General features: G+C 36.6%; 94 protein-coding genes, 1 tRNA gene and 1 pseudogene (2 of these 96 cut by a window edge). 36 read left to right on the forward strand and 60 right to left on the reverse strand.

Annotation, left to right across the window (positions count from 1 at the left end; genetic code table 11):
- The 6 genes from AC5SR4_RS02635 to radC form a co-directional block, all read right to left on the reverse strand.
- Positions 1 to 373: the 5' end (the start) of a hypothetical protein gene (locus tag AC5SR4_RS02635; protein ID WP_495357984.1), read on the reverse strand. The gene continues 536 nt to the left of window position 1, outside the view; the window shows 373 of its 909 coding nt (coding positions 1-373); the start codon lies at positions 371 to 373; its stop codon lies beyond the left edge, outside the window.
- A complete protein-coding gene (locus AC5SR4_RS02640; RefSeq protein ID WP_495357985.1) occupies positions 363 to 1,775 on the reverse strand; it encodes a DUF5723 family protein in 1,413 nt (470 codons plus the stop codon). The genes AC5SR4_RS02635 and AC5SR4_RS02640 overlap by 11 nt, the downstream gene beginning before the upstream one ends.
- On the reverse strand, positions 1,772 to 2,335 hold the full coding sequence (locus tag AC5SR4_RS02645; RefSeq protein WP_495357986.1) for a hypothetical protein: 564 nt from the start codon (positions 2,333 to 2,335) through the stop codon (positions 1,772 to 1,774). Before AC5SR4_RS02645 ends, AC5SR4_RS02640 begins: the two co-directional genes overlap by 4 nt.
- 38 nt (positions 2,336 to 2,373) lie before the next feature.
- The gene (locus AC5SR4_RS02650) at positions 2,374 to 3,063 is read right to left on the reverse strand and encodes a YjjG family noncanonical pyrimidine nucleotidase (RefSeq protein WP_495357987.1); all 690 of its coding nucleotides are present in this window, start codon (positions 3,061 to 3,063) and stop codon (positions 2,374 to 2,376) included.
- A 158-nt stretch (positions 3,064 to 3,221) separates the two neighbouring features.
- On the reverse strand, positions 3,222 to 4,526 hold the full coding sequence (locus AC5SR4_RS02655) for a polysaccharide deacetylase family protein (RefSeq protein WP_495357988.1): 1,305 nt from the start codon (positions 4,524 to 4,526) through the stop codon (positions 3,222 to 3,224).
- Positions 4,527 to 4,535: 9 nt separating this feature from the next.
- Positions 4,536 to 5,234 carry a RadC family protein gene (gene radC / locus AC5SR4_RS02660; protein WP_495357989.1) on the reverse strand — a complete coding sequence of 233 codons (699 nt, stop codon included), beginning with the start codon at positions 5,232 to 5,234 and terminating at the stop codon, positions 4,536 to 4,538.
- 294 nt (positions 5,235 to 5,528) lie between these two features.
- Here radC and AC5SR4_RS02665 point away from each other — a divergent pair, with 294 nt between their 5' ends.
- The 3 genes from AC5SR4_RS02665 to AC5SR4_RS02675 all read left to right on the forward strand — a co-directional run bounded on the left by AC5SR4_RS02665 (position 5,529) and on the right by AC5SR4_RS02675 (position 7,684).
- Positions 5,529 to 6,416, forward strand: coding sequence for a dienelactone hydrolase family protein (locus AC5SR4_RS02665; RefSeq protein ID WP_495357990.1), 888 nt, complete (start codon positions 5,529 to 5,531; stop codon positions 6,414 to 6,416).
- A gap of 18 nt (positions 6,417 to 6,434) precedes the next feature.
- Complete coding sequence (locus AC5SR4_RS02670; protein ID WP_495357991.1) at positions 6,435 to 6,896, forward strand: VOC family protein; 462 nt, start codon at positions 6,435 to 6,437, stop codon at positions 6,894 to 6,896.
- A gap of 587 nt (positions 6,897 to 7,483) precedes the next feature.
- Positions 7,484 to 7,684 (forward strand): sigma factor-like helix-turn-helix DNA-binding protein, encoded by a 201-nt coding sequence (locus AC5SR4_RS02675; RefSeq protein ID WP_495357992.1) that lies wholly within the window; start codon positions 7,484 to 7,486, stop codon positions 7,682 to 7,684.
- 82 nt (positions 7,685 to 7,766) lie between these two features.
- On the opposite strand, the gene AC5SR4_RS02680 is transcribed toward AC5SR4_RS02675, so the two are convergent.
- The 3 genes from AC5SR4_RS02680 to AC5SR4_RS02690 all read right to left on the reverse strand — a co-directional run bounded on the left by AC5SR4_RS02680 (position 7,767) and on the right by AC5SR4_RS02690 (position 11,026).
- Positions 7,767 to 8,273 carry a hypothetical protein gene (locus AC5SR4_RS02680; protein ID WP_495357993.1) on the reverse strand — a complete coding sequence of 169 codons (507 nt, stop codon included), beginning with the start codon at positions 8,271 to 8,273 and terminating at the stop codon, positions 7,767 to 7,769.
- A gap of 111 nt (positions 8,274 to 8,384) precedes the next feature.
- Entirely contained in the window at positions 8,385 to 9,740 is a 1,356-nt protein-coding gene (locus tag AC5SR4_RS02685) for a UDP-N-acetylmuramate--L-alanine ligase (protein WP_495357994.1), read from the reverse strand.
- Positions 9,741 to 10,072: 332 nt separating this feature from the next.
- Positions 10,073 to 11,026, reverse strand: a complete 954-nt coding sequence (locus AC5SR4_RS02690) for a tetratricopeptide repeat protein (protein ID WP_495357995.1) — start codon at positions 11,024 to 11,026, stop codon at positions 10,073 to 10,075.
- A gap of 262 nt (positions 11,027 to 11,288) precedes the next feature.
- Between AC5SR4_RS02690 and AC5SR4_RS02695 the strand changes: the two genes are divergently transcribed.
- Genes AC5SR4_RS02695 through AC5SR4_RS02705 form a run of 3 tightly spaced genes read left to right on the forward strand, consistent with a single transcriptional unit; the run spans position 11,289 to position 19,294 of the window.
- Positions 11,289 to 17,339, forward strand: coding sequence for an alpha-2-macroglobulin family protein (locus AC5SR4_RS02695; protein WP_495359150.1), 6,051 nt, complete (start codon positions 11,289 to 11,291; stop codon positions 17,337 to 17,339).
- Between the two features lie 45 nt (positions 17,340 to 17,384).
- Positions 17,385 to 17,909, forward strand: a complete 525-nt coding sequence (locus AC5SR4_RS02700) for a hypothetical protein (protein ID WP_495357996.1) — start codon at positions 17,385 to 17,387, stop codon at positions 17,907 to 17,909.
- Positions 17,906 to 19,294: a T9SS type A sorting domain-containing protein gene (locus AC5SR4_RS02705; protein ID WP_495357997.1), complete on the forward strand. Its 1,389-nt coding sequence runs from the start codon at positions 17,906 to 17,908 to the stop codon at positions 19,292 to 19,294. Before AC5SR4_RS02700 ends, AC5SR4_RS02705 begins: the two co-directional genes overlap by 4 nt.
- A 2-nt stretch (positions 19,295 to 19,296) precedes the next feature.
- Here the strand turns inward: AC5SR4_RS02705 and AC5SR4_RS02710 are convergent, their stop codons facing one another.
- The 4 genes from AC5SR4_RS02710 to AC5SR4_RS02725 all read right to left on the reverse strand — a co-directional run bounded on the left by AC5SR4_RS02710 (position 19,297) and on the right by AC5SR4_RS02725 (position 22,910).
- A complete protein-coding gene (locus AC5SR4_RS02710; RefSeq protein WP_495357998.1) occupies positions 19,297 to 20,022 on the reverse strand; it encodes an SDR family oxidoreductase in 726 nt (241 codons plus the stop codon).
- 84 nt (positions 20,023 to 20,106) lie between these two features.
- A complete protein-coding gene (locus AC5SR4_RS02715; RefSeq protein WP_495357999.1) occupies positions 20,107 to 20,631 on the reverse strand; it encodes a DUF4136 domain-containing protein in 525 nt (174 codons plus the stop codon).
- A 68-nt stretch (positions 20,632 to 20,699) separates the two neighbouring features.
- The gene (gene obgE / locus AC5SR4_RS02720) at positions 20,700 to 21,713 is read right to left on the reverse strand and encodes a GTPase ObgE (RefSeq protein WP_495358000.1); all 1,014 of its coding nucleotides are present in this window, start codon (positions 21,711 to 21,713) and stop codon (positions 20,700 to 20,702) included.
- Positions 21,714 to 21,800: 87 nt separating this feature from the next.
- Positions 21,801 to 22,910 carry an adenylate kinase gene (locus AC5SR4_RS02725; protein WP_495358001.1) on the reverse strand — a complete coding sequence of 370 codons (1,110 nt, stop codon included), beginning with the start codon at positions 22,908 to 22,910 and terminating at the stop codon, positions 21,801 to 21,803.
- Positions 22,911 to 23,061: 151 nt separating this feature from the next.
- Between AC5SR4_RS02725 and AC5SR4_RS02730 the strand changes: the two genes are divergently transcribed.
- The 5 genes from AC5SR4_RS02730 to AC5SR4_RS02750 all read left to right on the forward strand — a co-directional run bounded on the left by AC5SR4_RS02730 (position 23,062) and on the right by AC5SR4_RS02750 (position 27,751).
- Entirely contained in the window at positions 23,062 to 24,216 is a 1,155-nt protein-coding gene (locus tag AC5SR4_RS02730; RefSeq protein ID WP_495358002.1) for a 5-(carboxyamino)imidazole ribonucleotide synthase, read from the forward strand.
- A gap of 2 nt (positions 24,217 to 24,218) precedes the next feature.
- On the forward strand, positions 24,219 to 24,701 hold the full coding sequence (gene purE, locus AC5SR4_RS02735; RefSeq protein WP_495358003.1) for a 5-(carboxyamino)imidazole ribonucleotide mutase: 483 nt from the start codon (positions 24,219 to 24,221) through the stop codon (positions 24,699 to 24,701).
- Positions 24,702 to 24,845: 144 nt separating this feature from the next.
- Entirely contained in the window at positions 24,846 to 26,876 is a 2,031-nt protein-coding gene (locus AC5SR4_RS02740) for a M3 family metallopeptidase (RefSeq protein ID WP_495358004.1), read from the forward strand.
- A 57-nt stretch (positions 26,877 to 26,933) separates the two neighbouring features.
- Positions 26,934 to 27,485 (forward strand): sigma-70 family RNA polymerase sigma factor, encoded by a 552-nt coding sequence (locus tag AC5SR4_RS02745; protein WP_495358005.1) that lies wholly within the window; start codon positions 26,934 to 26,936, stop codon positions 27,483 to 27,485.
- A 2-nt stretch (positions 27,486 to 27,487) separates the two neighbouring features.
- Positions 27,488 to 27,751, forward strand: a complete 264-nt coding sequence (locus AC5SR4_RS02750; RefSeq protein WP_495358006.1) for a hypothetical protein — start codon at positions 27,488 to 27,490, stop codon at positions 27,749 to 27,751.
- On the opposite strand, the gene AC5SR4_RS02755 is transcribed toward AC5SR4_RS02750, so the two are convergent.
- Positions 27,748 to 28,581: a UbiA prenyltransferase family protein gene (locus AC5SR4_RS02755; RefSeq protein ID WP_495358007.1), complete on the reverse strand. Its 834-nt coding sequence runs from the start codon at positions 28,579 to 28,581 to the stop codon at positions 27,748 to 27,750. The genes AC5SR4_RS02750 and AC5SR4_RS02755 overlap by 4 nt on opposite strands.
- A gap of 122 nt (positions 28,582 to 28,703) precedes the next feature.
- Between AC5SR4_RS02755 and gcvP the strand changes: the two genes are divergently transcribed.
- Both gcvP and AC5SR4_RS02765 read left to right on the forward strand, forming a co-directional pair.
- Complete coding sequence (gene gcvP, locus AC5SR4_RS02760) at positions 28,704 to 31,553, forward strand: aminomethyl-transferring glycine dehydrogenase (RefSeq protein WP_495358008.1); 2,850 nt, start codon at positions 28,704 to 28,706, stop codon at positions 31,551 to 31,553.
- A gap of 108 nt (positions 31,554 to 31,661) precedes the next feature.
- On the forward strand, positions 31,662 to 32,720 hold the full coding sequence (locus AC5SR4_RS02765) for a 3-oxoacyl-ACP synthase III family protein (protein ID WP_495358009.1): 1,059 nt from the start codon (positions 31,662 to 31,664) through the stop codon (positions 32,718 to 32,720).
- Positions 32,721 to 32,726: 6 nt separating this feature from the next.
- Here the strand turns inward: AC5SR4_RS02765 and AC5SR4_RS02770 are convergent, their stop codons facing one another.
- Entirely contained in the window at positions 32,727 to 36,185 is a 3,459-nt protein-coding gene (locus AC5SR4_RS02770; RefSeq protein WP_495358010.1) for a T9SS type B sorting domain-containing protein, read from the reverse strand.
- 47 nt (positions 36,186 to 36,232) lie between these two features.
- Between AC5SR4_RS02770 and AC5SR4_RS02775 the strand changes: the two genes are divergently transcribed.
- Together AC5SR4_RS02775 and AC5SR4_RS02780 are read left to right on the forward strand one after the other, a co-directional pair.
- Positions 36,233 to 37,135: an FkbM family methyltransferase gene (locus AC5SR4_RS02775; RefSeq protein WP_495358011.1), complete on the forward strand. Its 903-nt coding sequence runs from the start codon at positions 36,233 to 36,235 to the stop codon at positions 37,133 to 37,135.
- A 3-nt stretch (positions 37,136 to 37,138) separates the two neighbouring features.
- Positions 37,139 to 37,990 carry a glycosyltransferase family 2 protein gene (locus AC5SR4_RS02780; RefSeq protein WP_495358012.1) on the forward strand — a complete coding sequence of 284 codons (852 nt, stop codon included), beginning with the start codon at positions 37,139 to 37,141 and terminating at the stop codon, positions 37,988 to 37,990.
- A gap of 50 nt (positions 37,991 to 38,040) precedes the next feature.
- Here the strand turns inward: AC5SR4_RS02780 and AC5SR4_RS02785 are convergent, their stop codons facing one another.
- From AC5SR4_RS02785 to pafA, 3 genes are all read right to left on the reverse strand, one after another.
- Positions 38,041 to 39,801 carry a T9SS type A sorting domain-containing protein gene (locus tag AC5SR4_RS02785; RefSeq protein WP_495358013.1) on the reverse strand — a complete coding sequence of 587 codons (1,761 nt, stop codon included), beginning with the start codon at positions 39,799 to 39,801 and terminating at the stop codon, positions 38,041 to 38,043.
- A 94-nt stretch (positions 39,802 to 39,895) separates the two neighbouring features.
- Positions 39,896 to 40,705 (reverse strand): DNA/RNA non-specific endonuclease, encoded by an 810-nt coding sequence (locus AC5SR4_RS02790; RefSeq protein ID WP_495358014.1) that lies wholly within the window; start codon positions 40,703 to 40,705, stop codon positions 39,896 to 39,898.
- 5 nt (positions 40,706 to 40,710) lie between these two features.
- Positions 40,711 to 42,390, reverse strand: coding sequence for an alkaline phosphatase PafA (gene pafA, locus AC5SR4_RS02795; RefSeq protein WP_495358015.1), 1,680 nt, complete (start codon positions 42,388 to 42,390; stop codon positions 40,711 to 40,713).
- A 126-nt stretch (positions 42,391 to 42,516) separates the two neighbouring features.
- On the opposite strand from pafA, the gene AC5SR4_RS02800 reads away from it, so the two are divergent.
- Together AC5SR4_RS02800 and AC5SR4_RS02805 are read left to right on the forward strand one after the other, a co-directional pair.
- Positions 42,517 to 43,254: an MlaE family ABC transporter permease gene (locus AC5SR4_RS02800; protein ID WP_495359151.1), complete on the forward strand. Its 738-nt coding sequence runs from the start codon at positions 42,517 to 42,519 to the stop codon at positions 43,252 to 43,254.
- Positions 43,254 to 44,021 (forward strand): ABC transporter ATP-binding protein, encoded by a 768-nt coding sequence (locus AC5SR4_RS02805; protein WP_495358016.1) that lies wholly within the window; start codon positions 43,254 to 43,256, stop codon positions 44,019 to 44,021. Before AC5SR4_RS02800 ends, AC5SR4_RS02805 begins: the two co-directional genes overlap by 1 nt.
- Before the next feature lie 156 nt (positions 44,022 to 44,177).
- On the opposite strand, the gene AC5SR4_RS02810 is transcribed toward AC5SR4_RS02805, so the two are convergent.
- From AC5SR4_RS02810 to AC5SR4_RS02830, 5 genes are all read right to left on the reverse strand, one after another.
- Positions 44,178 to 45,659: a DUF389 domain-containing protein gene (locus AC5SR4_RS02810; protein WP_495358017.1), complete on the reverse strand. Its 1,482-nt coding sequence runs from the start codon at positions 45,657 to 45,659 to the stop codon at positions 44,178 to 44,180.
- Positions 45,660 to 46,130: 471 nt separating this feature from the next.
- The gene (locus AC5SR4_RS02815; protein ID WP_495358018.1) at positions 46,131 to 47,249 is read right to left on the reverse strand and encodes a mannose-1-phosphate guanylyltransferase; all 1,119 of its coding nucleotides are present in this window, start codon (positions 47,247 to 47,249) and stop codon (positions 46,131 to 46,133) included.
- A gap of 100 nt (positions 47,250 to 47,349) precedes the next feature.
- Positions 47,350 to 47,976 carry a SprT-like domain-containing protein gene (locus AC5SR4_RS02820; protein ID WP_495358019.1) on the reverse strand — a complete coding sequence of 209 codons (627 nt, stop codon included), beginning with the start codon at positions 47,974 to 47,976 and terminating at the stop codon, positions 47,350 to 47,352.
- Positions 47,977 to 48,154: 178 nt separating this feature from the next.
- The gene (locus AC5SR4_RS02825; RefSeq protein ID WP_495358020.1) at positions 48,155 to 48,838 is read right to left on the reverse strand and encodes an SDR family NAD(P)-dependent oxidoreductase; all 684 of its coding nucleotides are present in this window, start codon (positions 48,836 to 48,838) and stop codon (positions 48,155 to 48,157) included.
- Positions 48,835 to 49,803, reverse strand: a complete 969-nt coding sequence (locus tag AC5SR4_RS02830) for a M28 family metallopeptidase (protein ID WP_495358021.1) — start codon at positions 49,801 to 49,803, stop codon at positions 48,835 to 48,837. The genes AC5SR4_RS02825 and AC5SR4_RS02830 overlap by 4 nt, the downstream gene beginning before the upstream one ends.
- A gap of 297 nt (positions 49,804 to 50,100) precedes the next feature.
- Here AC5SR4_RS02830 and AC5SR4_RS02835 point away from each other — a divergent pair, with 297 nt between their 5' ends.
- The gene (locus AC5SR4_RS02835; protein WP_495358022.1) at positions 50,101 to 50,373 is read left to right on the forward strand and encodes a DUF4242 domain-containing protein; all 273 of its coding nucleotides are present in this window, start codon (positions 50,101 to 50,103) and stop codon (positions 50,371 to 50,373) included.
- 90 nt (positions 50,374 to 50,463) lie between these two features.
- On the opposite strand, the gene AC5SR4_RS02840 is transcribed toward AC5SR4_RS02835, so the two are convergent.
- From AC5SR4_RS02840 to porU, 5 genes are all read right to left on the reverse strand, one after another.
- Positions 50,464 to 52,131, reverse strand: a complete 1,668-nt coding sequence (locus AC5SR4_RS02840; RefSeq protein WP_495358023.1) for a pyruvate dehydrogenase complex dihydrolipoamide acetyltransferase — start codon at positions 52,129 to 52,131, stop codon at positions 50,464 to 50,466.
- Positions 52,132 to 52,134: 3 nt separating this feature from the next.
- On the reverse strand, positions 52,135 to 53,133 hold the full coding sequence (gene pdhA, locus AC5SR4_RS02845) for a pyruvate dehydrogenase (acetyl-transferring) E1 component subunit alpha (protein ID WP_495358024.1): 999 nt from the start codon (positions 53,131 to 53,133) through the stop codon (positions 52,135 to 52,137).
- Between the two features lie 199 nt (positions 53,134 to 53,332).
- Positions 53,333 to 53,815 (reverse strand): cytidine deaminase, encoded by a 483-nt coding sequence (gene cdd, locus AC5SR4_RS02850; RefSeq protein WP_495358025.1) that lies wholly within the window; start codon positions 53,813 to 53,815, stop codon positions 53,333 to 53,335.
- Between the two features lie 219 nt (positions 53,816 to 54,034).
- Positions 54,035 to 55,237: a type IX secretion system outer membrane channel protein PorV gene (gene porV, locus AC5SR4_RS02855; protein WP_495358026.1), complete on the reverse strand. Its 1,203-nt coding sequence runs from the start codon at positions 55,235 to 55,237 to the stop codon at positions 54,035 to 54,037.
- 34 nt (positions 55,238 to 55,271) lie between these two features.
- Positions 55,272 to 59,159 carry a type IX secretion system sortase PorU gene (gene porU / locus AC5SR4_RS02860; RefSeq protein WP_495358027.1) on the reverse strand — a complete coding sequence of 1,296 codons (3,888 nt, stop codon included), beginning with the start codon at positions 59,157 to 59,159 and terminating at the stop codon, positions 55,272 to 55,274.
- Between the two features lie 275 nt (positions 59,160 to 59,434).
- Between porU and gldJ the strand changes: the two genes are divergently transcribed.
- The gene (gldJ, locus tag AC5SR4_RS02865; RefSeq protein ID WP_495358028.1) at positions 59,435 to 61,129 is read left to right on the forward strand and encodes a gliding motility lipoprotein GldJ; all 1,695 of its coding nucleotides are present in this window, start codon (positions 59,435 to 59,437) and stop codon (positions 61,127 to 61,129) included.
- Between the two features lie 91 nt (positions 61,130 to 61,220).
- Positions 61,221 to 62,498, forward strand: coding sequence for a UDP-N-acetylmuramoyl-tripeptide--D-alanyl-D-alanine ligase (locus tag AC5SR4_RS02870; RefSeq protein ID WP_495358029.1), 1,278 nt, complete (start codon positions 61,221 to 61,223; stop codon positions 62,496 to 62,498).
- Positions 62,499 to 62,509: 11 nt separating this feature from the next.
- Here the strand turns inward: AC5SR4_RS02870 and AC5SR4_RS02875 are convergent, their stop codons facing one another.
- Positions 62,510 to 62,830, reverse strand: coding sequence for a helix-turn-helix domain-containing protein (locus tag AC5SR4_RS02875; protein ID WP_495358030.1), 321 nt, complete (start codon positions 62,828 to 62,830; stop codon positions 62,510 to 62,512).
- A 104-nt stretch (positions 62,831 to 62,934) separates the two neighbouring features.
- On the opposite strand from AC5SR4_RS02875, the gene AC5SR4_RS02880 reads away from it, so the two are divergent.
- Positions 62,935 to 63,216, forward strand: coding sequence for a hypothetical protein (locus AC5SR4_RS02880; protein WP_495358031.1), 282 nt, complete (start codon positions 62,935 to 62,937; stop codon positions 63,214 to 63,216).
- 537 nt (positions 63,217 to 63,753) lie between these two features.
- Here the strand turns inward: AC5SR4_RS02880 and AC5SR4_RS02885 are convergent.
- From AC5SR4_RS02885 to AC5SR4_RS02895, 3 genes are read right to left on the reverse strand one after another with little or no spacing between them, the layout of a single operon-like run.
- Positions 63,754 to 66,594 (reverse strand): DUF8487 domain-containing protein, encoded by a 2,841-nt coding sequence (locus AC5SR4_RS02885; protein ID WP_495358032.1) that lies wholly within the window; start codon positions 66,592 to 66,594, stop codon positions 63,754 to 63,756.
- Positions 66,595 to 66,620: 26 nt separating this feature from the next.
- Positions 66,621 to 69,971, reverse strand: a complete 3,351-nt coding sequence (locus AC5SR4_RS02890; protein ID WP_495358033.1) for a DUF5107 domain-containing protein — start codon at positions 69,969 to 69,971, stop codon at positions 66,621 to 66,623.
- A gap of 42 nt (positions 69,972 to 70,013) precedes the next feature.
- Positions 70,014 to 71,399 carry a sugar porter family MFS transporter gene (locus AC5SR4_RS02895; RefSeq protein ID WP_495358034.1) on the reverse strand — a complete coding sequence of 462 codons (1,386 nt, stop codon included), beginning with the start codon at positions 71,397 to 71,399 and terminating at the stop codon, positions 70,014 to 70,016.
- Positions 71,400 to 71,522: 123 nt separating this feature from the next.
- Here AC5SR4_RS02895 and AC5SR4_RS02900 point away from each other — a divergent pair, with 123 nt between their 5' ends.
- Complete coding sequence (locus AC5SR4_RS02900; protein ID WP_495358035.1) at positions 71,523 to 72,416, forward strand: AraC family transcriptional regulator; 894 nt, start codon at positions 71,523 to 71,525, stop codon at positions 72,414 to 72,416.
- Between the two features lie 203 nt (positions 72,417 to 72,619).
- Here AC5SR4_RS02900 and AC5SR4_RS02905 read toward each other — a convergent pair.
- From AC5SR4_RS02905 to AC5SR4_RS02940, 8 genes are all read right to left on the reverse strand, one after another.
- Positions 72,620 to 72,694 (reverse strand) — tRNA-Val (locus AC5SR4_RS02905).
- Between the two features lie 63 nt (positions 72,695 to 72,757).
- Complete coding sequence (locus tag AC5SR4_RS02910; RefSeq protein ID WP_495358036.1) at positions 72,758 to 73,975, reverse strand: bifunctional folylpolyglutamate synthase/dihydrofolate synthase; 1,218 nt, start codon at positions 73,973 to 73,975, stop codon at positions 72,758 to 72,760.
- A gap of 3 nt (positions 73,976 to 73,978) precedes the next feature.
- Positions 73,979 to 74,827 (reverse strand): energy transducer TonB, encoded by an 849-nt coding sequence (locus tag AC5SR4_RS02915; RefSeq protein ID WP_495358037.1) that lies wholly within the window; start codon positions 74,825 to 74,827, stop codon positions 73,979 to 73,981.
- A gap of 32 nt (positions 74,828 to 74,859) precedes the next feature.
- Entirely contained in the window at positions 74,860 to 75,252 is a 393-nt protein-coding gene (locus AC5SR4_RS02920) for an ExbD/TolR family protein (protein ID WP_495358038.1), read from the reverse strand.
- 1 nt (position 75,253) lies between these two features.
- A complete protein-coding gene (locus AC5SR4_RS02925) occupies positions 75,254 to 75,955 on the reverse strand; it encodes a MotA/TolQ/ExbB proton channel family protein (protein ID WP_495358039.1) in 702 nt (233 codons plus the stop codon).
- Between the two features lie 52 nt (positions 75,956 to 76,007).
- A complete protein-coding gene (gene nhaD / locus AC5SR4_RS02930; RefSeq protein ID WP_495358040.1) occupies positions 76,008 to 77,405 on the reverse strand; it encodes a sodium:proton antiporter NhaD in 1,398 nt (465 codons plus the stop codon).
- An 11-nt stretch (positions 77,406 to 77,416) separates the two neighbouring features.
- A complete protein-coding gene (locus tag AC5SR4_RS02935) occupies positions 77,417 to 78,649 on the reverse strand; it encodes a Glu/Leu/Phe/Val dehydrogenase dimerization domain-containing protein (RefSeq protein ID WP_495358041.1) in 1,233 nt (410 codons plus the stop codon).
- A gap of 434 nt (positions 78,650 to 79,083) precedes the next feature.
- Positions 79,084 to 80,148, reverse strand: a complete 1,065-nt coding sequence (locus AC5SR4_RS02940) for an anhydro-N-acetylmuramic acid kinase (RefSeq protein WP_495358042.1) — start codon at positions 80,146 to 80,148, stop codon at positions 79,084 to 79,086.
- Between the two features lie 94 nt (positions 80,149 to 80,242).
- Between AC5SR4_RS02940 and AC5SR4_RS02945 the strand changes: the two genes are divergently transcribed.
- From AC5SR4_RS02945 to AC5SR4_RS02970, 6 genes are all read left to right on the forward strand, one after another.
- The gene (locus AC5SR4_RS02945) at positions 80,243 to 81,385 is read left to right on the forward strand and encodes an acyl-CoA dehydrogenase (protein WP_495358043.1); all 1,143 of its coding nucleotides are present in this window, start codon (positions 80,243 to 80,245) and stop codon (positions 81,383 to 81,385) included.
- A 177-nt stretch (positions 81,386 to 81,562) separates the two neighbouring features.
- Positions 81,563 to 81,898 (forward strand): arsenosugar biosynthesis-associated peroxidase-like protein, encoded by a 336-nt coding sequence (locus tag AC5SR4_RS02950; protein WP_495358044.1) that lies wholly within the window; start codon positions 81,563 to 81,565, stop codon positions 81,896 to 81,898.
- A 3-nt stretch (positions 81,899 to 81,901) separates the two neighbouring features.
- Positions 81,902 to 82,957: an arsenosugar biosynthesis radical SAM (seleno)protein ArsS gene (gene arsS / locus AC5SR4_RS02955; protein WP_495358045.1), complete on the forward strand. Its 1,056-nt coding sequence runs from the start codon at positions 81,902 to 81,904 to the stop codon at positions 82,955 to 82,957.
- A gap of 11 nt (positions 82,958 to 82,968) precedes the next feature.
- The gene (locus AC5SR4_RS02960) at positions 82,969 to 83,577 is read left to right on the forward strand and encodes a TIGR04282 family arsenosugar biosynthesis glycosyltransferase (protein ID WP_495358046.1); all 609 of its coding nucleotides are present in this window, start codon (positions 82,969 to 82,971) and stop codon (positions 83,575 to 83,577) included.
- Positions 83,578 to 83,589: 12 nt separating this feature from the next.
- Positions 83,590 to 84,402, forward strand: a complete 813-nt coding sequence (locus AC5SR4_RS02965) for a purine-nucleoside phosphorylase (RefSeq protein WP_495358047.1) — start codon at positions 83,590 to 83,592, stop codon at positions 84,400 to 84,402.
- 73 nt (positions 84,403 to 84,475) lie between these two features.
- Positions 84,476 to 85,360 carry a sterol desaturase family protein gene (locus tag AC5SR4_RS02970; RefSeq protein ID WP_495358048.1) on the forward strand — a complete coding sequence of 295 codons (885 nt, stop codon included), beginning with the start codon at positions 84,476 to 84,478 and terminating at the stop codon, positions 85,358 to 85,360.
- A gap of 94 nt (positions 85,361 to 85,454) precedes the next feature.
- On the opposite strand, the gene AC5SR4_RS02975 is transcribed toward AC5SR4_RS02970, so the two are convergent.
- The gene (locus tag AC5SR4_RS02975) at positions 85,455 to 86,186 is read right to left on the reverse strand and encodes a metallophosphoesterase family protein (protein WP_495358049.1); all 732 of its coding nucleotides are present in this window, start codon (positions 86,184 to 86,186) and stop codon (positions 85,455 to 85,457) included.
- A 195-nt stretch (positions 86,187 to 86,381) separates the two neighbouring features.
- Between AC5SR4_RS02975 and AC5SR4_RS02980 the strand changes: the two genes are divergently transcribed.
- From AC5SR4_RS02980 to AC5SR4_RS02995, 4 genes are read left to right on the forward strand one after another with little or no spacing between them, the layout of a single operon-like run.
- On the forward strand, positions 86,382 to 87,710 hold the full coding sequence (locus tag AC5SR4_RS02980; RefSeq protein WP_495358050.1) for an NAD(P)/FAD-dependent oxidoreductase: 1,329 nt from the start codon (positions 86,382 to 86,384) through the stop codon (positions 87,708 to 87,710).
- A gap of 3 nt (positions 87,711 to 87,713) precedes the next feature.
- Positions 87,714 to 89,114 (forward strand): 4Fe-4S binding protein, encoded by a 1,401-nt coding sequence (locus tag AC5SR4_RS02985; RefSeq protein ID WP_495358051.1) that lies wholly within the window; start codon positions 87,714 to 87,716, stop codon positions 89,112 to 89,114.
- Positions 89,115 to 89,161: 47 nt separating this feature from the next.
- Positions 89,162 to 89,854, forward strand: a complete 693-nt coding sequence (locus AC5SR4_RS02990; RefSeq protein ID WP_495358052.1) for a glycosyltransferase family 2 protein — start codon at positions 89,162 to 89,164, stop codon at positions 89,852 to 89,854.
- A complete protein-coding gene (locus AC5SR4_RS02995; RefSeq protein WP_495358053.1) occupies positions 89,851 to 91,341 on the forward strand; it encodes a cellulose synthase family protein in 1,491 nt (496 codons plus the stop codon). The genes AC5SR4_RS02990 and AC5SR4_RS02995 overlap by 4 nt, the downstream gene beginning before the upstream one ends.
- Positions 91,342 to 91,360: 19 nt before the next feature.
- Here the strand turns inward: AC5SR4_RS02995 and ggt are convergent, their stop codons facing one another.
- Positions 91,361 to 93,049 carry a gamma-glutamyltransferase gene (ggt, locus tag AC5SR4_RS03000; protein WP_495358054.1) on the reverse strand — a complete coding sequence of 563 codons (1,689 nt, stop codon included), beginning with the start codon at positions 93,047 to 93,049 and terminating at the stop codon, positions 91,361 to 91,363.
- Between the two features lie 153 nt (positions 93,050 to 93,202).
- Between ggt and AC5SR4_RS03005 the strand changes: the two genes are divergently transcribed.
- Positions 93,203 to 94,546 carry an MptA/MptB family glycosyltransferase gene (locus AC5SR4_RS03005; protein WP_495358055.1) on the forward strand — a complete coding sequence of 448 codons (1,344 nt, stop codon included), beginning with the start codon at positions 93,203 to 93,205 and terminating at the stop codon, positions 94,544 to 94,546.
- Between the two features lie 22 nt (positions 94,547 to 94,568).
- On the opposite strand, the gene AC5SR4_RS03010 is transcribed toward AC5SR4_RS03005, so the two are convergent.
- The 11 genes and pseudogenes from AC5SR4_RS03010 to AC5SR4_RS03060 all read right to left on the reverse strand — a co-directional run bounded on the left by AC5SR4_RS03010 (position 94,569) and on the right by AC5SR4_RS03060 (position 103,315).
- Positions 94,569 to 94,985: a VOC family protein gene (locus tag AC5SR4_RS03010; protein WP_495358056.1), complete on the reverse strand. Its 417-nt coding sequence runs from the start codon at positions 94,983 to 94,985 to the stop codon at positions 94,569 to 94,571.
- Between the two features lie 11 nt (positions 94,986 to 94,996).
- Positions 94,997 to 95,230, reverse strand: coding sequence for a hypothetical protein (locus tag AC5SR4_RS03015; protein ID WP_495358057.1), 234 nt, complete (start codon positions 95,228 to 95,230; stop codon positions 94,997 to 94,999).
- A 12-nt stretch (positions 95,231 to 95,242) separates the two neighbouring features.
- Complete coding sequence (locus AC5SR4_RS03020; protein ID WP_495358058.1) at positions 95,243 to 95,593, reverse strand: hypothetical protein; 351 nt, start codon at positions 95,591 to 95,593, stop codon at positions 95,243 to 95,245.
- Between the two features lie 13 nt (positions 95,594 to 95,606).
- Positions 95,607 to 96,581 (reverse strand): deoxyhypusine synthase family protein, encoded by a 975-nt coding sequence (locus tag AC5SR4_RS03025; protein ID WP_495358059.1) that lies wholly within the window; start codon positions 96,579 to 96,581, stop codon positions 95,607 to 95,609.
- 138 nt (positions 96,582 to 96,719) lie between these two features.
- Positions 96,720 to 98,117 (reverse strand): arginine decarboxylase, encoded by a 1,398-nt coding sequence (locus AC5SR4_RS03030; protein ID WP_495358060.1) that lies wholly within the window; start codon positions 98,115 to 98,117, stop codon positions 96,720 to 96,722.
- 333 nt (positions 98,118 to 98,450) lie between these two features.
- Entirely contained in the window at positions 98,451 to 99,317 is an 867-nt protein-coding gene (locus AC5SR4_RS03035; RefSeq protein WP_495358061.1) for a pseudouridine synthase, read from the reverse strand.
- Positions 99,318 to 99,386: 69 nt separating this feature from the next.
- Positions 99,387 to 100,292: a geranylgeranylglycerol-phosphate geranylgeranyltransferase gene (locus tag AC5SR4_RS03040; RefSeq protein WP_495358062.1), complete on the reverse strand. Its 906-nt coding sequence runs from the start codon at positions 100,290 to 100,292 to the stop codon at positions 99,387 to 99,389.
- 49 nt (positions 100,293 to 100,341) lie between these two features.
- A complete protein-coding gene (locus AC5SR4_RS03045; RefSeq protein WP_495358063.1) occupies positions 100,342 to 101,271 on the reverse strand; it encodes a mevalonate kinase family protein in 930 nt (309 codons plus the stop codon).
- A 40-nt stretch (positions 101,272 to 101,311) separates the two neighbouring features.
- Positions 101,312 to 101,674 (reverse strand): annotated as a pseudogene (locus AC5SR4_RS03050) (four helix bundle protein).
- Between the two features lie 6 nt (positions 101,675 to 101,680).
- Positions 101,681 to 102,775, reverse strand: a complete 1,095-nt coding sequence (locus AC5SR4_RS03055; protein ID WP_495358064.1) for a diphosphomevalonate decarboxylase — start codon at positions 102,773 to 102,775, stop codon at positions 101,681 to 101,683.
- 3 nt (positions 102,776 to 102,778) lie between these two features.
- Positions 102,779 to 103,315 carry a DUF1697 domain-containing protein gene (locus AC5SR4_RS03060; RefSeq protein ID WP_495358065.1) on the reverse strand — a complete coding sequence of 179 codons (537 nt, stop codon included), beginning with the start codon at positions 103,313 to 103,315 and terminating at the stop codon, positions 102,779 to 102,781.
- A gap of 224 nt (positions 103,316 to 103,539) precedes the next feature.
- Here AC5SR4_RS03060 and AC5SR4_RS03065 point away from each other — a divergent pair, with 224 nt between their 5' ends.
- Positions 103,540 to 104,778, forward strand: a complete 1,239-nt coding sequence (locus AC5SR4_RS03065; RefSeq protein WP_495358066.1) for a serine hydrolase domain-containing protein — start codon at positions 103,540 to 103,542, stop codon at positions 104,776 to 104,778.
- 239 nt (positions 104,779 to 105,017) lie between these two features.
- On the opposite strand, the gene AC5SR4_RS03070 is transcribed toward AC5SR4_RS03065, so the two are convergent.
- The 3 genes from AC5SR4_RS03070 to AC5SR4_RS03080 are packed head-to-tail and all read right to left on the reverse strand — an operon-like array spanning position 105,018 to position 107,786.
- Positions 105,018 to 106,235 carry a BaiN/RdsA family NAD(P)/FAD-dependent oxidoreductase gene (locus tag AC5SR4_RS03070; RefSeq protein ID WP_495358067.1) on the reverse strand — a complete coding sequence of 406 codons (1,218 nt, stop codon included), beginning with the start codon at positions 106,233 to 106,235 and terminating at the stop codon, positions 105,018 to 105,020.
- Positions 106,232 to 106,921, reverse strand: coding sequence for a glycerophosphodiester phosphodiesterase (locus tag AC5SR4_RS03075; RefSeq protein WP_495358068.1), 690 nt, complete (start codon positions 106,919 to 106,921; stop codon positions 106,232 to 106,234). Before AC5SR4_RS03075 ends, AC5SR4_RS03070 begins: the two co-directional genes overlap by 4 nt.
- A gap of 1 nt (position 106,922) precedes the next feature.
- A complete protein-coding gene (locus AC5SR4_RS03080; protein ID WP_495358069.1) occupies positions 106,923 to 107,786 on the reverse strand; it encodes an acyl-CoA thioesterase in 864 nt (287 codons plus the stop codon).
- A gap of 137 nt (positions 107,787 to 107,923) precedes the next feature.
- On the opposite strand from AC5SR4_RS03080, the gene AC5SR4_RS03085 reads away from it, so the two are divergent.
- Positions 107,924 to 108,730, forward strand: coding sequence for an SdiA-regulated domain-containing protein (locus AC5SR4_RS03085; protein ID WP_495358070.1), 807 nt, complete (start codon positions 107,924 to 107,926; stop codon positions 108,728 to 108,730).
- A 3-nt stretch (positions 108,731 to 108,733) separates the two neighbouring features.
- Here the strand turns inward: AC5SR4_RS03085 and AC5SR4_RS03090 are convergent, their stop codons facing one another.
- Genes AC5SR4_RS03090 through msrB form a run of 4 tightly spaced genes read right to left on the reverse strand, consistent with a single transcriptional unit; the run spans position 108,734 to position 115,103 of the window.
- Positions 108,734 to 112,441, reverse strand: coding sequence for a metallophosphoesterase (locus AC5SR4_RS03090; RefSeq protein ID WP_495358071.1), 3,708 nt, complete (start codon positions 112,439 to 112,441; stop codon positions 108,734 to 108,736).
- 52 nt (positions 112,442 to 112,493) lie between these two features.
- Positions 112,494 to 114,056: a protein adenylyltransferase SelO gene (locus AC5SR4_RS03095; RefSeq protein ID WP_495358072.1), complete on the reverse strand. Its 1,563-nt coding sequence runs from the start codon at positions 114,054 to 114,056 to the stop codon at positions 112,494 to 112,496.
- A gap of 52 nt (positions 114,057 to 114,108) precedes the next feature.
- A complete protein-coding gene (gene msrA, locus AC5SR4_RS03100) occupies positions 114,109 to 114,648 on the reverse strand; it encodes a peptide-methionine (S)-S-oxide reductase MsrA (RefSeq protein ID WP_495358073.1) in 540 nt (179 codons plus the stop codon).
- Entirely contained in the window at positions 114,645 to 115,103 is a 459-nt protein-coding gene (gene msrB / locus AC5SR4_RS03105; RefSeq protein ID WP_495358074.1) for a peptide-methionine (R)-S-oxide reductase MsrB, read from the reverse strand. Before msrB ends, msrA begins: the two co-directional genes overlap by 4 nt.
- Before the next feature lie 211 nt (positions 115,104 to 115,314).
- Between msrB and AC5SR4_RS03110 the strand changes: the two genes are divergently transcribed.
- On the forward strand, positions 115,315 to 115,343 hold the 5' end (the start) of the coding sequence (locus AC5SR4_RS03110) for a Pycsar system effector family protein (RefSeq protein WP_495358075.1). It continues 1,246 nt past the right edge of the window; 29 of the gene's 1,275 nt are visible here — the first part of the coding sequence; the start codon lies at positions 115,315 to 115,317; the stop codon falls past the right edge of the window.

The raw sequence follows: 115,343 nt of genomic DNA on the forward strand, positions 1-115,343 counted from the left end.
AGGCCTTGGCATATTCTTTTTCTCTACTTTCACCTAATTGGGAAGTGAACACTACAGCATCATTGCAATCTTTTAATTCTATGGCAAGCTTGGTTTTAAAGAGTCCCGAGTCTTTTATTATATCTGATTTTAGAGCCAAACACCTATTTCTAATTAAATCTTCTGGATATTTATCACCTTCCAACAGGGCTTCAAACCCATATTTTTCATATAAGAACTTGGTAAGCAAATTGAGCTGATATTGATTTTTTTCCTTTAAAAAATCATACTTATTAGGTACAATAACGTATTTGTACGCATTTAAGTTTGCTTGTGAAAATACATTGGAAATCATAAAAAGTGTTACTAACACCAAAAAAAATCTAGTCTTCATTGTTATTAAATATATAATTAAACCCTATTTGTAAAGATACAACTTGTGCATCATATATGTTTTTATATTGCAAAAAATTATCGGCCATGACATAGAAATTGACGGGTCCTAGGTGCGCCGATACCCCTAGGCCTATATTGTAGAACGAATAGGCATCTATAGTATATGTGGCCTTGGCACGCAAGCCTTTAAATAATCTCCTATAGTAGTATGCGGTTAGGGCCAACTCCGGAGATTTGGGCCTTTTAATGGCATACAGTTGCAACCCGACGGCATTTTGGTATTCCGATTTGGTTCTTAAACAATCACAGTCTTCATAGGTCCTCTTGCCAAAAGCATAGTTAAGGGACGCATTCAATTTTACGGGACGCCATGTGGTGTATTTATGTGTAGTGGTATCTACCTTAAATAAATCTTCAAAGTTATCTTCTATCTCCTGCCAATAATCATCTGCTGATTGTCCGGGTTCGGTTTCTGAAAATATGGGATTGGCCCCTTCAAAACTGTACTGTCCTTTCACTTCATAATTTTCAACATCTTTGGTGTGCCTTATAAACCCAACATCCAACAAGCTGGCATCCAAAGTCCATTGCTTGTCCAATTGACACGTAAACCCCACATCAAAACCCAAGCCAAGATTACCTCCCAAGAGCATGCGTTTTGTGAGTGCTTTGGATACGTCTTGCCCATCGGTGTCATCTTCCGTTAAACTGGCCAGGCCAGAGGTCCTGAGTTCCATATCCAGATCAAACACATGGTTATAAATATTGTTTTGGCCCTGAGTGGTAACAAAATAACCACGGTTCTTGGTAGTGTTCATATCGATAATGCTTGAATATATTTTTCCTCTTGCCCCTATAACCAAGCGGTCGTTTATCTTTTTATTGTACCCCAGATGCCATACGGTAACAGCATCAAGTTTAGCTTTTAAATGGCCGGCATTAAAATACCTTCCAATATTACTTTGGTTCCCCTCGTTTGCTAAAACGGCATAATCTTTCGGAAAATAGCTGATAAAATCCAGTTCCTGGTACACCCCAAAGCTAATATACTTATCTTTTTCATAACTGTTGCCAAACGCAAAACCGCCCGAAAATAATTCTACCTGCGCATTGGTACTAAAAAAGTCGTTTGCATTCATTCCATAAATGGCCCGCTGAAGTTTCGTATTGAAGTCCACCCCATCATCGGCAAAAATATCATACACCGTGCTGCCAGTAATGCCCACATTGGTATGGATGTGGGACAGTAACGGGATACCAAAGTACCAATCGTTAGTTGGCTTTCCCCCCGGATTGAGTATCAGGGCCTGTGGAATTTCTGAAAAGCCGTAGAGGATTTGCTTGTTCTGGGAATAAGCAACATGGATAACCAATAAAAAGCAGATCATCTTTAACTTCATAAGGTATCATCTAGCAACAGGTAAAAAATACCTTTGGATTTTAGTTTTAATCGTCCCAGCGTATTGTCATCAATTTCGGGACCGGGTTCAATGTTTAATTTGAATACCATTTGGGCCGTACTTTTAAGAGCTTCCAAAGTGGCACCTTCAAAGGTTTCTATATATCCCAGGGTTATATCCGAGTTGTCCAGAGAGGCAGGGACTGAAAAAGAAAAGGTATGTAGCAATACTTCATTCGCATTTAAAAAATTGACTTCCACTTCCAGTGCCCGGTTGATGGACGTAGTGATTTCAAATACGAACTCAGCTTTTATTAAGTTTTCGACCATGAACGACTGCCGAAAAAAATCAATAGCCACAGAATCCCGATAGGCTTTAAAGGTATTGGCAGGTACTGAAAAATTACTGGCTGGTTCGTCAAAATGGACCAAGCTAGATTCTACTACTGGATGCAGTTCAAAATCGTTCGCTTGTTTAAAGTCTATAGGCTCTGTACAGGATACCAATATTAGGCTAAATACTATAAAAAGGGATAAATATGGTATAGTTTTTTTCGGCATATAGTTAGTTAACAACTTTATAATCAAATTAGTATCAATTATAAGTACTTTTTTAACTCTATTAATTTATTAATCTTTTTTATATCGGCATCAACGGTTTGGTTAAATTCATCAAAAAAGATAACTTCCATACCTATGTTTTTGGCGCCTAAAATATCGGCTTCTAATCCGTCGCCAATCATAATACTTTTTGAAATGCTGGTATTGGCCTTTTCTATGGCATAGTAAAATATGTCTGGATTTGGTTTTTTTACACCTATGGTTTCGCCATTGGTAATGGTCTTGAAATAATGATGAATACTAGATTTCGTCAACTTTTTATACTGTACTTCCTCAAATCCATTGGATAGAATATGAAGATTGTAATCTAGGCTTAAATAATCCAGTATTTCAATGGTATGCTCAAATAGATAATTATGATCGGTAAGGTAGGTTATGTAATCTTTAGAAAGTTGATTAATGGTATCTTTTTCAACCGTTTGGTTTAGTGCTAAAAACGTGTCGTGAAGTCTTCCAAAGCGCAATACGTCCTTTTCAATTTTCTCATTTCTGTACAAGCGCCAATAATTTAGGTTAATGGCTTTATAATGGTGTAAAAAATCGGTAAGGTTAACATTTACCTGGTTTATTTTAAATATCTTATGGAATGTTAATGCCGAGTTTTTATCAAAATCCCAGAGTGTATGGTCTAAATCGAAAAAAATGTCGGTTATGTTGGGGATTTTCATATTGGGTTTGTTTAGTTGTTAAGACATGGTCGAAACGCCACCATTGGTATTTTTACTTGGTGTGTGGGGCTTTTGAACGTTCAGTCCTTCGACTTCCTGCCTGCTGGTCAGGCTGACGCTCAGGGTAACATTTGAATTATTATTTAACATACTAACTTTTAACTTGTTTCTTCTACAGAATCCAGTATCATATTAAACAAATCCTTAAACCCCTTCCAACGTGTTATATCGCTAAAGGTATAATTATGGAATACGGTTACCAATTCTCCATTTACTTGTTTTATTTCGTTTATAACTCCATTTAAAACCTTTTTCTTATCTAAAAACGAATGTGTCTTTAATAGCGTATAATCCATGATATGATAGGAATATACTTTTAAAGGTGTTTGCACCTCATAATCTAAGTCGTAAAAGAAGAAGGGGGTGCAGGAACCTGCCCTAAATCCCATATGGCTTACATAACCCATGGTGTAATCTTCTTTTATTTCCAGTTCTATAAGGTATCTATAAGATTCTGGTAAATTCAGTTTTGAAAAGGATTGCCTTGATGCTTTTAGCGGGTTGTTCAATATCTCTTCCATTTTAAGTTTTTCCTTTTTTAGTATTGCCATGTTATGAATGGCAAAAAAGGATGCTTTTAAACCTACATGGCAATAATCGGCCACGTGCTTTATTAAGGATACAAACTTCTTTTTATTGGGGTTTATCCCTTTATCGTAGGTTGAATAGTCTCCTATAAGGAAGAAGAACAAGAATTTATATTTGCTTTGCTTTTGCTTGTTGATGATATATTTAAAGGTATCGTACGGATCGTGCTTTAAACCAAAAAGCACCATATATCTATTATATAAACTTTTTAGTTTTAATTGGGATAGGTCTTTTACGGTACCTCCCAATGTGCGTAATATCCCTTTTAGCTTAAAGTGGTATGGACTGGGCACATCTATAATGGGTTTTACGGCATAGTGTTTTTGGGGAAACTTAAATTCGGGGAATTGTTTTTGTATGGCTTCTTTAAATTTATAAGCCCAGATGTCTACTACGGGTTGTTGTAAAAACCCATGCTTGTAGGCTATACTTTCGGTGGCCAGAAAACGTCCGTACTCATCTTTTACATGGGGCAAATACTCTTCATATCTGGACAACAGGTAAAAGGACGCCGCAAAGATATCGAACGGCAGGGCGCTTTTATCGCCATTAAAAAAGAACCCTTTGGTATACCCCCAGTTTTGAACATTGATTTCTATGTCGTTTAGCCCTTGTTCAAATAGTATTTCGTGGCTCTTTATAAAAAACTCGTTACTAAGCTGTTGCCTGGTGTACGACATTTTTATGCTGTCGTGTGCTATAAAGTCTTCTATCTTGGTTGTAAATGCTACTTCTATCCCCAATATACGAATGCATATGTGCCTAAAAATGTATTTTAGTCTGGGTGAAACACTATGTGTGTATACTAGAAGCATTTTTAAGTTTTAAATAAGACCTTCATCGGCAAAACTAAGGTATGCATTTTCTGTTATTATAAGGTGGTCTAGTACTTTTATATCTAAACTTTCTGCAGCTCGTTTTAGCTTTTGTGTTACTTGTTTATCGGCTTGGCTTGGCACTAATGTGCCTGACGGATGGTTGTGTGCCAAAATTAACGCCGTTGCCCCCACTTCCAGGGCATTTTTAAGCACCAACCGGGTATCTACCATGGTTCCTGTTATGCCGCCTTTGCTTAATTGTCTTTTTTCTATAACCTTATTGGAATTGTTTAAGTAAATAATCCAAAATTCTTCGTGCTGTAACTCGCCTATTACGGGTTGCATTAATTCGAATACAGAACGGCTTGATTTTATCTTATGTTTTTCAAGAGCTTCTATGCCCCTTCTACGGCGCCCAAGCTCCAAGGCTGCAGCTATGGTAATGGCCTTGGCTTCGCCTATGCCCTTGAATTGCATAAGCTGTTTTATGGACAGTTTTCCTAGTTCGCTTAAATTATTGTCTACGCTAGATAATATACGCTTGCATAGGGCTACGGCACTTTCGTCTTTGCTTCCTGTGCTTATTAATATGGCCACTAGTTCGGCATCGCTTAGGGCTGTTCTTCCCTTGTATAGTAGCTTTTCTCGGGGCTGATCGTCTTGCGACCAATATTTTATTGAAAACGGTGTTAACTTTTCTTGCATATATCAAATATAAATATTGTAAATTTATAATTCAACAATTGATAATTTAAATTCTTAATTATAGACTTAAGTAGCAGTGTATAAACAAGGTAGAAATTAAAATTATAAATGTATTGAATGGAATGGTGTACAAAAAAGCGTGAAACAGCTTGAAAAAGAAAAACAAGGCCATTTATAGTATCTAAAAGAAACCTATACAACCTAAGTTTAGTTACTAGACTGTTCCTTTTTAATCTTTTGGCCAAATCTTTAGTCTAAAATAAAAACTGTATAACCAATTTAAATATCCAAAAAATGAAGGCATTAAAAAAGGACGATATAAGTCAGGAGGTTTTTGACTTGTATGATGATTATGCACATAATAAGATTGACCGCCGTCAATTTGTTGAGAGACTGTCACTTTTTGCCGTTGGGGGCATTACGGTGGCTTCGCTTTTAAGTTTTATTTCTCCTAATTATGCAGATACCTTACTGGTGCAGCCTAATGACCCTAACTTAGATTCTGAATATATTACTTACCACTCCCCTAAGGGTGGCGGTAGTATTAAGGGGCTTTTATCGATGCCCAAAGATACTACGGGCAAATTGCCAGGTATTGTTGTGGTGCATGAAAACAGGGGCCTAAACCCTTATATTGAGGATGTAAGCAGGCGTGCTGCTCTGGAAGGCTTTATTTCTTTGGCACCTGATGCTTTATCGCCTTTGGGCGGATATCCTGGTAATGATGATGATGGCAGGGCCATGCAACGCCAGCGTGATCGCAATGAGATGCTTGAGGATTTTATTGCTGCTTACAACTATTTAATGTTACACGAAAATTGTAACGGCCATATTGGTGTGGTAGGGTTTTGCTTTGGGGGATGGATTGCCAATATGATGGCTGTTAAAGTCCCCACGCTTTCTGCTGCGGTGCCTTTTTATGGCGGACAACCAGCTGATGCGGATGTTGTCAATATTAAAGCGCCTTTATTGTTGCAATATGCTGAATTGGATACTCGGGTTAATGCGGGTTGGCCAGATTATGAGGCGGCTTTAAAAGCAAATGGTGTTGACTATAGGGCTTATTTTTATAAGGGTGTTAATCATGGATTCCACAATAACACGACGCCCCGGTTTGATAAGGAGGCAGCTGATTTGGCTTGGAACCGGACCATTGCTTTTTTTAAAGATAATTTAAAATAAATTTAAACACATATTATTATGAAATATACACTGTTATCTCTTTTTTTAATTTTATGTTACCATGTTGCGATGGGGCAAGAGGATACCGATTTTTCGATGGTTTTTAACCATGTGGCTTTGTCGGTTAAGGATATTGATGCTTCTGCCGATTTTTACATGCAGGCTTTAAACTTAAAGGAAATTGAAAACAGAACACAAAGGGCCGGGCGCCGGTGGTTTTCGCTTGGCGAGGGTAAGGAGTTACATCTTATTGCTGCTTCAACAGTTAAAGGCAAGGTATTGGTTAATAAAGGGGTGCACATGGCTTTAACAACTTCTCATTTTGATGCTTTTGTTGCTAAACTTAAAACGATGGGCATTGTTTTTTCTAATTGGCCTGGTAAGACCAACACGATTAGCATTCGAGGTGATGGTATAAGGCAGGTGTTTTTTCAAGATCCAGATGGGTATTGGATTGAGGTTAATAGTGTGAATGATTGATGGTTTAGGTTCCACATAAGGCACCTATAATTAGAGGTTTGCAAAACCACAGCCCGCATAAGCTTTTCTCTCAAATTATAATAGCCCTCGATTCAGTTAACTAATCAGTACAGACTGCGGTATTTTTACATCATAAATATACAACTTTTTCTTTTAATAAAGAAATTTATTCTCACTTATTACTTTAAATGTTTAGTTGTTTGTTGTAAAGTCGGTTAGCTGTCCTTGATTCTCTATTCTCTTCTCTCTATTCTCTTTTCTTGCTTTAATCAACCGGGCATCCTATTGGCACAAAAAAAGATAGGCAGGTGTATTTTGAAGTCACCATAACCAACACCTGCCATATCTTAGTGAAAAAAAAATATTAAAAATATTAAAAAACCAAAATCTGCAAAACACCAAACCTGCAGACATTTTGATTCCAAATCTATTACTAATACGTTTGAAAAACCAAAAACCCTTACTGCAGCAACCTACTTTAACACAATTTTAACATACAATCCTACGTGTTACACATATAATGTTTCTTACCCAACAGCAGAGATTACTTTATTTTAAAATGCTATAAATGACAGTCTTAACCTGCTATGTGTAGGGAGGTGTTGTACTTAAGCAAGGAAAAGGGTTATAAATACCGAGAGATTGCGGATAAGCTAGGGGTTTCTATTAAGACGGTGGAATCGCAAATGCGGTATGCGTTCCAAAAAATTCGGGAAGGCTTTGATGCAGACGATATTTACTTATTTATTTTATTTGACAGGATGGGGTTTCGGGTTGATGCTATGTAACGCCACGAATTCACGAATGTATCAGCTACGCTAGTTGTTTTTTTAGCGCAGCTGATTTTTAAAATGAGTAAATATTTTTAAATTACATCATCAATCCCATAATACTACTTAAAGGTTTACCATCTTTTCCAACGGCTTTAAAATTCTTTAAGTCAAAGAATTTATAGGGGGCTATCTTTCTTTCTTCATAAGGCGAACATCGTAATTTGGATTCTATTCTAATTATAAAAGCCCAATTAAATACCAATCCCATATATTCCCAGTCATCATCCGGCATATTATAATAATCTTCCATACTATCAAGATTATTGATACCGTTTTCCAGAGTTGAGAAATCGAACTCTTTAATAAATCTATAAACAGGATGGATGCTATCCACAAAATCCGCTATAACCTTTAAATCGTAATCGGGATTGAGTTTATCGGCTATGGGATCTAATCTTAAAAGAAGATCGTGAGGGACTTCGTGACTCATAATGTCCGGTGAATCGATAAGTAACTTAATGGTATCTGCAATGAGATTGTTTTTTTCAGAACCATGATTACCTGCTAAGCTCTTTTTTAGAACTTCTTTAATTTCATCATTCATAATGATTGTTTTTTTATTATTTGTTTAAAAAAATTTATCAGAGAGTTAGCACTCGAATATAAAACAATTATTATGTTGCGAAAAGTTAAAATTTTTATTTAGCTCTAACTACTAGTTAATCAACTTGTTAACGGTATTAAAATCCAATCCGCCATAATTACCGGAGCTCATAAGCAACAGCGCCTTATTATTAAAGTCTTGCGAAAACAGGAAATTCTTGAAATCTTCGGGGTTGGTGTAGATAATTAGGTCTTCCCGTTGGAATGCCTCAGCTATTTGCTTGTGGGTTATGGTTTCTAATTTTTTTATTGCTACGGCATGTGGGGAGTAGAACACCACAGCTACGTCGGCAGCATCTAGGGCGCCTTTGTATTCTTTTAAAAATTCGGCATTTAAACTACTGTAGGTATGCAGCTCTAAACAGGCTACTAGGGTACGATTGCTATACTGTTCTTTTACGGCTTTGGTAGTGGCCTGTACTTTACTGGGCGAGTGCGCAAAATCTTTATAGGCTACACTGGTGTTGCTTTCTGCTATTTTTTCTAAGCGTTTGCTAGCGCCTTTAAAGGTTGTGATGGCTTCGTAAAAATCGGCTTCGTCAATGCCCATATGCTGGCAAATCCATTTGGCTCCTGCTAAATTATTTAGGTTGTGCTTGCCAAAAACTTCTATAGGCAAATCGCCCTCTGGAGTTTCTAATAGGGTTTGCCCATTTTCTACACGATAGGCTGGTGTTTTGTATGCTATTTTGCGTATGGTATTTTCGCATACTCCTACTAGTAACTGTACTTCTGGGTCTTCTTCGTTATAGGTAATGCTGCCTCCCTGAACTATGGAATCTAGAAATATGCGGAACTGGTTTACGTAGTCTTCATAGGTTGGAAATACGTTGATGTGGTCCCAGGCAATGCCACTTAACAAGGCAATATTGGGTTTGTATAGGTGGAACTTGGGACGGGGATCGATGGGTGAGCTTAGGTACTCGTCGCCCTCTAAAACAATAAAATCGTTATGCTCGGTTAGTTTTACCATAACATCAAAGCCTTCTAGTTGGGCACCTACCATATAATCTACATCTTTATCGTGGTAATGCATAACATGCAAAATCATGGATGTTATGGTGGTTTTTCCGTGGCTACCTCCTATTACTACACGGGTTTTGTGTTTGGATTGCTCATATAAAAACTCTGGATAGGAATAGATTTTTAATTTGAGCTCTTGGGCCTTTAGCAGTTCGGGGTTATCTGCTTTGGCGTGCATGCCCAATACCACGGCGTCTAGATTGGTTGTTATTTTTTCGGGAAACCAGCCGTAGCTTTCTGGCAGTAAGCCTTTTGCTTGTAATCTGGATTTGGAGGGTTCAAAAACCTCATCATCACTTCCTGTTACTTGATAGCCCTTATTATGTAATGCTAAAGCCAGATTGTGCATGGCGGAACCTCCTATGGCGATGAAATGTACGTTCATTTGTTTGGATTGTTGGTTTCAAATATAGTTTTTTCGCCACGAATTCACGAATGTTTTTTTTAGATGTTGGACGGCTTTGATGTTGGATGCTGGATGCTAGACTGCTTTGCTGTTAGACACTAGACACTAGACCGCTTTGCTGTTAGATGCTGGATGTTAGATGCTAGATGAAAGATTAAGGACTGTTTACTCAAGCGTGATCATACTTACGGGATTAACTTGTAGCCGAGACTGAGACTGAGACTGAGACCGAGACTGCGACTGCGACTGCGACCGAGACTGCGACCGAGACTGCGACCGAGACTGCGACCGAGACTGCGACCAAAAACAACCTACATATCTAAAATATGTTCTTTTTGCTCTATAAAGGGTTCTGTTTCGGGAAATTCTGCTAAAGCCAAATCAATATACTTTAAAGCTTCTTGCTTATTGTTTTGCAGCATATGTATTTGTGCCAAGCGGTAATGTGCCCAGGCTTTGGGAATGCCATCTGAGGGGACATAACACTTTAAATAAATGCGTAAACACAGGGCGCCTTTTTTAAGTTCTGTACCGTGCTGCGCTGCTATTCTTCCTATTTCATAATACAATACATTCTTGGTGTGTTTTTGCTGTGCTGCTTCTATGTTTGCAATCGCCTTTAAGGGTTCGCTTTCCTGTTCGTAAAGTTTGGTTAGCTTATCAAAACAGGTTAAGGACCCGCCTTCGGCTATCGCTTTCTTATAATAGGTTTCAGCTTGTTCTACTTCTTTATCGTATTCATAGATATAGCCTTTAGCCAAATAACCATCTACTTTGGATAGGGCTTCCAGTTCATCTGAAAATTCCAAAGCCTTGCTTTTACTGCCTCCCAAAATACTGGGCAATTGCATATACAATTCTACTAAGGCCCAACGGGTTTCTATATGGTTGGGGTCTAGCTGTGCTGCTTTTAAAAAGGCTGCTTTTACATCGCCTATAATGGTTAAGGCACTTATTTTGCTTACTGAAAGGGCTTTCATTCCCAATGCGCCTCCATACTTATAATGGTAGTTGGCATAGTTCTGTTTGGCTTCTACTAGCGTTTTATATTGGGTTATGGCTTGATTCCACTTTTTTTGATGGCTATATATATCACCCAACATTTCTATGGCCTGTAAGTGGTTGGAGTGGGTTTTTAAATATTGCTTTGTAATAACCTCCGCTTCAAAAAATTGTTGCTTATCTATATAGGCTTGGGCTTTATCAAGAGGTGCCTGGCCCAAAATAAACCCAGGCATTAATAAAAACAACATAAATATTCTCATGGGACTATGGATATAGGATGCAAAAATAAACTTTCTTTTTCAATACTAAAACAACTAACTTTATGCTTCTAAAAATATTGTTTGTGGTTTTATGCTTTTGGAATGGCTTTTGAATGAGAAACACAAAAACCCACTAGGTTTTGAAAAAACAAATATTCGGAAGATGAATTTTTTAATATTAAAGCATTTTGCCCGCAGGGCATTCAATAGGTCTATCTCCTACGGAGAATTTGCATCCCTTAATTCCTTTTTTCTACAATACTTGAACCGCTACGTGGTACTCCTCCTCCTGCTTTTTACTATGCATTTTACACATGGCCAAGCACAGGGCTACGACCCGTTATGGGAACAGGTTGAACAGTATGAAAAGGAGGGCTTGCCAAAATCGGCCTTAAAGGCCCTAGAACCTATTAAAGTAAAAGCGCACAAAGACCACAATACACCTCAACTTATTAAGTTAATGCTTTTTAAAAGCAAGTTTGCCTTGGTGCTGGAAGAAGATGCCCAATTAAACATTATTAACGACTTTAAAGCTGAAATTGCCCAATCCAGCTTTCCCGCCAAAAATATTTTACACAGCTTATTGGCCAATTTATATTGGCAATATTTTATGCAGAATAGATGGACGTTCTATAACCGTACCAAAACGGAGGAAAAAGTAAATACCAATGATTTTAGAACCTGGGATTTACAAACCCTTTTTGATGAAATCTATTTACAATACCAACAGTCCTTGCAAAGTAGCCTAATGCTGCAATTAGAACCCTTAGAAACATTCGATGCGCTATTGGTACTTAAAAAAGATTCTAAATTATACCGTCCTACTTTATTCGATTTTTTGAGTCATGAAGCTCTTGATTTTTATAAAACGGATGAAACCCATATAACAAAACCTGCTTATAAGTTTGAGATTGACAACCCTGAATTGATTAGTGATGCCAAAACCTTTTCAAGATTGCAACTGACTTCTAAAGATTCCACATCGCTGCAATTACAGGCTTTAAAAATTTATCAGGACCTTATTCAGTTCCACCTCAAAGATGCTTCCCCTCTAGCACTTACTGATGTGAATATGGAACGCTTAAGGTTTGTAAAGAAGCATGCCACTTTTGATGATAAGGAAGCCTTATTGCTAAAAACTCTAAAGGCCGAACGCCATGCTTTGGAACCTAATGCTATCTCCGGACTTTATGATTTTGAAATTGCTACGGTGTATTACGGCCAAAGCCAGCAATACGAGCCTATGGTAAATGATGAATACCGTTGGAAAGCTAAAGACGCGATGGACATTTGCAATGCGGTTATCGCTAAATTCCCAAAAAGCCATGCTGCTGAAAAATGTGCTATTCTAAAACAACAAATAACGCAACAATCTCTACGGATTACTACAGAAAGCTTCTTACCCATCCAGCAACACACCAGGGTTTTGGTAAATTATAAAAACCTAGACACCCTTTCTTTTAAGGTTTTTAAATTAACTCGTAATAAATTAAAAGCTTTTAACAAGCTTTACAACAAAGAGGAACAGTGGGCCTTTATAAATACGTTAGAAACTACGCAAGCCTGGAACAGTGCTTTACGTAATGAACATGATTACCAAACCCATGATACGGAGATCGTTATACCTAAACTAGACCACGGCACCTATTTAATATTGGCCCTGGTAGATAAAGACACTTTTGCCTTTAGCACTGTACAGGTTACTAATTTGGCTTTGGTGGAATTGGAAACCGAACGTTATAAAAGCTTTCAAATTGTTGATAGAAACAATGGCAAACCCATTAAAAACGCATCCGTTAGGTTACGCTATAATGAAAACAACAACCAAAGCACCTATTATAAAAACTACATTACAGATGGCCAAGGCTATATTGAAATAGAAAAGAATGGTGATCGCTATAGAAATATATTTGTTGAAGTTAAGCATGAAACCGAACAGGCTTATTTTGGCAATTACTATGTTAATAGATATTATAAGCGTGACAAACCTGAAACTACTTATAAAGCCTTTTTGTTTACCGATAGAAGTATTTACAGACCCGGACAAACAGTCCATTTTAAAGCCATAGCCCTTAAAACCAAAAACAACAAATCGGAGGTTGTGGCCAACGAAGCTGTTTATGCTGTACTATATAATGTTAATGATGATGAAGTGCAGGAATTGGAATTGGTTACCAATGCATACGGATCGGTATCTGGAACGTTTATATTACCCAACGATGGTTTAACGGGTGAATACTATATTGAATTTGATGGTGAGGAGGAAGATTTTTATACAGAACACTATTTTTCTGTTGAGGCTTATAAGCGCCCTAAATTTGAAGCTAAATTTACGCCTATTACCGAAACGTTTAAGGTTAACGATTCTGTAACTGTAAAAGGAAATGCTATGGCCTATGCGGGCAGTAGCATTAGTGATGCTAAGGTGGTGTATCGCGTACACCGTAAGGTACAGTATCCGCGTTGGTATTTTTGGTATCGCCCGTGGTTTAGCAGTAAACCCCAAGAAATTACCCATGGCGAAACCATAACGGATGCTTCTGGTAATTTTGATATTACCTTTAAAGCGCAACCAGATACTAGCGTTGACAAAAACAACTTGCCCATTTTTAATTATGAAGTAACGGCCGATGTAACCGATTTAAATGGTGAAACCCGTAGTACCTCTACTATTGTAAATGTTGGTTATCATGCTTTAACTGCAAACATGTCTTTGCAGTCTGCTTTAGATAAAACCAAGAAAGACCACAGTATACAAATTGACACTAAAAACTTAAATGGGGAGTTTGTACCTGCAACGGGTACCATAAAAATCTATAAACTTAAAGCTCCTAAACATGTTTTAAGGACACGCCCCTGGGCAGCACCCGATTATCAAGCCCTTTCTAAAGACCGTTTTAAGGCGCTCTTTCCTCATGATGCTTATAACAATGAACATGATGCCAAAAACTGGGACAAGGGCGCTTTGGTTTTTGAAGCAGCCTTTGATACTGAAACTTCTAAGGAATTAAAACTTGGTAATATTAAAAAATGGACATCTGGACAATACCTTATTGCCTTAGAAAGTCATGATAAATTTGGGCAGTTGGTAAAGGATGAAATTAAAACCACCTTGTACAGTGATGATGATAACACTTTGGCAGACCATCAATTATTTAGTGTTACCAGTAACCAACCAAGTTATAAAGTTGGTGAAACGGCAATGATTACTTTTGCTTCGGCAGCCAACAATCTATATGTAACCGTTACGATTGAAAAAGACCATAAAGTTGTAAAGACCGAAGTTATTAAACTTAATAATGATAAAAAAACAATCCGTATTCCCGTAACCCAAGAAACGATGGGGGGCTTTGCCGTACATTACAGCTATGCGGCATTTAACAGCTTTCAATCGGCCACAAAACATATTGCGGTGCCCTACCCTAGTACCGATTTAGATATTGAGACCAATACCTTTAGGGACAAACTACAACCTGGCACGGATGAAACCTGGAGCTTTCTTATAAAAGGCCCCAAAGGCGAAAAAGTAAGTGCAGAATTATTGGCCAGTATGTACGATGCTTCTTTAGACCAGTTTAAAGCGCATTCTTGGAGTTTTAACCCAATAAACAGTACCAACTATGCTTCAAATAACCACAGTAGAGCCTATAATAGTTTTGGTACCAAATATTTTAGGGTTTATAATGAGCGCACCGTTTTAAATTACCCAGCACCTCAATACTATGATACGTTTAATTGGTTTGGATTTCGTTTTGGTAATCGCAACGTTATGATAAGAGGGATGAGTACTAATGCCATATATGGAAGTCGAGCACCAGGTATTGTTCTTGAAGATGAAATGCAACTTGAAGAAGTAGCATTTAGTAAAATAAGTGACAGTACAGCTTTAAATGAAGTTGTAGTTACCAGTTATGGTGAAAATATTGAGGAGAATTCCAATGGAGTAAATACAAAAATTGATACTGATTTTGAAAATATTCAAATTCGTAAAAATCTAGAAGAAACCGCCTTTTTCTTCCCGCACTTACAAACAGATACTAATGGTCATGTTAGCTTTAACTTTACAACGCCTGAAGCCTTAACCCAATGGAAACTACAACTACTGGCACATACAAAAACTTTAGAGCATGCTACTAAAACATTAACTGCTGTTACCCAAAAAGAGTTGATGGTTATTCCCAATGCACCCCGATTTTTACGTGAGGGCGACCAAATAACCATTAGCACTAAAATTGCAAATTTGAGCCCTCACCCACTTTCTGGTCAGGCCTATTTAGTTTTAACGGATGCTATTAGTGGTGCAGATATTAATACCGCCCTTAACAATTTAGAACATAGCAAACCTTTTGCAGTAGATCCCAAAGGCAATACCCAGGTATCTTGGACATTAAACATTCCAGATACCGTAGACGCGGTTCAGTATAAAGTGATTGCCAAATCAGGAGATTTTAGCGATGGTGAGCAAAATGCCCTACCCGTACTTTCCAACCGTATGCTGGTAACCGAAACCCTACCTATGTGGATTCGTAGTAACGAAACAAGAACGTTTACGCTAGACAAATTAAAAACCAATACCTCAACTACTCTCAAGCACCATAAACTAACATTGGAAATGACCTCCAACCCGGCATGGTATGCCTTACAGGCCCTGCCTTATTTAATGGAATACCCTTATGAGTGTAATGAACAGACCTTTAGCAGGTATTATGCCAATGCATTGGCAAGCCACATTGCGAACAGCAATCCGAAAATCAAAGCCGTTTTTAATCAGTGGAAATCCCAAGATGTTCTTATGTCCAATCTTGAGAAAAATGATGAACTAAAAAGTTTACTTATTCAGGAAACTCCTTGGCTACGTGATGCACAAAGTGAAACTGAACAGAAAAAACGTATCGGCCTCTTGTTCGATATGAATAAGATGAACAACGAACTACTAAGCTCCATCAATAAACTAAAAAATAACCAAATGGGGTCTGGTGCTTGGCCGTGGTTTAATGGCGGTCGTGCCAATAGATATATTACACAGCATATCATTACTGGGTTTGGTCACTTAAAACAGCTTGGAGTCGCCTTAAGCGGAGTGGAAGGTTCTAAGATGATAGAAAACGCCATCGCTTATCTAGACACCCAGTTTATTAAAGAATATAAAGACCTTACCAAATACAACACCAAAGTGGATTTAAGTAAAGACCACCTAAGCTACACCCAGTTGCATTACTTATACATGCGTAGCTTTTTCCCAGATGTTAAAGTTTCTAAGGAGGTGGCAGATATCATGAACTACTACCATTCTCAAATTAAATCGTATTGGTTAAGTCGTTCGTTATATGCCAAAGGCCTCATGGCTTTGGTTACTTATAGAATGGATGATACCCTTACTTCTAACAAAATAATAAAATCACTTAAAGAACATAGCATCATGTCTGATGAGTTGGGTATGTACTGGAAAGCAAACACCCCATCTTGGTTTTGGTACCAAGCCCCTATTGAAACCCAGGCCCTGCTTATTGAAGCGTTTTCAGAAATTGAAAACGATACCAAGACCATTGATAATCTTAAGATATGGCTGCTTAAAAACAAGCAAACCAATAGATGGAAAACCACTAAGGCCACAACCGATGCTGTATATGCCTTACTACTTCAGGGAAGTGATTGGTTAAGTGTAACCGATATGGTAGATGTAGTAATGGGCAATGAAACCATAACACCATCTAAACTAGAAGGCGTTAAAGTGGAAGCAGGAACAGGTTACTATAAAACATCCTGGTCGGGATCTGAAATTAAACCTGAGATGGGCGAAGTAACACTGACCAAAAAAGGGGATGGTATTGCCTGGGGCAGTTTATACTGGCAATATTTTGAAGATATGGATAAGATCACCTCGGCAGTTACCCCACTCCAACTTAAAAAGAAACTGTTCCTTAAATCCAATACAGATCGTGGTGAGGTTATTTCAGAAATCTCTCCTGAGGTACCTTTAAAAGTTGGTGATTTGGTACGTGTTCGTATTGAATTGCAAAGTGATCGTGCTATGGAATTTGTACACATGAAAGATATGCGCGCCGCGGGACTAGAACCCATTAATGTCCTTTCTGAATACAAATGGCAAGATGGTTTGGGGTATTATGAAGCCACAAAAGATGCTTCTACCAATTTCTTTTTCGATTATTTACCCAAAGGTGTTTATGTGTTTGAGTATGATTTACGTGTTAATAATGCGGGGAATATGAGTAATGGAATTACAACGATACAGAGTATGTATGCTCCTGAATTTAGCAGTCATAGTGAGGGCGTTCGTATCATGGTTCAATAATTATATGTAAGGACTACGGTTTTAATTAGTAACTTTACCCCTAAAATGAGCATTTTGAAAATGTGTCTTTTTAGAAATATAACCCTTATAGCCTATAGCCTAATACTAGGTGTGCTTTTAACAGCGTGTGCTTTAAAACAGACTGTTTTAGAAACCACCAATTCCCCTGAAAAAATATCTAAACTTATCTTTTTAAATTATACTATTTATAAAGATGCTTATGGTGATAGCACTATAAAACTAATTAATAAAATCATTACCAACGGTTCTGCAAAAACCCAAAATACACTAGTTGATGAAACGGGAAAATCGGGTGATTTAAAATGTTTACAACTAGATAAAAACAATAATACATTACAAAGTACTATTATAAAAAACCCACTTATAAAAACTATAGAATATGTGGATGACTCTAAAAAATTCCAAGTAAGAACATTGGTATTGGATAGTGCACAATTTACTTTAAGGCTAAAACTGGAACCCCAAGCAAGGTATATAACCATTTTGAATGCTAATGATACTTTGGGTAAACAGACTGTACTTAATAAAACCTCAATTACTTCGCTATGAAAGTACTTGTATATTGCATCATATTAATTTTTGGCGGGTTACAACTCACAGCCCAAACCTTTGATGTGGAGACCTTAAAGTTATCTGGCAATACTGATAAAAGAATCAACTTAGTGATTTTAAGTGAAGGATACCAAGAAAGCGAACTCGATGACTTCATTATAGATGCCAATAGTTTTATAAACGCCATGTTTGGGCAATCTCCATTTTCTGAATACAGTAATTATTTTAATGTATATGCTATAAAGGTGCCTTCTAACGAGAGTGGCTCAGACCACCCTGGTACGGCAACAGATGTTACAGAGCCGGCTTCCCCAATCACTTCGGCAGACACCTATTTTAATACCAGCTATGATAGCTATGGCTACCATCGCTTATTGTATAGCTCAGATTATGCCACAATAAGTACAGTACTTGCTAATAATTTTCCGGAGTATGATCAGACCATCATTCTAGTGAACTCCGATGTGTATGGCGGCAGTGGCGGCACCTACCCTTTTGCCTCTACAGGAACTAGTGCAAGTGAAATAGCCATACATGAACTGGGGCATTCGCTATTTAATTTAAAAGATGAATATTACCCCGGCGATCTTTTGGCGGCCGAAGCCATCAATATGACCCAGGAAACTGATCCGAGTTTGGTAAAATGGAAAAACTGGATAGGCGATAATGGCATAGGCATTTATGCGTATGCAACTTCTGGTACCGCGGCAAGTTGGTACCGGCCACATCAAAATTGTAAAATGCGTTATTTGAACGTGCCCTTTTGTTCCGTTTGTAAAGAAGGGATGATTGAAAAAATACACACCCTTATTAATCCTATAGATTCTTATACCCCTGTCTCAAATTCAATTGATAACTCAAGCTTTCCCATAGATTTTGAATTGAGTTTGGTAAAACCTGTGCCCAATACTCTAGAAAGCACATGGACTTTAAACTCTGGTGAATTTGCCACAAATGTAGATGCTGTTTCTATTTTAGAAACCGATTTGGATTCTGGAATAAACACCTTATCGGTTACAGTAACAGATGCCACTACCAATCTGAGAGTTGATAACCATGATACTTTTCATGTTTATATGGTTTCATGGACCATAGACAATACATTGGGCATTGAAGATATTACAAGCGAAACAAACCATTTTAATATCGCTCTATACCCTAACCCATCCAACACCTATATAGCCATTAAAGCTGAAAACGCTTTAAACAATTCTTTAAAAGTAAACATTACGAGCTTAGATGGCAAACAAGTAACCTCTACAACCATATCAAATTTTGAACCGATTCAACTAGACATCAGCCATTTAAGTGCAGGTATATATATTGCCAACTTCTACGCCAATAACATATTAATTGCCAGTAAACGCATTGTTAAAAACTAGATTTATTTACTTGGAGGCATACTTGGACGTACTTCAATTTTACTCGGTAAGGTTCTTGGATTCATTTTGAGTAAATCTACTACCAATTCGCCTATGTCTTCAATTTGAATCTTCCAAGCCTCATCTTCGGTTGGTGTACGGTTATTAAAATAGGAAGAAACCGACCCTGGCATAATGGTACTTACCTTAACACCATACTGTCTTAAATCTAACATCACGGCTTGTGTAAAACCAGTAAGCCCAAACTTACTAGCATTATATGCAGACCCTTTAGCAAAGAAATTAGTCCCAGCCAAACTTGAGATAGTAATGAAATAGCCTTTTGATGCTTTTAAGGCCGCTACACTGGATTTAATGGAATAAAAAACACCCGTTAAGTTGGTGTCTATAGTTTGATACCATTGTGCTTCGGTGATATCTTCAATACTTGCAAAATGCCCTACGCCAGCATTGGCTATCATAACATCTAACTGATTGAAATGCTTTAAAACGGTTTCTACGGCTTGTTGCTGACTTTTATAATCTCTAACATCGGCTTCTATACCAATGGCTTTTGCTCCTGTTGTGGTGTTGGAATTAAGCGCGTCTGCAGCTTTTTGAGCAGAGGCATTTTCTCTACTGGTTACAGCTACATGAATGCCTTCATTAAGTAATGCTTGTGCAATGCCATATCCAATACCCTTAGAGCCTCCTGTAATAAGGGCTACTTTATTTTTTAGTGTACTCATAATTTTTGATTGCTTTTGAGTAAAACTACAAAATCAAAAATTATTTGCAGAACATATTATGTTATGATAATTATAAAGTTTATATCATTTCTGCTTAGGTGGATACTGAGAGAAGACTTTTTCTACAATGGCATTTAATTGTTCTTCTCGTTTTTCTGGTGTAGCATTAGGGCTAAAGCTGGATTCACTAACCGCTTGCCAAAACAATTGTTTTTTGTTCTCATCAACAAAATCAATAATTATTTGTCGATTTATATTGGCCTGGCCTATAGGTAACCCAATAGAAATACCTCCGCCAACATTACGGCCACCTCCGCCTAATCCTACACCTACACTTTGCCGTTGTGCTTCTTGGTACTGACTGCTTTTTACATCAATAAAGAAATCTGGATTTTCTGAAAGACGGTATCCTTTTGATAGCAATTTAGCATCTAGGGCATCTAAAAAGCGCTTGGTGTCTAATTCACTTAAACCCGTGTTCATATCACTGTAATAATTATAGGTTTTATATTGAGTGAAGTTGGTCCCTTTTTCATAGTCGTAATTAACACGAATGGGAGCACATGATACAATTAACAAAACGAGCAGTGTAAAGGTGATATTTTTCATTTTAATTAAGTTTAAACTTCTAAAATTAATCAAAAATTATTCCATCATTTAAATTTTAACATGTTATGTTACTGGTTATCGGGCTCTACATTCAGCATTTTCCACAACATATCTTTTAATTGTGTGATACCTTGCTGCGCAACAGATGATATAAATACGTACGGAATTGGCAATTCGTTATCTAACTCTTGCTTAAGTTCTGCCTTTAATTCTTCATCCAGCATATCGCATTTTGAAATGGCTATTAAGCGTTCTTTATCTAACATCTCAGGATTGTAACGCCGTAGCTCATCCAAGAGAATATCATACTGTTTTTTTATGTTAACAGCATCAGCAGGAATTAAAAACAGTAAAATGGAGTTTCGCTCTATATGGCGTAAAAAATAGTGCCCTAGCCCCTTACCTTCTGCTGCTCCCTCAATAATGCCCGGTATATCTGCCATTATAAATGTTTGAAAATCACGATACTCTACAATGCCTAAATTAGGTTTTAGAGTTGTAAATTCATAATCGGCTATCTTTGGTTTTGCAGATGTAATAACGGATAATAATGTGGATTTACCAGCATTTGGAAAGCCTACCAGCCCAACATCGGCCAATACTTTTAACTCCATGGTTATATGCTTTTCCTCTCCTTGTATTCCAGGTTGTGCATATCGGGGTGTTTGATTGGTTGCTGTTTTAAAATGCCAATTTCCAAGTCCGCCTTTACCACCTTCTGCAATGATTTTTTCTTCACCATGTTCGGTAATCTCAAAAACAACCTGGTTGGTTTCAGTATCACGCACTACAGTCCCTAGTGGCACCTCTATATAAGCGTCTTCACCATCGGCTCCAAAACTACGGCTTTTAGCACCGTGCTCGCCATGACTTGCCCTAACATGTTTTTTAAACTTTAAGTGCAGTAGCGTCCAAAGGTTTGAGTTTCCTTTAATAATAACGTGACCTCCTCTACCACCATCGCCACCATCGGGCCCTCCTTTAGCAACATATTTTTCGCGATGTAAATGCGCGGAGCCTTTGCCTCCATTACCAGAACTCACATACATTTTTACGTAATCAACGAAATTGCCTTCAGTCATAACCCAGTTTAAAAGTTTGTAAAGTTGAAAAGTTTATTAAACGCTTCAGGCTTTAAAACCGAAGCGCTCTATTTTCCAATAGATGCTCTATAATTTATCTATTACATTACTTAAGCGTAAGGTAATATCCTCTATACTGCCCACACCATCTACACCGTAATATTTATCTTGGTCGGAATAGTAATCTTTTAAAATAGCCGTTTTGTTATAGTATTCTGTAATTCTATTTCTAATGATGGATTCATCGGCATCATCGGCACGCCCACTGGTTTTACCTCTACCCAATAAGCGTTGTACCAAAATTTCATCATCAACTTCTAAGGCTATCATGGCATTAATTTGCGAGTCTTTGCTATCCATTAATTTATCCAATGCTTCGGCTTGTGCATTTGTTCGAGGGAATCCATCAAAAATAAATCCGTTAGCATCGGTATTTTTTTCAACTTCAGCTTCTAACATATCTATAGTTACTTGGTCTGGAACCAACGCGCCTTTATCCATATAAGATTTAGCCAACATGCCCAAAGCGGTTTCGTTCTTAATATTGTATCTAAAAACATCGCCTGTGGAAATGTGAACCAATTTATACTTTTCTTTTAAAAATTCTGCTTGTGTTCCTTTACCAGCCCCTGGAGGACCAAATAATACTAAGTTTGTCATGTATTGTGTTTCTTTTATTTGATATACTTCTGGTATGTTTCTACCTAGGCCGTCATAATCCAACCCATAGCCTACTATAAACTTGTTTGGTATTTCTATACCTATATAATGTAATTTAAAGTCTTTCTTATATGCCTCGGGTTTGTAAAAGAGGGTTGCTATTTTTAAAGATTTAACCTTTTCATTCTTAAAAATTCGGTGTACTTCTGCCAGTGTATTTCCCGTGTCTATAATATCTTCTAAAATAATAACCGTACGTCCTGTTAAGTCTTGGGTTAAACCAATAAGCCTTTGAATATCTTCGGTAGATTTAACGCCTTCATAAGACGCTAACTTTATAAATGTTACCTCGCAAGGTTTTGGATACTTTTTCACAAAATCACTTACCACCATAAAGGACCCATTCAAGATGCCTACAAATACTGGAATTTCATCTCCAACATCTTGGACTATTTCACTTACCATGCGTTCCATGGCTTGGTCTATTTCTTCTGCAGAAATAAATGGTTTAAAATATTTATCGTGTAGCTTTATCACGGTAATTAATTTAATAAAGCAGCAAAGATAATCAATAGATTAAGTAATAACCATTTTTTGAATTATGATTTAGGGACTAATTCATATTTAAGTGTATTTTTGCGTAACATTTATCAATACAATCGAATTAATTTCTTTTAAAAACTGGGTAATGAACTATTTTTCTTCAAATTTTAAACTAGGCATTCTTGGTGGTGGCCAATTGGGTAAAATGCTACTTAACGACACTAGAAAATTTGATATTTACACCTGTGTTTTAGATGCTAGCAAGGAAGCCCCTTGTAAAATAGCGAGTAATGAGTTTTATTTGGGTGATTTAATGGATTATGATGCTGTATATAATTTTGGGAAACTTGTTGATGTATTGACTATTGAAATTGAAAATGTAAATGTAGAGGCTTTAGAAGCTTTGGAAAAAGAAGGTGTTAAAGTGTATCCTGCCTCTAAAACATTGCGAACCATACAGAATAAAGCCAAACAAAAACTGTTTTATATAGACCACAATTTGCCTACAGCACCATTTTCAAGGTTTGCCTATACTTCTGAAATAGTTGAAGCCATCAATCACGGTGGATTATCATTACCCTTTGTTTGGAAATCTGCACAGTTTGGTTATGATGGCACTGGTGTAAAAATTGTAAAATCCATGACAGATTTAGAAGGCTTGCCCAATATAGAATGCATTGCTGAAAACTTAGTACCCTTTAAAAATGAATTGGCCGTTATTGTAGCCAGGAATGTATCGGGAGACACTAAAACGTTCCCAGTAGTTGAAATGGAATTTCATCCAGAGGCCAACCAAGTAGAGTATGTTATTTGCCCAGCAAGAATACCAGAAGCTGTAACTAAAAAAGCCATAGATGTAGCCATTAAAACCTCTAAAGCATTTAACCATGTTGGGCTTTTGGCTGTTGAAATGTTCCAAACACAGCAGGATGACATCTTAATAAATGAAGTGGCACCAAGACCTCACAACTCTGGACACCAAACTATTGAAGCTAGTTATACATCACAATTTGAACAACATCTTAGGGCTATTTTAGACTTGCCACTAGGTCGTACCGATAGTAAAGTTGGAGGTGTTATGGTAAATTTGGTTGGTGCTGAAGGTTATCAAGGACATGTGGTTTACCAAAATATAGAAGCCATCATGAATCTAGATGGTGTTACACCTCATATATATGGAAAAAAGGAAACCAGACCATTTAGAAAAATGGGACACGTAACCATTGTTAACGAAGATTTAAGCAAAGCAAGAAGTGTAGCAGAAGAAGTAAAAAAAACAATTAAAGTAATAAGCCGATAATTATGCAAAAAGTAGGAATTATTATGGGAAGTAAAAGCGATTTGCCTGTGATGCAAGACGCTATAGATATTCTTAAAGATTTTAATATTGACGTTGAAGTAGACATTGTTTCTGCTCATAGAACACCAGAAAAATTATTTGATTATGGTAAAAATGCCCATACCCGAGATATTGTTGTTATTATTGCTGGTGCTGGTGGGGCGGCACACTTACCAGGCATGATAGCCTCTTTATCGCCATTGCCCGTTATTGGGGTTCCAGTAAAAAGTAGCAATTCCATTGATGGTTGGGATTCTGTTTTATCTATTTTACAAATGCCAGGTGGGGTTCCTGTTGCAACAGTCGCTTTAAACGGAGCCAAAAATGCTGGTATTTTAGCAGCGCAAATTATTGGTTCTAACAATGCTGCTGTTTTGGATAAGATTATAGACTACAAAGAGAGTTTAAAACAAAAGGTTTTCGAATCTGCCAAAGACTTAAAATAAAAAACCTCGAAACATTTCGAGGTTTTCATAGCTATTAACAATAATTTATTTGAGTTAGTCACTCTTAAATTGATTAATGCAAAAGTACAAAAAATTTATTATGCATACATAATAAATTTTTATTTTAACATATTTATTACTAAAATGACAAACATCTTATTAAAAAAATTTGACACTCCATATAATACCGCTCCATTTTCACAGATTGATAATAACGACTTTCTTCCTGCAATTAAAAAAGCTATTGAAGACGCTAAAAATGAAATTGACGCCATAGTAAATAATGCCGAAGCACCAACTTTTAAAAACACTGTTGAAGCCTTAGAATTTTCTGGTGAACAATTGGATCGTATTTCTAGTATATTCTTTAACTTAAATTCTGCCGAAACCAATGATACCATTCAAAAGCTGGCCCAAGAAATATCACCTTTACTATCGGAGTTTAGTAATGACATTACATTAAACCAAGCATTATTTGAGCGCGTAAAATCAATTTACAACACCAAAGACACCTTGAATTTAACAACAGAACAACAAACCCTTCTGGACAAAAAGTACAAAAACTTTTCAAGAAACGGTGCCAATTTATCAGATGACAAAAAAGAAACTCTTAGGGATATTGATAAAAAACTGAGTCAGTTAAAACTTAAATTTGGTGAAAATGTCTTGGCCGAAACTAATAAGTTTGAAATGTTAATTACTGATGAGGCCGACCTTTCCGGTTTACCTGAAGGCACTATAGAAGCCGCTAAACAACTTGCTGAAAGCAAGGATAAAGATGGTTGGATGTTTTCTTTAGATTATCCAAGCTATGTACCCTTTATGACTTATGCTGACAATCGAGCTCTTAGAAAAAAATTGGCTTTGGCAGCAGGCAGCAAAGGGTTTCATAAAGACGCTTTAGACAACCAAGCTATTGTTTTAGAAATTGCAAACCTAAGGTTTAAGCGTGCCCAATTATTAGGGTATAAAACCCACGCTCATTTTGTATTGGAAGAGCGCATGGCCAAGACCCCCGAAGGCGTTGATAGCTTTTTAAATGAATTATTGGAAAAAGCCAAGCCTGCTGCAGAACGCGAATTTAACAACCTTCAAGATTTTGCAAAAACCTTAGATAATATAGACCATTTAGAAAAATGGGATGGCGCCTACTATTCAGAAAAACTCAAACAAAAGCTTTTTGATTTAGATGATGAAAAACTAAAGCCTTATTTTAAATTAGAGCATGTTATTAAGGGCGCTTTTACTGTAGCAAACAAACTATTTGATTTACACTTTGAAGAAATAGACACAATCGATAAATATCACGAGGATGTTTTAACCTATAAGGTAACAGACAACAAAGGTGACTTGATTTCTATTTTCTACGCAGATTTTTTCCCAAGAGCAGGAAAACGTAATGGTGCTTGGATGACATCCTATAAACCCCAATCTATAAAAGATGGTTTAGTTGAAAGACCCCATGTGTCCATTGTTTGTAACTTCACAAAACCAACAAAAAGTAAGCCTTCTTTATTGACGTTCAATGAAGTTACTACTTTGTTTCATGAATTTGGCCATGCACTGCACGGCATGCTTGCCAATACTACTTACCCCAGCCTATCGGGTACAAGTGTGTTTTGGGATTTTGTAGAATTGCCCAGTCAGGTTATGGAAAATTGGTGCTATGAAAAAGAAGCTTTAGAACTCTTTGCAACCCATTATGAAACTGGTGAAGTGATTCCTATGGATTTGGTAAATAGAATCAAGGAATCGGCTACTTTCCTTGAGGGTATGCAAACACTGCGTCAATTAAGCTTTGGGTTATTGGACTTGAGTTGGCATGGACAAGACCCTACAGGCATTAACGATGTTAAAGCACATGAAGTTGAAGCCTTTAAAAACACTAGCTTGTATCCTGAAGTTACAGATAATTGCATGAGCACGTCATTCTCGCACATATTCCAAGGTGGTTATGCTTCGGGCTATTATAGTTATAAGTGGGCCGAGGTATTAGATGCCGATGCTTTCGAATATTTTAAAGAAGTGGGTATTTTTAACAAAGAAGTGGGTACCAAATTTAAAGACAATGTACTAAGCAAAGGGGGTACCGAAGACCCTATGGTACTTTACAAACGTTTTAGAGGACAAGCACCAAAACCAGATGCTTTGTTGAAACGTGCTGGATTGATTTAGATTGGTAAAATATTCATTTTTTTATCCTATTTTTGGGAAAATAAAAGTTGCGCAATAATGTCTAACCATCAAATTAATCCAAACAACTGGATCGATTTATATTCTGATTATCTCTATAATTACACCATTTCACGTGTTAATGATAGGGAAATTGCACAAGATTTGGTTCAAGACACTTTTTTTGCGGGTTTAAAGTCTATGAAAAACTTTAAAGGGGAAGCAAGTGAGCGCACTTGGTTAATTTCTATTTTAAAACGAAAGATTATTGACCATTACCGTAAAATAAACTCAAACAAAGGAAAAGCCGAAGTACGAATAAACTATAATGATAATGAAACTGAAGGTGATTGGCTTGAAGAACGCGTAGCTGATCCTTTTGACAAAACAGCAGAAGACACTATGCAAAATAGTGAACTAGGGGATGCCATTCTAAATTGCTTGAACAAATTACCTGAAAAACAAGCCGAAGTTTTCAGAATGAAAACCATTGAAGGGTATGAAACGGAAGTCATTTGTAATGAATTGAATATTACAGCGTCTAACCTTTGGGTAATTATTCATAGAGCACGTACCGCTATGGCCGATTGCCTAAAAGAAAATTGGTTTTAATAATGAGCAATAAAATTAAATTTGTTATTCCATGTAACGAAGCAAATCATGTTTGCGATAAAACACAATACAAAGAAGCTTCTTTATTGGAAAAAGTAAAACTTAATCTTCACTTAATTTATTGTCGAGCTTGTAGAAAATATACAAAAAACAATTCCAAACTTACCAAGGCCATAAAAAATTCTAAAGTAGTAGCCTTAGATAAAAACTGTAAGGCGTCCATGAAACAAGCTTTTGAAAGAGCCCTAAAAAAACACACTAATTAAGCAAACAGAAATACTAACAAAAACCATAATATAGGTAGGCCTTCTACCCAAAGTGAACTGTAATATTTTCTTTGCCTTATTTTAGATAAAAATAGAAATAGCAACAGTACACATGCTATTGTTAAATTGATACATATCCAAGCAATACTCACATCCCTCTTAAAAAATTCCAGTACAAAAAAAACAACAAAAAGTACTGCCCCCATAGCCTTGGTTTTTTTAATCCCTATCTTTTGGGGGATGGTAGATAATCTTAAGCTATCATAACTCAAATCTCTTATTTCAAAAGGCAGCATTAAAACTATTACAAAAAGATACCGCTGTATTCCCGTTAGCACAACATCCATATCAATAACATGATGGTTATTCACCATGGGAAGCACAACCGTTACACCCATCCAAATCAAAGCTATTAAGTACACTTTTAGTCCACCAACACTCCTTAAATTATGTTGGCTATCCAAAAAGAAACGTCTGGGTAAAAAAGGAATGGCATAAAAGAAAGTAACCAACCCAAACCCAGCAATGCACAATAGGGTGGCCATACTTAATTTTAAGGCAAAATAGCACATCAACAAAAAGGAGAAAAAGGAGAATACCTGTATGGCCTTAAGCCAATTGGCTAAACTTCTATGGTGAAATTTTGCAACCCCAAAGTACTTCACAAAATTGTAACCAGTTATAGAAGCAAAAAACACAAAATATAACAACGTAGCATCATAAGGTATGTGGAATGCAATTAAAGTAATCCATGTTAAAGAGCATGCAGACAAAGCAACATGAATACTACTGTTTATATAAAAATTTAACACCTTATTACTCCCCTTCATCCTACAAAAATAATCAAAGTGTTAATAAGAGGTTCAAATGGTTAAAAACTTTCCATATTATGCAATAAAACACACAAATTATTACGTAATTTTGCGAATTATTTAATAAATCTATTTCTTAAATGAACACAAACGCTTTTGCATTGCGTCATATCGGTCCCAGAGAAGACGAACAACAACTTATGCTAAAAACCATTGGTGTAGCATCCTTAGACCAGTTAATATACGAAACAATACCCGATGATATACGATTAAAAAACGGCTTAAATTTGGACGAGCCCATGACGGAATATGAATATTTACTCCATATCCATGAGCTATCTAAAAAGAATAAAGTCTATAAAACATATATTGGCTTGGGGTACCACCCTACCATTATGCCTGCGGTTATACAACGAAACATCTTAGAAAACCCTGGATGGTATACAGCTTATACACCCTACCAGGCTGAAATTGCCCAAGGCAGGTTGGAAGCCCTATTAAACTTCCAAACTATGGTAATTGAGCTTACAGGAATGGAAATTGCCAATGCATCCCTGCTTGATGAAAGTACCGCAGCTGCAGAAGCTATGAGTTTATTGTTTGCCGTTCGCGAACGTGACCAGAAAAAAGCAAACGTTAACAAGTTTTTTGTTTCTGAAAATGTACTGCCACAAACCTTGTCACTCCTTCAAACCAGAGCAACGCCTATAGGTGTTGAGTTAGTGGTTGGCAATGAGCAGGATTTTAATTTCTCATCAGACTTCTTTGGTGCTATATTGCAGTACCCCGGAAAAGACGGCCAAATAACCGACATAAAATCATTTATAAGCAAGGCCAACAATGCCCAGATAAAAGTAGCTGTTGCAGCCGATATTTTGAGCTTAGTAAAACTTGAAGCTCCTGGTAAATTTGGAGCAGATGTAGTAGTAGGCACCACTCAACGCTTTGGTATTCCTATGGGGTACGGTGGTCCACACGCTGCCTATTTTGCTACTAAAGAAGCTTACAAGCGTGATGTACCAGGACGTATTATTGGTATTACCAAAGATGCCGATGGCAATAGAGCGCTACGTATGGCACTTCAAACACGTGAGCAGCACATTAAGCGCGACAAGGCTACATCCAATATATGTACCGCACAAGTACTATTAGCTGTTATGGCAAGTATGTATGCTGTTTATCATGGGCCCAAGGGCTTAAAGTTTATAGCCAATAAAGTCCATAACACGGCAGCAACACTAGCCGAATATTTAAAGGCATTGGGCTATACACAAATAAATACCGACTTTTTTGATACGCTTCAAATAAAAACAGATGCTAAGGCCTTAAAGAAAGTTGCCAAAAGACGAAAAGTCAATTTATTTTATCCCGACAAAAATACGGTTACCATATCTGTAAACGAAACAACATGTATTCGAGATTTAAACTATTTAATTGCTACGTTTGCTGAAGCTGCGAACAAACAAACCATTGTTATAGATGCCGTATCAGAAGGTCATAATATTTCAGAAGGTTTACAAAGACAATCGGATTTCCTAACGGCTGATGTATTTAATACCTACCATTCCGAAACCGAACTAATGCGATACATTAAAGCTTTAGAACGTAAAGATTTGGCATTAAACCATTCCATGATATCCTTAGGGTCTTGTACCATGAAGCTTAACGCCGCTTCTGAAATGCTCCCATTAAGCATCTTTAAATGGGCCAACATCCATCCGTTTGTACCAAAAAAACAAGCACAAGGTTATCTAACCATTTTAAAGGAACTAGAGGACCAACTTACCGAAATTACCGGTTTTGCAGCCACATCGTTACAGCCCAATTCTGGCGCACAAGGTGAATTTGCAGGTCTTATGGTCATAAAAGCATATCATGAATCGCGTGGTGACCACCATAGAAATATCTGTTTAATTCCTTCATCGGCACATGGTACCAATCCAGCCAGTGCTGTAATGGCAGGTATGAAAGTAATCGTAACAAAGTCTACCGCTGAGGGAAATATCGATGTAGACGACTTAAGAGAGAAAGCCATTTTACATAAAGACAACCTGTCCTGTTTAATGGTAACATACCCATCCACCCACGGGGTTTACGAATCGGCCATTAAAGAAATTACTAAAATCATCCATGATAATGGCGGACAAGTGTATATGGATGGTGCCAATATGAATGCTCAGGTAGGCTTGACCAATCCTGGTAATATTGGTGCCGATGTATGCCACTTAAACCTACATAAAACCTTTGCCATTCCTCATGGTGGTGGTGGCCCAGGTGTTGGCCCCATTTGCGTAGCCAAACAGTTGGTACCATTTTTACCAGGCAGCCCCTTAGTTAAAGTAGGTGGTGAGCAAGCTATAACAGCCATTTCAGCAGCCCCTTATGGTTCTGCATTGGCATGTTTAATTTCTTATGGCTATATTAAAATGCTAGGCGCAGAAGGTTTAACTGAATCTACCAAAATGGCCATATTAAATGCTAACTATATCAAACAACGTTTACAAGGTAGTTTTGACACTTTATACTCTGGTGAACGCGGTCGTGCTGCACATGAAATGATTGTGGACTGCCGGCCATTTAAAGTGCACGGTATTGAAGTGACTGATATTGCAAAGCGTTTAATGGACTATGGGTTTCATGCGCCAACGGTGTCTTTCCCTGTTGCTGGCACCCTTATGATTGAGCCCACTGAAAGTGAAAGTAAAGCAGAAATAGATCGCTTTTGTGATGCTATGATTTCCATTAAAAAGGAAATTGAACAAACTTCTAAGGACGATGAAGATAATATTTTGAAGAACGCACCACACACTCTGGAAATGATAACTGCCAACCAATGGCCTTATTCCTATTCTAGAGAAGCAGCAGCGTTTCCCTTAGAATACGTAAGGCATAATAAGTTCTGGCCTAGTGTAAGACGTGTTGATGATGCCTACGGAGATAGAAATTTAATTTGTTCTTGTGCACCTATTGAGGCTTATGCTGAAGCCTAAATTAGGGTGTTGAACATCGTAAAATAAAACCAAACTTAATTTGCCCTTTATTATAAAGCTAGTATATTGCTAGCATCAGCTAAAATAACATAAGGGCAATTTCTTTTTATGAATATTAAAATAACAGGAACGGGCAGTTACATACCCGATACCATAGAAAAAAACGACGCTTTTTATAATCACCTATTTCTAAATGATGATGGATCAATCATTAATCATCCAAACGAAGTTATCATTGACAAATTTAAGGCCATTACCGGTATAGATGAACGGCGTTATGCAAAGGCGCATCTAAATTCATCCGATCTAGGCTTTTTTGCTGCCGAAAAGGCCATTAGCGATGCCAACATAGATCCTGAAACGATTGATTATATTATTGTGGCCCATAATTTTGGTGATGTTAAGCACAATACTATTCAAAGTGATATGCTGCCATCTTTGGCCTCAAGAATCAAGCATAGTCTACGCATCAAGAATCCAAAATGTATAGCCTACGATATTTTATTTGGTTGCCCAGGGTGGATTGAAGGTGTTATTCAAGCCCAGGCATTTATAAAAGCGGGTATGGCAAAACGCTGTTTGGTAATTGGTACCGAAACACTCTCTAGAGTGGTAGACAAATACGATCGGGATGCCATGATTTTCTCAGATGGCGCCGGTGCTGCCATTATTGAACCTTCTGATGGCGAAAGTGGTATTTTAGCCCATGAAACAGCTAGTTATACCTACGATGAAGCTTACTATCTATTCTTTGGAAACTCAAACAACCAAGAGCTTTGTAAAGACACCCGTTATATTAAAATGGACGGTCGTAAGATTTATGAATTTGCTTTGAGCCATGTACCACAAGCCATGAAAACTTGTTTAGATAAAAGTGGCGTGGCTATACAAGATGTTAAAAAAATATTTATTCATCAAGCCAATGAAAAGATGGATGAAGCTATACTAAAACGTTTCTACAGGCTTTACAAAACAAACATCCCAGAAGGCATTATGCCCATGAGCATCCAGAAATTGGGAAACAGTTCGGTAGCTACTGTTCCAACACTTTTTGATTTGGTAAAGAACAATAAATTAGAAAACCATAGTTTAAACAAAGGAGATGTTATTATATTTGCAAGTGTTGGTGCTGGCATGCACATTAACGCTATTGTTTATAGATATTAGTAAATATTACCGCTTAAGGGTAAAATGAGATTTGTATTTCATGGTATCTTTAACCCCATCTGTATAGTTAACCAAATACCAGTAATCGTCAGACGGCATGGCTTGTCCCATATAAGTCCCATCCCATGTATTACTTACAGGGGTTAAAGTTTTAATTAATTTGCCATACCTATCATAAATGTACAACACATAATCACAATTAGAATTCGTTAACTCCAATCCCCAAGAATCATGATAGCCATCATTATTAGGCGTAAAATAGGGTCTGGTTTTAAAACAATCAACAGGATCTTCAATACATTGCAATTCAATAGAACCTAAATCACTTATACATTGCGTCGTATCTTCTTTAATAGACAAGTTAATGTAATTACCAGAAGGCAATGTATCTAAAACCACTATCCCTTCTGCATTGGATGTTCCAAAAAAACTTTGAACCACATTCTCATATTGATACATTACGGTATAACTTTCATTAGAAGACAATACGGATATCGTAATATTGCCATCATTAATCTCGCAACTTGACGGATTTGTATAGGTGATATTTGGATTTAATCCATCATAAGCCAATACCATATCTTCCAAATTTGCCAGACATCCTGTTAAGGGTTTCTCAACAACTATACTGCTATAAGTACCTGAAGGCAACCCCATCAAGACGGTAAGACCCGATACGTCTGATACTATTCCAATACTCTGAACACTCCTCTCATAACTATAACTGACATTATAATTTTCATTAGCAACTAACCCTGAAATAGTGATACTACCATCATTAGTATCACATCCGGAAGGATTATTATAATTGGCGCCTAAGGTTAAATCTGCTGACATCAAAAAAACATCGCCCAAATGACTCTGACATCCCGATGAAATTTGCTCAATTATGAGATTATTATAGTCGCCGGAATATAAACCTGCTAAAACAAACTCACCTGTGGCATCAGACGTGTAAGTAACACTAAGAGCATTACCCCCATATTCATAGCTCAACATATAATTTTCATTAGGTGACAACCCAGACACCATAATACGACCATCATCAAAACCGCAATTTGACGGATTTGATTGTGACAGGTTAGAATTTAGCGTCGGATCATTTAAAGTACCACTCCCTAAATTATTTTCACAACCAGTAGAAGTCTGCTGAATAATGATGTTACCATAGTCCCCAGAAGACAAACCATCCAAAACAACCTCCCCAGATGCATCAGATATATGTATTAGGTTGTAAAACAAGCCACCATACTCATATAAAACGTTATGGTTTTGGTTAGGCTCCAATCCTGATATAGTAATACTTCCATTATTAACTATACAACTGGTCAGGTCTTGATAGGATATGTTTGAAGTTAATACTGGAGATGTTAATGTTATGTCACCAAAGCTGCTTTGACAACCTGTCGAGATTTCATCAACGAAGATATTAGTATAAATACCTGCATACAAACCTGCTAAAAGAAGTGTTCCAGACGAATCTGAGAAGACTGAAACAGTTGATATACCCTCCTCATGTTCATAAGTTACATTATAACTTTCATTAGAAAGCAGCCCTGAAATAATAATATTCCCGTCATTATTACCACAGCTGGATGGATCTTTATGAGAAATGACAGCCGTTAAATCCAGAGAGTTTAAAACAAAATTACCAAAACCCTCATAGCAACCCGTTGTTGGCTGTTCAATTATCAAATTCGTATAAGTACCTGAAGATAATCCTGTGACTATAACTTCACCTGATGCATTAGACACTTCTGTAATTTCAATAAGAGCATCATTATATTCATAAGACACCTCGTAATTTTCATTTGCAATTAACTTCGTTACGGTAATACTTCCGTCGTTTGTATTGCAGCCTGTTGGGTCTGTATATGAAATACCTGTGTTTAGGTTTGTCGCTGTTAAAATAACATCTTCCAGATTGTCTTGACACCCGGTTAAAGCTTGTACAACCAAAATATCAGTATATGAGCCGGCATATAAATCTGGGACAACAATTTTTCCTGAGGTATCCGATATCAAGGTTGTATTTTCAAGTATACCATTATAATTATAGGTAATATTATAATTTTCATTAATTGCTAATTCCGAAATAGTAAAACTTCCATCATTGCTACCGCAACTGGAGGGATTGGTATAAGATTCTAAATTAAATACTGTTTTCCCCAAAGTTAAAATCCAAACAGCCCCTTTTCTATACCCATTTTCACTGTCGCCATAAGCACCTACAACTAATTTTATACTACCATTATTGGTGTCATTGAGTATAGATACAGAACCTCCAAATAAATCTCCATTTGATAAAGCACCGGAAAAACAATTTTCAGCATAGGTATATAAGTATTCTTCAGAAACCGTCCCATCTGTATTCAATTCAATAATAAAAAAGGTGCCTGTAGGGACTGATAATGTCGGATTAACTTGCTTCATGGCTCCAATAACAACCTCAATTTTACCATCTCCATCAACATCTAAAATACCATCTATAGATTCACCAAAAATAGCCTCTTGGGAAATCGTCGTATTCAATCCACCTATGCTATTGGATACTTTTTGATGGGATTTAACAGTTCCATCAGAATTTAGAAATAATACATAAAAACTCCCCGAATTGGTCAATTGATCATCATCTCTATAGCATCCAACAACTAAATCAACAACACCATCGCCATCCAAATCCCCTAAATTTGCAACTGAACCTCCAAAATAATCCTCAACATCCAAAGGGACACCAAAGCCTCCTTGACTACTATTTATTTTTTGATAACTATTAACCGTAAAATCACTATTCATAAATAAAATCCACAAGGCACCTTGATTTCCTCCCAACTCATTATCTCTTCTAGATCCAACAGCTAAATCATCTATTCCATCACCGTTTAAATCTCCTATATTCTCAATGTCAGTACCAAAAACAGCATCACCAATAATGTTACCTGTAAAGCCTCCGACCAAATCGCTTATTTTTGAATAGGCATTGACTGTTCCATTTGAATTTAGCGTTAGTATCCAAACAGCACCATGCCAAAAACCTCCATCTCCATCATAATCCGCACCAACCGCTATTTCAATCAGTCCGTCATTATTAATATCTCCCAAATAAGCTACAGCACCACCAAATCTATCATCATTGTCCAATACACCACTAAAATTGCCACTCGTGTCACTAATCTTAGTATGAGATATAACATTGTCATTACTGTCTAAAAAAAGAACCCAAATAGCACCTCTATTAGGTCCACCATCATCATCTGAAAAAGCTCCAACCGCAACATCATCAACACCATTTCCATCCAAGTCTCCAATATTATCAATTGAAACACCTAAATTATCTCCAATATCTAAAACACCTGTAAAACTACCATGTAAGTCATTAATTTTTTGATACTTAACGACATTGTACTGAGAAAAAACCAAATTAGTTATTAGGAAAAAAAATAGAAAGAATAAACGATGCTTCATTACGAGTTTCTAAAAACAGTATATTTACCCTTGCAATTTAAAACAATATGATTATAAAAACCATTTATAAACTGATTTACCAAAAAAAAATTAATTTAGTTTTAAGGAATATTAATTATCTATGCTATCCGTTACTACCTGAAAAAATTAAAATACCTCCCTCAGGAATCCTTAACTTAAAAACAGATTCCGGTAATATTAAAATAGCTACGAATCAAACAAGTTACTTAACACAACTATTATTTTGGAATGGTTATAAAAAATTTGAATATTCAGAAATTTTCGAAAAACTATCTAAAAATATTTCTTGTTTTTTAGACATAGGTGCCAACATTGGTTATTATTCCTTATTAGCATCAAAGGCTAATCCATCAATAAATTGCTTTGCATTTGAGCCTGCTATAGGCCCCAAACATTTTTTAAAAGAAAACATCAGAATCAATCACTTTCAAAACAATATACACGCTTTCGAACTCGCTTTAAGTAATCAAACAGGGACCATCGATTTCTATGAAGTTGAAAATCTAAAATACTCTGGACTAAAATATAATTTAGCCGGCGAAGGAAATGCCGGTACAAAAACCACATCCAGAAACTTTGTAAATAATACAGTAACCGCTACGACACTATCCAGATTTGTTGAGGAAGAAAAACTTAAAAAAATCGATCTAATTAAGATTGATACTGAAGGTACAGAAATAGACATTCTTAATTCCGGAGAAGATATTATAAAACAATTCAAACCCATAGTTATTTGTGAAACCCTTTACAATACCATTGAAACAGAACTCAATGACTTTTTTAAGACTTTAAACTATGAGTTTTACAATCATACACCTGATGGCTTAAAACGAGTTAACTCTATTAAAAGGCTAGAAGATGATGGAATAAGAAATTGTTTTTTTGTGCCTAAATCAAAAACCTATTTAATTTCAGAATTCATATATTAAATCTTGAATATCTACATCATCATACCAGCACATAATGAAGCTAGTACCATTGGGCTTACACTAGATGCTTTGGTAAACCAAACCTTGTTGCCCAAGTGCGTGGTAGTGGTAAACGATAATTCAACCGATAGCACCCAAGATATTGTAGAGGCTTACGCCGCAAAACACCCTTGGATTCGTTTGGTAAACTCCAAATCGTCCAACCAACACCTACCGGGCTCTAAAATCATCAATGCCTTTTATAAAGGCTATAAAACCCTGGATGATGCCTATGATATTATTTGTAAGTTTGATGCCGATTTGATTTTTCCCAAGCAATATTTAGAGCAGATTGCCACACATTTTAAAAACAACCCTAAGTTGGGTATGGCTGCAGGGTTTTGTTATATTGAAAAGAATGGCGATTGGGTTTTGGAAAATCTAACCCGTAAAGACCACATTCGTGGCGCCCTAAAGGCATACAGAAAAGCCTGCTTTATACAAATAGGTAAATTAAAGTCTTCTATGGGTTGGGACACTGTAGATGAACTACTGGCAAAATATTACGGTTGGCATATTTTAACCGACGGCTCTTTACATGTAAAGCATTTAAAACCAACAGGTATAAGCTATAATAAAGCCTCTAAGTATTTACAGGGCGAGGCTATGTACAAAATGCGTTATGGTTTCATCATCACCCTTATTTCAGCTTTAAAATTGGCCTACAGAAAAGGCAGTGCCAGATTATTTAAGGACTATATGGCAGGGTACTTTAAAGCAAAAAAAGAACGCATGGAATATTTAGTAACAGAAGATGAAGGCCTCTTTATTAGGAAGCTACGTTGGAAAGGCATGCTAAACAAAAAAAGGTCCTAATTAAAATTAGAACCTTTTTAACGTATATATAAAAAGTCTATCTATATTTATTATTTAACAACCAAACGCTTGATAACGCGTTCACCCGTTTCTTTACTTGTTACACTTATAAAATAAATGCCATTATCATAATTGCTAATATCCAACTGGGTTTTGGTAAAAGTATCACTTCTACTATACAATTGTACATTTTGTAAACTAAACACACTTATATTCACATGATTGTTCTTAAAGTTGGATAGCTTAATACTAACGGTTGCATCAGCTGGATTGGGATAAATTACCACACTGGTGGTTTCTGTAACCGCAGCTGTTCTTTCAATAGTAATTGAATTCGACAAACTAAAACATCCTGATAGATTGGCCACTAAATGCTCGACCCCTTCTTCGGTTGGTGGGTCTAAGCCTTCTAAGCCATCTTCATAGCTTAAATGCCACAGCAAACAAGTACCTGCTTCTGCCCCATCAAAATCTGGCTCGGTATAATTATCTACCACTGCCAATATTACAGTACCATCTGCATTGGTTACCAACCACTTAGAATTGGCCCCTATACTGTCTTCTAAAGTAATAGCATCGGCGGCTATTTTATCAGCAGTTCCATCTCCTACTGTAAAGGAGAATGTGTTTTCCGTACCACCTGTTATGGTACCGCCAGCTACCCCATTTCTTATAACAGTTATAGGGTTAGATAGGTTAAAGCATCCCATTAAATCGGCTGCATTGGTACCTTCTTCAGCGCCTTCTAAACCATCTTCATAAGCAATACGCCAAATTAAGCAAGTACCATCCCCAGCACCTTCCAAATCAAAGGACGTTTCTGCTGGGTCAACAATCTTTAAAATATCCAAGGCATCATTAGTTATTACCCATGCAAAGTTGGTACCATCAGTATCACCTGTAATGGTTACATCAAATGCATCACTTACACCGTCTCCCGCACAAATTTCTATTTCGGTACCACCTCCTGCTATTTCTATATCGCCTGCTTCTACACCATTTATGGTAACTGTTATTGGATTAGACAAATCGTAACAGCCCATTAAATCATTAGCATTGGTAACACCTTCTAAGCTCACATTCTCTGCGTAACTTAAATGCCATACTAAAACTGTACTGCTTGGAGTTCCTTCAAAATCAAAAGTCCCAACATCTGAAGTACTTAAAATATTGGCATCCACATCAGTCACTACCCAAACCATAAAAGGCCCTTCGGCACCTGTTAGGGTAACATCAAACGCATCGCTAGTACCATCACCTGAACATATTTCTATTTCAGTAGCACCATCAGTTAATACAATCTCACCTCCTTTGGGTTGTTGGATAAGGGTTACTTCTAAGTAATTGGATAAATCATACTTTCCCTTTAAGTCTGAAAGGTTTACTACATGTTTGTGCCAAAATGGATCTATTAGAGGCTTGATACCGTTATAGGACAAATGCCAAATTCTCATGGTTCCTGAAGGCCAGGCATCAAAGTCAAATGGTGTGCTTTCTGGCAGATCCAAAATGTTATTAGCTTCATCGGTAAGTATCCAATGTTTTACACGCCCCGAGGCGCCTTCTACGGTCACATCAATATAATCGGCAACGCCATCGCCAACACAGACTTCTAAATTGTCATTTGTTGAAATTATGCCACCATCAACGGTAGCATTTTCGTTGGCATTTTCAGAACCTGTAGGGCTTGCGTTGTCGCTTTGGGCCCAAACCATACTGATTGCGCTTAAAAGGAACATGGTTAAAAAAAATAAGGTTCTTGGTTTTATTGGAATCAGATTTGGGGAGTTAGAGTGTACTTTTTCTTTCACAACTATCTGATTTTTATATTTTTACAAAAGTAATATACAAAAAGTGGAATGATTGTTAGCTATCTAGTATTTTATCTGCAAATATTCTCGATGATTAGTAAAAGTCCCATTCCTTGTAATTGCTAGAGGATTCTAATTGATTTTCCAGTGTGTCTTCCAATTGCGGAAAAAAGTCAATACCTGTTAGTTGTTCAATAGAATCTACCGTAACGACAAATTCATATAATGGTTTATTGGTTTCTTGATGTGGTATTAAAAATGCAATCATTTTGGGTTTGCCTGTATTGTTGTCTATCAACACTTTATAAAATTGATTGGGCACTGCAACCTGTTCGTTACCAATGGTTTTTGTAGTTCCTTTAAGCACACCTCCCGTTACTACAAAAACTCCATCGTACTTACTGGACCAATAACGTACTTTTTGCTCTAGAGTATTCCATATCCCTGCATTGAAATTGTGTTCTTGCGGACTTATATTACTGGTTAAAAATGTTTCATCGTGTACTGCTTGGCTATAGCTTCTATCGGCTGCTGGACATAAATGACCACGGTCGAAACCTGAGTTTTTATAGTTACGCCAATGGGCTGCTCCGCTCTTTACAGCAGGGTCAACTTCAAAATACGGGCGCTTGAACTGGGTACCGATTAGGTGCGTTTTTTTCAACTCATAGGCTACCCATTCGGCTTGTTCATGAGGCTCACTATAAGATAAGGAATAGCCTTCGTGGTGCACAATCTGCCCTGTAGTACTGGTAGGTAAAAAGTACTCGTTTGTATTGGTTTTTGCTGTTTTTCCTTTAGCTACAACCTTGGCATTTTCAGTTGTTTTTAAAAAGTATTCATATCCGTATACTGCAAGTACCAGTACAATGGCTATGATTGTATATGTACGTCGTTTGTTCAAATAGATTATTCTAAAACAAATTCTAAAGGTTTTCCAATGGCTCCATTAGGGAAACTAATTCCCAGCATAGCTGAAATGGTTGGCGCTATATCGGTTACCTGTGTACGCTTTAGGGTTTCACCATGCTTAATACCTTTTCCAAAAAACAACAAGGGTACATGGGTATCATAATTATAACCCGAACCATGGTCGGTTCCTGTTCTATTCCAAGAGGTATCTTTAAATACGGCCGGGTTATAGGTGAATAAAATATCTCCTGAGCGTTTTTGGTTGTGCCCATTGCGTAATAAGGTTTCTAGATAACCATCTGGACCTTCGAACTGATTGGTGGCTGAGGTTACATAAACCTTGTCTATTAAATCTAGTTTTAATAATTCACTGGCCAATACATCTTTTACTGTTTGTAAATCTAAGTTATGCGCTGCTATTTTTTTATGGTCTAAAAACAATTGGTTATTGGAACGGCTTAAAATTAAATTTGGAACTTGATATATAGCTTCTAAAAAACTATTCATGGCCTTGTGCATAGCACTTTCATCAAAAAGTCCTGCAGGAATGCGGCTTGCCTTTAAATAGGATGGCACGTTGGGAGCTGCATGATCTGCGGTTAAAAACACCGTGTAGTTTCCGCTTCCAACCTTGCTCTCCAAAGCTTGAAATAAGCGTTCTAAATCTTTATCCAATCGTAAGTAAGTGTCTTGTATTTCTTTAGAGTTTACTCCAAAATCATGTCCCACTTTATCGGTGCTTGAAAAACTAACTGTTAGTATATCGGTAAAATTATCTTGCCCCAAAGCTTCTGCATCTATGGCTTTTATAGTAAAATCGGTGATTAAACTATTTCCAAAGGGAGAATTGGCTATGGCATCAAAATTACCATTATCGGCTCTTAATGCTTTTAGGTCGTAAGGAAAGGTTGGTGTTTCCTTCCCTTTAAAAATACGCTCATAGGTATTTAAATCGCTACCACTTTCGGTATAGGTTTCAATATCATATAAAGTATTCCATACTTTAAAATAGGATTCAGCTACTCCTGAAAGGTTAAAATCCTCTACCCATTTTGGTAGGGCTTCCATATAAAATGAGCTGGTAATCCAGTGTCCGCCCCCATCATGCTCATAATCTAACCAATATGCGGCATTAGCTGTATGGCCTGCTGGTAAGATGGCGCCTCGGTGTTTAAGTGAAATGCCTATGGTTTTTCCTCGCATTTGCGTGAAGAGTCGATTCTCGTCTGCAAAAGTGGTTGTTAGCATTCTTTTGGGGGACTTTTTCCCATCCTTACTGGTTGTTCCTATGGGCATTACTGAATCGTCTTGCACACAGTTTACATCTTTTCCAGTGGTTTTATCAAACCAATCATTGGCTATAATACCATGGTATTTAGGAGTGGTTCCTGTAAAAACCGAAGCATGTCCGGGTCCTGTTTTGGTGGGTATATAATTAAAGTGATGATTCTTGCAATTAAAACCTTCCTTTAACAGCCTTTTAAACCCCCCTTCGCCATATTTGTTGTAAAAACGGGTTAGATAATCGTAACGCATTTGATCTACTACAATACCTACAACCAATTTTGGATTGGTATGGGCTTCTACTTTATTATTGTTTAAAACTGGCGCGCTTTGGGCTTTGCAGGATGTAAACAACACCCCTGCGATAAGCACACAAATAACATTTTTTAGCATACTTCTATAATTTTGACTCAAAAATACAGATTTTAAAACATCATAATTTAAATTTAAAGTTAAATACCTGTAACTTTTTTTTACTTTAGCGCTATGAACATTTATTTGTAGCTATTGAAACTTATAATAAACTATTTACATAATATAGGCGCCTATTTTTTAATGATTGTTGAAATGTTTCGCAAACCTACCAAATGGTCGGTAATGAAAACATTAATCCTTAAAGACATCGATGATCTTATTATCGGTTCGCTGGGTATTATAGCTTTTATATCCTTTTTTGTAGGTGGTGTTATTACTATACAAACGGCCTTGAACATTAGTAATCCCCTTATTCCAAAATACCTTGTGGGCTTTGCTACACGGCAATCGGTTGTTTTAGAGTTTGCACCTACTTTTACTTCTATTATTATGGCGGGAAAAGTGGGCTCCTTTATTACATCTAGTATTGGCACTATGCGGGTTACTGAACAAATAGATGCCCTGGAGGTTATGGGCATTAATTCCTTAAACTATTTGGTATTTCCTAAAACCATTGCTTTAATGCTTTATCCTTTTGCTATTGCCGTTGGTATGTTTTTAGGTATTTTGGGTGGCATGGCTGCTTGTGTGTTTGGTGGTTTTAGTTCGTTTGAAGATTATATTATTGGCATTCAAACAGACTTTATCCCGTTTCATATTACTTATTCGTTTATAAAAACGTTTGTGTTTGCTTTTGCGTTGGCCACCATTCCGTCGTTCCATGGTTATTATATGAAAGGTGGTGCACTAGAGGTTGGTAAGGCCAGTACAACATCCTTTGTTTGGACCAGTGTGGTTATTATCCTTTTAAACTATTTTTTAACCCAAATGCTATTAAGCTAATGATTGAAGTTAAAGATTTACATAAATCCTTTAATGGTGTAGAGATTTTAAAAGGTATTAGTACCACGTTTGAAAAAGGTAAAACCAACCTTATTATTGGACAAAGTGGTTCTGGTAAAACGGTATTTTTAAAATGTTTATTAGGCCTTTTTACTTATGAGGAAGGCTGTATTGCTTATGATGGCAAGGTGTTTTCTGAACTTTCTGAAGACGAAAAACGTAATTTACGTGCCGAGATTGGCATGGTGTTTCAGGGCAGTGCTTTGTTTGATTCTATGACGATTGCTGAGAATGTTATGTTTCCACTACGTATGTTTACTAAACAAAGCCGAAGTGAAATGGAGGATCGCGTAGATTTTGTTTTGAAGCGTGTTAACCTGTCTGATGCCCATAAAAAAATGCCCAGTGAAGCTTCTGGGGGGATGCAAAAAAGGGTAGCCATTGCAAGGGCTATTGTAAACAATCCAAAATACTTGTTTTGTGATGAGCCTAATTCTGGATTAGACCCTAAAACGGCTATTGTTATTGATAACTTAATTCAGGAGATTACGGATGAGTACCAAATTATTACTGTTATTAATTCCCACGATATGAATTCGGTTATGGAAATTGGCGAGAAGATTGTGTTTTTAAAGGATGGTGTTAAGGCTTGGGAAGGCTCTAAGGAAACAATCTTTAAAACGGATAACGCATCGGTAACGGATTTTGTGTATTCTTCCAATTTGTTTAAGAAGGTACGCCGGATGTATTTGGAAGAAAATAGTTAACTAAAAGATTCTTCACTTCGCTATGCTCCGTTCTGAATGACAGCACGCAAGTCCTACGGACAATTTTACGGCATGCTAAACTACAGCGTAGCTGTTATAGTATTGTAGAAAAACATAAATGACGAGATACAGGTTCCCCTGTAGGGGATAAACAATTTAATGTTTAATTGTTAACGTTTTAATTTTAAGTTCGTTTTTCAACCAATCACTTAAGGCTTTTTCTTTATTAATCAACACGCTATCCTTCAATGTGGATGGCCATTTAACGGTAGCTACATGTAGGGTATCTACTTTTACGAAATCTTTGGATTCTAGTATATTGGCATAACTAAAATATTCCAACTCCTCAAATTTAGCTTTGGCGTCTCTGGATAGAGTTGAGAACGCTATGCCGTTCTTTTCTGCTGTACTTTGCTCTATTTGCTGATTTAGGGTTACTATTTCACTTTTTAGGTCTTCTATTTCTTTATGTAGCCCCGAAATAATATTTCTGCTATTCTTAAGCTCGTCCCTGGCATCTTGGTAAGCGCTGGATATAAGCTCATAACTTTTGGTATCGCTACCCTTTATTTTAAGCGTTGCGTCTTTTAGATTGATGTATTCGGGGTTGTTTTTTAGCTCGTTCAACAAATCTTGCTTTGTGGCATCAGAAACCTCGTTAAAGAAGTTAAGTTCTATGGCCTTTCCTTGGTAATCACTATCAAAATTCATTAATTGTAGTGCATCGTTAGATCGTACTTCTACTTCTAAAAATTTTTTGAACTCTACATTAAATTTGGTTTCGTTGTATACTTTCCAGAATGTAAAACTGGCCGGTATCATTACTACTATGGCGGTTAGGGTGGCAAATCGTGATATTAAACGGCGGCGCTTCGAGTTGGCGTATTTAATCATAGGAAACTGCAACACCTTAAGCACTACAAAGGTTGATAGTGCAATAAAGATGGTGTTGATGGTAAATAAATAGGTGGCTCCAAAAAAGAATTTACCGCTTCCAACGGCCAGTCCGTAACCTGCGGTACACAGTGGCGGCATTAAAGCCGTAGCTATGGCTACACCAAAAATTACGGATGCTATGGTACCCCGTTTTGTTTTGGCCACTATTAATGCCAAACCACCAAAAATGGCAACGAACACATCTAATATATTGGGTTGAGTCCTGGCTTCTAACTCTGGGGTTAACTCTGTTAATGGAGATAGTTTAAAGTATAGGAATGCGGTAAAGATACTTAAGGACACCATAACCAATAGGTTGATTAAAGACCGCTTTAAGGTATCTATATCGTTTATAGCTAAGGACATGCCTACCCCTAAAATGGGCCCCATAAGTGGTGATATTAACATGGCACCGATAACAACTGCCGTAGAACTAACGTTAAGTCCTATGGATGCTACAAAAATGGCAAATATTAAAATCCACGCGGTGGCGCCTTTAAAGGGAATATCATTCTTTATGGCTTGTATGGTGGCATCACGATCGGTATCGTCCCTAAAATCCAATAGCTCATCAAAAAAACGTTTCATGCTAAGCAGTAGGCCCTGGGCATCTTTTTTTATGGCTTCTTTACTTTCTTCTACCGCTTTATCTTTTTTTTTCTCGTCCTCCGGCTCTGAAAAATTGAATTTGTTTTCTTCCATTTATGATGTTATTGAACTCTGAATACGAATATAGGAAATAAATCTAAATGTAAGTTCTGGCGCAGTTTTAAAAGATGTCTTTTTGTGGTGAAGGCTACTGCTCTCGTTGGCTATACCAACAACGTGCTTTTAACATATTCATTTCAAAAAACTTATAAATTAATTTTATTCACTTACTTTTGCCATTGCCGCAAAAAAGTAACAAAAAAGTCTAGGCTTACGAGCACATTGCTGAAAATACTACGGAGCCACCAGCCACAGATAAAAAGAACTCGCACTAGTGGTTCTTTTTTTATTAACTATTTCTTAGACTTGCCCAAGTAATCTATCTGCCAATAATCTTATAGCTCGCTCAAACAGCTTTTTATCTCTAAGCCTTTGAGCTACCTCCTTGATTTTCTAGCAATATCCTCGATAGGCCACCTACCTGCCTGATGGTTCTTAACTACCGATGCAGGTTATTACATTTTACTACCCGTATTGCTCGCCAAAAGCATCTTTTACGTTTTTGAGTACTTTTTTTATGTCTTGTTCTTTGGTTTTTGGGTAGATGAGCAATACGTCTTCTTTGTCTACTATTATATAGTCGTTTATACCATCTACTACAACTATTTTTTTGTTTTTGGTACGTATCATGTTACCTGATGCGTCTTCGGTAAGTGTTTGGGCATTTACTACGGCATTGCCATTGCTATCTTTTTTTAGTTTATCATACAGGCTGCCCCAGGTACCTAAATCATTCCAATCGAATTCTGCTGCTATTACGTGTACGTTTTTGGAGGTTTCCATAATGGCATAATCTACAGATACGTTTTCTGCTTTTGGATAGTTTTCTGCTATAAAGGCGGCTTCTTCGCTTGTGTTGTAGGTGCTTATTCCTGACTGAAACAAGGCATATAAATTGGGTTGGTTGTTTTTAAAGGCTTCTATTACGGTGGTTACACTCCACATAAAAATACCAGCATTCCATAAAAAGTTACCTTGGTCTATAAAGGATTTTGCGGTATCATAATCGGGCTTTTCCCTAAATTGGTTTACAGATTTTATGGTTTCTGTGGAATCTTTGTCAAATTCTATATACCCATATCCTGTATTTGGAAAGGTGGGTTGTATACCCAGTGTCATTAGGGCGTTGTTTTCTGCACAGTATTGAAATGCGGTTTTTACGTTTTTGGAAAATGTGGCTTCGTCTTCTATCCAATGGTCACTTGGCGCTACTATCATAACTGCATTGGGGTTTTCTTTTTGTATTTTTAATGATGCATATAGTATACAGGGTGCTGTATTGCGCATGGCGGGCTCTAATACTACCTGGCGTTCTGTTACTTCTGGCAACTGTTGAAATACCAAATCGTTGTAACGCTCATTGGTTAGTATGAAGATGTTTTCTTTGGGTATGAGGTGTGCTAATCGTTGAAAGGTTTTCTGGATTAGTGTATCTCCTGTACCCAGCATATCGTGAAATTGTTTTGGAAAATCTTGTGTGCTTACGGGCCAAAATCTTGAGCCTACGCCTCCGGCCATTAATATGGCGTAATAGTTTTTATTGGTTGTTGGTTGCTGGTTGCTGGTTGCTGGTTGTTTACTCATGGCTGTTTTAATTTTTGTAGGTTATGTATTTTTGTGCTTCTCGTCTCGACAGCTTTCGGGAGCGCTCGAGGTGTACTTGGGCCGTTGGGTACATTTATAGTTAAGCCTCTCTAGTGTGCTCGAGGTGACTTTGGTTTATTAACTCTACTTCTGCATTTGGGTTAAATAAATATACACGTCCTGTTTTTATTTCTACACATTCATAGCGTTTGGTACGTTTTTGTCCTCTTTTAAATATTCTGCCGTTGTATAGCTTGAAGGCTTCTCCTAAGGGTACTTCAAACATATAGGTTTTATTGTTGGGTTCGTCATATTGCTTTAGGGCCAGGGCCAATGGTGCATCACTATCGCTGGTTGCCTTGGGGTTTTTAAAGTGTTTTGCTAATAGCGCCAGTAATTCATTTGGGAAAATGCCCGGGTTTAAAAATGGCAACATTAAATGCTGAAAGGTACGCTTCCACTCTATGCCATGTGGTTTTATAAATTTCCCGTAGGTTTGGTAGGCTTCAAAGTGTGCTATTTCATGTATTAGGGTTATTAAAAACCGGTATTGGTTTAGGTTGGCATTTACGGTTATTTGATGCTTGTTATTAGGTAAGCGCCTGTAGTCGCCATGCCTTGTTTTACGCTCGCTCTTTATTTTTACTTCTAAATGTTCATGCTCTAGTAGCTTTAATACTTGTGGCATGGCATTTGGCGGTATGTTGTTTTTGAGGGTGGTTTGCATTTTATAGGTTAAAAATACAAAGTTAAAGGTTAAAAATTAAATGTATGGGACTAAAATTGAATGTTTAAGACAAATTAGTCTTAAACAAGGTTATAGGCATGTAACGAGCTTATCTTCAATTCAACTTCAATTAATTTTGTTATTTATAGTGTTCTCTATTTAAATATGTTCTCTACTATTATGGTGTTGAGTTTGATACCTGCAACAGCTTTCCGTTATAATATTTATGCCCAGAGAGTGCAAATTGATAGATGTATTGTGCCATTTCTTTTGCTGTGGTTGGCGCTTGATAGCCTGGGAAGGCTTCTTCTAGCATTTCGGTTTGTACGGCTCCTAAGGCCAGGACATTGAATGAGGTTTTTGTATGCTTGTATTCTTCGGCCAACATTTCGGTTAGGTTAATTACGGCTGCTTTACTAGAACTATAGGCTGCTAAACCTGGAAATTTTATACTACCTTGAACGCCCCCCATGGAACTTATATTTACTACATGCCCCGGTGATGCCATATAGGGCAATACGGTACTGATAAGGTGGGCCACCCCAAACACATTGGTTTGGTAAACGGCATCGAAATCGTCCATACTGAGTTCTGAAAAGGGTTTGTTTATTAGCAAACCTGCATTATTAATCAATACATCTACATGCTGCCAATGGCCTTTTATGTAATTGGCTACTTGGTCATAGGCTTCGGGATCTTCTAAATCGAAGGATAGCGCGGTAACGGTCTTTAACTGTAAATCTTGTACGGGTTTCTCGTTTCGAGATAGTGCCAACACTTGGTGTCCTGCTTGGGCAAATAGTTTTACTAGTTCTAAACCTATACCTCTACTGGTACCTGTTATGATAATATTTTTGCTCATGGATTGATACGTATTTCTTTTGTGGGTGCATTGATCATGCCTTTTAGGGCTGGTGCTAGTTTATTGATAAGGTTTGCCATGTGTGGAAAATCCATTTTTTCGGCTTCGTCATCTACATGGTGGTAGTAATCGAAGTTTGTAAAATCGAACGTGGCTATGGCCTGTGCCGGTATGTTAAAAGCATTGTAGAACGGGTAATTATCGGAACGCTGAAATAATTTATAAGCACTGGCCTGTTCTAAAAAACCAACTAATTCTTCGCCTGCATAGGTGTTAAGTTTTGCTGCCATATTAGTTTTATTATAACCTGTTATGTATGTTATGGGTTCACCTACTGCTCTGGGGGTACCTATCATTTCAAAATTGATCATGGTGTACAGGTTAAGGTTGGTTTCTTTTAAGCGTTTGGCCAAGTGTTCAGAACCTTTTAGTCCCATTTCCTCGGCGGCATATAATGTAAACAGTATGCTTCTTTTATTGCTTTTTGTTTGAGCAAAATGTTTGGCCCATTCTAAAACGGCTACCGTACCTGAAGCATCGTCGTTAGCACCATTGGCTATACTATCACCATCAACAGGTTTTATGATGCCTATATGATCGTAGTGTGCGCCCAGAATAACATACTCATTTTTTAGCTTTGGGTCGGTGCCCTCTAAATACCCCACTACGTTATAACCTACTACATCTTTTACATAAAAAGTGTCTCTATAACTTTTAAAATAAGGTTTAAGGTGATGCTTTTTAAAAAAATCCTCTATATACACAGCGGCCTTCTCTATACCTGGCGTACCTGTTTTACGACCTTGTAAAGCATCGGATGCCAAGTATTCTAAATGTGATCTTACTTGTGCTTCTGTTGTGGGGTTTTGTGTACCTTGATGGTGTGTTATGGCTGTTTTGCAAGCTATTAAAAGGCATAATGCTATAATGCTTATGCTGATTGCAGTACGTTGTTTTTGCTTCATTGTTTTTGGCTATTAATGATGGTTATGATCATTAAGGGCTAAAGATAAAAAAAAACCAATATGGCAACTAACCCCTTTTAGGGATATTTAAAATAAAGGTTCGGAATATTATTTTTTGATTATATACTAATATTGGTTACCTTGTATTACTTATCCCCTATCTATTTCTAATTTATTTTAGGCCTATCTTGGTTTTAAGGCGCTCCTATTCTTTTGATCGTTATGTACTTAATGCTATAAGGTATTTAATAGCATTTCCAACAAGTTAATAAGACCAAACAATCAAACTTTTATATTATGCCAAAGTATGTCATTGAAAGAGAAATTCCTGGGGCTGGACAACTAACCCCCGAGCAATTAAAAGCCATCTCGCAAACGTCTTGTGGGGTGCTTGAAAAGATGGGTCCAGAAATTAACTGGGTACACAGCTATGTAACCGATAATAAAATTTATTGTGTTTATATAGCACCTAACGAAGCCATGGTAAAAGAACATGCTGAACGGGGCGGATTTCCTGCTAATGCTATTAGCAAAGTATCTGCTATTATCGACCCTGTTACTTCGGAGTAAAGAAAGGGTGTCTTAGAAGTTCTCATTTTTTAGAGAAGCTGAAATAAATTCAACTTGACAGAGTTACTTTTATCTAAGACACCCTTTTTATTATACTAACATGGTTACTGGATTCTCTATATATCCTTTTAACGTTTGAAGGAATTGGGCTCCAGTAGCTCCATCTATGGTTCTGTGGTCGCATGCCAATGATAATTTCATGGTATTTCCAACGACTATTTGACCATTCTTAACTACAGGCTTTTCTACAATATTACCTACTGAAAGTATGGCTGAATTGGGTTGGTTAATAATGGATGTGAATGTATCGATACCAAACATACCTAAATTAGATACGGTAAAGGTACTACCTTCCATATCTTGCGGCGTTAGTTTTTTGTTTCTGGCCTTTCCGGCTAGATCTTTAACGGCTGCTCCTATTTGTGGTAAGGTTTGCTCGTTGGCAAACTTTACTACTGGCACTACCAATCCATCTGGTACGGCCACAGCTACCCCAATATGTACATGGTTGTTTAAGCGCATTTTATCAGGAAACCACTGCGAGTTTACTTGTGGATGCTGTTTTAAAGCTAGAGCACAAGCTTTTACTACCATATCGTTATAGGATATTTTTGTGTCTGGAATCGAGTTAAACTGTGCACGGAATGCTATGGCATTATCCATATCAAACTCTACATTTAAATAATAATGTGGCGCTGTGAACTTAGAATTGGTTAGGGCCTTAGCTATGGCTTTACGCATTTGCGAATTGGTAACGTCTTCAAAATCTTCTTGACCTGCTGGTACAAATTTACCAACGGATGCACCCCCTACTGGCACAAAGTTTTCTACGTCGTATTTTACGATACGTCCATTTTCACCTGATCCTTGTACTTGTGACAGATTAATACCTTTTTCTTCTGCTATTTTTTTTGCTAATGGCGATGCAAAGAGTCTGCCATTGGCACTGGTACTTGGTTTTGCTTTTTTAGGCTTCTCTGCTGCGCTAGTAGTGGTTGTTTTAGGCTTCTCGACTGCGCTCGAAGTGGCAGTGTCTGCTTTTGGAGCGACGGTATCATCTTTTTTGGCAGCGGGTGCCGAATTTTTAAAGTTTTTTGCTACGCCTGAAACATCGGTGCCTGCTGGACCTATTATGGCTAACAGAGCATCTACTTTTGCCGATTCGCCTTCTTCTAACCCAACATATAATAGTGTTCCTGATTGAAAGGATTCAAATTCCATGGTAGCTTTATCGGTTTCTATTTCGGCTAGGATGTCTCCTTCAGAAACCTCATCTCCTACTTTTTTAAGCCACGTTGCTACGGTACCTTCTTCCATGGTATCACTTAAACGGGGCATAGTAACTACTATAACGCCATCTGGTAATTCTTGTGAAGGTGCTTCGGCTTCTTGTGATGCTTCTTCTTCAGACTTCTCGTCCCGATTGCTGTCGGGAGCGCTCGAAGTGACAGTATCATCTTTTGTTTCTTCTTTACTTTCTTTTGCTCCACCGCCATTCAACAAATCTGATATATCTTCCCCTTCTTCTCCAATAATGGCTAAAAGCTCGTCTACTTTGGTAGTCTCGCCTTCTTGTACACCAATATGCAGTAAGGTTCCTTCGTTAAAAGACTCAAACTCCATGGTGGCTTTATCGGTTTCTATTTCGGCTAAAATATCACCTTCTTCTACTTTGTCTCCAACTTTTTTTAACCAAGTTGCAACAGTTCCTTCTTCCATGGTATCGCTTAAACGCGGCATATTTACTACTATTGCCATATCTTATAATTTATGTTGTATAAATGGATAATCTTCTTGTTCGTAAACCACATCGTACATCACGTTTTTCTCTGGGAATGGTGATTCTTCTGCAAATTTTTCACATTCTGACACACGTGCTTTTACACGTTTATCTATTGCTTTAATATCTTCTTCTGTGGCGTACTTTTTCTCTAAAATTACATCTTTTACTTGTGTAATGGGGTCTATTTTCTTGTATTCTTCTACTTCCTCTTTGGTTCTGTAGTGTTGTGCATCACTCATAGAGTGACCTCTATAACGGTATGTTTTAAGCTCTAAAAAGGTTGGCCCTTCTCCACGACGCGCACGTTGGATGGCTTCGTCGAAGGCTTCTGCTACTTTTATAGGGTTCATACCATCTACGGGACCACAAGGCATGTTGTAACCTAACCCTAGTTTCCAGATTTCTGTATGATTGGCGGTACGCTCTACAGAGGTTCCCATAGCGTATCCGTTATTTTCACAAACAAATACTACGGGCAGGTTCCAAAGCATAGCCAAGTTAAAGGTCTCGTGCAAGGATCCTTGGCGTGCTGCACCATCACCAAAACAACACAGGGTTACGGCATCACTGCCATGATATTTATCGCCAAATGCTATTCCCGCTCCTAGAGGTATTTGCCCTCCCACAATACCATGACCACCATAAAAACGGTACTCTTTGGAAAAGATATGCATGGAACCACCCAAACCTTGTGAGGTTCCTGTGACCTTACCATACAATTCTGCCATAACACGTTTTGGATCTACACCCATACCTATTGGCTGTACATGGTTTCTATATGCGGTAATCATTTTATCTTTAGTCAAATCCATTGCATGTAATGCGCCTGCTAGCACTGCTTCTTGACCATTGTATAAGTGAAGAAATCCTCTTACTTTTTGTTGTATGTATACGGCAGCTAGTTTGTCTTCAAACTTTCTCCAAAACAACATATCTTCATACCATTTGAGGTAAACCTCTTTTGTGATTTTTTGCATTGACTGTTATTAGGTTTTACTTATGCGAAGTACAAAAATAACACATTGTAACGTGATAGTGAAAGTGTAAGTTAATTAAAGTAAAAAAAATATCAAAAAAAAAGCGCTTTATACACTCCTTTGTATATTTAATAATTTTTTATAACGAATACTATTTTATTGCAAATTTTAGAGCACTTTTATAATGTTTACATCATGTTTACAGCATTGATTTATCAAACATTAAAGGCAATAAATTAGCTAATGAACTTGATTTGGCTACTTTTCCTCTTTCGCCCATAAAATATATTTCTATGGGGGTACTTTGCTTTATTTCATATTCTGCAATAGCTTGCCTACATGCCCCACAGGGAGGTATGGGATGTACTGTTTCTTGTTTTTTGGATGCAGCCGATATGGCCATTCTTAAAACCTTGGCTTCTGGATATTTTGCTCCTGCATAGTAAATGGCTGTTCGCTCGGCACACAACCCTGATGGATAGGATGCATTTTCTTGATTGCTTCCTGTTATGATTTCACCATTGCTTAAAAGGATGGCTACTCCTACCTGAAATTGGGAATAGGGCGCGTAGGCCTTATCACGCGCCTGAAATGCTTTTTGCATTAATTGTATAAGATCTTCAGGAAGTTCTTTTAAGGATTCATAGACCTGTAATGTGGTTTCTATTTTTACTTCCTTCATATTTGGTTGTTTTTATATAATGCCTAAAATGTATTTAAGCAACTTAGCTTATAAGTTACAATATTTAATGCCTTTATTTTTGTAAGTGCTAATTTAATTAACACGGATGTTTTATAAAGTTAAGAAAGTATTTTAAACAAAAAAACTATGCTGGGTGCAATAGCTTTTATTTTCTAACCCAACAAGGAACAAGACCTTGTAGACCTTGCAGATTGGCTTCTAGTATTCTAAATATTCTCCTGTGCCTATATTAAAGGTTAATGAAAAACGTAATGTATTTTCTAGCGGACTTTGCACTTTGGATGCAGAAAAGAGATAAGACAGGTCTATATTAACTACATTAGCCTTAAAGCCAGCACCTAATGCTAGAAACTTACGGGCACCTTTGTCTTCGCTTTCGTTAAAATATCCCATTCTAAAGGCAAAGGAATCTTGATAAACATATTCTGCCCCTAGGGCCCAAGTGAATTCCTTTAACTCTTCGCTAAATCCGTCGGGAGCATCGCCAAAGGATTGAAACATACCAGATAAAAAGTTTACATCTGGGTCTTTTCCTTCTACTATAATGGTTGGCTCATCACCATCTTGGGTTTCGTCGCCATCGGTATCTACATAGCCATAAACTGGTGGTGTAGGCACTAACAGTTTAGTAACCTCTGCTGTTACTGCTATTTTATTGTAATCATCGAAAATAAAATCGAACCCTGCTCCTAAGCGTAAATTGGTTGGCTGAAAGTTTTCTTCGCCCCCTTGGTCGTACTTGAACTTGGGACCAATATTTTGAAGAGCAAAGCCCATACGCCATCTACCATCAAAATCGGAATACGCTTCTATTTCACTTTGATAATACCCTGAAATATCTACTCCAAATGTACTGGCTGGTGTAGCATCGCCATCCACACCATCTAATCGTAAATCGGATCTTAGATAACGCATGGCCACAGACATGGCAAATTGATCGGTTAAACGCAAAGCATAGGAGGCATCTATGGTCAATTCATTGGGCCTTTGAATTAGTGCTTCTGAGAACTCATCGGTTACAAACTCGATATCTCCCAATGAAAAGTATTTAAAGCTAGCCGCAAAGGCACTACGCTCATCTATACGATTAAAGTAGGTAACATTCCCTAAAAAAATATCGTTTACCAATTTACTTAAATAAGGTGTATAACTTACTGCTATCCCTGATTTGGCTTCTGAAAATACATATTTTGACGAGTTCCATTGTTGTGAAAACGCATCAACAGATGTTGCTACCCCCATGTCGCCCATAGAAGCTGCTCGGGCATCGGGGGCTATTAATACAAATGGTACACCTGTGGTGATGACTCTCCTTTCTTGATTGGGGAAAACAATGGTTTCTTGTGCATTTAGTTTTAGCACGAAAATACATGCTAATAATAGTATTAATTGGTTTTTCATTTAGTATCTTTTATTTAACAAATATAATTTTTTATTAAAGTATAACAAGTTTCTCTATTTTTTCAACTTTTTTGTTGAGAAGTTCAGATTGTACGGTGAGTTTATAAATATACACGCCTTTTCCTATCTTATCACCAAAATCATCTCTACCATCCCATACAATATCCCTTGATAGTGAACTTGTTACTATTCCGCCTCCAGAGGTCTGTCCGTTTAAGGTCCTAACTAATTTTCCTGAGACCGTGAATATCTGTATTGAAACGTTTAAAGGTTGTGAACTATTGTGATTAAACCAAAATTCTGTATAGTTTACAAAGGGGTTTGGGTAATTGAGCACATTATTTATAACCAATTCCTGATCTTGATCGTAAACGACAAATTGTATTTCGGCTATAGAGGAATTGTTATATACATCCCAGGCTTTTAGGGTTAATGTATGCAGCCCTGGCTCTAAATCCCTAAACGGAAAGCTTAGCACCCCTTTTTGGTAATTGTCTACTTCGGTTTGGTAATAGTCATTTAATATATATGGATTGGTTTCGTCGCCATCTATAATAGCAACTATATCGTGCCCAACACCACTTGCTGTATTGATACCGTTGGCATCTTCGAGTTTTGCCAACAAGGTGGGCGATTCGTTGGTAATGCCTCCTGAAACAAAATTTTCATCGTTCATATACAGCGTTATTACGGGGCCTATATTATCTTCTTCGGCATTTTCGTTTAACCCTCCTACCAAAACAGTGTTAACACTGGCTCCTGCCTGATCTTCCAGTAAGTTTTCTTTCTTCGAATAAAAGCTCACTTTTCCATATCCTACAGGAATACCAATATCTTTAGGGACAATAAAATCAAATTCAAATGTACCATTGGTTACAGATGCCTGCCCCCTAAAAATAGTTTCTCCAAGCGTTTTAAAATCTAACTTAACTACTTCTCCGTTATACCTGGTACCATCATTTGCCAATGTTTGCCTTTCAATATCTTTATCGTAAATAGTGGTTGAAAGTGTACCGTTATAATTGCTCAACAAATTACCTGAAAGATCGGTAACCTCGCCTGCTAACTTTACGTAGCTTAAGGCTTTTAGGGTGTCGGTTGCTTGGCCAATAGGTACATCATTAATAGTTGTTAATCGAATATTGGGTTTGGGAAAGGCAAGTTTCATAGCAGGATCTCCAATAAAAAACACCAATCGTCTTTGGGGCTGCCCAGCAATATTGGCATTGTTTTTTGTTAGCCTTAATGCTTCTGCTATGGTTGGGTATTCGTAATCACTATAATTATCATCATCACTATACGAAAACAAATACTGTCCCAGTAAATTATTAAGTGAAATAGCAAAGCTTACAAATATTTGGCGGGTTGTGGTAATTAACCCAATGGCACCTGCTTGTTTATTCCAATAGGTGAATTCGCCCGCTGTTTGCCTATATGGGTTATCAAACTTGGTAAATTCGCAGGTAACTGTTACAAAACAGTTAAGCTTATAATAGTTTCGAAAGCCTTCTATGTCTGGTTTTAATAGAATGCGTTCTCCAGCTAGGCCATCTTCACCACCATGGCCAAAATAATTTACCACCAAAGCCCCATTATCTATAGCATTTACAAACTCTGTATTTACCTGGGGGTAACTGTCCCCTCCTGCCGAGGCTTCTTGCTTAAAGGCATCGGAATGTATTTTTACAACATTTATAAATGGTTTGTTTTGGGTAACTAAATTGCCCACGTTGTCGGTGGTTTCTTGTAAAATACCTTCCCAATCTTGATCAACATCATCTGAAACAACCACTACGTCATTACGCCAGCTACCCAAAGCTTCTTTACTGTAATAGGAATCTATTTTATCTACCAGTTCTTTGGCACGTTGTGGCGTATCGGCCAGTATTCTGCCTACTGCAATATCTAACTTATCGCTGGTAGTCATAGTGCCTTCGGTGGGGTCCATCATACCATAAAAATCATCGGATATATAAGAACTGGTTAAGTTAAAACTGTTATAGGAATGCCATGAGGGCACTATGTTGGTATTGTTGGGTATTCTATCTTTGTAATCAAAAGATCCATCACCAAACAGACATAAATATTTTATTCTCTTATCTGGTGCACTTGCATTATTGTAAACATATTTTACCAGATTTCTAATGGCTCCTATATCTTGATTTCCGGTACTAAACTCGTTATAAATCTCATTAAGTCCATAAACTTTTACATTTAAATTGTACTGGTCTCTATTAATTTGTGCCAAACGGTTTGCCTGTACCAACATATTATCTGGAGCTACAATAATATAATCTACATCTTGAAATGTTCCTTGGTTATTAATAAATACCGTACCTTTTATATTTTGATTAGCTACTGTTGTATTGGCATCGAATTCGGGCTCAAAATAATCTAGGGGCGTTACTGCTACATAAGTTTTTAAAACTCCCATAGCCACTTTAAAACTTAAATTTGATGCGCCTTCGGTATTTTCAAAACTGGTAACATTATATATGTCTGACACATCCCAAACCTCTGAAACTTGTGAGGCATTGCCAATATTATATTGTCCTACTCCCGACACCGATGCCACAGCACTGTTTTTAAACTGAAACTGCTTGTCGTAAAACATCAAAGCCCTTACGGCTTCTATCGATATATAATCTAGATAGCCTACCGCACTGGGATTCCCTTGGTTATCAAAGTTTAAATTTACTGATATGGTGGGTGTATTTACAGTAACATCGCCAGTAAACGAACTTCCATTAGCTAAATTTTGTGCCGATACTCCAGCCATTGATAAATTAGAAATGCTAGAGCCATTAACCATTACTTGCATGGAAGTTTGCGTTGTAGATCCTGCAGCTGCTACATACACTTTAAGTTTTACTGGTGTTGAAGCATCAATATCTGGAAAATTAAATTCAAAGGTTTTATTATTATCAATATCAAAACGATCGCCAAACCAACGCCTTCCCATCAATGCAATATTGTAACGGTCTATTTCATGGTACTTATAATCTTCAAACGTATTAATTTGCATATTTGCAGCCCCACTTGGCTGGTTTAATGGCTGAATGCGCTTACCCAGTCCAGAACCAACTTGAATATAATAGTATGTTTTATCGGTATAACAATTTATATTGGTATTACTTTCTTGGTTATAGCCATTGGGTCCTTGGGCATAGAATAGGATATAATCATCATTATCAAAAGTACCATCGGCCTCTCCAATAAATTTAATGGCATTCTCTTCTATGTCTATAGGATAAGGTTCGGAATTTGAATATGGAATCATACGACCTCCATTTCCGTATAACTTAATGGTTCTAGGGTCTACGGTATTAACATTAACCCCTAAACGCTCTAGGAAATTTTTGGACAATTTAAAAACACCTGTAGTATCTACATAAAACCGATACCATGTTCCTGTGCTTAGCACCGAATTTGTTACAGCATTTGTACCTGCACTTTTATTAGGGGCAATCGCTTTATTAAATGTATTACCTGAAGTATAATTTATAGTAAACGAAACTACCTTTTTAAAGGCTCCATTATTGTCCTTTATAATTGGTGATAATTGAAACAGTGCGTACCGCTTATTTCTTGCTATGGTATTTTTTAGACTAAACTTTAATTGATTAGGAATGGTATTTACATTTAAATCCTTTAAATCTTTCTTTAAAATGGTTGCATATACTACATTGCTTAGGGTTATTGATGTTTCATCTACTAAATTGGAAATATTCCATTGCTCAACAAATTGCAAACCTGAATCAAAATCGTAACTAAAGTGCGCTTTATCGAACACAGGAATTTCTATAGTATAGGAATCAGCAGTCATTTTTTGTGAAGGCTCCCAATGTATCTCGAAGCTTTTTTGTTGTGCATATAAAAAAGCACAGCTAAACACCAATATAAATGCTAATTTTTCTTTCATTGCTAAGATAAACGTTAATAACACGTTGATATTATTGAACTTTTTAGTAAAAAAACAATAAATTTATTAACTGCACCAAAAATACAATAATAAATTAGTAAATCATACGTTAATACAACACAAAACAGAGGCCAAAAACGTCAAAAACATCGACGTAATGACCAAAAAATAGGGTGAAATACACTTTTTTTTGATAAAAACACGAAAAATAACTTGCGGTGTTGGGTTTAATTCTTATATTGCAGCACCAAAATATTATTAGCTTACTTAAACGTATGGATATGAAAAACGTATTAACATTCAAGGTTTTATTAGTTTTAGCCTTAACCGTGGCTACCACTAGTTGTAAAAAATCTTCGAGTTCAAAAAACAGTTCTCGAGCTACTGGATGGCAAATTAACTCCAGAGAAGGAGGCTTTCAATATAATACAGACTTTAAAGAACAAGAGACTTCTCCTGGGTTAGTATTTGTTGAAGGCGGCACCTTTACTAAAGGTCGTGTTCAAGATGATGTCATGCACGATTGGAATAACACTCCTAACCAACAGCACGTTCAATCTTTTTACATGGACGAAACGGAAGTTACCAATGCGATGTACTTGGAATATTTAGATTGGATAAAACGTGTTTATCCACCATCTGATGAAAACTTTAGAGCTATTTACCAAGGTGCACTTCCAGACACCTTAGTTTGGAGAAACCGATTGGGCTACAATGAAGTCATGACTGAAAACTATTTACGCCACCCAGGTTATGGAGAATACCCTGTTGTGGGTGTAAGCTGGATTCAAGCTGTGGAATTCGCTAACTGGAGAACCGACCGTGTTAATGAATACAATTTAGAAAAAGAAGGCTATTTAAAGCCTGACGCCAAAATAACTGATGTAAGTGCCGATGCTACTTTTAATACAGACACCTATATTAATGCGCCTACATTAACTTATGGTGGTAATGAAGAAATTATAAACCCAGAACGAGGCAATAAACGATTTGCTAGAACTGATGCCGATGGTAATGAGACTAACATATATGCTACCAGAGAAACTGGTCTTATTACACCAAAATACAGACTACCAACTGAAACAGAATGGGAGTATGCTGCTTTAGGCTTAAGTGAAATAAGAAGTTACAACCTATACCGTGGTCGTAAAAAATACCCATGGGACGGTCAATATACCCGTAATGGAAAACGTAAATACCGTGGTGACCAATTAGCTAACTTTAAGCAAGGAAAAGGTGATTATGGCGGGATTGCCGGATGGTCTGATGACGGTGCCGATATTACAAATGCCGTAAAATCATACGAGCCCAATGATTATGGTCTATACGATATGGCCGGTAATGTTGCCGAATGGGTAGCCGATGTTTATAGGCCTATTATAGATGATGAGTTTAACGACTTTAACTACTACCGTGGAAACGTTTATACAAAAAATGCTATCGATGAAGATGGCTCTGTGAAAATAGTAACTACTGATGATATTGTTTATGATACCTTATCGAACGGTAAAATAGTTGCCAGAAATTTACCTGGTGAAATACTACAGGTTCCTGTGGATGAAAATGAAACTTATTTACGTACTAACTTTGATAAGAGTAACGAAATAAACTTTAGAGATGGTGATAGACGTTCTTCTCGTTATTTTGAAAATTTCAATGAGGAAGAAGACGCTAATATTGGAGAAGGACAGCAAACAAGAAAAATGTACAACTCTCCTAAAAATATTGTAACCAGAGATTCTTTGGGCAACCTTGTAAGACAGTATGATAAATCTAATAACAGAACATCTTTAATTAATGATGAAGTTAGAGTTTATAAAGGTGGTTCTTGGAAAGATAGAGAGTATTGGTTAGACCCTGCTCAAAGACGTTATTTTCCACAAGATATGGCTACAGACTATATTGGATTTAGATGTGCAATGTCGCGTGTAGGCTCTAAGACCAAAGCAAAACACAAAACCAAAAATTAAGAATTAGAAATTTCAAAATAAAAAAAGTCCTAGCCTTTTGGTTAGGACTTTTTTATTACTTTTATTTCTAATAAAAACTAAGGGTTATCTTTTGGAAATAGAACAATTACATGCACTTTTTTTAACGTGCCATACCGTATCTACAGATACACGTAAAATTAATAAAAATGATATGTTTTTTGCCCTTAAGGGCGACAACTTTAATGGCAATACCTATACTGACCAAGCTATAAAAAATGGTGCCAAATATTGCGTTATAGATGATGAAACATACAACAACTCCCCCAAAACTATTTTAGTAGATGATGTTCTGGAAACCCTACAGGAACTAGCTTCCTACCACAGAACGTATTTAAATATCCCTATAATAGCCCTTACAGGCAGCAATGGAAAAACAACCACTAAAGAACTCATTAATGCCGTACTAATCAAAAAATACAAAACAAAAGCTACTGTTGGAAATTTAAACAATCATATTGGGGTACCCTTAACGCTCTTATCCATGACCCAGACAACAGAGATAGGTATTGTAGAAATGGGTGCCAACCACTTAAAGGAAATCGCCCTTTTATGCAACATTGCCAAACCTGATTATGGCTATATCACTAATTTTGGAAAAGCACATTTAGAAGGCTTTGGAAGCATTGAAGGTGTTATTAAAGGCAAAAGCGAGCTATACGAGTTTCTTATACAAAACCATAAAACCATCTTTGTAAACGCCAAAGACCCCATACAGATTGAAAAAACCAAGAATGCCAATACGTTTTCTTTTGGCGAGGGCCTTGAAAATAGCATTAGCATCCATTTTTTAGAAGCTTTGCCTTTTGTAAAATGCCGTTACAAAAAACTGATCATAGAAAGCCAACTTATAGGCGACTACAACTTTAACAATATAGCCGCGGCCATTATGATGGGCAACTACTTTAAAGTTGATGATGCTGCCATAAAACAAGCTATTGAAAACTATGTACCCGCCAATAATCGTTCACAAATCATAAAAAAAGATACCAATAAAATTATTCTAGATGCCTATAATGCCAACCCTACCAGTATGCGTTTAGCTTTATTGAATTTGGAAAAACAACCTGGCCATAAAAGAGCCATTATAGGTGATATGTTTGAATTGGGAAATGACGCTGAGCAAGAACACCAAAGCATTGTTGACTTAGCTAATACACTGAGCCTAGACCACATAACCTTTATTGGTGAGAACTTTTTTAGCACTAAAATAAATTCTAATAAAGCTAAAAAATATAAATCCTTTGCAGATTTTGAAAGTGATTTTAATCCAGATTCTATTAATAACGCAACATGCTTAATAAAAGGGTCTCGAGGAATGGCTTTGGAACGCGTATTAAAACTAATGTAAAAAAGAAGATTTCACTCCTTGTTAATCTGGCTTTTTAAATCGCTCAATAATATTTCCATCTTGGCAATAATTTGCTCGTTATTTAAAGGTGCTCTATAAACTTCACCTTCTTCATTTACACGATCTTGGTTTAAATAGTCGTCTCTTAAAAGCCAATTAAGATCCGTTTCGGGAAACTCTTCAATAATCTTAGTCAAAAATTCTATAGATATTTTTTTGCCATTCAAATACTGCGATAATTGCGAATAATTCATGTCAAACTTCTCAGCTAAATCACTAATTCTGTTGTATTTAGACTTAATCAACTGACGGAGCTTATCTTCAAACTTCATTATTTGGAATTGTTAAAAATTATATAAATAATTAAATTTTAACATTTATTATTTAATTATTTGTATATATTCGTGTGTAATTTCACGCAATATAATATTAAGTTATGACAAATTTAAACAAATTATACACATATTATAATATAGATACACAGAAAGAACAAGAAGTATTAAAAGATTTACTTATTAACCACCTGCCTAAAGAATACACAGCTAAGGTTATTAAAAAATTAGCTAAAGAGAACATCATAGTCGATTCACAAACTGTAAGAAATACAAAAAGCGGTATAAGTAAAAATATAATGGTGCTAAATGCTATTATAGAGATAGCCAAAGACTATAAAGAAGCTACCGACCGCTTGAAAAGTAATTTACAAAAACAACTTTAAAATATGTTATCAGCATGAGTTAGTCACTCTATTTATGCTAGTTAATTGGGGTGCTTATGCTATTATGTGCGCCCAGTGTTGATAGTGCCAATCCTGAACTACCTCTCTCAAGTTCAGGTGCGGCACTATATTACTCTTCTATTTAAGGTGCTAGTTTTATTAGTATAAAATATAATTACACACTTATGCTTTCTAAACATATTTCTTCACAAAACAATTTGGTTATCTATTATAAGCAAAGTGATTGTCTATTATAAATAACTTGGTTATCTACTATAAGCAACTTATTTATCTATTATAAAGAACTTGTTCATCGACTATAAACAACTTGTTTATCTATTACAAACAGCTTGTTTATCTATTGAAAACTATTTTTTGGAAAATACCTTTAAAGTCAAAGCATAAAAAAATCCCAACATTATTATGATGGGATTTGTTACTTTTAAGTGGGCACAACAGGTTCATCAATATTGGTATATATATTTATGTAGCAAACACCAAGTCCCCCATAAAATTTCATTTTGAAATAGTCTTATGTTATGGATTTTCAGTTACATACGAATTCCAGACTTCGCGTTCTTTTTTCTCGAACAATTCGTTTATGATGCTTAAATTAACTTCACTTTCAGGTTTAAAACCATCTGATTTCATATAATCCAAAATACTTTTGTACAGTTGCTTTGACACCAATTCACCCTTATTTTCATCCAAATCAATACTGCATACCATAAGGTTGCCGCCATTCACTCTTGCTTCAAAAAGCATGGCTAACCTCCGGTTTAAAAACCAAGTATCTATGGGTTGCACAATCGGCCTAAAGTCTGCTGGAAAATATTCAAGGTTCATAATTTGTTGCCTATTGGCTACTTCCCACCATTGGAAATCACTGTAATAATCCGTTGGGAAATCATTAAAAACAGGATGTTCATTTTTAATTAAAATGCCTGTGGTATGTGGTGGACGCATTTTAAACCATGAGGTATTCCAAAACACCGGGGTTTGATATTGTACAATGTCTTTGCCGTTTTCAACTGTTCCAGCTGCTAAAAGCAATACCTTACCACCTTGCTTTAAGATGGTGTTGGCTTTTTCATCTAAAGTTTTGCAAATATGAATGTTTGAAGGTTCGATTTTTTCTGGTGAACTTGGATAAATCCAAATATTCCACTGGTTTTTGTAATCTCCAACCTTAACCTTTAAAATAAACTTCGCAGCTTTTTTCACAAAACCAAGAGGAACATTAATTGCACCAATTTCGTTTCCTTTTCCTATTGGGACAGAACCTGTTTTTAAATCTCCCGATTGAACGGCGGTATTGCTTTCATCCAGCAATTCCCATTTTGGTTTTACATTTTCTAAAACACTTCCGCTAAAATTGGCAACCTCTACTTGAGCGGTTAGATTTTCTGCACTTGAAAACGTGAATTTTGGTAATCTTACTAAAGGTACAACATTGTTACAAAACGCTCGAAACTCTTCGGCCGATACATAACCTTTTTCATCCCAAAAAGCATCCAAAACACCAACTAAAGCAGTGCCTTGGCCTGAAAAATCGTTTAAACTCAATAGCTGAAAACCCGCTAAATTTGGGGTTCTTAACGTGGCTTCAATTTCCTGCTTATAACAAGAGACTTGCAGTTTGCCCGAGGCCATTAAAAAATCTTTGGCTTGGTCTGCCATATGGTGGTCTGCTAAATCTTCCTGAAACAACTCGAAGTTTTTAGCCTTTAAGGATCCTGTATATTTTTTAATTTCATCAAAATTAGGGTAAGCACACCATTGTCCCATTTCAAAAGTTACATAGGGTCTATTTTGATTTTCCGTCTTGTCCCTGTAATCAAAAAGGCTTTGTGGCTGGTTGTCTTTCCACTCTAATCCACGTGGCGGTGAGCGTACAATAAAATCGCTATTATCAATAATGGCCCAACTTCTTCCCGTTGAGGCACCCGTAAAAACACGTTGTGGGTCGTAGGCTCTAAAATGCTCAACCCAGTTTTCTAAATACGGCACGTAGTTTCCAGAAGGTTCATTTCCATAGGCCATCATTACAAACGAAGGATGGTTTCCATAGGTATCGATAATACGCTTGGTTTCTTCCATAAGGTATTTGTCAATGGGTTTGCCGTTGCCCAAAGTCACCGAATATTTTGCCCAACTTGGACCTTCCACTTGCAGATAAAAACCAGCTTTATCGGCAGCGATAAATGCAGCCTCTGGCGGACAATACGAATGAAAGCGTACATGATTTAGCCCGAACGATTTGCATATATTGTAAATGCGTTCCCATGAGGCTGCATCGGTTGGCGGATAACCAGTTAATGGAAAAACGCTACATTCGGTAGTTCCTCGCAATGAAATTAAGGTGTCGTTGATTTTAAATTGCTTTTCTGCAATAGTAAACTTACGCATGCCAAATACTTCTTTTTGCGAATCAACAATATTATTTCCTTCTTTTAAACTGACTTCAAATTGATAAATATTAGGATTGAACTCGCTCCACATTTTAAAATCGTTACCCATGGGAATGGTAACCAACAATTCATTTGAAGTGTTGCTAATTTCAAAACTTAAAGTCTCAAAACTTTGCTCGTGGTTAAGTCCATCTATTTTTATATCTATAGAAAAATTTTCGGCCGGTTTGTCCAAAACAATTCTTGCTTCAACAGATCTATCTAAAATACTTGGCGCTAATTTTACCAATGTAATGCTATTACTATTTTCAACAGAAAGTGTCATATCCCCAACAATACCGTTCCAATTCCCCTGGGTATGGTCTGAAATACTATGCGAGTTGATGCCAACATCCAAATCGCGAATGGCATTATCTACTCGAACAGTTAAGGTATGTTTGCCTGTTGTTACTGCCTTGCTTGTTGCAAATTTATGTGGTACCGACAAGCTGTTATCCGACCCCATATAAATAGTGTCCAACCAAACTTGGGTTTGCCAATGCGGACGCTCTAAGGTCAATGAAATGGTTTTGCCTTTCCAGCTTTCAGGAATTTCAACTTCTTTTTGGTACCAAGCTGCGCCTAAATAGTGTTTATTGGGGGTTAACCAAAACGGAAACTTTAGACTGTCCTTTTTACGGTATTTTTCCAAAGCTGGATTAAAAAACCAGGTGCTATCGTAAATACTACCCGTCCACTCGGTCGTTAAGGTAGGGTTGTCTCCAATGCCCTTATCGCGCAAGGCACTGGGCAATGAAATGGTATCGCTAAATTTTAGGGTGAACCATTTTTCTTTAATACCAATGTTGTTTTTGTCGAGTTTGTAAGACCAAACCCCGGAAAGATTGATTTTATTTTCTTGCTTTTGGGCACAACCCGCTAATGCAAAAATTGATAAAATTAGAATACATTTATTAAGAATCTTCATAGTCGATTTATTTTGCAGTAGAACATTTAAACATACGGTTTTTTATTAACCACGTGCAACGTTTCAGTAAGTTCCTTGACACCAACATGCATGACATGTAATTTTAGAATGTCTTTTGATAACTTTTTCGCTTTACTAAAATTTTCTTTACCCAATGCCGCTAAAAACAACAAGTATTTTGCATCGACTGTATTCCGCTTTTGTATGTCGTCTTCAAACACCAACAACAAAGGTAGCGACGTAGCAAAATAATCGATTTTCGCTTCTTGCTTTAATTTTTTTAAAGCGAACTTTTCTATTTCGGTCAATAGTTTTTCTGCTTCTTCATATTGGCCCAGTTCTTTCAATGATAGCACTTTGTAATACGACAATTCTGAATATGCACTTACCGCCATGTCTATAAAATCACCAGACTCATTAACGCTTTCATTAAAATAAGCTTTTGCCTTTTTATCATTGCCCAATACTTTGTATGCCTTGCCAATCCAATAATTAATATGCGCTTTTGCTTGTAAAAGATGATATTTTTCCCCTAAATTATCAGGAGTATTTATGGATTTTTTGAAATATTCCAATGCCGATTGAGCATCGCCGTTTTCTAGAGCCTGTTGACCTAATCTTAAACAGGCATGCGTAAACTGTTTTAAAACCTGACCTTCACCGCCTTCCCACGGATGGAAATTACGGTTTTCCAATAGATCTAATGCTTTTTGATATTGCCCATCAAAATTGTAAAGCGCTGCAAGTTCCACACAAAAATCATCACGCTTAAAAACTTGGTCGCTAATAGCTTCTAAAGTTTTTAACCTGTCTTTCGGGTTATCGTTCAGTTTCTTTCTTAATTGGTCAAATTCATAATGAATTCTAATATCGTTTGGCGAATATTTTGTTGCTTTAATGAATGATTTCCTCGCCTTTTCACCTTCTCCTAAAACATTCCAATAGGCAATCCCTAAATTACGGTATAGCGTTCCGTACTTACTTTTGGCTTTAACCGCTAATTCCCAAACTTTTATGGCTTCCTTATACCGTTTTAAATTGAAAAAATAATTACCCAAACCGAAAGCTGCAATAGTATTTTTACTGTTTTTCTCCAAAACCCATTCCAAAACCAATTGTTCATAAATTCTGGAAGGAAAAACATAATCGTAAGCTGCATTTTCAATGTTTTTTAAAACACTTTCTGAGGCGTTACCATCGTTTCTTAAATTATGAATCCAAGCCAGAATAAACTTGGTCATAACAGAGCTGTTCATAGGGGTTGGCACGGCACAATCTGGTATATTCTCACTGTGATGGAGCTCTAAAAGTTTTACAGCTTCATCATAAAATCCGGCTTCAACATAATCAAAAGCGATGTCGATGATGGTTTGTGCATCGTTTCTTGAAGATTGAAGGAAATCTTTAAAATTATTGGTCACTAAGGCATACTCAAATTTAGCCCATTGGTCCAGAGCATCAAATTCGAATAAATTTTCAAGCGTGTTTTTTGCTTCGTCATATTTCCCAAATACTTTCTGTACGATAGCCCTTAAAATAAAAGCGCGGTTGTTTTGACGATTGGTATCCAGTGAATCTTCAATATGCTTTAATGCCATTGCATAATCGTTTCTTTTGCAATCAAGAACCGCCAATTGATAATAAGCCGAAGCACGCCATTCAAAATTCCAGATGGCTTTATAAAAAAGAGCATAGGCCTCTTGCTCCTTGCCTTGGTATTTACAGGCCAACCCATAGAAATAGTGCGCCTCTCCAGTTAAAGGGTTGGGGTGGTAAGTGGTTAAAATATCAATCGCTTTTTTTAAATAAGTTTCGGCACTTTCAAGCTTTCCATTTCTTAGCTCCATACGACCTAAGGCTATATGCGATTTATAAGCGTTTGGATCGCGACGGATAGCTTCTTTCCAATAAGGTTTTGGGTAGCGTGTAGGGTGGCGGTACTGCTCCAAGTGTTCACCAATCAATTCCAACTCGTTCACGCTTTCAACATTTTCGGGTTGCTTCGGCTCAAAAGCTTCTTTTCGCTCTCTATCGCTATTTATCTCCCGATGGTGGTATGCAATTAATTCTTCCCCTGCATCGTTTTCAACAATTAACGAAACCAAATGTTCTTCACCCGAACTTATAGTTTCTCGTTTATTGATCCAAGGCTCATTTGGTGAAACTGTTTCTTTAACAAAATAGGTTTCCCTATCGCCTATTTTCAATAGGATATTTAAACCTTCCATTTTCCGACTTGACGCCACACCTAAATCAAGCGTATTACCGTCTTGAATTTCCAGCCTTATGGCTAAATCGATATTGGCATTTTGTACGGGACCAATGTTTTTATAGCTCCACCAATACTGCGAAAATGTTTTGGTTTCGTATGGCAACAAATAGGTGAAATCGGGTTGGTTATCGGTATAAACACCAGCCATCAGTTCAAAATACGGGCCGCCTTCATCGGTTAATTCTCTGTCCCAAGCTTTACCAAAGGCCTCGCTGCCCCAAGTCCACTGTTTTTTTCCCGGTGCGATATGCCTATTCGCAATATGGACAAACCCTCCATGAGCCTTAAAGTCATAACCTCCAAAAAAGTCATATTTCGTATCACAAACCATATAGCTAGTAGGCACGGGAATATTCTGATATTTACGTAAATCGTTTTGTCCTGGGCGGTTTTTGTAATCTACTCCATAATAATCATTTTCCGCATTCGGAAAACTGCTCATGGCCCGAACGGCGTGGTCGGCCACATAATGCACATCTGGAGGAAAAAAACTTTCATAGTCATCGTGAACCTCAACGGCCACGTTGGCCCACCATAAAAAGGTTTGGGTTAACGGCGTTCTATTGAACAACCTACCCCGCAACTCAATTAGGGCGCTATCGGGACGAATGCGAATACCGTGCATACCTTTTAAACGGTTCATAGGGTCGTATTCAGACATCCAAACGGTTTTTGCCCCATCGGGTTCAATTTCTATATATGTATCTGTTGGTAAATATGTACCAGGTCTGTGGTGTTGCGGCCAATTAAATTCCACACCGCCGCTTAGCCAAGGGCCTGCCAAACCAACCAAAGCGGGTTTAATTACCTTTTGCTCATAGAAAAAATTGTAATCGTTGTTGGTTTTGTCTTGTGCCTGAAAAATTCTCCCTCCTATTTCTGGCAATAACACCAGTTTAACAAAGTCGTTCTCTAAAATTACGGCTTCATAATCTTTATTGGCTTTTTCATCGTACACTTTATCAATAAATGGTACGGGATAAACTTTTCCCGAAGAGCCCTGATAGATCCGTTTTTCAAAAAAAACCGGGTTTATCTCAGGTTTTCCCAACCCATAAGTTGGAATGTTGAGTTTAGTTATTTCTGCGTTAACTTTTCCGTTCATTTTTTACATTTTACGGCATTAAACCCTATCGAATAATAATATCTAGCCAATAATCTCGTGTTCAATTTCCTCCAATGATTTCCCTTTGGTTTCTGGCAAGTTTTTATAAATGAATACAAAACCGGCCAACGAAATACCTCCATAAAGCCAAAACGTACCCGAAGCACCAAAGAAATTGTTTAACAAAGGAAATGTATAGGTTAGTAAAAAACTAGACAACCAAAGAGATACAGTTGCCACAGCCATAGCTGCACCTCGTAATTTATTAGGAAAAATTTCTGAGAGCACTACCCAAGTAACCGGCCCCAAAGACATAGCAAAACATGCGATGGCCAAAACTACTAAAACCAATAGTGATACTCCTGAAACATGGAAAAAATAGGCTGCGCCTATAAGCAAATAAATACCCACTAGGCCACCTGCTCCCATAAGCATCAATGCCCGCCTCCCTAATTTATCTACCGTGTAAATGGCCACAAAAGTGAAGAAGAGATTAACGCTACCTGTAACTACAATGTTAAAGAGTGTGTCTGAAACACCATATCCAGCTGCTGAAAAAATTTCTTCGGCGTAATTAAAAATCACGTTGATACCACACCATTGCTGAAATGCCGCCAATACAATACCGATAAATAATATTTTTTTAATGCTAGGTTTTAGCAAATCATTGAAGCCTACCTTGTTATTACCTTTTGAAAGAGTGTCCCGAATACTGTTATATTCGGCTTTTGCATAATCAATACCGCCAATTTTTTCAAGTATAGACAAGGCTTTTTTTTCGGCGCCATTTTTGGTCAACCAACGGGGGCTTTCTGGAACCAGAAACATCAAAATAAAAAATAAACCTGCAATAATGGTTTCGGCCCAAAACATCCAACGCCAGCCAGTTTGACCATTCCAAGACAATAGAATATCATTGTCAGTTGCATTTACGGGCACGGGTTCCGCAATCATTAAATTTACAATCTGCGCCAATAATATACCTATAACAATGGTCAATTGATTTAGTGACACGAATTTTCCGCGCATTTTGGCCGGCGAAATTTCAGCAATGTACATAGGCGACAAATTGGACGCCAGCCCAATGCCAACACCTCCTAAAATCCGGTAAAGAATAAATACGGCAAGAGTATTTGTAGCACCTGTACCTATAGCTGAAATAATGAACAAGAAGGCCGATAATATCAATAGTTTTTTTCTTCCGTATTTATCACTAAAAATGCCCGTTGTAATGGCTCCCAACAAACATCCCAATAGCGCGCAACTCATGGCCCATCCCTGTAAATTCGGGGAATTGGCTATGCCAAAAAACTTTTCGTAAAAAGGCTTTGCACCTCCAATAACCACCCAGTCGTAACCAAATAACAAACCTCCCATAGCCGACACCATGGAAATCGTGAAGATATACTTGGTATTTAGTTTACCCATCTTTATTAATTTAGTTCTGCATTCAAAATAACTTAATTATATACACGAAAAAAATAGAACTTCATTCTAAATTATGGACTATTCTATTATATTTGATAGAAACAAAAACAACTAAGCTGTAGCGTGGAAGTAAAAAAGAAACCCTTTTCTGGTAAAATGGACCATTTTTACGGTGACCGAAGTATTGTGCTGTCTAAAATTCAAAATAAGCAAACCAAGAACAATGCCCGTATAGGCAATTTATACTTGAACTGCATAGGGTTTTATCCTCATGCCAAAAACCATTTTAGAAAACGTACAAGTGGCTGCAAAGAACATATTTTAATTTACTGTGTAAATGGTAAAGGTTATATACAAACACAAGGAAAAGACCACCAACTTATACCCAATTCCTTTTTTGTAATCAATGCCAATGAGGCCCATACTTATTGGGCTTCTTCTGAAAATCCGTGGTCTATTTACTGGCTGCATTTTGGCGGAAACAGAAGCCACTCCTTCAGTGAATTCTTCGGGAAAACACATTGTATTCCACAATCCACAAGTTCGAGGACTGATGATCGTATTAGGCTGTTTAACGAAATGTTGGATATTTTGGAATTGGGTCTTACACTTGAAAATATTGAATTTGCCAATTTAAGGCTTAACGGGCTTTTAGCATCGTTCTTCTATATTCAAGCATTTCAAGCCACTAAAGGCATTAAGAGCAGCGGCCCAGTTGAAAAAGTGATTTTCTTCATGCAAAAAAACACCAATAAGTTATTGACCATTACCGAAATGGCCGAACAGGTAAAACTATCGCCATCGCACCTTTCAAGAATTTTTAAAAACAAAACCGGTGCCTCGCCGATGGATTATTTTATCGGACTAAAGATGCAAGAAGCCATTCGTTTATTGTCTAACAAATCTTTTCGTGTCAACGAAGTTGCATTTACTTTAGGTTATACAGACCCCCTTTATTTCTCAAGGATTTTTAAAAAGCAGATTGGGGCCACGCCTACTTCGTTTTTGAAAAATTAAAGGGAAAATTACCCACGAAAGCCAAACATCAACATACTATAGTACAAGTAGTTACTCTCTTATTAGGTTAGCACTTTTCTATAAAAAAAATTATTAACCGAATTGCAGACCAAAACAAGTCAAATTAAATGAATGCCCTAAAATATTAAAACCTTGCAAATCAATAAGATATGCAAGGTCTTGTTTTCTTTGAACTATTAAAGTGGGCGCGAAGGGATTCGAACCCCTGACCCCTTGGGTGTAAACCAAGTGCTCTGAACCAACTGAGCTACGCGCCCTATAAATAGGTGTGCAAATATAAGCTAGTTTTTTAATTCGCAAAAACTTTTTAATAAAAAAAATCAAATTATTTCTGCGACTACAAATGTGCTTCCACCTACAAAAACAAAGTCGTTAGAATCGGCTTTTTGCAAAGCCATTTTATAAGCTTCATTAACAGAACTATAAGCTTCACCTTCAAGTCCGTAAGCATTAAAAATCGCTTTAAGCACATCTGCCTCAAGACCTCGTGGTATATCAGGTTTACAAAAATAATATGTAGCCTTTTTAGGTAACAGATCAATAATGGTATAGAGGTCTTTGTCATTTACAACACCAAAAACAATATGTAATGCATCATAGTGCTCTAAACCCAATTGTTTAACAGTATATGCCAACCCTTCCCTATTGTGCCCTGTATCGCATACCACTTTGGGGTGAGTTTGTACTATATGCCACCGCCCCATAAGTCCTGTATTATTTATAACATTTAAAAACCCACGTACCATATGCTGTTCTGCTATTTTAAAACCGTTTTCTTTAAGTTTTTTAATAACCTGATACACGGTAACTATATTTTTGGATTGGTAGGCACCTATTAAATCTGATTGGTAGGTTTTTGAAATCTCTTGATCGGCAAAAATAATATCTGCATGGTTTAGCTTGGCCAACTCCTTATAAACAGGTGTTGTTTCTTGCTGGGTTTCTCCAATAACCACAGGAACATTGGGTTTTATAATACCGCCTTTTTCATAGGCTATGGCCTTTAGCGTGGTACCCAAAAACTGGGTATGGTCTAAACCTATGTTAGTTATTACAGATACTTCGGGGGTTATAATGTTTGTAGAATCTAAACGTCCTCCCATACCAACCTCTACAACAGCAATATCTACTTTTTGTTTTGAAAAATACTCAAAGGCCATGCCTACGGTCATCTCAAAAAACGATAACGTATTAGCTTCAAAAAAGGCTTTATTTCTTTTTATAAAGCTTGTTACAAATTGTTTGCTTACCACTTGGCCATTTATTTTTACACGCTCTCTAAAATCTTTTAGGTGTGGTGACGTATAAAGACCTACTTTATAACCCGCTTCTTGTAAAATAGAGGCTATCATATGGCTTGTAGAACCCTTTCCATTAGTACCGGCTACATGAATGCTTTTAAATGTCTTTTCAGGAAAATTTAAGTGCTGGGCTAACTTTAATGTATTGGATAAATCTTTTCTAAAAGCAGAATTGCCTTGACGTTGATACATTGGCAGTTGCGAAAACATCCAATTGAGCGTATCTTGATAGGACATGGGCTACTGACCTAGTTTGAAGTTTACTTTAACAAAACCAATCTGTTTTGTTGGGGCATTGGGATCTGGCTGCCATTTATGGGATAACGCTATTTTTTTGGCTGGTTCTAATAAACATTGCGCCGTATTGGTAGTTCCTTTTACCCCCGGAGTGGCTTCTATAACATTTCCATTTCTATTCACAACAATCCTAACGATAACCATCCCAGACTCATTACAGTCTTGCTTAAGGGTTTGGTAGGTGGCGTTCCCTCTTCCATTTAAACCATAACCTACACCTCCACTACCTGAACCACCTGAGCCAAAATAGCTAGGTGCATATGGGTCGCCATCCAATTGCCCCTTATCGCCAGCTCTATTATCGTTACCTTCACTTCCTGTTTCGGTTCCTTCAGATTTACTTACGCCCCCAATTAAAGCATCTAACTTTCTCTTTTTCTCTTCTTGTTCGCGCTTTTCTTTGGCTATTCTTTCAGCTTCTGCTTTTGCCTTGGCATCTGCTATAGCTTTGGCTCGAGCTTCGGCTTCTTTTTGTTTTTTTATAGCAATAGCTTCTGCATTGTCGGCTGTTAAGACTTCCTCTTTGGCTTCAGAGGATTTTGAAGGTTCGGCTTTGGAAGCTTCCGGCTGTGTGGGCTCATTAATTTCCTTGGGCTCCGATTTTATAGGCTTTAAGGGCTGTACATTGCCTTTACCAAAATCTGAAGTCCCAAAATTTACCGCAACACCATATTCTACTGGTGGGTCCATGTAAGGCGCACCCACAACAAACAACAGTAACAACAGGATAACTGCTATTAGAGCTGTTAGCTTGGCTGAATTTCTTTCGTGCTTGGTTTCTAGGTACTTCATGATACTTTAAAAACTATTTGGAAAGCGTTATTTTAATTTGGTTTAACGGCCAATATCACTTTAAATTTATTTCTATTGGCAATGTCCATAACCTTTACAACATTTTCTACAGGAACCGATTTCTCGGCCCTTAAAACTATGGTTGGTTTGTCTTGTGATGAAAGTGCCGCAAGCAACTCATTCTCCAAAACACTCTCACCAACCCGTCTTTGATCTATATAATAGGTTAGATCTTTTTTTATACTTACCGCAACCGATTTTTTGTTTTCGGTTTTACCACTGGCTTTTGGCAACAATATATCAATAGCGTTTGTGGTTACTAAGGTAGATGCCAACATAAAGAATATAAGCAACAGAAATACAATATCTGTCATGGATGCCATACTAAATTCTGGCGTTATTTTATTTCTTCCTTTTAAATTCATATTAAGTAGGCTCGTTTAAATGATCTAAAAACTCTACTGAGTTTGCTTCCATTTGGTACACTACTTTATCTGTTTTTACCACTAGGTGATTATACGCCATATAGGCAACAATACCTACAATTAAACCTGCAACTGTTGTGGTCATGGCGGTATATAAACCATCAGCTAACAGTTTAATATCTATTTGACCACCTGAATTTGCTATTTCAAATATGGATAATATCATTCCAATAACCGTACCAAGGAACCCTATCATGGGGGCAGCTCCAGAAATGGTAGCAAGAATACTCACATTTTTTTCTAGGCTGTACACCTCTAGCCTACCGGCATTTTCTATAGCTGTGTTAATGTCGGCTAGTGGTTTTCCTATTCTAGATATTCCTTTTGTTATCAATCTTGAAACTGGCGAATTAACTTGAGCGCATAATATTTGAGCAGAATCTATTTTACCATGGGAAACATGGTCCTTTATCTGGTTCATAAAATTAGCATCTATTTTTGATGCTGCCTTAATGGCAAACAATCTTTCAAAATAGATATAAATAGCACCAATTAACAATAGAAATAAAAGTGCAATGATAACTTGCCCGGCAACACCGCCACTACTAATAAGCTCTATAATTGAAAGTGATTTTTCAACTGATTCTCCATCGGTAAGCACCTCTGTGCCTTCTGGTGCATTTTGTAATAGTGTATTTAGCATATATTTTATATTTCTTGATGTATAACGTCACTTTTTGTGTTAAAGTATATTATTAGAACAAAGTTCTAGTAAACATAAATGCTGCAGATCCAACAAGGAACCCTATTAGCGCAAGCCATGAAATTTTTCTTAAATACCAGAAAAAATCAATTTTCTCCATTCCCATAGCTACTACACCTGCTGCAGATCCTATAATTAACATACTACCTCCTGTACCTGCTGAAAAGGCTATAAAGTGCCATAGCTCATTATCCATAGGCTCATGAAACATTCCTAAACTTGCAGCCACCAAGGGCACATTATCTATAATGGCAGATCCAACACCCAGTAACAATACTACTAAATCTGAAACACCTTCACCAACATGTATTTCTGTACCTAACATGGGCATGGATTCTTGTAACGAATCTGCAAAGCCAAATAAAATCCCTAATGATTCTAAAGCGGCTACCGCCATTAAAATACCTAGGAAGAACAATATACTTGGCAATTCTATTTTTGACAATGAATAATGCACTGGACTGTGATGTGCATGGGCTTCGCTTTCTTCGGCGCCATATTCTGTCATACTAAATTTAGAACTACTGTAAATCTCAGCAAAAGTGGCTACAACACCTAATGATAACATCATACCTACATATGGTGGTAAGTGGGTTACCATTTTAAAAATAGGCACAAACACGATAGCACCAAGCCCTAAATAAAGCATTAAACCACTAAATTTAGATTTCTTTTTATCTTCCTCCTCCTCTTCAATATCTAACTCGCCCTTAAACACTGGTAAAAAGCTAGCTATTGTTGCTGGCACTGCCATACACAAAAAGGATGGCAGCAATAAATACCCTACTAAATGCTCGGTAGTTACTTTTTTACCTATCCAAAGCATGGTTGTAGTAACATCTCCAATGGGTGACCATGCACCTCCGGCATTGGCGGCTATGATAATTAAACCTGCATACCACAGACGGATATTCCGGTCTTTTACAATTTTTTGAAGAATTGAAATAAGTACAATGGTTGCAGTAAGGTTATCTATAATAGCCGATAAGATGAATGCCAAAATGGAAAAAATCCAAATAATCTTTGTTTTCTTTTTAGTTTTCACAAAAGCCTTAATGGTAGAAAACCCATCAAAATAGTCTATAATTTCAACTATGGTCATGGCCCCTAATAGAAAGACCAATATTTCTGCAGTCTTACCTAGATGGTGCAACAAGGTTTCTTCCATAAGATGCATTTTTTCTGCGGAAGTAAAACCTCCAAAGTTTTCTAGCAAAGCATGTTTAGAAGAATCGAACCAATTCGGGAAACTGTCTAATCCTAGCGATATTAATGCCCAGCTAATAGCCATCATGACTAACGCGGGGATTAGTTTGTCAATTTTGATATTGTGCTCGAGCGTTATAGCTAAATAGCCAATTGCAAATACTAGAATAATTACAGTTTCCATAAAATTTAAAATTAAATAAGTTGGCTCAGTGCTATTTCAAAAGCAGTTGCACTGATACCAGTTTTAGATTGATCTTTGTTATATATATTTTTAATTGCTTCTCTAATTTTGTTTGAGGTATCATTAAATATGGCCTCATCGGTCATCTGCACCCGTCGTTCCATAAAATAGGCGAAAACACGTGCCATACCACAATTTGAAATAAAATCTGGTATTAAACTTACCTTAGAATCGGTATATTCCATTATGGGTCCAAAGAAAATTTCCTTATCTGCAAAGGGCACATTGGCACCACATGATATAACTTCCAGACCACTATCTATCATTCTATCTATTTGATTACGTGTTATTAAACGCGACGCTGCACAAGGTGCAAATATCTCTGTTTTAATGGACCAAATTTTTTCATTAATGGTTTCAAAAGGAATTAAATTATCACTTACCAAAGTATTGCCTTTTTTGGCTAAGAATAAGTTGGTTATCTCCTCAAAAGTAAAACCTTCTTCATTTATTAAACCACCTGCAATATCGATAATTCCGACCACTTTTGCACCCATTTGGGCCAAATAAAATGCAGCTGCGGCTCCAACATTTCCAAATCCCTGAATTACAGCACGTTTCCCTTTTACCGAATTTCCATTATCGTGAATATCATAGTATTGTTTAACGGCTTCAGCTACACCATAACCGGTTATCATATCGGCAACCGTATATTTTCTTAGCACATTGGGTGAGTATGTTGGGTTTTCTATAACTTTAATAACGCCTTGCCTTAGTTGTCCTATTCTGTTTATTTTATCTGCTTCAGTTGGCTTAAAATGCCCATTGAACACACCTTCTTGGGGATGCCAAACACCACTTTCTTCGGTCATGGGAATGACTTCGTGTATTTCATCAACATTTAAATCGCCACCTGTCCCATAATAACTTTTAAGCAATGGCGACACTACTTTATACCAACGCTCTAAAACACCTTTTTTTCTGGGGTCGCTCGGGTCAAAATTTATTCCAGACTTGGCGCCTCCAATAGCTGGCCCCGAAACTGTAAATTTAATCTCCATAGTTTTGGCCAATGACAGTACCTCATTGGCATCCAGCCCTTTTCGCATTCTTGTGCCGCCCCCTGCAGCACCGCCTCTTAATGAATTTATAACAACCCATCCTTCGGCTTCTGTTTCAGAGTCTTTCCAATTAAATATTATTTCTGGGGCTTTTTCTTCGTACTTTTTTAATAATTCTTTCATTTGTTTGTTTTTAGACACTAGACCGTTTTACTATTAGACAAAAAATAAAAGACTTGGTCTGTAATTAGCCTTTTGGCAAGGCTTAAACTCGTCTTTTTTTCTTTTCCCAACATGCTATTCTTGTCTCTCTATTCTTTTTAAAGCTATATGGAACATTTTTAATAACCGCCCCCGTGTGCGTTTATATCATTTTCACAGATGTTTCATATATCTTTTTAAACTGATTCTTTTCTAGCTATTCTTAAACTAATTCTCTCTTTTTCGGGGATGTCATTTTAGCGTAGCTACAACTGAGTCATTTTATGAAAGTTTTTTAATTATTAATTCAGCAAATATAAAAAACTTAAAAAGGATACGTTTAATTTATTTGTTAAGAAGTCACGGAAAGTTTTACTAATGGCATTTTGAATATATCAATGCTTTTTTTTTACTTTTTAAGGAAGATAAATTTTACCTGAACTATGGTTTTCTTTAGCTCCTGTAACACTTTGCAGACAATTGACTTGGTTTTCTAATTTTAGCACACCCAAGAAACCAAATATTAAAGCTTCCTTAAATTCAACGATGGTTTTTGCAGGCACTACTAGGTTGTTTTTAGTGTATCCTTGAAGTCTGCTTAACAAATAAGCATTGTAAGCACCGCCACCTGTTATCAATACGGAAGCGTTACTTTTTTTATTGATTTCGAATGCCAGTTGCATAGCAATATGCTCTACAACCGTTTTTAAAATATCTTTTGTTTCTAACTTATAGGCATCTATTAAAGGAAATATGTGTTGGTCCACCCACTCCAAACCAAGCGATTTAGGAAATGGGGCCTTATAAAATTGTAAACCATTCAACTGATTGAGTAAGTCTTCATTAATGGTGCCTGTAGCAGCTATACTTCCCTTATCATCATAATCCATCCCCAACAATCTAGCATAATGATTTAAAACAATATTTACGGGACAAATGTCATAGGCTATACGCATACCTTTCATATCAGTAGAAATATTTGCGAATCCCCCTAAGTTCAAACAAAAATCATAATCAGAAAACAACAACTTATCCCCAATAGGAACCAGAGGGGCCCCTTGTCCGCCTAATTCAACATCTTGTGTTCTAAAATCGCAAACCACCTTTACACCCAATAGGTTTGCCAATTCGGGCCTGTTCCCTATTTGATAGGTTAACCCTGCTTGAGGTTGGTGCAAGGCCGTGTGACCATGCGAACAAACAGCATCTATAGCTTCTATACCATATTTTGCTATAAAAGCTTTTATAATACCTGACAGGTATTCAGTATAATCCTTATCAATAGCCTTTAATGCATCAAGGGGTTTAGACACCAATGCCTTTAAAACTTTAGCCCATTTAGATCCATAACCAACAGTTTCTGAAAAAATGAGTTTAAAGCGCCATGTTTTATCAAAATAAAATTGCACATAAACCAAATCTATGCCATCTAAAGATGTCCCGGACATCACGCCAACTACACGATACAATGTTTTTGTCATATTGCGTAAAAATAATAATAGTTATTGAAAATATGTCATTAAAAAGCTATATTTGCATGTATTTTTTATCAAATTAATAGTATATTAAATAATTATGGATTTTAATCTTTCAGAAGAACATATTATGATACGCGATGCAGCTCGCGATTTTGCCCAAGCCGAACTTTTACCAGGCGTTATTGAACGAGATGAAAATCAGCATTTTCCAGATGAGCTTGTTAAAAAAATGGGCGATTTAGGCTTTTTGGGTGTTATGGTAGATCCAAAATATGGAGGCAGCGGCATGGATACACTGTCCTATGTTCTTATTATGGAAGAGCTATCTAAAGTTGACGCTTCAGCTTCTGTAATCGTATCGGTTAACAATTCTTTGGTATGCTATGGTATTGAAGCTTATGGCTCTGAAGAACAAAAACAAAAATACCTAACCAAATTAGCTACAGGTGAATTTGTTGGTGCTTTTTGCTTAAGCGAGCCAGAAGCAGGCAGTGACGCTACTTCACAAAAAACTACAGCTATAGACAAAGGTGATTATTATTTAATAAACGGCACCAAAAATTGGATTACCAATGGTGGCCGTGCCGATGTATATCTGGTAATTGCCCAAACAGACAAAGACAAAGGTTCGCATGGTATTAACGCCTTTATATTAGAAAAAGGCATGGAAGGTTTCCACATTGGTCCCAAGGAAAATAAACTGGGCATTCGTGGTAGCGACACCCATACCCTTCAGTTCAATGATGTAAAAGTGCCTAGAGAAAATAGAATTGGTGCTGATGGTTCTGGTTTTCGATTTGCCATGAAAACACTTTCTGGAGGTCGAATTGGAATTGCCTCCCAAGCTTTAGGAATTGCCTCTGGTGCTTATGAGTTGGCTCTTAAATATTCTAAAGAACGCAAAGCCTTTGGTACAGAAATATGTAACCACCAAGCCATTGCTTTTAAATTGGCCGATATGTATACTGAAATTGAAGCTGCTAGACATTTAGTGATGAAAGCTGCTTGGGACAAGGACCAAAAAAACAATTATGACGTTTCTAGTGCCGTTGCCAAATTATATGCATCTACAGTAGCTATGAAACATACTACAGAAGCAGTACAAATTCATGGTGGAAATGGTTTTGTAAAGGATTATCACGTGGAACGCCTGATGCGTGATGCCAAAATAACCCAGATTTATGAAGGCACTTCTGAAATTCAAAAAATCGTTATCTCTAGAAATATTATTAGAGATTAAAAATAATTGCCATTGGATTGCCTCATGTTGCATTCCTAGCTCACATTCCAGCCCCTTGATATTTTAAAATATTAAGGGGCTTTTAGAATAAAATATATTTCACACTTTCCTGTTAAGTTGCATTAAACTTCTCGACTTAAAGCATTAGATTTATACCTTTAGACAAAAATTATCTCTATGCAAAAAACATATTACGATCCAGCGGATTTAAAAAAATTCGGATCTATTTCAGAATGGAACGAGGAACTGGGAGCTAAATTCTTTGAATACTATGGGAAAGTTTTTGAGGAAGGCACCCTTACTGCTCGAGAAAAATCCTTGATTGCCCTAGCGGTTTCACATACCATTCAATGTCCTTACTGTATAGATGCCTATACTGGTGACGGACTACAACGTGGCGTTACAAAAGAAGAAATGATGGAAGCCTTACATGTTGCAGCTGCCATTCGTGGTGGGGCCTCTTTGGTTCACGGTGTTCAAATGATGAACAAAGTGAAAAAGCTAGACATGTAATTGATGATGATTAAATCCCTTCATAAACGGGCCAGCGAACTGGCAAACTCAAATAAGCAATTGGAAATCCTCTCAAATGGCATTTTTAAAAGTGGTGATTTGCCAACCTTTGCAAGCAAAATTAGAGAAACAAATCAATTCCCCTTAAAAGCCAAAACCTTAGAGATTCTTCAAATCAACATAGGTTATATGTGCAATCAAACCTGTACGCATTGTCATGTAGATGCGGGACCAGACCGAAAGGAAATCATGACACGCAATACCATGCTACAATGCCTTGAAGTGATACAACAAACGGGAGCACATACTTTAGACCTTACAGGTGGCGCCCCAGAAATGCACCCCCATTTTCATTGGTTTGTTGAAGAAGCCTCAAAAGTTGGCATTAAAGATTTTATTGTGCGCTCTAATCTTACCATTATTACAGCAAACAAAAAATATCATGATTTACCAGATTTTTTTAAAAAACATAATGTACATGTGGTGAGTTCTATGCCGCACTGGACTCAAGGGAAAACAGACAAGCAACGAGGCCATGGTGTTTTTAACGCCTCCATTAAAGCCTTGAAAATGCTTAATGATGTGGGCTATGGCATGCCAAGCAGCTCCCTAAAATTAGATTTGGTTTACAATCCATCAGGAGCCTTTTTACCTGGCAACCAAGCATCAATGGAAAAAGATTTTAAAAAAGCCCTGTTGGACGATTTCAATATCCACTTTCATAACTTATTTGCTATTACCAACTTACCCATCAGTCGGTTTTTAGATTACCTCATCACTTCTGAAAATTATGAGGACTATATGCATGCCTTAGTAGAGGCCTTTAATCCAGCAGCTGTAAATCATGTAATGTGCACCAATACACTCTCAGTGAGTTGGGATGGCTATTTATACGATTGTGATTTTAATCAAATGCTCAACCTTCCCGTAAACAGCAAAGTAAAACACATATCGGAGTACCAAGAAGATTTGCTAAAAGGCCGTAATATTGTTATATCACAACATTGCTATGGTTGTACGGCAGGCGCAGGCAGTAGTTGCCAAGGCAGTGTCACTTAACCCCTAAACTTATGACGGAAGACCTCATCATCATTTTTATTAAAAATTTACAACTGGGCCAAGTTAAAACACGTTTAGCCAAAACCATTGGCAATCAAGCTGCTTTTGAAGTTTATAAGGCATTACTAAAAACAACTCAACAAGCCGTTAAAGATATACACATAGACACGCGAATTTATTTTTCAAATGCCATTGATGATACCCTATGGCCACACAATTATAAAGCCGTACAAGAAGGTAAAGATTTAGGGGAACGTATGAAAAATGCCTTCGAAAAAGGGTTTCAAGATGGCTACAAACGTATTGTTTTAATAGGCTCTGATTTACCAGATATTCATGCTGAACTTATTAAAACCAGCCTAAAATCTTTACAAGACTACCATGCCGTTATTGGTCCCGCATTCGATGGTGGTTATTACTTATTAGGACTAACCGCATGTTACCCTTTTATTTTTGAAAATAAGCCCTGGAGCCAATCCCATTTACTGGACATGACATTAAAAGAATTAGATGAAAATGGCGTATCTTACACCCTACTTAAAACCCTGAACGATATTGACACGTTTGAGGATTTAAAAACATCAACACTCTACAGATTACACAATTTAAAAATCAATTAATTCAACAATTGAATGATTAAACAAATAGAACAAACCGTAACATATTTACAAGACAAAGGCTTTAAAAGCCCTGAAATTGGTGTCATTTTAGGTACCGGTTTAGAGCAACTTATAAATGAGATAGACATTATAGAAGCGGTAAGCTATAACCACATTCCCAATTTCCCTACAGCTACGGTAGAATTCCATAAAGGCAAATTAATTTATGGTAATATAGAAGGCAAGGCCGCTATTGTTATGCAAGGCCGGTTTCATTTATATGAAGGCTATACATTGCAGGATGTTACCTACCCTGTTAGAATTATGGAAAAATTGGGCATTAAAACCTTGCTCGTATCCAACGCAGCTGGAGCAATCAATTTGAGCTTTAAAAAAGGAGAGCTTATGCTTATTGAAGACCATATAAACCTTCAAGGAAGTTCGCCTTTGGCATTTAGAGGCGTGGAATTTTTAGGCGAGCGTTTTACCGATATGAGTGCTCCTTATGATGCCGATATTAATTCTAAATTTAAAAACATTGCAAAAGTTAATAACATTACCTTACACGAGGGTATTTATGCCAGCGTAGTTGGGCCCCAATTAGAAACCAGGGCAGAATACAAAATGTTAAAGATTATAGGCGCCGATGCGGTTGGCATGAGTACAGTGCCCGAAATAATAGTTGCCAACCACCTGAACCTAAAAGCTGCTGCTGTTTCTGTTTTAACAGACGAATGCGACCCCAATAATCTAAAGCCCATTAATATTAATGAGATTATAGCCATGGCTGCCAAGGCTGAGCCTCATATGATAAAACTATTTAAAGAACTTATAAAAACCTTGTAATTTTTTTAATGAACGCTCTCAACAGCAGTTTATATACGTTAATATCACCACACACAAGCAACATAATGTATTAATGGATAAATATATAGACATCATAAAAAACTCTTATACCGGGTATTGGAATTACTTAAAACATGAGTTAATTACCATTAACCACTGGGACAATTATTTTTATGGTTTAATATTTATTTCCTTAGCTGTTTGGATATTGGAAATATGTTTCCCTTGGCGAAAAGAACAATCTATTTTTAGGAAAGATTTTTGGTTAGATAGCTTCTATATGTTCTTCAACTTCTTTATACTAAATTTAATAATCCTTATAGCCCTTTCCAATACGGCTGCCGAATTTTTCAATGACTTTTTAAGTATCTTTGGAATATCCTTGTCCAGCTTTCAATTGTTTGATGCTGGAGACCTCCCTAAATGGCTTGGTCTTTTCATCTTGTTTCTTGTTAACGATTTTGTACAATGGAACACCCATCGCTTATTACACCGGGTGCCTTTACTTTGGGATTTTCATAAAGTGCACCACTCGGTAAAAGAAATGGGGTTTGCCGCGCATTTACGCTATCATTGGATGGAGCCTGTGGTATATAATGCCTTACGGTATATTCCACTAGCCATCATTGCTAATTACAGTGCACAAGATGTTGCCATAGTTCATTTTTTCAATATAGCTATTGGGCATTTAAACCATGCTAATCTAGGCTGGAACTATGGTGTTTTTAAGTATGTTTTAAACAACCCTAAAATGCATATTTGGCACCATGCCAAACAATTGCCCAAACGCTTAAAGTATGGCGTTAATTATGGACTTACATTAAGTATTTGGGATTATCTTTTTAAAACGAATTATATACCCCACAATGGACGCGATATTGAATTGGGATTTAAAGGTGATGAAAATTTTCCAAAGGATTTTATAAACCAAGAACTATATCCTATAAATAAAAAATGATAAAAACACAGTATGTTATCCTTTATTTGCTAATCAACTAACAATTTTAGACTAAAAACAAAACACTTTTTAAATACTACAAAAGCCATATGCATTAACTTTTGTTTCTTCCTTTTTCATTAGGATATAGAGTTCTAACAACATCACTCTGATAAAATTCCTTGGTATCAATATTGATAGCCGAAAGCTTTCCATAAAACGTAGCGCCGGTATCAATATTCCATACATTGGCCGCATGCATGGGTTCGTAAGAATTAAAGTTAATGGTTGGGGTGTGCCCTATATAAATTTCACTGTAATGCTTTAATCTGTTAGGGTATAGCTCAGAACTCTCGTCCATACTCTTATCCAATGCCAAAGCCATTTCCCATAAGGTTCTATCAAAGTAAAGCGTTTCTTTATATACCTCTTTTTCTACCCCATGCATAGATGTAAAACCTGCATGAAGGAACAATCGGTTTTCAGCATCTAGATGGTACAGTTTCAAGTTTTCAAAAAACGTTAAATGCGCCTCCTTTTCTTCTTTAGAAAATCCACTATAACTTTCCATAGTTTCTTTGCCGCCATGTATATACCATACCGGGCTCACAATTTCGGATCTTAACCAATTTTCACACCAAACATCATGATTGCCTTTTATAAAAATACAATTCATTTTATGCGACAATTCCATTAAAAACTGAATAACCTGAGCAGACTCACTCCAACCATCTACATAGTCCCCCATAAAAATAAGGGTGTCTTCATCTTTGAGTTCAAGTTGGTTTAGTACCTGCACTAAAGCCTTTAAACCACCATGAATATCTCCAACTGCAAATGTTCTCATAATTTGTTTTTTGCAAAACTAAACGATTTGTTTTACAATAAACAGGCTCTTGGAAATTATTAACCTTTTCATAAAAACACAAAGCCAAAAACACTCTTATATATTATATTTATTGCTTAAATTTAAGCAACTTGCACCTAAGTTAAATTAAGGTTTATGTAAACCTTCCGACAAATTTGTGAATGAACCCCTATTATGGAGCACATAGTTATTATTGGTAATGGCATTTCGGGTGTTACTGCTGCAAGGCATATTAGAAAACTAACTAACCTGCCTAACAACAAGGCAGGTAAAAAAATCACCATCATTTCTGCCGAAACAGACTATTTCTTTGCGCGCACAGCACTCATGTATGTATATATGGGGCACATGACATTTGAACACACAAAACCTTACGAGGATTGGTTTTGGAAAAAAAACAACTTACAGCTTAAAAAGGGGTTTGTAAAAACCATTGACACCAACTTAAAGACCCTCCATTTTGCCAAGGGAGAGCCCCTTAATTATGACAAATTAATCATTGCCACTGGAAGTAAACCCAACAAGTTTGGGTGGAAAGGTCAGGATTTAAAGGGTGTACAAGGTTTGTATAGCAAACAAGACTTGGACTTATTAGAGCAACATGCACCAAATAATACTGTTTGTAAACGTGCCATTATTGTAGGTGGCGGCTTAATTGGGGTTGAACTTGCCGAAATGCTACATTCCAGAAATATTCCCGTAACTTTTTTGGTGCGTGAAAGCAGTTTTTGGAATGGGGTGCTTCCTGAAGGCGAAAGTCAAATGATTAACAGACATATTTTAAAACACAATATTGATTTGCGTATATCGACCAACCTAAAGGAAATAGTCGCTGACGAAAATGGCCATGTTAAATCTGTTATTATTGATGAAACCAATGAAGAAATAGCTTGTAATTTTGTTGGCTTAACAGCTGGTGTTTCACCAAACATCGATTTTATTAAAGGTACTAACATTGAAACAAATAAAGGAGTTTTGGTGAATCGGTTTTTAGAAACCAATGTCCCCAATATTTATGCTATAGGTGATTGCACTGAACAACGCCATCCTATTGGCAACCGAAAACCCATTGAAGCTGTTTGGTATACAGGGCGGATGATGGGTGAAGTTTTGGCTCAAACTATTTGTGGCAACAAAACAGCTTATAATCCAGGGCACTGGTTTAACTCTGCCAAGTTTTTTGATATTGAATACCAAACCTATGGTTGGGTGCATAGTAAGATAAGCAAACCTGATTATGAAGCACATTTCCATTGGAAACACCCTGATGACACTAAATGCATCACCATAGCCTTTCACAAAGTCACTCAAACATTTCTGGGTATCAATACGTTTGGCATACGTATGAAACATGCCTCTTTTGATAAATGGCTATCTGAAAAACGAGATGTAGACTATGTGGTAACCCATTTGACTGAAGCCAACTTTGATCCTGAATTTTATAAGCAGTACGAACAGGATATATTGACACATTACAACAAACAACCACAAAATGCCTTATAAAACATGAAAATACTTCATCTAAAAACATCCAAAGGCATAAAAAACGATAACATCTGGTTTAGGCCTATTTCTTCCAGGGGCTGGTCGGCTTGGGCGACAGGTGTTTTAATAACAAGCTTTTACATTGTACTCTATTTTTTTCCTGAGTATTTAGGTCAAACACCCAACGGGGAAGCCAACACTGGATTGATTGCTTTTTTTGACTCTTTAAGCATCTTGCTTAGTGGCAACCCTGCTTCGCAGTGGTTTGTTTATGGCACCCTATATACCTTAGCTATTCTAATATTTGGCACCAAGTTCTTGTTTAAATATTGGTACAATAGGTACCAACGCCTACGAACATTTTCGGTGATGTTCTTTCAATTGGGGTTTGCTTTTTTAATTCCAGAATTTATGGCTAGGCTTAATGCAAGTGCGTCATACAATTTACCTTATTATGATTTAAAAAGCATTTGGCCCTTAAATTATTATTTATTTGATAGTTGGTCCATCAACGGGTTTTTATCGTCAGGGGCTTTAGGTTTAGCCTTATTGATCTTTGGAGTGCTTTCCATTTTTATTATATCTCCCATACTAACTTACAAATATGGCAAACGCTGGTACTGCTCTTGGGTTTGTGGTTGTGGTGCCCTTGCCGAGACTGCTGGCGACTCATTTAGGCAATTAAGTAGCAAAAAACTATCTGCATGGAAGCTAGAACGTTGGCTCGTTCATAGTGTTTTGGTGTTTTCAATTATCATGACCACAGCCGTGGTTTACACCTATTTAAACAAAAATCCCAATGCCTATTGGCTATCACAAAGCACCTTTTTAATTGGGGTTGGTTTACTTTTAACCCTAGTTTTTACTTGGGTTATGCTATTTAAGCGCCATGAGTTTGGCAAAGATGTGCGTTATGGGGCCATTGGTTATTTTATTGTAATTGCTACTTTACTTGTTATGTATTTTACCGGTACAACAGAACACGTATTTTATATTAAATCCAGCACTTTGCGTTCGGCCTATGGTCTATATATAGGCTCTATATTTTCTGGGGTTATCGGCACTGGTTTTTATCCTATTTTTGGCAGCAGGGTTTGGTGTCGCTTTGGCTGTCCTATGGCTGCCATACTTGGATTTCAGCAACGCTTGTTCTCAAAATTTAGAATCACAACCAATGGCGGACAATGCATTTCTTGTGGTAATTGTTCAACATATTGTGAAATGGGTATCGACGTACGTGCTTATGCCCAAAAAGGCGAAAATATAATTCGAAGTAGCTGTGTTGGGTGTGGTATATGTGCTGCTGTTTGCCCTAGGGGAGTCTTAAAATTAGAGAATGATTCCATGAAAGGGCGCATTAATTCCAATGATATATTATTGGGCAATGATGTGAATTTAATGGATTTGGTAAATTCAAAATAATCCATAAAAGTATTGTATTTTTATGCATTGAAAGTTAACAACACTTAATGCCCGACATAAAAGTTATTATTCCTGCCTATAATGAGGCAAATGCAATTGCTAATGTTATTAATGACATCCCAAAGCTAGTTGACGAGATTATTGTGGTGAACAATAATTCTACTGATAACACTGAAGCAAATGCAAAAAAAACAGGGGCTACAGTTCTAACCGAAACCCAAAGGGGATACGGCTATGCCTGCCTAAAAGGTATGCAATACATTGCTAATCAAAACAAAAAACCAAATATTATTGTATTTTTGGATGGAGATTATAGTGATTACCCAGAAGAATTAACCAAATTAGTGACACCTATTATCGAAAATAATATTGATTTTGTTATTGGCACACGCATAAAAAGCCTTCGTGAACCCGGCTCTATGACAACTCCTCAAATTTTTGGCAACTGGCTGGCAACCAAATTAATGTCCTTACTGTTTGGTTCAAAATTTACTGACCTTGGTCCGTTTAGAGCTATTAAATACAGTAAGTTACTAGCACTCAATATGGTAGACAAAACTTATGGTTGGACTATTGAAATGCAGCTAAAAGCATTACAACAAAAATTATCTTATACCGAAGTCCCTGTAAATTATAGAAATAGAATTGGTGTCTCAAAAGTTTCAGGAACCATAAAAGGTAGTATATTTGCAGGCATAAAAATCTTAGGTTGGATTTTAAAATACAGTATTAAAAAATGATTCTAGAAGCAACAATTATCATTATTTACACTATTGCTCTTTTGCTAATATTCTTGTATGCATTAGCGCAATTAAACCTTCTTTTTAATTATTTGTCATCAAAAAAGGCAAAAGATAGCTGTGAGTCCTTTGATTTTTCAAATCCAGATGAAATTCCATTTGTTACCATACAACTACCCGTTTATAACGAAATGTATGTTATGGAACGTTTGTTGGACAATATTGCCAAAATTGATTACCCAAAAGATAAGTTGGAAATTCAAGTCTTAGACGACTCCACTGATGAAACCCTAGAAACCACCCGTACCCACATTGAATCTTTAAGAGCCACTGGGGTGAACATCCAACACATTACCAGGACAGACCGTACCGGGTTTAAAGCTGGCGCCCTAAAAGAAGGCCTAAAAATAGCCAAAGGAGAGTTTATTGCTATTTTTGATTCTGATTTCCTTCCTGAAGAAGATTGGCTTAAGCGAACCATTCCTTATTTTAAAGATGAAAATATTGGTGTTGTTCAAACACGTTGGGGGCATTTAAACCGCAACTATTCACTACTTACTAAAATACAAGCTTTTGCACTTGATGCCCACTTTACACTTGAACAAGTTGGTAGAAATTGCAAGGGACACTTCATCAATTTTAATGGTACAGCAGGTGTATGGCGTAAAACCTGTATTATAGATGCAGGTAATTGGGAAGGTGATACATTAACGGAAGACCTAGATTTAAGTTACCGCGCCCAATTAAAAAATTGGAAATTTAAATATTTAGAAGATGTTGAAACACCAGCTGAGTTACCCATTGTAATTAGTGCCGCACGTTCGCAACAGTTTAGATGGAATAAAGGCGGGGCTGAAAATTTTAAGAAAATGATGTGGCGTGTATTAAGAAACCAAAACATCTCGGCCAAAACAAAAGTACATGGGCTTTTACACCTATTGAACAGTACTATGTTTTTAAACGTTCTTATTGTAGGTATTCTTAGTATTCCCATGCTTTACATAAAAAATGAATACACCCATTTAAAACCTTACTTTTATGTAATGAGTTTCTTTGTAGTGAGCACCATCATCTTTTTTGTTTGCTACTGGTTTATGTATAAAAATATTTATGGCGGTGGTATTAAAAACTTTATACGCTACATAGGCATGTTTTTTGTCTTTTTCTCTATAGCCATGGGCTTTTCTTTACATAATTCCATTGCCGTCTTAGAAGGGCACTTGGGCAAAAAAAGCGAATTTGTTCGTACCCCAAAATTTAACATTAGTACGCTTAAAGACAGCTGGAAAAAGAACAAATACCTAAAAAAAACAGTATCGGTGCATGTTATTTTTGAAGGCATCTTAATGCTTTATTTTGGGTTTGGCATGTATAGCGCTTTTATAGTAGGCAACCAAGGTGGTGATTTTGGTCTCTTTCCTTTCCATCTCATGCTATTTTTGGGGTTTGGCTATGTATTTATAAAGTCATTAACCTCTAAAGTTTAAAGTTTACAGGTCAACTACTTTAATAACCTGCAGCTTGGCCATCTTTTCTACTTTCAGAAGCACCTCTGTAAACTTTGTTTTTAGAATCCCATAAAATCCCTTGGTATCCACCATATATACCTAAAGAATAAGCAACTTTGTGCCTTTTAAACATTAGATCTCTAACCGTTTTATAAGGAATTCCAGACTCTACCGTAATTTCTCCACTATCATCTGCAACGTCACCTGTAGGGGATGAAGATCCATTGTGGTCCCAACGTGGTGCATCACCCGCTTCCTGCACATTCATTCCAAAGTCAATAATATTCATAACTATTTGTGTATGACCCAAGGGCTGAAAATCGCCTCCCATAACACCAAAACTTAAAAACGGCTCACCATCTTTAGTTATAAAAGCTGGTATTATGGTATGAAAAGGCCTTTTACCAGGTTGATACGTATTAGAATAACCTCTATTAAGGTTAAATAACACGCCCCTATTTTGCAGCATAAAGCCCAATTTTGGAGGTGCCATTCCAGACCCCATACCACTATAGTTACTTTGAATAAAAGACACCATATTGCCGTCTTTATCAGCCGTTGTTAAGTATATGGTTTCTCCAGAACTTATCTTGCCAGCACGATAAGTAGAAGCCATATCGGTAATAAGTTGACGGCGCTCATCAGCATAAGCATCCGATATCAATTCATCTACAGGAACCTTTGCAAAGTCCATATCAGCATAATACTTGGCACGGTCTTCATAAGCCAGTTTTTTCGCTTCAGTAAATAAATGCAAATGCTCTGCACTACCAAATTCAATCTTTGAAAAATCGTAACCCTCCAAAATTTGAAGCATCTGCAGTGCAGCAATACCTTGGCCGTTTGGTGGCAACTCCCAAATATCATAACCCCTATAATTAACAGAAACAGGATCTACCCATTCCGATTTGTGGGTTGCTAGATCTTCTATAGACAAAAAACCACCTTCTTCTTTTATAAAATCGGAAATCGTTTTAGCAATATCTCCTTTATAAAAAGCATCTCGCCCTTCTTTTGCAATTTTTCTATAGGTAGCAGCTAGATAGGGATTTTTAAAAATGGCTCCCTCTTCAGGCATTTTACCTTCATGCAGATAATTATCTTCAATATTGGGATATCCTGCCTTTAAAAATCTTGACACCGAATTACGCATATAAAGCCCTATAAGTTGTGTAATAGGAAATCCGTTTTCGGCATAATCAATAGCAGGATCTAATATAGTTCGCATGGGCAAAGAACCAAACCTATTGTGCAACTCGAACCAACCATCTACCACACCAGGCACACTAACAGACAAGGGGCCGTAAATTGGAATTTTAGTGAGCCCTTGCTTTTCAAAGTACTCTAAAGTTAAACTTTTTGGCGATCGGCCACTCGCATTCAATCCATATAATTTTTTTGTTTTTGCGTCCCAAAGAATCACAAATAAATCGCCTCCAATGCCACAGCCTACGGGTTCCATTAAACCTAAAGCAGCATTAACAGCAATAGCAGCATCAATAGCATTACCTCCTTGCTTTAAAATATCTAAACCTATCTGGGTTGCTAATGGGTGACTGGAAGCTACCATGCCATGTTGTGCAATAACTTCTGACCTTGTTGCATGTAATGCTCCGTTTATTCTATCTTGCGCCTGAACACATAAAACCGAGACTATACAGGTTACCATAAAAACAATATTTCTCATATATAATAATCTTTTAAGTTGATTGTGTGAAGTTTAACGAAGTTAACAGTTTTATTTTGGCAGACCAAACCATTACTGAATTTATATAATGATTAGCAATAGATGTATATTTAACATATGTTTTTGAGTCAAGATTTTATAAAACAATACCGAATGCCTTTATTCATGGTTTTCGTTAGCATGTTGTGCTATCTAGACTTTGCTTATAATTTAACCAGAACAAACTATATAAAGCTCATCCTGTTATATACAGTCTTGTTTGCTTTGTTTTATGGTATACTACAGCAGTTTAAGAACCAAATTGGATTTTTAACAGGTGCTGCCTTTTTATTTAGAGCGGTGTTTATTTTTGCAATTCCAAATCTTTCTCAAGACTTTTATCGGTTTATATGGGATGGCAGACTTATTTTACAAGGCATTAATCCATATTTATACACCCCAGAATCTTTTATAATTACAGGCAACTTTCCTATAACCCAAGCTCAAGAATTATACAATGGCATGGGGGTGTTAAATGGCAGTCATTTTAGTAATTACCCGCCAATCAATCAGTTATACTTTGTAATTGCTGGAGTTTTCGCTAATAAGAGTATTTTAGGCAGTGTTGTAGTTTTGCGGCTGCTTATTGTTATGGCTGATTTTGGAACGCTCTATTTTGGAAAAAAGCTATTAAACTGTCTTAGCATACCTACTTACCATATATTCTGGTATCTTTTAAATCCTTTTATTATTATAGAGCTAACTGGTAATCTACATTTTGAAGGGCTTATGATCTTTTTTCTAATATGGAGTTTGTATTTGCTTTACTTAGGCAAATGGCCTTTGGCCGCCGTTACCTTTGCATTATCGGTTTCAACCAAATTAATTCCGCTCATATTTTTACCATTATTACTGCCATGGTTTCTTAAGAAGAATCTACTGGGCTCTATGTCGCTACGAGCAGCTAAACTTGGTTTATTTTATATTATTATTGGGAGTGTTTGCAGCATAACATTTACGCCTTTTTATACCCCAAAATTCATTTTTAACTATTTAGATACCATTGGTTTATGGTTTAAGGACTTTGAGTTTAACGCAAGTTTTTATTATCTAGCTAGGGAAATAGGATATATGTTTAGGGGATATAATGAAATTGCCATTATAGGTAAAATAATGCTCCTTACTGTTGTATTGTTTGTCCTTTTAATAACCGTACTGAGAAAAACCGCCACTATGGCACAACTTATTACCAGTATGGTACTGGTTTTGTCAATCTATTATTTTATGGCCACTACTGTACATCCTTGGTATATTGCTACTTTGTTAATACTATCTGTTTTTACAAATTATAAATTTCCATTGGTTTGGAGTTTTATGATTGTATTAAGCTATTTGGCATACAGTAGCAGTAAAAATACCGAAACACTATGGGTAATAGGCATAGAATACCTTGTGGTTTACAGTGCTTTTGTTTGGGAAGTCTTTTTAAGGGACAAACAAAAAACCTTACTATTATAAAACAGTAAGGTTATTTTAAACATTATTTACTAAAAACGTTTGCTGGAGCTTTAAAGGTCTTAAACTCCAACATATAATCATTGGGATCTTTAATAAAAAAGGATGTATGTTCCCCAGGTTTATCTTTTAAAAAAGTGGCTTGAGTGACCAATTCCAGCTCTTTATTATTATCCAATTTTTCATAAATACCATGCCACGTTTTAAAATCCACTATTATCCCAAAATGGAAGGATGGCAATATTTTGCCTTCAAACACGTAATTGGGACTGTGAAAACTAAATTTATCCGCTTTTATAAACGTTAGTTGGTTACCAAACAGGTCTATATCAACCCAGTTTTGCGTTTTTCTTCCTAAGGAAGCGCCAATATTATCAACATAAAAACTTTTTGTGGTTTTTACGCTTAAACAAGGCAACGATATATGAAACGATGCGCCCATACTATAAGTGATTAATCAATTGGTTTTAAACTCTCTACTCTGTAAATTACCAGATCTTCGTCGTCATCTTCAAAATCCTCAACAAAAACAATCTTAAACGTTTTATCAATTAAACTTTTGTCATTCTTTAAATCGTATTGTTTTAGTACCCTTGGGTGTACTTCTTCAAATACCAATTCTTCTCCATTTTCAAACCAAAACGTATAATATCCTTTTTTGTAAGATTTAAAAACTGCTGTTCTCATGCTATATAATTTTTAATCGTCTTCTTCGTCGTCATCCTCGTCGGCAACATTGAGAGCTTCATCTGAATCTACATCATCGTCATCGTCGGAATCCTCCACTTTTACACTTTCAAAATCCACTTCAGAACTATCATCGGCTTCATCATCATCGCCAAAGTCTTCCATGGCCTGTACAAGACGTTTTCCTACTTTCACTAAATATATAGTATCATCTGTACGTACTTCTACAGCTTCAATGATTTCATTCTGGGCATTCCTAAATGATATAACATCGGTATCATCATATCCATCGGGGAATTTCTCTACTAGAAGATTTAAAATATCTTCGTTTAGTTTTTTGTAGTCTACTATTTTGCGTAACATAATATTGAGTTGATTATTGGTCTAACAAATAAGCAAAAATTAATGGTGCAACTATGGTCGCGTCACTTTCTATAATATATTTTGGAGTGTCTATATCTAGCTTACCCCATGTTATTTTTTCGTTTGGCACAGCCCCAGAATAGGAACCATAACTTGTTGTGGAATCACTAATTTGGCAAAAATAACTCCAAAACGGTGTGTCGGTTCGTTCCATATCCTGATAAAGCATGGGTACCACACATATAGGAAAATCGCCTGCAATACCACCTCCTATTTGGAAAAATCCAATACCATTTTTAGAATTATCGGTATACCAATCAGCTAAAAAGGTCATGTACTCTATACCCGATTTCATGGTGCTTGCCTTTAGCGCTCCTTTAAGCACATAACTTGCAAAAATATTGCCCATGGTACTATCTTCCCATCCAGGAACTACAATAGGTAGATTCTTTTCGGCAGCAGCATACATCCAGGAATCTTTTAAATCGATTTCATAATACTGTTCTAGCACACCAGAAAGTAACATTTTATACATATATTCATGTGGCAAATAGCGTTCGCCCTTATCATCGGCCTCTTTCCATATTTTAAAAATATGTTCTTGTAAGCGTCTAAATGCTTCATGTTCTGGAATACAGGTATCGGTAACACGATTTAAACCTTTTTCTAAAAGGCCCCACTCTTCTTGTGGTGTTAAATCACGGTAATTTGGAACACGTTTATAGTGCGAATGGGCCACTAAATTCATAATATCCTCTTCAAGATTGGCACCAGTGCAGGAAATGATTTGTACTTTATCTTGACGAATCATTTCTGCAAAACTTTTACCCAATTCGGCAGTACTCATGGCACCTGCCAAAGACACTAGCATTTTACCTCCAGAAGCCAATTGAGCTTCGTAACCTTTTGCTGCATCTACCAATGCAGCGGCATTAAAATGCAAATAGTGTTTTTCTATAAATTGTGATATGGGTCCTTTATTATTCATCTTTTAAATTAAATTTTAAAGCTTTGACATTTTGTACCGGATGGTGCACATCTGCAACTTCTTCATCCATAAATTTATAACTTAACATTTTATAATACAATTTTGATATTAAAAAATAAGGCAATAATAATGAACGCTTTAATTTTCATACCCTAAAATTTTAAGTAAGTCCTCGCTTTTTTGTTGTTCGCTAAACAGCTTGGTTGACAAGTTTCCATTAGCATCCTTATCTATTAACACATGCTTTGGCGATGGTATTAAACAGTGCTGTAAGCCACCAAAGCCTCCTATGGTTTCTTGGTAGGCCCCTGTATTAAAAAAGCCTATATACAAAGGTTTTTCTTTATTGTACTTGGGCATATAAATGGCGTTCATATGCTGTTCACTGTTGTAATAATCATCACTATCACAAGTTAAGCCCCCTAACAAAACACGTTCGTAACTTTCGTGCCATCTATTGATGGGCAATAAAATAAAGCGCTTGTTAATGGCCCAGGTATCTGGCAATGTGGTAATGAAAGAAGAATTGATCATATTCCATTTTTCACGGTCATTTTGCTGTTTTTGGTAAAGCACTTCATAAATAGCACCTCCACTTTCTCCTACTGTAAAGCTTCCAAACTCAGTAAAAATATTAGGTACTTTAACCTCTTCTTCCTCACAAGCCATTTTTATTTGATTAACTATTTCATCAACCATGTATTCATAATCAAAATCGAAAGCCAAAGAGTTTTTAATGGGAAAACCACCGCCTATGTTCAAACTATCCAACGAAGGACATATTTTTTTAAGGTTGGTATACACTTTTAAACATTTGTGCAATTCATTCCAGTAATAAGCATTATCGCGTATACCTGTATTAATAAAAAAGTGTAACATTTTTAACTTAACTTTTTTATTATTCTGAATTTGGCTTTTATAAAATGGCACTATATTTTTATATCCAATACCCAAACGGGATGTATAAAACTCAAACTTTGGTTCTTCTTCTGAAGCTATACGGATACCTACATTAAACTTACCCTCTATTTCTTGCGATAATAGTTCTATTTCTTCATAATTATCAATTATGGGTATACAGTTTTTATGTCCGTTATTAATAAGTCTTGCAATGTTTGTAACATATTGGGCACGTTTAAAACCATTGCTTATAACATAGGTATCGTCTGTTATTTTGCCTTCTTTTTTAAGATTCTCAACAATATCTATATCAAAAGCTGACGATGTTTCTATATGTATATCGTTTTTTAAGGCTTCATTTAGCACATGCTTAAAATGGGAGCTCTTGGTACAGTAACAATAATGGTATTTTCCCTTGTATTTATTATTTTTTAAAGCTTTATCAAACCAACCCTTAGCTTTATTTATATTATTTGAAATTTGTGGCAAATAGGTAAACTTTAAAGGGGCTCCGTAGGCTTCTACCAATTCCATTAAATCGATATCATGAAACTGCAAATGCCTGTCTTCTAGTTTAAACTCTTCTTGTGGAAAATCAAATGTTTGGTTAATTAAGTCAATATATTTAGTATTCATTATAATTCTTTAGTATTCATTATTATTTTTTAAAAAAATTAATGTTATAACAAAAATGTTATTTAATAAAAATAATGAATTTATATCAAATCTGAATTTGACTTTGAGTGGTGGGCACAAAACCATATACATGCTGGCTATCAGCAATTAGGTTCATAGAGGTTAGCTTTAAAATTCGGTTGCTTTTTCTATAAGCCGCTTTTGAAAAGAACCTCTCAATTCTCAAAAGCCCGAACATACAAACACGTTTCAATTTGTTCAGCAATTACTTTACAAATGAAATACAAAAAATTTAATTTTATCCTTTTTTGGTTTATTTTTTTAATATTTTTTTTAGAGCATTTTTAAGTTGTTCAGTTCTTGCTCTGTAAGGTGCTTCCAATGGCCTCTTGGGATATCCTTTTTTGTAAGCGGACCAATGGCAACGCAGTCTAAGCTAATAATTTCATATTTAAAATAATCAAAAATAGTTCTAATGATTGTGTTACCTGTATTTTTAATTTTTAGACCTATTTCTTTCTTTGATGCACCATCTATATAGCTTATTTCCTCAACGGCTATTAATTTACCATCAATTTTAAATCCAGATTCTATTTTTTTCAAGTCCTCAAACTTTAAATTTTTATCTAATTCTATATGAAACAAACGCGGTACACCACGTTTAGAGTTTGTAAATTTCTCAACAATATGGTCGTCATTTGTAAACAGCAACAAACCTTTAGAGTTTCTGCCCAAACGTCCAATAGGTTTAATTCTAGAGCTGGTTGCGTTAGCTACTAAGTCCATAACCGTACGCCCTTTACCTTCACTAGTAGTGGTTGCAAAACCTTTGGGCTTATTTAATAGTACATAGGCTTTCTTTTCTGGGTTAATGCGGGCACCGTCATAACGCACCTCATCATCTATCTTTACCTTATAGCCCATTTCTGTAACTACTTTACCATTAACAGTTACCAATCCTGTAGCAATATGTACATCGGCCTCTCTACGTGAACAAATTCCAGAGTTGGCAACATATTTATTAAGCCTTATCTCATTTGGATTGGATGCTTTTTGAACAACTTGTTTAACGGGCGCATTACCCCTGGCAAAACTTTTTGTTTTAGAAGTACTACTTCTACTGGATGTTTTGTTTGTTCTGTTTTGCTGTCCTCTTCCTGAAGGTTTCCCTTTTCCACTTGTGCCTTGCTTTCTGCTCATTGCTATATTTTTATGCAAAGATATATTATAAATTATGATTATATCATGTTATAAATCACTAAAAAAGATTTAAAACAATCTGTTAAGTACCACATCTACATCAATTAACAAAATACTAAACACGCCAGCAACTATTATAAACTTTAAAATATTGTGCAGTATTATGTAGTGGATTTTTGTTTTAGACCTATATAACACCACATTGAAAACAAGTAACAGCAAAACACATAAATAAAAGTACCGGTCCATAAGCCCTATTTTAAAGTGGGAAACCAATAAATAGATGGGAAATAGCGCTAACACAGACAGCAAAACTAGCATGGTTTTAGATACCTTTTCACCATACACTACGGGAATGGTGTGATAGTTTAAGGTTAAATCACCTTTTATATTTTCTAAATCCTTTGTTAATTCCCGCATAGAAATAATCAAGAACAAGAAAATAGCATGTACAAAAATAACATGCTCAAAATTTTTATAATACATGAAAATGGCAAAAAACGGTGTTATGGTTAAAATAGCTGAAACCAGATTACCAATAAAGGGGAGCTTTTTTAATTTATGGGAATAAAACCAAATGGCAAAAATATAAATTGAAAAGAACACCACTGCGTTAAACGACACGTAACTGGCCATAATAACAGCCAAAAAGTTTAAAACAAAGTAAAATGACAATTTGGTGTTCTGGCTTACCAACCGATCTAATCTGGATTTAATGGGACGGTTAATTAAATCTTTTTCCGAATCGTAAAAATTATTAATAATGTAACCACCAGCAATGGTAGCTGCTGAAGCTAAAACCAGCATAAACAAATTAGCATCAAAAACGACTTGTTTTAAGGGTTTATTATGCGCTAAAATATAAATAGAGGTTAGGTACTGGGCTATTATTATTACTAATATGTTATAGCCTCTAACAACCGAAAACATACTAAAAAACTTAATTAAAATATGTTTCTGTTTTCTAGATAACATGGATAAGTAGGTTTGTTGTAACTACAAAAAACAAGTATATATAATATGTTTAGAAGTTGTAAACCACTTCCAATCTATAGTCTTTAAGCGACTGTTGTACTTTCTCAATATCCTTAGTAAAGCCAAGAATATAACCACCACCTCCAGAACCACAAAGTTTTAAATAATACTCGTTGGTTTCAATACCTTTCTTCCAAAGCTCATGGAACTGTTTGGGTATCATGGGTTTAAAATGGTTTAAAACAACTTTGGAAAGACTTTTAGTGTTTCTAAACAAAGATTTGATATCCCCTTTTAAAAAATCTTCCACACAGGCATCCGTATGTTTTACAAACTGATCTTTAATCATATTACGGAAGCCTTCATTCTTCATACTTTCCATAAAGATACTAACCATGGGAGCTGTTTCACCTACCACGCCACTATCTAATAAAAAAACAGCGCCTTTTCCATTGGTTTTTTGGGATGGAATACCTGTTGCTTCAATATTGTCTTTGGAATTAATAAGAATTGGAATACTTAAATAACTGTTTAAAGGATCTAAACCAGATGATTTTCCATGAAAAAAGGACTCCATTTCAGAAAATATCGCTTTTAAATTTAAAAGCTTATCACGGGTTAAGTTCTCTAAAACTGTAATTTTGTTTTGGGCATACTTATCATAAATAGCTGCAACCAATGCCCCACTACTTCCAACACCATAACCTTGCGGAATGGATGAATCGAAATACATACCAGCATCAACATCGTGCTTCAATGCCTCCATATCAAAAGTCACCAAACTTGGGTTAATCGTTTTCAAGTAAGCAACAAAATGTTTCAACCCCTCATTGGATTTTTTAGCAACTTCAGAAAGATTATCGCTTTGTTTTAAAGCGCCATTATAAAAATTATAAGGAATGGATAAGCCTTTGGAGTCCTTGATGATACCATATTCTCCAAAGAGTAAAATTTTAGAATAAAACAATGGTCCTTTCATATTTAAATTGACAATTGATAATGGACAATTAAAAAATTGGCTATTTTGGTTTATTTTGTTTAGAAGCTTTGATAATACTTACTAATAACTTCAATAATTCCTTAATATCAATCTGAATGCTAAGATACTCAGAATTATTCAAATAACCTGTTTCTTTTAGCAAATCTAACCAATATTCTGTTTCATTGGCTTCCTTTAAAGCAATTGATAATTTATGGATAAAGTCAGGCTTACTCTCTGCGTGTTCTGCCTCTCTTACGTTAGCTCATATGGATGTTCCTGAGCATAGCAACTGTTTTGAGAGCACATACTCTTTTCTATCTTCTGTTAAGAACCTGTATAAATTTACAATTCTAACCGCAAATGAATAGCTTTTATTTTTAATTACATTCTCGCGTTTCATTGTTAATTATCCATTTTCAATTGTCAATTGTTTGGCTCCAAAGCCAATTTTGTCGCAAATATAGTGTCCGTTTTGACAATATGCAACTAACTCATTTTTAATAAATTCTAGCACTTCGTCTTTTTCAAACGCAGGATACAACACATGAACATTGGCTCCAGCATCTAAAGTAAACCCTAGGTGCAATCTTGTTTTTTCCCTAAACGCCCATATTTTGTTAATAATTTCCAAGGTATTGGGTTTCATTAAAATGTAATAGGGCATACTAGTCATCATCATCGCATGGAGTGTTAAGGCCTCTCGCTCCAATAAAGCTATAAAGGCATTTAGATCGCCCGACTCTAAAATTGGTTTTAACGCTTTTAAATGGTCATGGGCTTGCTTAAACCGCATTTCTGCATAAGGGTGGTTGTGCATCAAGTTATGCCCAACGGTACTGCTCACTTGTTTTTCACCTTTATCAACCAACAAAATGGTGTCTTGGTAGTCTTTAAAATTGTCATGCACTTGATATGGATACTTCACCCCAAACAAATCGCTACTGCCTGCAACGGTATTGTTATTTCCCCAAACAATTAAATGGCCTTCTATACTCCTACATGCCGATCCCGATCCCAATCGGGCTAAAAACGATGCTTTTTTTACAAAATCAGCCTCAGACATATTGGGATGCAATTGCTTTTCAATACTCATTAAACATAAGGCCAAAGCACTCATTCCAGAAGCTGAAGAAGCAATGCCCGAACTATGTGGAAAGGTATTGGATGTTTCAATAACAAAATGATATGTTCTTAAAAAAGGCAAATATATTTCTATACGCTTGAAAAAGGTTTCAATTTTAGCTTTAAAGTCGTCCTTTTTAACGCCATCTAAAAAAACATTAAAAGAAAAGTCGGTATTACTTTCGCGCTTCGAAAATCGCAAAGTTGTAATAGTCTTACAATGATTGAGCGTAAAACTAATGGAAGGGTTTTCCGGTATTTGATCTTGCTTTTTGCCCCAATATTTTACCAAGGCAATATTACTGGGCGACTCCCAAGTAACGCTTCCGCCTTCAACGGTGTTAGTATAAGATTGCGGAATAAAGTATTGTTCTGTCATTGGTTAATATTCTCCCGACAAAGATAATAACTTTACCATTGTTTTATAGTTTCTAGTGGTTGCAGTTACTTTTAATTTTCTTTCAAAGAAATTATTGTTGCATTTGGCATTTCCGTAGCCAGTTGCTGAATAGAAATAGATACAAGCATTGGTAATGATGAATTCTTCATTAGTATAGGTAATGGTTTGGGTGGCTTCCACCAATTCAGTATCTGGCACACGGTGCAATATGGTAAAATAACTGCTTTGTTTTTGGGTTTCTGGAAATGGACAATCATCCAAAATCTTTGCAATGTCTTGGGGTGTCCTAACCAAAGTAGGAACTTCAAACCCAAAATGGGAAGTCATAGCTTTTTGAATTTTGGTTTCCAGTTTGGCAGGGGTTTCTTTTAAAGCCTTGAAGATAATATTTCCACTTTGAATATAGGTTTGAACATCGTGCAATCCTGTATTGGATAATAATTCGCGTAGCTCAGCCATGGGGACTTTCTTTTGCCCGCTAATGTTAATACCTCTTAAAAGGGCTATGTATGTATTCATTGTTGTTTTTTAGATTTTAGATAAAAGACTGTTTATTCTTACCTGCTTACTTATACGCCAATGATTTACTTTCAAGTTTCATTTTAAAAAGCAAAGATACAAACTCTAATAAAGTTGTTATTTTAAGTACTATTTAAGCAAATTAATGTTACAAGCTAAATTAGTCTCTCAAACTAATCTTGTAACATTAATTTCCTTAAATCGTCATTACAAAAAGCGCACTCATGAAATATATTAACATCTTGTCTTTATGCCTATTGATAATAGCCTGTGATAACACCAAAAAAAATGGCACAGAACAAAATCTAACTGATAGCTTAAGTGTATTGGAAAAAACTTTAGCAAAACAATATCAATCTGAGTTACAAAAAAGTGCCAAACATGAATACCCTGGAATAATAGTTGGCATTGAAAAAAATGGCAACAAATGGATTGGCTCGCAAGGGCTCTCAAAGATAGAAACACTTACCCAAATGAAACCCAACGATCGATTTCATTTAGCTAGTGTTACCAAATTATTTACAGCTGTAGCTGTTTTAAAACTCATAGACCAAAAGAAACTCGGTCTTCATGAGAAAGCTATAAAATATCTTGATTCCGTTCTGGTAAGTCCTATTCCTTATATAAACACCATTGAAATTGGCCAATTGTTAGATCATTCAAGTGGTATATATAGTTTTAACAATGATATGGAATATATTGAGGCTCTTATAGGAAAAAGTGCCTTTGAAAATATACAATGGTCTAACGAAGAACTTGTAACATTAGCTTATGGCAATAGAGTTGACCCACAAGGAAAACCAGGAACGGGGCATTTTTATGGTGATACGAATTATGTTTTACTAGGGCTTATTATTGAAAAAGTAACTGGTAAAACTTTCAGGCAATTTATTAAAGAAGCCATTCTCACACCATTACACCTTAATGACACAGGGTTTTATAGCTCCGTTAAAAACCCTAATAATGTGGAATTGCCCCTAACGACACAGGGCTATCTTAGACGCTCTGAAGATTTAGATGCTTTTATAAAAATACATCCGAGTTTTAAAGAAGTTACGCCAGGATTGATTAACACTACAAGCGCAGGGGAAAAAATAGATGCTGCAGCAGGAATGGTTAGTACTGTTAATGATTTATTAACCTTTGGCAAGGCTTTATACAAAGACGATTTACTTTCTAACAAAAGCTTAAATTGGTTGCTATCAATAGGGCAAAATATTGAAAAAGAAGCAATAGGAACAAAAAGACAAGGCATTGTTTCTGTAAGCAATAAATCTTACGGCGTTTTGTACACGGCGCTTGGTGACGGTGCTGGTGGCATGAATACGATGTTGGCTTATCATCCAGATAGTGGAGCCATTACTGTAGCCTTTACAAATATATTTGGCAATTTTGATGAACTTGATTATTTCATAGACCAAATTGTTCCTTCATTTATAAACATATCATCAAGAAAATATTAATTATAAATAAAATCCCTTGTTAAAAAGCAGAATGTTTTACCTATATAATTTGCAATATACAAAGCGATTAATTGACAACACTCTTATTACAATAATCACAAAAAACCTTTTGAACCACCAGTGTTCATAAGGGCTAAGAGATGTAACTAGAACTTGCTAGAGTTCTAGGCAGAACTCCAGCGAGTTCTGCTTAGAACTCAGAAGAGACATGCGCATACCTTTTTAACAACATGCCTATATTAATAATTTAACGCTATCGATTGTGCTGCCAAATACGCTCCCGTCCATGCATTTTGAAAATTAAATCCCCCTGTAACTGCATCTACATTAATCACTTCACCTGCAAAATATAGGTTGTGGTACAGTTTACTTTCAAAGGTTTTAAAATTGATTTCCCTTAAATCGACACCTCCAGCTGTTACAAACTCTTCTTTAAATGTGCTTTTACCCGTAACCTTAAAAACAGCTTTTGTTAATTGTACTGCCAAATTTTCTAATTGTTGTTTACTAACATCGCCCCATCGGGTTTCTGGACTTATATTAGAAGCTAACACCAGTTTTTGCCATAGCCGTTTAGGTAAGTTAAAAGACGCTGATTTAAAAATGGTCTTTTTGGCTAGTTCATGCTTTAAATCCTTAAGTACAGTGATGGTTTCTTCAAAAGCATGTTTGATGAAATTAATTTCTATATCAAATTTATAATCACGTTCTGCCAACTCCAGGGCTCCAAATGCCGATAGTTTTAAAATGGCCGGAGCACTCATCCCTACATGGGTAATTAACAAGGGCCCTTCGCTAACCAAATCGGTTTCTAAAACTTTAACTTGTACATTTTGGGCCACAACACCGGGAATGTCCTTTATCAGTTCGTCCTGTATATCAAACGTAAAAAGAGATGGTACGGGCGGTACTATGGTGTGCCCCAATTTTTCCAACAAATTCCAAATTTTAGGATTACTGCCAGTGGTTACTAAAAGTTTTTGTGCCAAAAAACGGCCTTGTGATGTTTCTAGCTCCCAGTGACCTTCAATATTCTCAATAGCTTTTACGGGGTGATTAAACAATATTTCAATCTTATATTTTTTGGCTTCACTTAAAAAACAGTCTATAATGGTTTGTGATGAATTGCTAACAGGAAACATGCGCCCATCTTCTTCAATCTTCAAGGCTACGCCCCGCTTTTCAAACCATGCTATGGTGTCGCCGGTCATAAATTGATGAAAAGGCCCCAAGAGCTCTTTTTCACCTCGCGGATAATGCTGTACCAATTCTTGTGGAATAAACTCGGCATGTGTTACATTACAACGTCCCCCGCCAGAAACCTTAACCTTATGCAAACCTGTTTTGCCACGTTCTAAAATGGTTACTTTTAATTTGGGGTTTTGTTCGGCTATGTTTATGGCCGCAAAGAAACCCGCTGCACCACCACCAACTATCACAACATCTTTTTCTATCATAATCTATCAGGGTAATCTGAAATAATACCATCTACACCATAGCGCTTCATACGTTCAATCGTTTCTTTATCATTAACCGTCCATGTGTTTACTCTATAACCTTTAGCTTGCGCCCGCTTAACGTTTTCGGATGTTAACAATGCAAAATTAGGGTGTATGGCCACAGCATTTATTGTTTCGGCAAATTCCATAGCCTCGTCTACACTGGCTTTGGTTAAAACACCCAAAGGTATGTTTTTATCTATTTGATATACAGCTTCCAATTCATGATGCTGAAAACTGGATACTAAAAAATGACTATAATCCCAACCCTTGGTTTTTATATAATGCTGTATTATGCTACAGGTACTTAAAGCCGTATCTTTTCCTTTTAGTTCAATGTTGATTATATAGTTTTTATTAACTAAATCCAGAACTTCTTCTAATGTTGGTATTTGAAAATTATCTTGTACTTTAAGTGCTTTTAATTCTAAAAGCGTCTTTTTACGAAGCTCGCCCATTCCGTTGGTCATTCTATCTAAAGTAAAATCGTGAAAAACCACCAATTCACCCGACGCACATATATGTACATCTACTTCAACACCATCTACATCATAAGTCAATGCTTTTTTGATGGATTGTAATGTGTTTTCAGCAATATATGCCTTGGCGCCTCGATGTCCCATTTTTAACACTTTATGATTCATTTCAATTTTTTGGCCGCATTAAACCTTCTTGTGCTACAGAGGCCACAAGAGTGCCATCTCTTGTAAAAATATTGCCCCTAGCAAACCCCCTGGCATTGTACGCATTTGGAGATTCCATAGAAAACAACAGCCAATCATTAAAGTCAAACTCCCTAAAAAACCACATAGAGTGGTCTAAACTTGCTGTTTGGGTATTGCCCCAATGTGCTTTACTGGCATGCGGGTTCATTGCAGATACTAAAATATTATAATCGGAAATGTAAGTTAAAATCTGTTGCTTGGTTGGCAAATCTAAGTTACCTACATCTCCTTTTAATTTAAACCAAACATCGCTGTAAGGAGGCAAATCTTTTCGTTCTAGGGGATTTGCTATTATAGTTGGCTTAAAATCTATGGGGCGGTCTATCTCAAAAAATGACTTCAGGCTTTGGGGCAAAAAATCATTATACTCATGCAAAATATCTGTCCAACTTAACAAGGTTTCTGGCTGTACTAAATTTGACTTTATAGGTCTTTGATGATCGTACCCTGGTTCCTTTTTATGAAAGGATGCTGATAAAATAAATATGACCTGATTGTTTTGACTGGCCGTAACTCGACGCACCGAAAAACTACCACCATCCCTTAAAACACTTACATTATAAATAATGGGAATTTCTAAATGACCTGCCTCTAAAAAATATGCATGCAAGGAATGTAAAACTCTTTGGTTGGTTATGGTCCTGCATGCTGCATGAATGGCTTGCGACAATACCTGACCTCCAAACACATTAGGACTTCCAATGGTTTTACTCCAACCTTTAAATTGGTTTTCTCCAACCGCTTCCAGGATTAAAAGATCCAATAAATCATCAACTGACGTCATTTTAAAACATATTTCAATTACACACTATAAAGCTATTAAATTCAAAATTGGCTAGCGATACATTTTATAAATAGTTTAAGATTATTAATTTTTAATTAGGTGAAAATGGTTTTATATTGTTTTCAAAACTTAAAATTATGATTTTACCATATAAATACCTACTCATGTCAGCACTTATATTTTCCGCTTGCAACACTGGAAAGCTTAAGGTTGTTGCCGATATTTCTAATGGACTAAAAGAGGTTTCGGCGGTAGAAATTACGGCTAACTCTAACCTTATTTGGGTTATTGAAGATGCCGGTAATAAAAACAATTTATATGGATTGGATGCTAAGGGCCGTATTATCAAGGATATCGATATTAGTAATGCTGAAAATGATGATTGGGAAGATTTAACTTCAGATGCTGATGGAAATATTTATATTGGCGACTTTGGAAACAACAATGAAAAACGTAAAACGTTCACCATCTATAAAGTTTCGAATCCTGAAGCCCAAACATCTAGCACGACTGCCCGGGTTATTAACTTTAAACTTCCAAAGGGTTTAAAGTCTAAGGACTTTGAAAGCTTTTTTCTACTAGATAATGCTTTTTACATTTTTAGCAAAGAAACCAAAACTTGCATGCTTATTAAGGTTCCAAACAAAATTGGCACCCATACGGCTAGTTTGGTAACCGATTTTAATTTGGATGGCAAGCATAACAAAATCACCTCGGCTGATGTAAGCGATGATGGAAAAACGGTAGTACTGCTTAACCATGATAAACTTTGGAAATTAACCCATTTTAAAAAGGAACACTTTTTTAAGGGAACTGTAGAGGCTATGGACTTTAAGCACTATTCCCAAAAGGAAGGCATTTGCTTTAAAAACAATACTTCTGTTTACATTACTGATGAAAAAAACGGTACTGAGGGCAATAACATTTATACCTTTGATTTGTAATGTTTAGAAATTAAGTCCGAAACCAAAGGAAAATCGCCACCCTTCTACACTATTAAATAAATTAAATGTACCCGATAAGCTCTCGGCCGCAGTTATCCAAAAACCACCACCATAATCGTTGTGCCATTTTTCAGAAAAATCATTTTTATACCAAACCCTACCAACATCAAATCCACCAAAAACACCTATTTGCAAGGGCAGAATATTGGTTTTAAAGGATGGGAAACTATACCGTAAATCGGTACTTCCTGTAAAAGCATTTTTTCCAGTAAAGCGTTCCGTTCTATAGCCTCTTAATCCGTTATTACCACCTATGTTAGCAGCTTGGTAGAACACCAAATCGTCCCCTATTCGTATTTGCCCCCTAACATCGGTTTTAAGTACCAGTTTTCGGTTTTTGGATAGGGCATTGTAAAAGCCCAATTCAGAATTAACATAACCATAGGTATTCTTGGTTTCTTTAAATTCTGTTTTTCCACCTAGGTTTAAAAGAAATGTCATCCCCCGACTTGGATTAATGGCATTATCAAAACTTTTATACTTATACTCGGCTTCCAAGCCACCAAAAAAGCGTGTTTTATAAAAATCGGCATTAAATACAGGCGCAAAATTAGCTATAAATCGCCCATTGGTCTCTTCAATCTCAATACCTTCAAAAACAGTTCTAATACCATAATCACTCCCAAAACTGCCTTTTTTAAGAATTCCTATTTTAACGGCATATATACCTGTTTTTACACGGTTGTAATCAAGTCCTAAATCATCATCATTATTAACGGTTTCATTTCCATAACCAAAAAAGTTATTGGTAAAGTTCTCTGAGGTAAATTTAGCACCTATATGCAGGTTCCAATCTTGTAAAATATTGGCAAACTCGCCATCATAATTAAACGCAAATCCTTTGGTAGCAAAAAAATAGCCGCCTTTAAAACGGTGTTGTTGTGAAAATGGATTGCGCTGAAACCCTTTTATGGTTTTAACAAAGGAAGCACCAAGTAAAAATCCATCATCTGGATTAAACCCAACACTTGGAGTAATGGTAGCTGTATTGGTTATGTTCTTTTGAAAATCGAAGAGGTTTAAATTATACACATCTGTAAATTTAATTTCGGCGCCTTTGTTTTCTTTAATGGTATTCTTTTTAGATCGGTGGTCGTACACTTTAATACGTCGGCCTGCCTTAATAATGTAGGTGTCATTTTCTTGCCCTCCAATAAGTCTGGTATAAATAAGGTTATTGGCTTTTCCCGTTACTTCAAAAATATCCTTGTCGTCCAAACCATAAACCCATATTTCTTTGGTAATCTTTCTGTTGAAAGTTTTGTCTACAATCACTTCCCCTTTTTCACCATCTATAATCCGGGATATTTTTATATGGGTTTCCTCATCACCCGTACGTGTAACTTCTATATAATCGTCTTTGTCGGTACCTGTTAGAATAACCAATTTGTTTAAATGGTTATAATATCGAGTTGCAATATTCTCTAAGTTTTCACGCCTGCCTTTTAGTTTTTCCTTTATTTCTTCCAGGGTTTTGTCTTGTACTTCCTCTGGCACCTTTTTAAAGGCTTTTTCAATAAGGCTATCTGTAATTTGTTCCTTTAAAAACTTGGCTTCTTTTATCCAAGCTTCTTTATCGGCTTGTTGTATTAAAACACGATCTAGCTTAATGCCCGCACTATTCATCCATGCAATATGTTTTAAATCGGCATCATACACTTGCAACTGTTTTGTAGACCCAGAAATAATTTTCATGACATCCAGCAAAGCGCCATCAAAATTTGAAAATACCTGGTCTCTATCCCTTGGTATGGGCCTGTAAATCCTATCGCCATTTTCGGCATTAAATTGTGCCCACCGCCATTGGTCTTGGTGCCTATCCCAATCGCCCACCAACATATCAAAAAGTCGAGCTCTTATAAAATCGTCCTCATCAATCTTATATTTTTCATCTTCGCGTACTTTCTCAATAATATCGTGTGTACTTTCAATATCATCTGCATATCCAAAATTACGTTCATCAGTATAATTTTCTTCTGGGCGCTCTTCAATCATGTACAATTCACCACCGTATTCATTGTTGTACTTCCCAAGGGCTTTCTGTTTTGGAATAAAAAACAACCTGGGGTTGGTATGATAAATTTTTGCGGCGTTGGATAGCTCTGGAATAACCATAAAGGCATAGGGATGCGCAGCCGTGTAAAAATCTAAAATAAGCCCTTCTATAGCAGTCTTTTCAAATTCGTCTTGTATATAGGTGTCCTTGAACAGAACCGTTTGCAAGTATTGTGTGGCACTTTTACGCAATGCCCGCATATTCAATTCTCTGCCATCTTTTGTTTTTAAACGCAAAGAACGGGTTTGGTGCCCGCCGCCTTTTCTAACAACTTCCAGCCCTCCATATAATGTATCGAGCATAGCCACTTGTGCCTTTATTTTGGTGCTATAAACATCGCGATAATGGTCGCCCCAAACCGACTCAAAAAAGGCTGTTTTGTCGGTTTCTTCCTTTTCATAAATAGACACCTCTACAGTTTGTGGAAATTGTTCTGGTAAATTAGAAACGTCAAAATCTGTTTTAGGCTTAAGCACTTCTTTTTGAAACAACAATTTGGGAGTTCCGTTAACAACCCCAAACATTTTTACCCAACTGCTGCCATCTTTAAATATAGTAAGCTCTGCAAAGCCTTCCCTACCATACGAAAACAGACCATTTTCGCCCAAGCTTACTGGTGATGCCTTTGATCCTGAGCCAGAAACAATCTGTTTGATGGAATCGTTTTCAATATATTGTAGGGTATGTTCGTGTCCAGACACAAAAACCACATTGTCGGCGTCTAAGGTCATGGTTTCTATACGGCTCATAAGTTTGTGGTAACGCTCATTATATCTATCTTGTATAGATATACCTCCTTGGGTTCTTACTTGGGTTATTACGGACCCCAATACAGGTAATGGAATGTCTTGCTGAAATGGAAACAGATGCTTTTTAGCAGCAAAGTAACCACCATGGGTCCCATTGGTGTATAATGGGTGGTGCATGGCAAAAACCACGGTTTTGTTTTGTGCTTTTTTTAATTCGCCTTCTAGTTCTAGAAATAAACGCTCGCGGGTCTTTATTTCACAATCGTCATTTACCGTTGGGTTATGATTCCAGTTTTCTAAATACCACTGGGTATCGATAATGATAAGCTGTATGGTTTCGCTAACATCTACACTTTCTAAGGGGCATCCATCTTCGGGCAAAAAAGTATTCTTGCCCAAGGCATCTTCTATATACTTTTCTTCTCGTTTTAAACCTTTAAGGCCGTTGGCATACCAATCGTGATTGCCGGGTATAAACAATGTAGTACCTTGAAATCCTTTAACCGATTTTATTTGGGCATTCAATCCATTTTCAGCATTGGCACGTCCTTTTTCATCAGTATCTGGTAATCCGGCGGGATAAATATTGTCGCCTAAAAAAAGGGTATAATCACCTTTTGTTTTTTTATCTGAAATATAGTTTTGAAAGGCTCTCAAAGCATCAGAAAGCCCATTTTGGGGCGATAAGCCTGCATCTCCAATAAGGTAAAATGTTTTATCTATCGCTTTACTGGGAAATATACTTTGCTTTACTGCTTCATCAAGATACTGTGCCTCGTAAGTGGCACAGGCATTTAAAAGCAAAATAATGAAAACATACAAGGTGCTATGTCGTGGATATTTCATTAAGGGATTTTGTGTTTTTTGATAAAGATACAAATTCAGTTTTGTATTTTTTTTATGAACTGCAAGAAAGCATAGAGCACCCCACTTTATGCCTAGCCCATTCGGGGCGCTTAGCAAACCATTTTTGGTGCTCGGGTTGTTCGGCATAGGGCTGTTTTAAAAGCTGGAATAATTCTTCTATTAATTGGTAATTCCCATTATCAGCTTCATCAATGGCTAATTGGGCCATATAATTACGCAGAACATATTTGGGGTTTACGGCATTCATTTTTTTGTTTCTCGCTTCATTTGAAACGGATTCTAAACGCAATCGGGAAGCGTATTGATCAAACCAACTGCGCCATTGTGCTTTTATTTTACCTGTAACTGCTTCAGGATGATAAAAAGCTTCGCTTATTATTTCCAATCCTTCTAAAGGTGCTTCTTTTTTAAACTGACTCAAGGCCCTGAAGAAAATGGTCATATCGGTTTCGGTAAGCAACAAACAATCCTCTAATGCTTGAATGCATGCTCTGTCGCTGCTATCTTCTAACTCCAAACCTAATTTAGCACGCATCATCTGTAAGGATTGATTATCAAAATCTACTTTGTACTGCTCCAATATGCTTTCAAAAGGTGGTGCTTCTTCAACCAAAGGATATAGGGCGTTGGCTAATTGGTATAAGTTCCAAAGCCCAATATTGGGTTGGTTACCGTATCGGTAGCGCTTGTGTTGTCTGTCGGTAGTATTGGGTGTCCAACCATAATCGAAACCTTCCAACCAACCATAAGGTCCGTAATCTATGGTTAAGCCTAAAATGGACATGTTATCGGTATTCATAACGCCATGTACAAACCCCACACGCTGCCAATGGATAATCATTTTTAAGGTACGCTGTACAACCTCTTTAAAAAATGCCAGATAGCTTTCTTTTGAAGGCACTCCTAAATGGGGAAAATGACGCTTTATTGTAAAATCCACGAGCGTTTTTAAGGTTTTATGGTCTTGCCGCGCTGCAAAAATTTCAAAACTGCCAAAGCGTAAAAATGATGGTGCCACTCTACATACTACAGCTCCTTTTTCGTAAGCAGGATGGCCGTCGTACATGATGTCCCTCAATACAGAATCGCCTGTTAAGGCTAATGACAGAGCTCTAGTAGTTGGTACGCCTAAATGGTACATGGCCTCACTGCACAGATACTCCCTAATGGATGAACGCAGTACGGCCAAGCCATCGGCTGTTCTGGAATATGGTGTATCGCCCGCACCTTTTAATTGTAATACCCAATGCTGGTTGTTGTGTTCCACTTCGGTTAAATTAATGGCGCGCCCATCTCCTAACTGTCCTGCCCAATTGCCAAACTGATGCCCTCCATAACACATAGCATAGGGCTTTGTATTTGGTATTATGGCATTGCCTGTAAAAACTTTTAGAAAAGTTTCTGTTTCGCTGTCTGCTTTGGTAAGCCCTAGGTTTTTCAACATTTCTGGCGACACATGTATTAACTTAGGGTTTGAGGTGTTTTTGGGGGTAACATACGAAAAGCATGCTCCCGTAACCTGCCGTGGTGAGTTTTCAAGGATAGGGTCTGCCGGTAATGCTTCTATAAATATGTTATTTGTATTTAACTTCATTTATTTTTTTTAAGTTACACAGGTGCTAATACAATTTTTCGCTTCTAGCTTTTCACTTTAACTTATCCGCATACTGTTTTCTCAATTTAGACAACTTTGGTGTAATTACAAAGTTACAATAACCTTGTGTTTTGTTATTATTGTAGTAATCTTGATGGTAAGCTTCGGCTTCATAAAAAATACTGGCCGGGCTAATTTCTGTAACTATGGGGGCATCAAAATACGGTGTCAATTCATTGATTACCTCCTCTGCAACATGTTTTTGGGTGTCGTTATGGTAATAGATGACTGAACGGTATTGGGTACCTACATCAGCGCCTTGTCTGTTTAGGGTTGTAGGGTCGTGGGTCGTCATAAAAATCACTAACAGATCTTTATATGAAATAAGGTTTGCATTAAAAGTAATTTGCACCACCTCAGCATGCCCTGTTAAACCTGAGCAAACTTCCCTGTAGGTGGGTTTCCCTGGAGCCTTGCCGCCCGTATATCCTGAAACGACTTTCTCTACACCTTTTATTTCCTGAAATATGGCTTCGGTACACCAAAAGCAACCCCCTCCAAGGGTAGCTAATTGTAAATTTTTTGTCATCATTTCGCTGGGGTCTCCTTTTCTAATTGCATGGACTCAGAATTGATGCAATAACGCAATCCACTTGGTTGGGGGCCATCTGGGAACACATGTCCTAAATGGGCATCGCAGGTATTGCATAACACTTCTACCCGAACCATTCCAAAGGAGTTATCTTTTATATATTTAATGGCATTCTCTTTTATAGGTTGGGTAAAGCTGGGCCAACCAGTTCCTGAACTAAATTTGATAGTGGAGTCGAACAAGGGTGCATTACAACACACACAATTGTATTTGCCCGCATCGTAAACACTACACAAAGCACCTGTTCCTGGAGCTTCTGTTCCTTTTTTACGTGTAATCCTGAATTGTTCTGCACTTAAAAGTGCTTTCCATTCGGTCTCCGATTTTTCTACTCTTCTATCTGGTTCTGGGTTGCCATTTACTGCAAACGCCATAACATCTTTCCATGTTAGCATATTTTCTTTTTTTTGCTGTAAGCTTTAAGTTTTAGGCTTTAAGCTAATATCCCCTAAACATCTAAACATCTAAACATCTAAACATCTAAACATCTAAACATCTAAATTAGTAGATATATTTCCCATTTCCTTACTTTTAAGACAAATTAACATTAGTGTCTATATTTGGTATTTTTTTAGTAATTTGGATTTCTATTATTAAACCTCGTTTATGTCTGGCATCATTAAAAAAACAGAATC

It is taken from the genome of Aestuariibaculum scopimerae, from assembly GCF_059428085.1.

Bases quoted from the DNA above. Each gene is read 5' to 3' on its own strand.
- AC5SR4_RS02640 (WP_495357985.1), bottom strand. From the start codon at position 1,775: ATGAAGTTAAAGATGATCTGCTTTTTATTGGTTATCCATGTTGCTTAT.
- AC5SR4_RS02645 (WP_495357986.1), bottom strand. From the start codon at position 2,335: ATGCCGAAAAAAACTATACCATATTTATCCCTTTTTATAGTATTTAGC.
- AC5SR4_RS02650 (WP_495357987.1), bottom strand. From the start codon at position 3,063: ATGAAAATCCCCAACATAACCGACATTTTTTTCGATTTAGACCATACA.
- AC5SR4_RS02655 (WP_495357988.1), bottom strand. From the start codon at position 4,526: ATGCTTCTAGTATACACACATAGTGTTTCACCCAGACTAAAATACATT.
- radC (WP_495357989.1), bottom strand. From the start codon at position 5,234: ATGCAAGAAAAGTTAACACCGTTTTCAATAAAATATTGGTCGCAAGAC.
- AC5SR4_RS02665 (WP_495357990.1), top strand. From the start codon at position 5,529: ATGAAGGCATTAAAAAAGGACGATATAAGTCAGGAGGTTTTTGACTTG.
- AC5SR4_RS02670 (WP_495357991.1), top strand. From the start codon at position 6,435: ATGAAATATACACTGTTATCTCTTTTTTTAATTTTATGTTACCATGTT.
- AC5SR4_RS02675 (WP_495357992.1), top strand. From the start codon at position 7,484: ATGTGTAGGGAGGTGTTGTACTTAAGCAAGGAAAAGGGTTATAAATAC.
- AC5SR4_RS02680 (WP_495357993.1), bottom strand. From the start codon at position 8,273: ATGAATGATGAAATTAAAGAAGTTCTAAAAAAGAGCTTAGCAGGTAAT.
- AC5SR4_RS02685 (WP_495357994.1), bottom strand. From the start codon at position 9,740: ATGAACGTACATTTCATCGCCATAGGAGGTTCCGCCATGCACAATCTG.
- AC5SR4_RS02690 (WP_495357995.1), bottom strand. From the start codon at position 11,026: ATGAGAATATTTATGTTGTTTTTATTAATGCCTGGGTTTATTTTGGGC.
- AC5SR4_RS02700 (WP_495357996.1), top strand. From the start codon at position 17,385: ATGAGCATTTTGAAAATGTGTCTTTTTAGAAATATAACCCTTATAGCC.
- AC5SR4_RS02705 (WP_495357997.1), top strand. From the start codon at position 17,906: ATGAAAGTACTTGTATATTGCATCATATTAATTTTTGGCGGGTTACAA.
- AC5SR4_RS02710 (WP_495357998.1), bottom strand. From the start codon at position 20,022: ATGAGTACACTAAAAAATAAAGTAGCCCTTATTACAGGAGGCTCTAAG.
- AC5SR4_RS02715 (WP_495357999.1), bottom strand. From the start codon at position 20,631: ATGAAAAATATCACCTTTACACTGCTCGTTTTGTTAATTGTATCATGT.
- obgE (WP_495358000.1), bottom strand. From the start codon at position 21,713: ATGACTGAAGGCAATTTCGTTGATTACGTAAAAATGTATGTGAGTTCT.
- AC5SR4_RS02730 (WP_495358002.1), top strand. From the start codon at position 23,062: ATGAACTATTTTTCTTCAAATTTTAAACTAGGCATTCTTGGTGGTGGC.
- purE (WP_495358003.1), top strand. From the start codon at position 24,219: ATGCAAAAAGTAGGAATTATTATGGGAAGTAAAAGCGATTTGCCTGTG.
- AC5SR4_RS02740 (WP_495358004.1), top strand. From the start codon at position 24,846: ATGACAAACATCTTATTAAAAAAATTTGACACTCCATATAATACCGCT.
- AC5SR4_RS02745 (WP_495358005.1), top strand. From the start codon at position 26,934: ATGTCTAACCATCAAATTAATCCAAACAACTGGATCGATTTATATTCT.
- AC5SR4_RS02750 (WP_495358006.1), top strand. From the start codon at position 27,488: ATGAGCAATAAAATTAAATTTGTTATTCCATGTAACGAAGCAAATCAT.
- AC5SR4_RS02755 (WP_495358007.1), bottom strand. From the start codon at position 28,581: ATGAAGGGGAGTAATAAGGTGTTAAATTTTTATATAAACAGTAGTATT.
- gcvP (WP_495358008.1), top strand. From the start codon at position 28,704: ATGAACACAAACGCTTTTGCATTGCGTCATATCGGTCCCAGAGAAGAC.
- AC5SR4_RS02765 (WP_495358009.1), top strand. From the start codon at position 31,662: ATGAATATTAAAATAACAGGAACGGGCAGTTACATACCCGATACCATA.
- AC5SR4_RS02770 (WP_495358010.1), bottom strand. From the start codon at position 36,185: ATGAAGCATCGTTTATTCTTTCTATTTTTTTTCCTAATAACTAATTTG.
- AC5SR4_RS02775 (WP_495358011.1), top strand. From the start codon at position 36,233: ATGATTATAAAAACCATTTATAAACTGATTTACCAAAAAAAAATTAAT.
- pafA (WP_495358015.1), bottom strand. From the start codon at position 42,390: ATGCTAAAAAATGTTATTTGTGTGCTTATCGCAGGGGTGTTGTTTACA.
- AC5SR4_RS02805 (WP_495358016.1), top strand. From the start codon at position 43,254: ATGATTGAAGTTAAAGATTTACATAAATCCTTTAATGGTGTAGAGATT.
- AC5SR4_RS02810 (WP_495358017.1), bottom strand. From the start codon at position 45,659: ATGGAAGAAAACAAATTCAATTTTTCAGAGCCGGAGGACGAGAAAAAA.
- AC5SR4_RS02815 (WP_495358018.1), bottom strand. From the start codon at position 47,249: ATGAGTAAACAACCAGCAACCAGCAACCAGCAACCAACAACCAATAAA.
- AC5SR4_RS02820 (WP_495358019.1), bottom strand. From the start codon at position 47,976: ATGCAAACCACCCTCAAAAACAACATACCGCCAAATGCCATGCCACAA.
- AC5SR4_RS02825 (WP_495358020.1), bottom strand. From the start codon at position 48,838: ATGAGCAAAAATATTATCATAACAGGTACCAGTAGAGGTATAGGTTTA.
- AC5SR4_RS02830 (WP_495358021.1), bottom strand. From the start codon at position 49,803: ATGAAGCAAAAACAACGTACTGCAATCAGCATAAGCATTATAGCATTA.
- AC5SR4_RS02835 (WP_495358022.1), top strand. From the start codon at position 50,101: ATGCCAAAGTATGTCATTGAAAGAGAAATTCCTGGGGCTGGACAACTA.
- AC5SR4_RS02840 (WP_495358023.1), bottom strand. From the start codon at position 52,131: ATGGCAATAGTAGTAAATATGCCGCGTTTAAGCGATACCATGGAAGAA.
- pdhA (WP_495358024.1), bottom strand. From the start codon at position 53,133: ATGCAAAAAATCACAAAAGAGGTTTACCTCAAATGGTATGAAGATATG.
- cdd (WP_495358025.1), bottom strand. From the start codon at position 53,815: ATGAAGGAAGTAAAAATAGAAACCACATTACAGGTCTATGAATCCTTA.
- porV (WP_495358026.1), bottom strand. From the start codon at position 55,237: ATGAAAAACCAATTAATACTATTATTAGCATGTATTTTCGTGCTAAAA.
- porU (WP_495358027.1), bottom strand. From the start codon at position 59,159: ATGAAAGAAAAATTAGCATTTATATTGGTGTTTAGCTGTGCTTTTTTA.
- gldJ (WP_495358028.1), top strand. From the start codon at position 59,435: ATGGATATGAAAAACGTATTAACATTCAAGGTTTTATTAGTTTTAGCC.
- AC5SR4_RS02875 (WP_495358030.1), bottom strand. From the start codon at position 62,830: ATGAAGTTTGAAGATAAGCTCCGTCAGTTGATTAAGTCTAAATACAAC.
- AC5SR4_RS02880 (WP_495358031.1), top strand. From the start codon at position 62,935: ATGACAAATTTAAACAAATTATACACATATTATAATATAGATACACAG.
- AC5SR4_RS02885 (WP_495358032.1), bottom strand. From the start codon at position 66,594: ATGAAGATTCTTAATAAATGTATTCTAATTTTATCAATTTTTGCATTA.
- AC5SR4_RS02890 (WP_495358033.1), bottom strand. From the start codon at position 69,971: ATGAACGGAAAAGTTAACGCAGAAATAACTAAACTCAACATTCCAACT.
- AC5SR4_RS02895 (WP_495358034.1), bottom strand. From the start codon at position 71,399: ATGGGTAAACTAAATACCAAGTATATCTTCACGATTTCCATGGTGTCG.
- AC5SR4_RS02910 (WP_495358036.1), bottom strand. From the start codon at position 73,975: ATGTCCTATCAAGATACGCTCAATTGGATGTTTTCGCAACTGCCAATG.
- AC5SR4_RS02915 (WP_495358037.1), bottom strand. From the start codon at position 74,827: ATGAAGTACCTAGAAACCAAGCACGAAAGAAATTCAGCCAAGCTAACA.
- AC5SR4_RS02920 (WP_495358038.1), bottom strand. From the start codon at position 75,252: ATGAATTTAAAAGGAAGAAATAAAATAACGCCAGAATTTAGTATGGCA.
- AC5SR4_RS02925 (WP_495358039.1), bottom strand. From the start codon at position 75,955: ATGCTAAATACACTATTACAAAATGCACCAGAAGGCACAGAGGTGCTT.
- nhaD (WP_495358040.1), bottom strand. From the start codon at position 77,405: ATGGAAACTGTAATTATTCTAGTATTTGCAATTGGCTATTTAGCTATA.
- AC5SR4_RS02935 (WP_495358041.1), bottom strand. From the start codon at position 78,649: ATGAAAGAATTATTAAAAAAGTACGAAGAAAAAGCCCCAGAAATAATA.
- AC5SR4_RS02940 (WP_495358042.1), bottom strand. From the start codon at position 80,148: ATGACAAAAACATTGTATCGTGTAGTTGGCGTGATGTCCGGGACATCT.
- AC5SR4_RS02945 (WP_495358043.1), top strand. From the start codon at position 80,243: ATGGATTTTAATCTTTCAGAAGAACATATTATGATACGCGATGCAGCT.
- AC5SR4_RS02950 (WP_495358044.1), top strand. From the start codon at position 81,563: ATGCAAAAAACATATTACGATCCAGCGGATTTAAAAAAATTCGGATCT.
- arsS (WP_495358045.1), top strand. From the start codon at position 81,902: ATGATGATTAAATCCCTTCATAAACGGGCCAGCGAACTGGCAAACTCA.
- AC5SR4_RS02960 (WP_495358046.1), top strand. From the start codon at position 82,969: ATGACGGAAGACCTCATCATCATTTTTATTAAAAATTTACAACTGGGC.
- AC5SR4_RS02965 (WP_495358047.1), top strand. From the start codon at position 83,590: ATGATTAAACAAATAGAACAAACCGTAACATATTTACAAGACAAAGGC.
- AC5SR4_RS02970 (WP_495358048.1), top strand. From the start codon at position 84,476: ATGGATAAATATATAGACATCATAAAAAACTCTTATACCGGGTATTGG.
- AC5SR4_RS02975 (WP_495358049.1), bottom strand. From the start codon at position 86,186: ATGAGAACATTTGCAGTTGGAGATATTCATGGTGGTTTAAAGGCTTTA.
- AC5SR4_RS02980 (WP_495358050.1), top strand. From the start codon at position 86,382: ATGGAGCACATAGTTATTATTGGTAATGGCATTTCGGGTGTTACTGCT.
- AC5SR4_RS02985 (WP_495358051.1), top strand. From the start codon at position 87,714: ATGAAAATACTTCATCTAAAAACATCCAAAGGCATAAAAAACGATAAC.
- AC5SR4_RS02990 (WP_495358052.1), top strand. From the start codon at position 89,162: ATGCCCGACATAAAAGTTATTATTCCTGCCTATAATGAGGCAAATGCA.
- AC5SR4_RS02995 (WP_495358053.1), top strand. From the start codon at position 89,851: ATGATTCTAGAAGCAACAATTATCATTATTTACACTATTGCTCTTTTG.
- ggt (WP_495358054.1), bottom strand. From the start codon at position 93,049: ATGAGAAATATTGTTTTTATGGTAACCTGTATAGTCTCGGTTTTATGT.
- AC5SR4_RS03005 (WP_495358055.1), top strand. From the start codon at position 93,203: ATGCCTTTATTCATGGTTTTCGTTAGCATGTTGTGCTATCTAGACTTT.
- AC5SR4_RS03010 (WP_495358056.1), bottom strand. From the start codon at position 94,985: ATGGGCGCATCGTTTCATATATCGTTGCCTTGTTTAAGCGTAAAAACC.
- AC5SR4_RS03015 (WP_495358057.1), bottom strand. From the start codon at position 95,230: ATGAGAACAGCAGTTTTTAAATCTTACAAAAAAGGATATTATACGTTT.
- AC5SR4_RS03020 (WP_495358058.1), bottom strand. From the start codon at position 95,593: ATGTTACGCAAAATAGTAGACTACAAAAAACTAAACGAAGATATTTTA.
- AC5SR4_RS03025 (WP_495358059.1), bottom strand. From the start codon at position 96,581: ATGAATAATAAAGGACCCATATCACAATTTATAGAAAAACACTATTTG.
- AC5SR4_RS03030 (WP_495358060.1), bottom strand. From the start codon at position 98,117: ATGAATACTAAATATATTGACTTAATTAACCAAACATTTGATTTTCCA.
- AC5SR4_RS03035 (WP_495358061.1), bottom strand. From the start codon at position 99,317: ATGAGCAGAAAGCAAGGCACAAGTGGAAAAGGGAAACCTTCAGGAAGA.
- AC5SR4_RS03040 (WP_495358062.1), bottom strand. From the start codon at position 100,292: ATGTTATCTAGAAAACAGAAACATATTTTAATTAAGTTTTTTAGTATG.
- AC5SR4_RS03045 (WP_495358063.1), bottom strand. From the start codon at position 101,271: ATGAAAGGACCATTGTTTTATTCTAAAATTTTACTCTTTGGAGAATAT.
- AC5SR4_RS03055 (WP_495358064.1), bottom strand. From the start codon at position 102,775: ATGACAGAACAATACTTTATTCCGCAATCTTATACTAACACCGTTGAA.
- AC5SR4_RS03060 (WP_495358065.1), bottom strand. From the start codon at position 103,315: ATGAATACATACATAGCCCTTTTAAGAGGTATTAACATTAGCGGGCAA.
- AC5SR4_RS03065 (WP_495358066.1), top strand. From the start codon at position 103,540: ATGAAATATATTAACATCTTGTCTTTATGCCTATTGATAATAGCCTGT.
- AC5SR4_RS03070 (WP_495358067.1), bottom strand. From the start codon at position 106,235: ATGATAGAAAAAGATGTTGTGATAGTTGGTGGTGGTGCAGCGGGTTTC.
- AC5SR4_RS03075 (WP_495358068.1), bottom strand. From the start codon at position 106,921: ATGAATCATAAAGTGTTAAAAATGGGACATCGAGGCGCCAAGGCATAT.
- AC5SR4_RS03080 (WP_495358069.1), bottom strand. From the start codon at position 107,786: ATGACGTCAGTTGATGATTTATTGGATCTTTTAATCCTGGAAGCGGTT.
- AC5SR4_RS03085 (WP_495358070.1), top strand. From the start codon at position 107,924: ATGATTTTACCATATAAATACCTACTCATGTCAGCACTTATATTTTCC.
- AC5SR4_RS03090 (WP_495358071.1), bottom strand. From the start codon at position 112,441: ATGAAATATCCACGACATAGCACCTTGTATGTTTTCATTATTTTGCTT.
- AC5SR4_RS03095 (WP_495358072.1), bottom strand. From the start codon at position 114,056: ATGAAGTTAAATACAAATAACATATTTATAGAAGCATTACCGGCAGAC.
- msrA (WP_495358073.1), bottom strand. From the start codon at position 114,648: ATGATGACAAAAAATTTACAATTAGCTACCCTTGGAGGGGGTTGCTTT.
- msrB (WP_495358074.1), bottom strand. From the start codon at position 115,103: ATGCTAACATGGAAAGATGTTATGGCGTTTGCAGTAAATGGCAACCCA.